This window comes from Curtobacterium sp. PhB128 (genome assembly GCF_004340725.1).
Classification (GTDB): Bacteria; Actinomycetota; Actinomycetes; order Actinomycetales; family Microbacteriaceae; genus Curtobacterium.
The window spans coordinates 1-114,446 of record NZ_SLUR01000005.1 but is presented as its reverse complement, the minus strand read 5'-3'; the positions used below and the strand labels follow the sequence as shown (position 1 = coordinate 114,446).

Sequence of the window (114,446 nt, the reverse complement as noted above, 5' to 3'; positions counted from 1 at the left end):
GATGATCACGAGCGCGACGAGCCACCCGGCGTCGCGGGACCGGTGCGGGCCGATCAGCCGCGAGCCGACGGTGCAGCACACGCGGACCAGGAGCGCGCAGGTGGCGATCGCGAGCAGGCCACCGATGACCGCGAGCACACCGGTGCCGGCGTCACGCGCCCAGGCGATCGACTGGGCGACGGCCACGACGACGACCCCGATCACCGGGACGCCGATCAGCCCGGCGACGACGAGGCCGATCGCGAGCCCGCGACGGCCGATGCCGAAGACCGCGAAGCGCCGCGGGTCGAGCTGGTCGCTCCGTCCGACGACGAGCGGGACGACGGTGAACGCGAACGCGATGAGCGTGCCGACCGGCACGGTGACCGCGCGGGCCGTGTCGGGGTCGGCGGACCGCAGCGCGACCGTCTGCGTCGCGACGAACACGGCGGCGAGGAGCCCGACGAGGCTGCCGAGCACGACGAGCACGGACCGGCGGGCGCTGCCGCGGACCTCGCCCGCGAGCAGGTCGGCCCTCAGCCGGAGAAGCTGTGCAACCATTCCATGCTCTCTGCCACGACGCGGCCGCCCGCGAGTTCGACGAACTTGTCCTCGAGGCTCTTGCGACCGCGCACCTGGGCCATGGTCCCCGAGGCGAGGACCTTGCCGCCGACGATGATGGCGACGGAGTCGCAGGTGCGCTGCACGAGCTCCATGGAGTGGCTGGAGAGCACGACGGTGCCACCACCGCGCGTGTAGCGGCGCAGGATGTCGGTGATGGTCGCGGCGCTCACGGGGTCGACGGACTCGAACGGTTCGTCGAGCACGAGGACCCGCGGCGAGTGGATGAGCGTGGCGGCCAGGGCGATCTTCTTCGCCATGCCCACCGAGTAGTCGGCGACCTGGCGACCGAGCGCCTCGCCGAGCCCGAACGCCTCGGCCAGGTCGGTGCTGCGCTCGCGGGCCGTGGCACCGTCGAGACCGCGCAGGGTGGCCGAGTAGTAGAGCAGCTGCGCACCGGTGAGGCGGTCGAACAGCCGCAGGCGGTCCGGCAGCACGCCGAGGCTGCGCTTGGCGGCCGTGGGGTCGGCCCAGACGTCGTGGTCCAGGACCGTCACGGACCCGGCGTCGGGACGCAGCAGACCGGTGATCATCGACAGGGTGGTCGTCTTGCCGGCGCCGTTCGGGCCGACCACGCCGAAGATCGAGCCCTGGCGGATCTCGAGGTCGACCTCGTCGACGGCGAGGGTCTGCCCGTACCGCTTGACGAGGCCGTCGGCGGCGAGCACGACGGGCTGCAGCTTCTGCGGGGCCTTGGGCGCGGTGGCCCGGGGAGCACGCTTCTTCGCGGCGGGGCTCGTCGCGGCGTCCGTCTCCGGTGCGTCGGTCTCCGGTGCGCCCTGCGCTGCGTGCGCGGTCGCGTCCGTCGCGGACGTCGCGTCGCTCGCCGTGGGGCCGGGAGGCACGGTGCCGGTCGTGCCGGCGGCCTTCGCCGGTCGCTTGGTGCGTTGCTTCGTGGTGCGCGCCTTGGCGGGTCGGGCACCGGTGGTCGTCGTCGGGGCCGCTGCCGCGGCACGGGCCGCGGGACCGGGCACTGCGTCCGACTGCGGCTCGGTGACCGGATCGGTGTCGGCGGCCGTGGTGTCGGCAGCCGTGGTGTCGTCGGTCATCTCGTCATCAACGGAGGCGTCGCGCGCATCCGGTTCCCCCATGTCGTCGTCGTCGGCGTCGTCCCCCGCCGCGGCGTCCACCCGGTCGGCGGCACGCTCGTCGGCGTCCTGCTCGTCGGTGTCACTCGCTTCGGTCATCCAGGCAGCGTCGGTCGTGGCGTACACGTCCTCGTTCTCTGCTCTGGCGGCCATCGCCCAACCGTACCAACGCTCTCCGGACAGCGGGGAACCGCCCGCTCCAGTGTCACGAAATGAGTACGAAGCGCGGCGGACCTACCCCTTGAGCGGGTGTTTCCGTATCATTCACTAGGGCACGAAGAAGTGTTCACCACTTGGAAACCTGCTCCGGCGGGCTCTCCGACACCGTGCAGCGGCCGCCCTCGTGGCCCGCGGCGTCCGGTTCTCGGCGAACTCGGACGTTCCGCGAGCAGACTCGACGAGGCCCGCCCGTGCCCCAGGGCGCGCGGGCGGACACCAGAAGGGACCAGCATGACCACGCAGATCGTGATCCTCGCAGCGGGGATGGGCAGCCGGCTCGGCCGCAGCCTGCCGAAGCCGCTCACGGAGCTCAGTGACGGCCGCACCATCATGCAGCAGCAGTTCGACAACATCCGCGCCGCGTTCGGTTCGAGCGCCCGCGTGACGATCGTCGTCGGCTACAAGTCGGAGCACATCGTCGAGGCCTTCCCCGACGCGTCCTTCGTCTACAACGAGTCCTACGACTCCACCAACACCTCGAAGAGCCTGCTGCGCGCCCTCAAGGCGACCGGCAAGAGCGGTGTCCTCTGGATGAACGGCGACGTGGTCTTCGACCCGATGGCGCTCGTCCGTGCGGCCGACATGATCGACGAGGACCACTCGTTCGTCAGCGTCAACACCGACAAGGTCTCCGACGAAGAGGTCAAGTACACCGTCGACGCCGAGGGCTTCATCCACAAGCTCTCCAAGCAGGTCGTCGGCGGGCTCGGCGAAGCCGTCGGCATCAACTACGTGTCGGCGAACGACAAGCAGGCCCTCATCCGCCAGCTCGGTCGCGTCGACGACCAGGAGTACTTCGAGGGCGGCATCGAGGCTGCCATCGCCGAGGACGGGCTACGCTGGTCCCCGATCGACATCTCCGACCTGTACGCGGTCGAGATCGACTTCGCCGAGGACCTCGAGCGCGCGAACAACCTGTTCGCCTGAACCTCCGTCAGGACCCCTTCGGCGGTTCCGCCCGAAGGGAAACCGTGACCACAGCGAGCGCGCCGACCGTGCCCGCGGCTGCCGCACCAGCGGCGACCCGGAGCGCCGGTCGGCGCTATCGTCATGCCCTCTGGCTGCTGACCGTCCGCGACCTCCGGGTCCGGTACTCGACGTCGGCGCTCGGGTACGTCTGGTCGATCCTCGACCCGCTCGTGATGTCGGCGATCTACTGGTTCGTCTTCACCCAGGTGTTCCACCGCGGTTCGGTCGGTGAAGACCCGTACATCGTCTTCCTGCTCTCCGCGCTGCTGCCGTGGATGTGGTTCACCGGGGGCGTCTCGGACTCCACGCGGGCGTTCATCAAGGAGTCGAAGCTCATCCGCTCGACGACGATCCCCCGCACCATCTGGGTCGCGCGGATCGACGCGTCGAAGGGCATCGAGTTCCTGCTGAGCCTGCCGGTGCTGGCGGCGTTCGCGATCGCGACGGGGGCGCACCTGCACTGGCAGGTCGTCTTCTTCCCGCTGGCGATCGTGCTGCAGTGCGCGCTGGTGTACGGCCTCGGCCTGATCGTCGCGCCGCTCGTCGTCTTCTTCCGCGACCTCGAGCGGGCGACCAAGCTCGTCCTGCGCTTCCTGTTCTACGCATCGCCGATCATCTACGGCACGCACGCGCTGCCCGACGCCCTGCGCCCCATCGCCGCGGTCAACCCGCTCACCGGCATCTTCGGGATGTACCGCGCCGCGTTCTTCCCGAGCCAGCTCGACTGGCTCGAGGTCGGGGCGTCGGTGGTCATCACGGGCATCGTCCTGGTCATCGGCTTCGCGGTGTTCCGACGCAGCGAGCACCGCGTGCTGAAGGAGCTGTGATGACCGCCACCGACCAGACCCGACGCACCGAGACCGTCGCGCCGGTGATCTCCGTGCGCGACGCCGGCATCTGCTTCAAGCGCAACCGACGGGCGAGCCGCAACTTCAAGGACCTCTTCGCCGGACGCGGCCGCCGCAAGCGTGCCGACGAGTTCTGGGCGCTCCGCAACGTGTCGTTCGACGTCCGTCCGGGCGAGGCGATCGGCGTCGTCGGTCGCAACGGTCAGGGCAAGTCCACGCTCCTGAAGCTCGTGGCGCAGGTGATGCTGCCGGACGAGGGTCGGATCGACGTCGGGGCCGGCGTCGCGCCGCTCATCGAGATCACCGGTGGGTTCGTCGGCGACCTGTCCGTCCGCGACAACGTCTACCTGACCGCCGGCCTGCACGGCATGTCGCGCGCCGAGATCCGTGCCGCCTTCGACGAGATCATCGACTTCGCCGAGATCGCGGACTTCGTCGACACCCCGTACAAGCACCTGTCGAGCGGCATGAAGGTGCGCATCGCGTTCGCGGTGATCTCGCGGCTCGACGAGCCCGTCATCCTGGTGGACGAGGTCCTCGCCGTCGGCGACAAGGCCTTCCGCGAGAAGTGCTACAAGCGGATCGAGGAGCTCCTGGCCGGCGGTCGGACGCTCTTCTTCGTGTCCCACAGCGACAAGGACCTGCGCCGCTTCTGCGACCGCGGTCTGTACCTCGACAAGGGCAGGCTGCAGCTCGACGGCACCATCGAGGAAGCGCTGGCGCAGTACTCCGCCGACTACGGCGTCTGACCGGTCGGGTACTCCCCCTCCACAACCAGGGCACCACCGTGCCCCCTCCACAGCGACGGGTTCCCGGGTGCTGCGCCGGGGCCCCACCGTCGGACCCTCCCCCTAGCGTTCCCCCCATGCACCACCCAGCACCCGCGTACGCCGTCCCGTTCACCATCGACCGCTCGCAGGCCCCGCGCCGGTACGACCTCGTCAACACCGGGGACGAACCGGTCGACGGCCTGACCCTCACCCACCTCGGCAACGGCTACAGCCCGCCGCTGGCGGTGCACCGGCTCGAACCCGGTCGACGTCTGTCCGTCGCCGTGTTCGGCGCGGATCCGCAGGACACCGGCGTCGTGATCGTCCGCTGGCGCCGTCCGGACCGCTCCGAGTACGTGTGGCGGATGTCACTGGTCGGTCAGGGGCTGCGCCCGTGACCGTGTCCGGACGGGGCTCAGCGTTCGCCGCGCTCGGCAGCGACGGTGCGCCAGCGCTCCAGCAGCCACTCGACGGCAGCGTGGAACCGGGCCGTCGCGGCACCGGGCGTGGTGTCGCCGAAGTAGCGCGCCACCCACTGCTGCAGCTTGGCGAGCTCGGCGGCGTCCCCCACGGCGGCGGCGATCCGCGCGAGCACCGACGGCGCGTCGGCCGCGGTCAGCCAGTTGGCGTCGCTCAGGTAGCCGCGTTCGTCCACATCGGCCTCCGGCGACTCCGGGCGGGTCACGATCAGGGGCTTCCCGACCGCCAGGCGGTCGTAGATCATCGCGCTGATGTCGGTGATCGCCACGTCGGCGTCGGCCAGCTGCCAGCCGAGCTCGCCGCCCTCGTCGTGGACGTGGTGCGCGGTGGGGTCGGCCGCGTTCGCCGCCGTGATCGCCGCGACGATCCGCTCGTGTGCCGTTCGGTACGCCGGGTCGAGCACGCCGCTCCGCGGGTGCGGTCGGTACACCAGGCGGTGCCGGGGCGACGCGAGCACCTGCTCGGCGATGGTGGTGCCGTGGGACGCGATCGATCCGTACGCCGCGGCTCCGCGGTCGCCCTCCCACGTCGGCGCGTACAGCACGACGGTCCGGTCGTCGGCGGGGTACGGTGCCGCGCCGGCGAAGTGGTCGGCCTGCGGGCGGCCGATCGCGATGGTCCTGGCGTCGAGGTCGTAGTCCCACAGCGCCTCCGCGAGCCGGCCACGCGCGGCGTCCCCGGCGATCAACGCGTAGTCGTACGCCTTGAACTGGTTCGTCGTCATGTACATCTTGTCGCTCTCGCCGTGGTTGACGAAGACGTGCCACATGCGCCCGTACCGCATCATCTGGAAGTTGCGGGCGTTCTGGTTGACGTACAGCACCACCTTCGGCGCCTGGGTCTCGACGAACTGCTCCAGGTCGACGACCTGACGGGCGTACACGGCGGGGACCGGCGACTCGTCGATGAGCGTGGTCATCGTGCCCGGACTGCGCGCGATGATCGCGACCGGGTGCGTCTTCGCCAGTTCGGCCAGCGGCGCGTACCACTGGCGCACCTGGTACATGTTCACGGGGCCGTCGGCGAAGTACACCGCGATCTCGATCGTGCCGGGCGCCGGCGCCGCGACCGACGGCAGGCGACGGGCGAGCTCCCGGCGGCTCCGGCGCGAGGCGAGCAGGCGCTGGGCCAGGCGCACGGCGGTCCGCACGTCACTGGTGATCGGCATGGACTGTCTCCCGTTCTGCGGTGGCGATGGGGTTCGGAGTGGTCAGACGACGGGCGGGCGCCCGGCGAGCGTCATCCGGGCGACGGTCAGCCAGCTCATCGGTCGGGTCGGCCCGCAGTCGGTGGTCCGTCCTTCGCGGATGCCGGCGAACCACGTCGTCAGGCGTCGCGGGTGTCGCCACCAGCGTGCGACCTGGATCGCGGCCCACGAGCCGACGTAGAGCGGCCGGAGCGGTGCCGGCAGGTTTCGTCGGGCCAGCCAGACGCGGTTGCGGGCGTTCAGACGGTAGTACTCCGTGTGCCGCGCCGGGTCGATGGCCGGGTGGTGGGCGACCAGGTCGCCGGCGTACCAAGCACGTCGACCGGCGTCCCACACGCGCCACGCGAGCTCGATGCCCTCGTGCGCGTAGAAGTACTCAGCGCCCCATCCCCCGACGACCCGGTACACGTCCATCGGCAGCACGACGGCGCCCTCCCACACCGAGAACACCGGCGACGAGTGGTCTGGCTCGCCCTTGCGGATGCGCGGGACCCAGCGCCGCGGGTTGGCGGCGCCGGTCGGGTCGACCACGCGGGGCTGGAGCAGTCCGAGCGAGGGGTCTCGTTCGAAGCGGCCGACGGCGTCCTGCAGGAACGTCACCGAGGGGATCGAGGCGTCGTCGTCCAGGAAGAACACGTAGTCCCCGTCGACGACCTCGGCACCGGCGTTGCGGCCGGCCGGGATCCCGAGGTTCTCCGGCAGCGCCAGCGTCCGCACCCCGTCCGGCAGGTCGGTCGGCTCCCAGCCGTTGCCGACGCAGACCACGTCGAGTTCGACGCCCTGCTGCGCGAGCACGCTGTCGAGCCCGCGGCGCAGGTCGTCGGGCCGCGTGCCCTGCGACAGGCTCACGACGGCGACGCGGGGTCGCTGCGGGCGCGCGACCGCGTGGCGGCGAACGGTGCTCGGGGTCACCGCGTCGTCGGACACCGCGTCGTCGGTCACCGCGTCGTCGGTCACCGCGTCGTGGGGCACCGCGTCGTCGGTCACGCCTTGACCCGCTTGGACGCGATGATCGCCAGGAAGTGTCCGACGGTCGCCAGCACGGCCAGCGGCAGCAGCGCCCCGACCAGGATCCGGCTGGCGAGCGTGTCGCCGATCGCCAGTCCGATGAGCGCGAACAGGAACGCGAGCATGCTCAGCTCGACCGAGTGGTACAGGCGGTGGAACGGCAGGAACCTGGCCAGGCGGCGGAGCGAGGCGAGCTTCCGGCCGGACGGCGCGGTCGAGGCGTCGCGTCGGTCGACGAGCTTGTCGAGCCCCGCGTTCGCCCGGGCGACGTGCACCATGTCGTTGAGGGCCTTGTTCAGCACGATGACCAGACCGAGTGCGCAGCCGATCGTGGTCCACATCCAGTCGGCGCCGTGGATCGGCCAGGTGGCGGCTCGGATGCCCAGCGCCACCGGGATCAGTCCCTCGGTCGTGTAGTGCCCGACCTTGTCCAGGAACACCCCGGCGGGCGAGCGGGTGCCACGCCACCGTGCGACCTCGCCGTCGCAGCAGTCCACGAGCATCTGCAGCTGTCCGAGCACCAGGGCGAGCGCTGCGCCCCAGATGCCGGGGATGAGCAGGGCCGCGGCGATGCTCCACCCGACCAGGATCATCAGGCCGGTCACCTGGTTGGCGCTGACGCGCGTCTTCAGCAGCACCCAGGTCAGGTACGGCGAGACGTCGCGCAGGTACAGCGACGCCGTCCAGTGCTCGGCGTTGGCGCGGGCGCGGACCTCGTCCGGCTGGGCGACGGCCCGCAGCTCGGCGATCGACGTCGGGCGTGCGGATCCGCGGCCGTGGGTGGCGGGGTCGGTCATGGGGTCACCGTCCGGTGTGGGTGGTCAGCTCGGAGGTGCGGGTGAGGAACCCGATGATGAAACCGAGCCCCCATCCCACGTGGATGCAGGGCAGCACCACGAGCAGCCAGAGGAAGGTCGCCACCCCGGACCGGCGCGCGACGGCGACCGACCCGAGAACGACGAAGAGCAGGTACACGGCGGGCACGGCGAACCCGAGGAGCGCCCAGGCGACCGGGCTGCCGAGGGCCGCGCCGACGACACCGACGACGCCGGCGAGGATCCCGACGGCCATGGCGGCGACCATCGCGGGCGGCACGAAGTACCGCAGGCCGTTGTTCGCGGGGAACCGACGGGCGAGCTCGCCCCGCCACAACCCGGTGGCGACGAACTGCCGCACCAGGCGCTTCAGGCTCGGTCGCGGGCGGTAGGTGACGACCAGCTCGGGTGTGAACCACACCGTGCCGCCGGTCTGACGCAGGCGTCGGTTGAGCTCCCAGTCCTGGCCGCGCTTGATGCCCTCGTCGAACAGGCCGACCTCGAACAGGCGGTCGCGACGGAAGACGCCGAGGTACGCGGTCTCGGCGGGGCCGGCGGTCCCACCGACGTGGTGCGGGGTGCCGCCGAGGCCGACGCGGCTGCCGTACGCCAACGCGACGGCCCGCTCGAACGGGCTGCGGCCCTCAGCGCGCATGATGCCGCCGACGTTGTCCGCCCCGGACTCGAGCAGGGTGCGGACGGCGATGCGCGTGTAGTCCGGTGGCAGCACGGAGTGCGCGTCGACGCGGACCACCACGGGGTGCACCGACGCCGTGATCGCGACGTTCAGGCCGGCCGGCGTGGACCCGACCGGGTTGTCGATCGCCCGGATGCGCGGGTCGGCCGCGCTCATCTCGGCCACGAGTTCGTTCGTGCCGTCGATCGAGGGGCCGAGCGCGAGGATGACCTCGAACACGCCGGTGTAGTCCTGGTCGAGCAGGCTGGCGACCGCAGCGCGGACCTCGGTGACCTCGTTGAGCACGGGCATCACGTACGAGACGCCCGGCAGGGGCTGTCCGTCTGTCTGCATGCGTACCTCGGGGTGCTGGCTGGGGGCACGGGACGCACCGGGGCGGTGCCGCCCCGCAGAGCGACCATGAGCCTATCAAGACCCGAACCCGGAACCTGCGGGGTGCCCGCGACGCGACCCGCAGACGGACGGGAGGCCCGGCGCACGTCGTGCACCGGGCCTCCCGTCCTGTCCGTGGTGGCGTCAGCCCTTGCTGTCGTACGTGCCCAGGGTCACGTCCGCCTCGCGGGACTGCCCGTTCCGGAGGTAGCTGATCGTCGTCGACGCACCGCCCGCGAAGTACCGGACCTGTGCCGTCAGGTCGGTGGCGTCCGAGACGGTCGCCGAACCGATCTTCGTGACGACGTCACCCTTCTGCAGACCGGCCTTCGCCGCCGCACCGCCGGACGAGACCGACTTGATGAGCGCACCCATCTGGGTCGCGCTCGCGTTCTCCGAGGCGTCGCCGACCGTGGCACCGAGCAGGCCGTGCGTGGCCGAGCCCTTGTCCTTGATCTCGTTCGCGACGCGCTTCACCAGGTTCGACGGGATCGAGAAGCCCACGCCGATGCTGCCGGCCGCCGAGTCCGACGACGACGAGCTGCCGGCCGAGGCGATGGCCACGTTGATGCCGATCAGCTTGCCCTTCGCGTCGAGCAGGGCGCCACCGGAGTTGCCCGGGTTGATCGACGCGTCGGTCTGGATGACGGGCAGCGAGACCGTGGTGTTCGCGGACGAGCTGCTGCCGTTGTCGCCGTTCCCCCAGAAGTCGAACGGGCCGCTGCCGCCGTTGCCGCCCTCGTTCGAGTCGCCGCCCTCGCTGGGGGCGCTCGACGTGACCTGGATGCTGCGGTTCAAGGTCGAGACGATGCCGTCCGTGACCGTGTTCGACAGGCCCAGGGGCGCACCGATCGCGACCGCGGTGTCACCGACGTTGAGCTTCGTGGAATCGGCGAACTCCATCGGCTTGAGGTCGGTCGCGTCGATCTTGATGACCGCGAGGTCGACCGTCGGGTCGGTGCCGATGAGCTTGCCCTCGTAGATCTTGCCGTTCGAGGTCGTCACGGTGATCGAACCGTTCGAGCTGTCGCCGTCGAGCGTCACCACGTGGGTGTTCGTGACGATGTAGCCGTCCTTGCTCATCACGACGCCCGAACCGGTGCCGGCCTCGTTGCTGGACGACACGTTGATCGTCACGACCGACGGCGTCGCCTGAGCAGCGACCGCGGTGACGACCGTCGCGGAGTCGTAGTCGTTGACGGTGAGGTTGCCGCCCTGCGACGAACCGGACGACGACGTGACGGTGCCGCCCTGCGACGACCCGGCGAGCCACCCGGCGCCACCGCCGACCAGACCCGCGACGACCAGTCCGGCGATGATCGGCAGGACGAGCTTGCTGCGCCCGGAGCGGGTGGTGGTCGTGGTGGCCGCTGCACCCGCGGTTCCGTCGGCGAAGTAGTGGCCGTTGCGCTGGTTGGCGCCGTCCACGTCGCCGAAGGCGCTCGTCGCGGACTGCGGTGCCTGCGCCGACGCCGACGCGTACTCCGACGAGGACGCGGGGGCAGCGGCGGAGGCTGGCTGGGCGTACTCGCCGTACCGCGGCTGGCCCGCGGTCGGCTGCTGGCCGTACTGCGGCTGCTGGGCCTGGCCGTACTGGCCCTGCTGGCCGTACTGCGACTGCTGACCGTACTGGGACTGCTGGTTCGGCTGGTTCTGTCCGTACTGGGACTGCTGGCTCTGGCCGTACTGGGACTGCTGGCCGTACGGGCTCTGCTGGGCCTGGCCGTACTGCGGCTGCCGGTTCTGGCCGTACTGGCTCTGCTGGGCCTGCCCGTACTGGCTCGTCTGGTCTGCGGCGGGCTGCTGGCCGTACTGGGACGCCTGCCCGTACGGCGACGTCTGCTGGCCGTACCCGGCTGGCTGCTGGCCGCCATCGCGCTGCTGGTCGCCCGAGAGCGTCGGGTACGGGGCCGTGTAGCGGTCCGTGGGGTGGTCGGTCGCCGACGGGATCACGTCGGTGTGGTCGGCGCTCGTGGCGTCGTCGGACGGAGCCGCGTGCTGCGCGGCGTCGTCGGACCGCTCGGCGTTCTCGGGCTGCTCGGCGTCGTTGAACTGCTCGGAGTCGTTCGGCATCGACGTGTTCCCCTTCGTGGCCGCTGCGGCGGCGTCCTCACTGGCGGCAGGCGATGCCGCATCGTCCGGACGGCGGTCGTCGCCCTGCCCGTTGGGCGTGGTGTCGGTCATGCTGGACGTGCTCCTTTCAAGCTCGTGCAGTCTGTCGCAACCACCTGAGCGGTGCTTCTGGCGACGCTGGAAGCATCCTCTGCCGATCTTATGCGTGGGCTGTGGGTCCGTCCCCGGATCGCCGTCGGACGGCCAGCTAGGTTGGGGTCCGTTCAGCGCGACACGTCGTCGCCGTCACCGGAGGGAACCACATGCGGCAGGCAGGACCCTGGTTGCGAGCAGCCGAGGGAGCGATGCTCCTGGGACCCGACGGCGTCCCCGCGCCCACCGTCTTCGCCGAGATGAGCGCCCTCGCCGCGAGCACCGGCGCGATCAACCTCGGGCAGGGCTTCCCCGACCAGGACGGCCCCGCCGAGGTGCTCGAAGCCGCGGTCCGCGCCATCCGGGACGGCGTCAACCAGTACCCGCCCGGACGCGGGACGGTCGACCTCCGCACCGCCGTGGCCGAACACCAGCAGCGGTGGTACGGCCTCGAGGTCGATCCTGACCGGCAGGTCCTGGTCACCGCCGGCGCCACCGAAGCCCTCGCCGCGACGCTCCTCGCCCTGGTCGAACCGGGCGACGAGGTCATCACGTTCGAACCGTTCTACGACGCCTACGGTGCGCTCGTCCGGCTCGCCGGCGGCACCCACGTCACCGTGCCCCTCACTGCTCCGGACTTCCTGCCGGACGAGGACACCCTGCGCGCGGCGTTCACCGACCGCACTCGCGTCGTGCTCGTCAACACGCCGCACAACCCGACCGGCCGGGTCCTGCCCGACGAGGTCCTGCGCACGATCGTGGAACTCGCGACACGGTACGACGCCCTCATCGTCACCGACGAGGTCTACGAGCACCTGACGTTCACCGTCCCGCACACGCCGATCGCGACACTGCCCGGAGCCGCCGAGCGGACGGTCTCGATCTCGAGCGCCGGCAAGACCTTCAGCACCACCGGCTGGAAGATCGGCTGGCTCACCGCTCCCCCGACGCTCGTCGACGCGATCACGACGGTGAAGCAGTACCTGACCTTCGTCAACGGCGCACCGTTCCAGCCGGCCGTCGCCGTCGGACTGCGGTTGCCCGACGCCGTCTTCGCCGGGATCGCCGCCGAACTCGCCACCAAGCACGAACTGCTCGCCTCGGGGCTCCGGTCAGCGGGCTTCGACGTCATGCGGCCGGACGGCGGGTACTTCGTGATCGCCGACACCGCGCCGCTCGGGTACGACGATGCGCGGGCCTTCTGCCTCGAACTGCCCGCCCTGGCCGGGGTTGTCGGCGTACCGGTGTCGGCCTTCGTCCGGCCGGAGCACGCCGCGGGCTACCGGTCCCTCGTGCGCTTCGCATTCTGCAAGCGGCGTTCCGTCCTCGAGGACGCCGCCAGCCGCCTGGCAAGCCTCCACGCGCCGTCCTGAGCCCGATCCCGCCACCGGCGCAGTCGCGACCACGGATCGGACGGGACCTGCCGGTCAGGGGCGAGCCGTGCCTCCAGGCCGGGCGCGCAGCGCGACGTCGTACCGGCGGAGTGCCAGCGACGGGTTGACCTGCCGGACCGCCTCGGTCACAGCGGTGTCGACGGTCGCGACGAGCGTGCCGGGCGCAGAGCCGGCCGCCGCCACGGCGACACCGGAGGGGTCGAGCACCACCGAGGCACCGATGCCGATCGGGGGCGTCTGGCCGACACCGACGACCCACACGGTGTTCTCGATCGCCCGCGCGGTGAGCAGGGTCCGCCAGTGGTGCTCCTTGCCGGGGCCGCGCACCCACTCGGCCGGCAGCACGACGACGTCGGCCGCACCGTGCTCGGGCGCTGCCAGCCGGCGGGTGACCTCGGGGAAGCGCAGGTCGTAACAGGTCTCGAGCCCGATCCGGAGGCCAGCGAACTCGAAGACCGGCAGCTGCTCCGGGTCGCCGGACTCGATGCGGTCGGACTCCCGCGACCCGAAGGCGTCGTAGAGGTGCACCTTCCGGTAGGTCGCCGCGAGCTCGCCGGTGGGGAGGACCGCCACCAGGGTGTTGCGGAAGCGCGTGGGTTCGTCCGCGGTCGCTGCGTCGGTCGTCGCGGCTTCCGTCGTCTCTGCGTCGGTCCTCTCGGCGTCGGTCGTCTCGGCGTCGGTCGTCTCGGCGATCCCGACGACGAGCGCGAGTCCGGTGTCGCGGGCGATGTCCTGCAGCCCTGACACGAAGGGGCCGTCGAGCGGCTGCGCTGCGGCGACGAACCGGTCGTCGATGTCGGCGGTGAAGTACGACGAGTACTCCGGCGTGACGAGCAGGGCCGCTCCCCGCGCCGCTGCGTCGGCTGCCGCGGTCCGGACGGTCTCGAGGTTGGCCACCGGGTCGTCCACGGGAGCGAACTGCGCGGCGGCGATCGTGAGGGTGCCCATCCGCCGAGCGTACCGGCGCACTGCGGAGCGTTCCGGCATGGAGGAGCCCGGGAACGAGGAAAGCCCCGGTCCTTTCGGACCGGGGCTTTCGTGTGACGCTTGGTTGCGGGGGCAGGATTTGAACCTACGACCTCTGGGTTATGAGCCCAGCGAGCTACCGAACTGCTCCACCCCGCGGCACATTGAATAGCCTACACACGGTCGTGGCGGGGCACAAATCGTGTGCCCCGCCACGGCGTGTCAGCTGCCGTCTTCGGCTGCGGTCGCGGCCTCGATCGCCTCTTGCAGGCGCTTGTCGGCCTCGGCTGCAGCGACCAGGTCGTTGTCGGCGTAGGCCTGCTGACGGTCCTGCAGGGCGTCGTTCGCGTCGGACAGCGCCTGCTGCAGTGCGTCGTTGTCCGTGGTGCCCGAACCGGTCGAGCCACCGGTCGACCCGGAGCCCGAGTCGGAACCGGAGTCGGACGAGCCCGACCCGGACGAACCGGAGTCGCTCCCCGAACCACTGGCATCGGAGTCTCCGGCAGCAGCACCCGAGTCACCGCCGAACAGCGAGTTCAGTGCCTCGTCGAGGGTGTCCTCGAACGCGATCTTGTCGCCGAACGCGACGAGCACCTTCTGCAGCAGCGGGTACGAACCGCTCGACGTCGACTGCACGTACACGGGCTGCACGTACAGGAAGCCGCCGCCGACCGGAAGGGTGAGCAGGTTGCCCTGCTTCACCGTCGAGTTGCCGCGCTTCAGGATGTTCAGCTCCTGCGACACCGTGGTGTCCGAGTTGAACAGGTTCTGCACCTGCGCCGGGCCCGGGATGTTGTCGGTTTTCGGCATCGTCAACAACGTGAGCTTGCCGTAGCCCGACGCCTTCTTGCCCTTGCCCGCACCTCCCGCGTCGGAGTCGGCGGCCAGGTAGCCGGTCAGCACGTTGCGGTTGTTCGCGCCGGCGGACTGCTGGGGGATGTAGGTCGTGTACAGGTTGTACGCGGTCTCCTGGCCCGGCACCTTCATCGTCAGGTAGTACGGATCCTGCAAGTTCGCCTTGCTCGCGGTCGTCGTCGTCTGCGCGCCCAGGGCGTTGGTGGTTGTCGACGTGTCGGCGGCGCTCGCATCCGTGTCGGTCGACCCCGTGGTGGTGGGCTCCTGTGGTGTGTTCCACGCGTCGTCACCCGAGTAGAACGAGTTCGCGTTCGTGACGTGGTAGGTGCCGAGGATCGACCGTTGCACCTTGAACAGGTCCGTCGGGTACCGGACGTGGTCCAGCAGCTCGGCGCTCATGCTCGACACCGACTTGACCGACGTCGGGAAGATCTTCTCCCACGTCTTCAGCACCGGGTCCTTGGTGTCCCACGCGTAGAGGGTCACCTTGCCCGTGTAGGCGTCGACCGTGGCCTTCACCGAGTTGCGGATGTAGTTGACCTGGTCGGTGCGGTACGCCGAGGACTCCGAACCGGCGATGCTGTCCGACAGGCTCTGGCTCTGCGAGTACGGGTAGGCGTCACTCGTCGTGTAGCCGTCGACGACCCACTGGATGCGGTGGTCGACGATCGCCGGGTAGGCGTCACTGTCGACCGTCAGGTACGGCGCGACCTTCTGGACACGCGTGATCGGGTCGCGGTCGTAGAGGATCTGCGAGTCCTTGTTGACCGCGTCCGACAGCAGGACCTGCTCCGACTGGAACTTCGCCGCGTAGACGAGTCGGTTGAAGAAGTTGCCCACACTCGGTCCGCCGTCGCCGGAGTACGTCGTGGTGGCGTTGCCGCCGTTGTCGTCGTCGGATCCGGACGGGTAGTCGAGCTCGACGTCCTTCGAACCCTTCGGCGCGCCGACGATCGAGTACGCCGGCGAGGTCTCGCCGAAGTACACGCGCTGCTGGAAGTCACCCAGCGCACCGTTCGAGGGGATGCCCGACTCGAGGAAGACCGGCTTGCCGTCGCTCGCGCGCTGGTTGCCGAAGGCCGCGGTCACGCCGTAGCCGTGGGTGTACACGAACGCCCGGTTGTACTGGGTGTTCGCGGCCGAGCTCAGGCCGTCGAGGTCGATGTCGCGCACCGCGATGACGGTGTCCTCGGTCTCGCCCTTGACGTCGTACCGGTCGACGTCGAGCTCGTCCGGGAACTGGTAGTACTGCCGGTACTGCTGCAGCTGGCTGAAGGTGTCAGAGACGATCTTCGGGTCGATGAGGCGGATGTTCGCCGTCGTCTGGGCGTCCTGCGCGAGGGCGCCGGAGCTGGCCTCGGTCGTGGCGTCGTAGTTCTGTTCCTTGACGTCGGACACACCGTAGGCGTCACGCGTGGCCTTGATGTTCCGCTCGATGTACGCGGACTCGTAGGTACGCTCCGAGGGCTTGACCTGCAGGCGCTGGACGATCCAGGGGTAGATGCCCCCGATGACGATCGCGGCGACGAGCAGCAGGCCGGTGCCGACGATCGAGATGCGCCAGCGGCCGATGACCGCGGTGACGATGAACAGGATCGCGACGATCGCCGCGATGCCCGCCATGATCTCGCGACCCGGGATGACCGCGTTGACCTCGGTGTACTGGGCACCGGTGATGAGCGAGTTCGACTTGGTGAGCGCCGCGTACTGGTCGAGCCACAGGCTCACGGCCTGCAGCGCGATGTAGAGCGCAGCGGTGACGGCGAGCTGGATGCGCGCTGCTCGGGAGATCCGGACTTCACGTCCCCCGAAGCGCAGCGCGCCGTACAGGTAGCAGGCGGCGAGGGCGGCGAGCCCCGCGATCAGCACCACGGCCGACGAGTACGCCACGATCGAGCGCCAGAACGGCAGCTCGAAGACGTAGAAGCCGATGTCCAGGCCGAACTGAGGGTCCGTCTTGCCGAACGGGGTCCGGTTGAAGTACTCGAGCACCATGCTCCAGCGCCCCGAGGTCGACAGCCCGGCGAAGATGCCGAGCACCACCGGGATGCCGATCATGACGGCGCGGCGCAGCGGTTCGATGACCTGCTGGTACCGGTCCAGCTGCGAGTTGAGCTTCGCGTAGACCGGGCGGTACCGGAAGGCCAGTCCGATGCTCAGGAAGACCGGGATCGCCATTCCCAGGAAGCCCGCGAGGAACATCAGGGTCCCTGCGATCCACCGCGTCGTGAGGACCTGCTGGAACCCGAGCTGCGCGAACCACGCGTAGTCGGTGTACAGGCTGGCGAAGATGAAGAAGCCGATCACCAGTGCGGCCAGCACGATGATCGTGACCACGATCGGGACCCGCGGCGAACGCCGCCCCGAGGTGGACGAGGTTGTCGTCACTTGATGTGCTCCAGACGTGTCGGACCGGCGGGCCCGGCTCGCGGCGGGCCGTCAGTTCACTGATCCTATTGGACCGGGCGGACTGTGAAACTGTGCGAGGACTCAGGAACCCGGTCAGGAACCGCAGCGGGCGAGCTTCGCGGTGCTCTTCCCGTCGGCGATGGTCTGCAGGTCGGTGACGGCCTGGTCGAGCGTCGACACCTTGTAGACGTCGAGCCCGTCCGGCACGTGCCCGACGACCTCGCCGCAGTTGTCGGCCGGGGCGAGGAACACCGTCGCCCCCGCTTCCCGCGCGCCGTAGAGCTTCTGCCGGATGCCGCCGATGGCTCCGACCTCGCCGTCGGCGGTGATCGTGCCCGTCCCCGCGACGTGCTTGCCGCCGTTGAGCTTGCCTGGTGTGATCTCGTCGATGATCCCGAGCGCGAACATCATGCCGGCCGAGGGTCCACCGACGTCCTGCAGCTTGATCGAGACGTCGAACGGGAAGTCGTACTTCTCCGTGACGCCGACGCCCAGGAGCGCGGTGCCCTGCTCGTCGCGCGGGGTCACCCGGACGTCCTTCGTCGCACCGTCGCGCTCGATGGTGACGGTGGCCGGGGTCGACGTGCCGTGCTTCGCGACGAGCTCGCGCAGCGAGGTGGCGTCGGCGTTCGTCGTGAGCGGGGTGCCGTCGAAGGCCGTGATGACGTCGCCCTTCTCGATCGGACCGTCGGCAGCCGAGCCCGGCTGCACGGTACCGACCTCGAGTTCGGTCGGCAGGTCGTTCCCCTGCTGGATTAGTGCTGCGGCCACCGCGGACTGCTGCGACGCCTGCATGTCGGCGGAGTCCTGCTGGTTCACCTGCTCGGTCGTCGTGCCGGTCGGGTAGATCGCCTCGACCGGGATCACGGCCTCGGACTTCGTGAAGATCGCCCGGACGACGCTGGTCCACGACGGACGGTTCGTCGCGTCGCCCTGGATGCCGACCGTCAGCATGTCGAGCGCACCGGCGGTGGGGTAGGTCTCGTGCCCGGAGACCTGGATCAGCTTGACGTCCTTCGCGTCCTTGCCCGTCCCCTGCTTCTGGGTCCCGATGGTGTTGTAGACCGGTCCGGGGACCTCGATCAGGTACGGGCTCGGCAGCACGCTCGCCAGGATCCCCAGCACGACGGCACCGATCACGAACGACCACCCGACGGTCCTGGCACGCGAACGACGACGGGGCGCGGGGGTGAAGAGGGTCACGCGGGGTCCTTCCAGGGGCGGTCGCCGGGCCTGACGGCGGGACTGTTCGCCCTCGGCGCAGCGGTTCGGGCGTTCCCACGGGGGCATCCCAGGTGCGGCCCCGTGAGCAGCGATTAGCGTAGTCGGCATGCCTGATGAACCACAGCCGGGGCCGGACGACGACTTCCAGGAGATGCTGCGCAAGCTGCTCTCGGGCGAGGGCCAGATCGACCCGTCGCAGCTCGCCGGTGCGGCCGGCCTGCCGAACGACCCGGCCTTCGTCGCGAACCTGATGAGCCAGCTGCAGCGTGCCGCGCAGTCCAGCGGCGACGGCATCGACTTCTCCGCGACCGCCGAGCGCGCCACCGCGATCGCCCGCGAGGGCGGCCACGCCGTCGACCCGGTGGCCTCGCAGGCGGCCGACCAGGCGTTCCAGGTCGCCGCCCTCTGGTTGGACGAGGTCACGACCGTGGCCGAGCTCACCGCCACCCCGAGCCTGTACACGCGGGAGCAGTGGGCGAAGGCGACGGTGCCGGTGTGGACACAGATCGCCGAGCCCGTCGCGTTCAGCATCGCCGATGCACTGACCGAGGCCATCGACCAGCGTGCTCCCGAAGAACTCAAGGCGATGCTCGGCGACGTCTCGAAGGCGATGCGCGGCGTCGGCGGTGCCCTCTTCGCCATCCAGCTCGGCCAGGTCGTCGGCCAGCTGTCGAAGGAGGTCGTGTCCGGCGGCGACGTCGGTGTCCCGCTGCTGGACGAGCAGGTCGCTGCACTCCTGCCGCAGAACGTGGCCGAGTTCGCCGAGGGACTCGACGTCTCCGAGGACGAGGTCCGCATCTACCTGGCGGTCCGCGAACTCGCCCACGCACGGCTCTTCCGCTCGGCGCGGTGGCTGCGACTGCACATCATCTCGTCGATCACGGACTACGCACGGGGCATCCACATCCCCTTCGACCGCGTCGAGGAGCTCGCCGCGGACATCGACCCGACCAACCAGGAGCAGCTGCGGGACGCGCTCGCCTCCGGTGCGCTCATCCCGCCGCGCACGCCCGAGCAGGACGCTGCGCTGGCACGACTCGAGACCATGCTCGCGCTCGTCGAGGGCTGGGTCGACACGGTGACCGCCGCCGCCACCGTCCGGCTGCCGAAGAGCGGTGCCATCGCCGAGATGGTCCGTCGTCGCCGTGCAGCCGGAGGACCCGCCGAGTCCGCGTTCGCGACGCTCGTCGGCCTCGAACTGCGACCCCGCCGTCTGCGCGAGGCCGCCGCGATGTGGCAGCGGGTGACGGACGAGCTCGGTGCCGAGCAGCGTGACGCACTCTGGTCGCACTTCGACCTGGTCCCCACGTCCGACGACGTCGACGCACCGGACGCCCTGGTCGCCCGTCTGCGGAACCCCGCGCAGACCGAGGAGGACGACGCGTTCGACAAGGCGCTCGAGGACCTGCTCAACGACGCCACCGGCGCCCGTCCGCACGAGGACGAGTCCGGCCGGATCGACGACGGCGCCCCGGGCACCGACGGAACGGGTACCGACGAGACAGGCACCGACGAGGACCGCCCCGGCGACCAGCCCCGCTGAGTCCGGCACCGTCGAGTTCTCCACAGATCCACCACCCGGCCCCACGCGTGCCCCCGACTCGGGCACCGTGGGGTCATGGGCATCCGCATCGATCCGACACTCGAGTTCGTCTGGCGCGACCCGACGACGGTGCAGCTCGGGGTCGATCCGCCTCGTGCCGTCGTCGACGTCCCGACCACGGGCGAGGAACGGTTCCTCAGTGCCCTGCGGCGTGAGACGGGGCGCGAAGCGCTGAGCGGCCTCGCCGTCACCTCGGGCTGCCCACCGGACGTCGCCGCGCGCGTGCTCGGTGCGGCGTCCCCCGCCGTGATCGACGTCCTGCCCGAACCGCTCGAACGGGTCGAGGTGCACGGCGCCGGCGGGTTGCCGGACACGATCGCGGCGCACCTGTCCGGCGAGGGCGTGACCGTCGCCCGGACCTCGTCCCCGCGGGGCGGCCCCGTCGACCTGCCGGAGCACGAACCCCGGCTCGCCGTGGTGGTCGCCGACCACGTCGTCGACCCCGCGCTCCGCGCCGCCTGGACCCGCAGGGGCGTGCCGCACCTGGCGGTGGTGGTGGGCGACGGCCGCATCCGCCTCGGGCCGTTCGTGGTCCCGGGGGCCGGCCCGTGCCTCCAGTGCGCGGAGTTCGCACGCGTGGACGACGACCCGGCGTGGCCCGCGATCGCGTCGCAGCTGTGGGGACGACCACCGGCGCCGCTGTCACCGTGGCGGTCCGCCGCGGTGGCCGCGGCCGCCACCCGGCTGCTCGTGCAGCGCCTGCCGCTCCGGTCGCAACGTGCCGACCCGGACCAGGTGGTGTTCGACCGCGACGACCTGGCCGTCAGCCGGTGGTCGGTGCCGCTCCATCCGCGGTGCGCGTGCCGAGCACTGCCAGGAACCGACTCGGAGCGCGGGCTCCCCCACGCGTGGAACCCTGTCTCGACCACGTGATCGTCACGGTCCGCCGGGCGCGGGTCAGGCCGACGTAGAACAGGCGACGTTCCTCGTCCACCTCGGTGTCGGTGGTGGCGTGCGAGATCGGCAAGAGGCCCTCGGCGGCACCGGCGATGACCACGTTCGGCCACTCGAGTCCCTTGGACGAGTGCAGGGTCGCCAGGGTCACGGCGTCGACCTCGGGCTCGTGGTGGGTCGCGGCACGGTCCACCAGGTCCTGGGTGAACTGCTGCATGGTCGTGCCGGCGGGGGCGTCCTCGGCCAGGCCCATGATCGCCTGCAGCGCTTCCCACTGCTCGCGGACGGCGCCGGTGCCCTCGGGGGCGGTCGACGTCCACCCGCTGACCTGCAGCACGAGGCGGACCCGGCGGGTCAGTTCGTCGTCGGTCTGCCGGATCGCCTCGCCGCGCATGTGGTGCACCGCGAGCTTGACCTCGGGCCGGTTGAAGAAGCGCGTGCCGCCCTGCACCCGGTAGGGGATGCCGTTGCGGCCGAGCGCGGACTCGAGGGCCGCGGACTGGGCGCCGACGCGGAACAGCACTGCGCAGTCGCCGTACGACGCTCCGCCGGCGACGAGTTCCGCGATCCGTCGGGCGATGGTCTGCGCCTCGTCGCCGTCGTGCACGCACGGCACCACGACGGGGTCGGGCCCGGGCTCGTCCGTCTGGGCGACCAGGTCGAGCGCGCCCGGTTGCCCGCGCATCAGGGCGTTGGCTGCGTGCACGACCTCGCGGGTGGAGCGGTAGTTCCGCTCGAGTCGCACGACCGAGCCGCGGGGGAACTCCGAGCCGAAGCCGAGCAGGTAGTCGCTCGACGCACCGGCGAACGAGTAGATCGTCTGGCTGGCGTCGCCGACGACGCACAGGTCGTCGCGGCCGCCGAGCCAGGCTCGCAGCAGATCGTGCTGCACGGGCGAGACGTCCTGGTACTCGTCGACGACGAAGAACCGGTACTGCTGCCGCACGTAGGACGCCACGCGCGGCTCCGACTCGACCATGCCGAGCGTGGCGAGCAGGACGTCCTCGAAGTCGAGCTGTCGGCGGTCGTCCTTCAGGCGCTCGTAGGCCTTCATCAGGTCGATCACCCGGCGCGGCGAGGTGTCGCGCGGCATCACCCGTTCGGCGGCGGCGGCCTCGTACTCCTCGAGCGAGAGCATCTGCACCTTGCGCCACTCGACCTCGGCGGCCAGGTCGCGCAGCACCGGGGTGTCGACCGACATCCCGACGGTGTCCGCGGCGTGCGCGATCATCCGGCCCTTGGACTCGACGATCTTCGGCGCGTGCCCGCCGACGGTGTCCGGCCAGAAGTAGCTGAGCTGCGCCATCGCCGCAGCGTGGAAGGTGCGCGCCTGCACCGTGCCGGCGCCGAGCGAGCGGAGTCGCGACCGCAGCTCCCCGGCGGCGCGGGTGGTGAACGTCAGCGCGAGGACGTGGTTCGGTGCGTAGGTGCCGGTCGCGACGCCGTAGGCGATGCGGTGGGTGATCGCACGGGTCTTGCCGGTGCCGGCGCCCGCCAGGACCGCGACGGGGCCGAGCAGGGTCCGGGCGACGGTGCGCTGCTCGGTGTCGAGAGCGGCGAGGAGTTCATCGGGCGACGGCGGACGGACCTCGGCCGAACCGGCCGAACCGCCTGCACCGCCCGGACCAGCGCCAGCCGGCACCGGCCCACCACCAGCACTGCTCACGGCAGGTCCAGCGGCCCGCCGTACCACTCCTCGATGATGGCGCGGGCGATCGAGGTCCGACCCGGCAGCAGCAGGGTGTCCCCCGCGCGCTCCCGGATGTCCTCGCGCGAGAACCAGCGCACGTCGAGGATCTCGACGCCGTCGGGCCGAGCGGTGGACGGGTCGCCGTCCACCGCGCGGGCACGGAAGCCGACCATCAGCGACGCGGGGAACGGCCACGGCTGCGAGCCGAGGTACTCGGGCTCCTCGACGTGCACGCCGGACTCCTCGAAGACCTCGCGGCGGACGGCGTCCTCGAGCGACTCCCCCGGTTCGACGAACCCGGCGAGCAGCGAGTAGCGGTCGGCGTCCCACGCGGCGTTCGAGCCGAGCAGGATGCGGTCGTCGGCGTCGACGACACCGACGATGATCGCGGCGTCGGTACGCGGGAAGTGCTCGTGTCCTTCAGGGTCGCGGCGCACCCACCCGCCGGTGACGACGTCGGTCGCGGACCCGGTGCGGGGCGAGAAGCCGTGGACGGCGTGCCAGTTCGCCATCGCCACGGCCTCGACCGCCAGGCCCTGGTCGCGCGGGGACAGCTCGGTGCCGAACATGCGCAGGCTCTCCCACGCGTCGTCGGACGGTTCGATGGCCGACGCGGTGGCGTCGTCGACGAGGGCCGCGACGAAGCGGGTGCCGGCGGGGGCGTCGGCAGCGTCGGACACGGCGCGGCCGAGGTACAGCGTCACGGTGCCGTCCGGCACGTCGGCCGCGGTCACGAACCGCAGGGTTCCGTCGGCGTTCCGGAGCATCTCCGAGCCGTGCACCGGCAGGTACCGGGTCGCGGAGTCCTCGCGCAGGACCCGGTCGAGGTCCGGCGTCGTGCGGAACTCGGCGTCGCGGTCGAGTTCGTTGCGGGACAGCGGGAGCCGGGAGGCGAACTCGACGGTCACGGCAGAGGGCTCCTCGGTTCGGGTGCAGGCGAGGCCTGCGGGCGGGGCGTGCGGCAAGGCGTACTGGGAAGGCTTCGGGAACAGCGTGGCGTGCACCGGTGCAGGCGTCACGCACCTACCCTGAGGGGCATGGCGGGATCCCAGTTCACTCTAGCCGCGTTGGCGACGACGGCCGTGCCCGGTCTCGTCGTCACGGGCACGCGCACGCTCGGCTCGGCCGCGGCCGGCGACTACGAGTCGGCTCTCCTCCGCGACGCCGACGGTGCCCTGACGGTCATCCGACGACCCCGGAACCAGCGGGCGGAAGCCCGGCAGTCGGCCGACCTCGTCGCGATCCGTGCGCTGAGCGCCGGGATCCGCACGCGCCTCCCGTTCGGTGTGGCCGAGTACCGCGGTCAGGCGCCGATCGGATCGACCCGCGCCATCGTCACCACCCGGCTGCCGGGCGCGCACCCGACGCTCGCGTCGTTCGCCGAGCGCCCCGAGCTCGCCACGAGCGTCGGCCGCGCCCTCGCCGCGATCCACCAGCTGCCGACGAGCTTCGTCTCGGACGCCGGCCTGCCGTCGCTCACCCCGTTCGAGGTGCTGCGCTCCGCCGTGTCCGTGATGGACCGCGCCGTCGCCACCAAGCTCGTGCCCGCCGCCCTGGTCGAACGGTGGGAGGGCGCCGCGCGCGACCAGCAGCTGTGGCAGTTCACCCCCACCGTCGTGCACGGATCGATCGGCACCGGCGTGCTGCTCGTCGACGGCGATGCCGTCAGCGGGATCCTCGACTGGGGCGAGCTCCGACTCGGCGACCCGGCGAAGGACCTCGCCTGGGTGCTCGCCGGCCGACGCGACGCCTTCGACACCGTCCTGAGCGCCTACGAGGCGAACGGCGGCGGACGCGACCGTCAGCTCGCACAGCGCGCCCGGGTGCACCACGAACTCGAGACGGCGCACTGGCTGCTGCACGGCGTCCAGGCGAAGAGCACCGAGGTCGTCGACGACGCGGTCGCGATGATGCACCGGCTGGTCGACGCGGTGCACGCGCCGAGCGCGGAGCCGCTGCAGTCGGTGTCCCCCGAGACGATGGAGATCGGCGAGGTCGAGCAGTTGCTGTCGTCGACCGAACGCCGACACGGCTGACCTCCGCTCCGACGTTCCGGCTTCTGCGCCGCGCTCACTTCTGCCGAGCGGTCACGCAACGTCGTCCGCCCCGCGTTCGAGCGACCGTCCACGACCAGTCGGCAGCCGCCGACGGGCTGTCGTGACCAGCGGTGGTCGCGCTGGGCGGTGGGCGCGACTGCCTGGAGGCCCGGTGCCGGTCCGCGAGACCGGCACCGGGCCTCCCGGGTGGCCGGCCGGGCGCGGCGCGCTCCCCGCCCGCGTCCGGCCCCGAGCGGTCACGGCTCCCCGCCCTCCGAGCACCGACCGGCCACGAGCCGTCGGCCGTCGAGCCGCGCACTGACGGCCTGTGACCGGTCGCCGTGCACGCCGAGGGGTGTCGCGACCCCTCGTCCGTCAGCCGATCGCGGCCGTCCAGGCGCGCTCGAGTCCAGCACGGTCCAGCAGCTCGGTCGGACGCACCTCGAGGTCGTCCGCGACGAAGTAGAACACGGCGTCGACCTGGTTGAGCGGTCGACCGGTGAACTCGGCGTAGGCCACCCGGTACAGGGCGAGCTGCAGCGTCCGTCGGGCCAGGTCGTCGGCACCGGACGGTGCCTTGCCCGTCTTCCAGTCGACGACCTCGGCACGCCCGTCGATCTCGTAGACGGCGTCGAGCTTGCAGACGACGCTGTGCCCGAGGAACGGGATGTGGATCTCCCGCTCGACCTCGACCGGCGTGCGGCCGGCCCACCGTGAGCGGGCGAAGGTGGCCTGGAAGTCGGCCAGTCGTCGGGCGTCGTCGTCCGTGACCACGGCGTCCGGCGAGGCGTCGACCAGGTCGTCGGCGTCGAGGTCGAGCTCGTCGCCCCACACGTCGAGGGTCTCGAGCGACCCGCCCGTCCGGGCACGCTGCTCCACCCACTGGTGGAAGAGCGTGCCGAGCCGGGTCGCTCGGTACGGACGCTCCGGCATCGGCCGCCGCAGGCGTTCGGCCACCTTGTCCGGCTCGGTCAGGTAGTCCTTGAAGCCGGAGGCCGGCACGCGGTGCGGGACCACGACCGCGTGCTTCGCGTTCCGGGTCGCGCGTCGTTCGGCGAGCAGCAGGTCGATGTCGGCCGCGTACCGGCCGGAGGCACCGGGGTTGGCGTTCCGGACCCGCTCGGCCGCCGCCAGCACCCGGGGCGCCCGCTGCCCGAACGGCACGTGCGGCCAGAGCTGCTGTGCGCCGTCCTCGCCGAGGGGGTTCTCGTCGTGCACGGTGGTCTCCGGGATCGCGGTGCCGTCGACGACCCCGGCCTCGACCAGGTCGTGCAGGTACCGGCTCGGCTCGGTGGGGCGCACGCCGCCGGCCCAGAACGAACCGGACACGAGCAGGTCGTGGCGGGCACGGGTCAGCGCGACGTACGTGAGTCGGCGTTCCTCGTCCTCGTTGCGGGCCTTCACCTGCTCCTTGAAGGCGTCGATCGCGGTCGTGACGTCCTTCTGGGTCTCCTGCCCGCGCCACGCCAGGCTCGGCAGCTCGGCGCCGTCCCCCCGGAACTCGTACGGCAACCGGCCGAAGCCGAGCCACCCGGACGAGCCCTCCTGCGGCCGGGCGGGCAGTCCGCCCTCGACCATGCGCGGCACCGCGACGGCGTCCCACTCGAGGCCCTTCGACCCGTGGATCGTCAGGATCTGGACCGTGCCGGCTTCGGGTTCCTCCGAGCGCGGGCCCATGTCGTCACGACGGGCGGCTGCGTCGATCCACCCCAGGAACGACCCGAGGTCGGCACGGTCGTCGGTGGACACGAACCCGGCGAGCTCGTCGATGAAGGCGTCGAGGTACGCCCCGCTGCCCTGCTCGTGCGCCGCGACCTCGATGTCGAGGCGCATCTCCTGCACCACGAGCGTCACGAAGTCGACCAGGTCGCTGCCGGCCCGCGACCGCAGCATCGCGAGCTGCGTGCCCAGCGCCCGCATCCGGCTGCGGCCGGCGGGCGTGATGCCCTCGAGCGCGCCGTGCTCGTCCGGTGCGGTCGCCACGAAGTCCAGGGCGTCGACGATCGAACCGTGCTCCCCCGCAGCCACCGAGGCGCGGAACGCCGCCGTCAGCTCGTCGTCGAGCCGCTGCTGCGTGTGGTCGCGCTGGAACAGCCACCGCGCGAGGTGGTGCAGGGCGACGACGTCCGCCGCGCCCACCCGCCACCGGGCACCCGCGAGCAACCGGATGAGGTCGTTGCCGGCAGCCGGGTCGTGCAGCACCCGCAGGCACGCGACCAGGTCCACGATCTCGGGGCGCTGGAGCAGACCGCCGGTGCCGAGCACGTGGAAGGGCACAGCACGCGCTCCGAGCGCCGCGGTGAACGACGCCAGGTCCTTGCGGGCACGGAGCAGCAGGGCCATCGACCCGGTCGGGTTCCGCTTCCGGTGGCCCTGGAACCAGGCGGCGACCTCGTCGGCCTCTTCCGGCAGGGTCTCCGGGAACACCGCCCGGACCGTCCCGGCGTCCGCACCGGGTCGCGGTGACAGGCGCTCGACGTCGACCTCGGATGCCTCGGACAGCGGCGCCACGATCGCGTTCGCCCCCGCGAGGACGTCGACCGGGTTCCGCCAGCTCGTCGACAGCGCGAACGTCACGGGCCGGACCGCATCCGGCTCGGTGCCGCCGAAGTCGTGCGGGAAGCGTGCGAGGTTCGCGGCGCTCGCACCGCGGAACCCGTAGATCGACTGGTGCGGGTCGCCCACGGCCATCACCGAGTGCCCGCGGAACAGCCGGGCGAGGAACCGGGTCTGCACCACCGAGGTGTCCTGGTACTCGTCGAGCAGCACGACGCCGAACCGCTGCCGCAGGTCCGTGACCACCCGCGGCGCGGACTCGGCCGCGGCGAGCGCCAGGGCGATCTGGTCGGAGAACTCGACGAAGCCGCGGTCGACCTTCTGCCGCCGGAACTCCGCGACCAGGTCGGCCAGGGGCTCCAGCGCACCGATCGCCGCGACGGCGTCGGTGATCGCCTTGTACGGCTTGCCACGGTTGCCGGGCAGTTCGAGCAGGTCGGAGAACTCGACGGCGAACCGGCGGAGGTCCTCGGGTTCGACGAGGTGCTCGGACGTGGCCCCGGCGAGCGCCACGACGGCCGCGGTGAGGGTGTCGACGTCGCGGTCGAGTCCGGCCAGTCGGTCGTCACGCGCGGCCACCACGACCCGGCGGGCCAGCTGCCAGGCGGACGGTTCGGTCAGGACCTGGGACTCGCCGTCGCGGCCGACGAGCAGGGCGTTCTCGCGGAAGACGGCGTTCGCGAACGCGTTGTAGGTCGACACGGTGGGCGCTTCGAAGGCGTCGCCCGGGGTGATCAGGCCGACGTCCTCGAGCGCACGGATGCGGTCGTTGATGCGCACCGAGAGCTCGCCGGCGGCCTTGCGGGTGAAGGTCAGGCCGAGGACCTCGTCGGGGCGGACCATGCCGTTCGCGAGCAGCCAGACCACCCGCGACGCCATCGTCTCGGTCTTGCCGCTGCCGGCTCCGGCGACGACCAGGGCGGGGGTGAGCGGGGACTCGATGACGGCGCGCTGCTGTGCGGTCGGGCGGGGGCGGCCGAGGGCGTCGGCGATGGCGTCGGCGCCGTGCCGGACCACAGGCGCAACGAGGACGTCCGTCGTGCCCGTCGAGCCCGTCGCGTCGGTCGTGTCGGTCGTGTCGGTCGTGTCGGTCACCAGGTCACCTCCGAGACCACGTGGATGCGGCACTCGACGCCGGTCCGGGCCTTCTCGCAGTGGTCGTCCACGTTCGCCAGGAAGGTCCGTCCGGCCATGCCGCGCGCGACCCCGTGCAGGCGCTCCCGGTAGGCGTCGCGCGCCTCGGCGTCGAACGCGTGCTGGGTGCGCTCCGAGTAGGCCTGCCCGCCGCGGGGGTTCTGCACGAACACGAGTCGGGCGTCCGTCATGGGCGAGCTGGCCGGAACGCCCTCGACCGCGCCGTCCTCGATCGCCAGCTGGTACGCGCCGAGCTGCGGGTGCTCCGGCATGTCGTTCTTCTCGCTCGGCATCGAGCGTCCGGTCTTGAGGTCCACGACGCTGACACGGCCCTCGGGGTCGACCTCGATGCGGTCGATGCTGCCGCGCATCCGGGCGGGGCCGGTGACCAGGGCGAACGAGGTCTCGGCGCCGAGCAACCGGCGGCCGGCGCCCGCGAAGGTCCGCAGGTAGTCGCTGAGCCCCTCGATCATGCGGCGGGTGCGCGCGCGTTCCCGATCGGCCACCCACGGCGACTCGAAGGTCAGTTCGTCCCACCGGGCCTCGACCCGCTCCCACAGCGACTCGACGTCGATCTCGGTCGCGTGCTCCATCGCCTCGTGCACGATCGTGCCGATCCCCATCGCCGGACTCGGCGCACCGCCGCCGAAGGTCTGCACGAACCAGTGCACCGGGCACTCCTCGAACGTGCCGATGCGCGACGGCGAGACGGACACCGTCGGGGCGACGGGTTCGCCGCCCTTGACCTCGGGCACCGGCTCGGCGTCGAGGTCGACCAGCGGCTCGTCGGTGGTGGGCTCGGCGAGGCCGTACCAGTCGTCCGGTGCGGCCCCGGGGACCTCGGCCTCGGCCAACCGGGCCAACGCCGAGGCGGCCTCGTGGTCGCCGGACAGGACGACCCGACGTCGCAGGGACCCGGCCAGTCCGCGCAGGGACAGCGGGTGCACGGTCGGCTGCCGGTCCGGCGGCACCGGCACCAGGCGGACGAACGCCGACGGGGACTCGTCGTCGTTGGCGACGGTGCCGATCACGACCTGCGTGGTCGCGCGGGAGACGGCGCGGGCGAACAAGCGGAGTTCGTCGGCGACCACCGCGGCGCGGTCGTCGATCGGCGAACGCTCGGCCCCCGACGCCGCACGGACCAGGCCGTCCGGGTCGAGCAGACTGCCGCGCACCCGGGTGTTCGGCCACACGCCGTCCTGCAGTCCGAGCACCACGACGACGTCGCACTCGAGTCCGATCGTCGCCGAGGGGGTGAGCACCCGGACCCGGCCGGCGGTGCGGTCGGGGCCGATGGAGTCCTCGGGCAGGTCGGCGCCGAGCAGGTCGTCGACGAACACCCGGGCCGGGGCGTCCGGGGTGCGCTCGACGAACCGCTTGGCGGCGGTGAACAGGCCGACGACGGCGTCGAGGTGCCGGTCCGCTTCGCCGGCTCCGACCCCGCCGGCTGCGGACTGGCCGCCCCACGACTTCGCGAGGCCGCTGCGCTCCCACAAGCCCCAGAGGATCTCCTCGATGCTCGATCCGGCCTCGGCGTCGGCGTGTGCCTGCACCAGACTGCGCGCGAGTCGGGTCGCCCGTCTGGCGAAGCCCGCGTCGACCGTGGCCAGACGCTCCGGGGCACCGAGCGCGTCGATCAGGAGTTCGTCGGCCGTGCGGGTGCCGTCGCCGGCGAGCTCTTCGCGCCGCAGGGCGAGCCGCAGCCGGCGCATCGCCAGGGTGTCGAGGCCGCCGAGCGGCCCGGTGGCGAACGCCGTGGCCAGGGCGGCGTCGAGGGGCAGGACCCCGAGGGCGACCGCCGCGGCGTCGAGCAGTGCCCGCGCCGCCGAGTCGTCACGGGGGCGGACGGGCGCGGCACCGGCGGTCGCGGGGACCTCGGCCACCGAGAGCGCACGCACGAGCTCGGGGATCGCGGCGCCGCTGCGGGTGACGACGGCCATCCGGTGCCACGGCACACCGTCGAGCAGGCGGTGCTCGCGGAGCCGTCGGGCGACGGCGACGAGCAGCGCCGACCGGCTCGCTGCCTCGAGGTGCACGACGGCGTCGGCTCGGGCGTCCTCGTCACTCGCCGTCGCCGCGCGCTGCCGGCCGGCCGCTGCCGTCCCGATGCGCCCCGTGATCCCGGAGACCAACGACCGGATCGGCGCGGGGTACCGGTGCACGGTGCCGAGGATGAGTTCGTCGACGCGGTCCACGCCGAGCCGCACGGCCAGGCGCCCGAGCACGTCCGGTTCGGCCCCGCGGAACGCCGAAGCGGCGATGTCCGGGTCGCCGAACGCGACGACCTGCACGCCGGACCGTGCGAGCGCACCGAGCAGTGCCACCTCGCCCTCGACGAGTTCCTGGGTGTCGTCGACCACGATGAGTCCGAGGGCGGCGATGCTCGCCGGGAGTTCCCCGCGCAGCACGGCCGCGGTGGCGAACGCGACGAGCTCACCGGAGTCGAGGCTGGTCGCGCGGAACGCGGTGACCGAGGCGCGGTACTCGTCGACGAAGTCACCGACGGCCCGCCACTCGGGTCGACCGCCCTCGTCGCCGAGCTCGCGCATGTCCTCGGGCTCGACGCCCGCCGCGACCGCACGCATCATGACGTCGCGCAGCGCGGTCCGGAACCCGGCGCGCTCGCGCACCACCGCGGTGATGGGTTCGGGCCAGTCCGGACCGGTGCCGTCGAGCTCGTGACCGGCGAGCAGGTCGGCGATGATGCGGTCCTGCTCGCCACCGGTCAGCAGCGTGGGCGCTTCCTGCGCCTGGACCGCGGCGGCGTGCGCGACGATCTGGAAGGCCAACGAGTTCACGGTCCGGGCGAGGGCTCCGGGCACCACGCGGTCGACGGCGGCGGCGAGGCGGTCACGCAGGGCGGTGGCAGCGGTCCGCGACGAGGTCAGCGCGAGCACGGTGGCGTGCCCGTCGGGGCTGATCGCGTCCGGTCGGCGCAACCGGTCGGCGACGAGCCGGGCGAGCGTGGTCGTCTTGCCCGTGCCGGGAGCGCCGATGACCGCCGCGTGCCGGCCGTCGGGCAGCGCGAGCACGGCGGTCTGGGACGGGTCGTCGGCCAGGGCGCGTGCGACGCCGACGTCTGCGGGGGCTGGCGTCAGCGTGGTCTGCGGCACGCTCGTACGGTACCCACGACCGCCGACACCACCCGGCCCGACGCGGGCGCGGCGCGCACCCTGGCCGCAGAGTGCGCCCGCGGCGAACGTCCGATGTCCTCCGGGACCGCTCGGATACGCTGTGCTCGTGGACATCAAGATCGGCATCATCAACAGCCCGCGCGAGATCGCGTTCGAGACCGCCCAGACCGCCGACGAGATCGAGAAGGCCGTGTCTGAGGCCCTCGCGTCGAAGGCGACGCACCTGTCGCTCCAGGACGAGAAGGGCCGTCGCTTCATCGTTCCGGTTGCCGCCCTGGCGTACGTCGAGGTCGGCGCGGAAGAGGCACGCCGCATCGGCTTCGTCGCCTGACGACGTGGAACTACTCTTCGCCGTCCTCGGCGGCCTGATCATCGGCGGGATCGCGCACGTGGTCCTGCCCTGGCGCGCCAGTCGTGGCGTCCTGATCGGGCCCGCCGTGGGCGGTATCGCCGCTGCCGTGCTGTGGGAGGCACTGACCTGGGCCGGATGGCGGTACGACGCCACCTGGATCTGGGTCGTGGCCCTGGTCGGTGCGGGCGTCGTCGCCCTCGTCGTCGAGTGGCTGCTCGGGACGCGCCGCGACAAGAGCGACGTCGAGTACTACGAACGACTCAAGGCCCGCGGGGCCTGAGCCGAGCACGGGACCGCCGCGCCTAGGCCGTCAGGCCGAGCGCGTCCATCCGACGGGTGTGCGCCGCGATCAGTTCGGTCCAGACCGGCTCGAGCCGTTCCTGGTCCTCGCGCGCGTGCGACGCCAGCGCCGACCGCGCCACGAGCAGGGTGTCGCCGACCAGACGCCGACCCCACATCGCCAGGCGCGAGCCGACCTCGGGGTCGTCCTCGATCCGGGCGGTCAGTTCCTCGACGACCGCGGGTTCCTCACGCGCGTCGAACACGGAGCGCAACCGCTGCCGCACGTCGTTCGGCAGCGACCGCAGCAGGTTGCCGAACAGGTCGTTCAGGATGCCGGCCGTGACGTAGCCGGTCAGCATCGACTCGTACCAGTCGGCGCCGCTCGTGCGCTCGAGGAACCGGTCGATCGCCTCGCGGTGCGGCGCCATCAGTTCCGCCGGGTCCGACCCGTTGCGTTCGATCTCGGCGACGATCGTGCGGTGCCGGTCGAGCGCCGTCGTCGCGAGCACACCCGTCACCAAGCGACCGGACAGCGTCGGCGCCGAGGCACCGGCACGACCCATCGTCTCGTAGACGGAGAGCTGCAGGTACGCGGCCTGGCCCAGGTAGACGTCGAGCTCGGGGGTGACGTCGTCGAGCGCCAGACGCTTGACCTGGCTTGCGTTGCGCGGGTTCCGCGACGCGAGCCACGCTGCTGCGAGCTGCGCCGCGCGCTTCCGGTTCCACCACGACACCACCCGGAGAGCATAGCGGGAACCGCCTCGCGCCCCGCTCCACCCGCCCATCGGTAGACTGGCCCGGACTTCCACCAGAACTAAGGTGATTCTTTGACTTTCGCAGACCTCTCCATCGAGCAGGACATCGTCGACGCGCTCGCGGGCAAGGGCATCCTCGAGCCCTTCCCGATCCAGCAGCAGACGATCCCGCTCGCCCTCACCGGCCAGGACATCATCGGCCAGGCCAAGACCGGTACCGGCAAGACCTTCGGGTTCGGCCTCCCCCTCATCCAGCGCCTCGGCGCCGACCCGGCGCCCGGCGTCAAGGCCCTCGTCGTCGTCCCGACCCGCGAACTCGCGGTCCAGGTGACCGAGGACCTCGAGGTCGCCACCTCGAACCGCCCGACCACCGTCGCGGCGATCTACGGCGGCAAGGCGTACGAGGGCCAGATCGAGCAGCTCAAGGCCGGCGCCCAGATCGTCGTCGGCACGCCCGGGCGCCTCATCGACCTGCAGCGCCAGCGACTCCTCGACCTGTCCCACGTGCAGGAAGTCGTCCTCGACGAGGCCGACCGCATGCTCGACCTGGGCTTCCTGTCGGACATCGAGCGCATCTTCCAGGCCATCCCCGAGGTGCGGCACACGATGCTGTTCTCGGCCACGATGCCCGCGCCGATCGTCGCCCTCGCCCGCCGGTTCATGAGCCGTCCGGTGCACATCCGGGCGACCGACCCGGACGAGGGCCTCATGCAGGCCAACATCAAGCACCTCATCTACCGCGCGCACTCCCTGGACAAGGACGAGGTCATCGCCCGCATCCTCCAGGCCGAGGGCCGCGGCAAGACCGTGATCTTCACCCGCACCAAGCGTGCGGCGGCGAAGCTCGTCGAGGAGCTCAAGGACCGCGGGTTCAACGCCGCAGCGGTGCACGGTGACCTCAACCAGGAGCAGCGCGAGCGCGCGATGGCCGCCTTCAAGGCCGGCAAGCGTGATGTGCTCATCGCCACCGACGTCGCCGCCCGCGGCATCGACGTGGACGACGTCACGCACGTCATCAACCACACGATCCCGGACGACCCGGACACCTACCTGCACCGCGCCGGTCGTACCGGCCGTGCCGGCAAGACCGGCATCGCGGTCACGTTCGTCGACTGGGACGACCTGCACAAGTGGACGCTGATCGACAAGGCCCTCGAGTTCGGCATCCCCGAGCCCGTCGAGACCTACTCGTCGTCGCCGCACCTGTTCGAGGAACTCGACATCCCGAAGGGCACCAAGGGCCGTCTGCCCGGTGCCTCGTCGCACGCCGCGTCGGCCGGTGCCCCCGCCGAGAAGCGCAGCAGCGACCGTCCGGCCTCCGGTCCGCGTGACGCGTCGCGTTCGCGGTCGCGCAGCCGCACCCGGTCAGGAGGCTCGGAGCAGCCCGCCTCGCAGGCTCCCGCCACCGAGTCCGCGGCTCCGACCTCCGCGCCCACCGACGACTCGTCGGCCACCGAGGGCGGGACCACCGACGGCGCCGCGAAGCGTCGCCGCCGTCGCCGCCGTCGCGGAGCCGGCACCGGCGATGCCTCGGCGACCGCCTCGGCACCGCAGGGTTCGTCGGACGGCGAGTAGCGCCTCCAGACCGAAGGGTCCGTCGCTGACGCGACGGGCCCTTCGTCGTCCTCACCTGCCGACTGCCCCCGCGAAAGCGACAGATTGCCGCGAACCGTCGGCCGGAATCTGTCGCTTTCGCGAAGGGGTCAGGCCGCGCCGAGCGAGAACTGTCGCTTCGGCGAGACAGCGCGACGGGTCAGGACTGCGTCAGGACAGGCGCGAACCGGGGCCGACCACGGGGGTGCTGCCGGTGGCCTCGGACAGGATGGCGTCGAACGCGACCCGCGCCGTCCGGTGCTCGCCGAGCCGGTTCGGCTTGCCCGTGCCGTGGTAGTCGCTCGAACCGGTGACGAACAGGCCGTAGCGCGACGCCCAGTCGAGCAGGGTGCGCTTGCCGTGCGCCAGGTTCTCGCGGTGGTCCACCTCGAGCCCGCCGAGCCCGGCGTCGACGAGGTCGCGGAGCATCGGCTCGTCGATGACGATCCCCCGCGACGAGGCTGCCGGGTGCGCGATGACCGGCACACCGCCCGCCTGTCGGATGAGTTCGACGCCGCGCAGGGGCGACGGCGCCTCGTGCGGTTCGTAGTAGCCGGACGCCGGGTGCAGGATGCCGCGGAACGCCGCGCTCCGGTCGGACTCCAGGCCCCGCGCGACGAGCGCGTCGGCGATGTGCGGGCGGCCGATGGTGGCCCCGGGGCTCGCCTGCGCCAGGACGTCGGCCCAGGTGATCGGGTGGTCCTCGCCGATGCGGTCGACCATGCGGTGCGCGCGCGAGAGGCGACCGGAGCGGATGCGGTCCGTCTCCTCGACCAGGCCCGGGTCCTGCGGATCGACCAGGTACCCGAGGACGTGCACGCTGCGGAAGCCGATGCGCGTGCTGAGTTCGAGACCCGGCAGGAGCGTCAGCGGCAGCTCGCGTGCGGACTCCGACGCGTCGGCCCAACCGGCGGTCGTGTCGTGGTCGGTCAGCGCGACGGCGTCCAGGCCGGCGGCCGCGGCCGCTCGGACGAGCTCCGCGGGTCGCTCGGTGCCGTCGGAGACACTCGAGTGCGCGTGCAGGTCGATGAACGGGTCGGGCACGTCGACAATGCTATCCACAGGTGAGGGGCCGCACAGGACGCCGGTGCAGCGCGGTGCGATGATGGGGGCATGGCCGACACGACTCCCCGCGCGACGAGCAACCGATCCACGACCCCCGGGTCCTCGACCTTCAAGGACTTCATCGGGTCGCAGTGGGCCGACCGCGAGCAGACGATCCCCGAGCCCCGCGAGCAGGCCGCCTTCGCTGCCGAGCGTCGGGCCCGCATCTCCGAGCTGCACCCGGGCCGCACGATCGTCGTCCCCGCCGGGCAGGCCAAAGTCCGCTCGAACGACTGCGACTACCCGTTCCGCCCGCACTCCACGTTCGCGCACCTGACCGGGTGGGGCACCGACACCGTCGTCGGTTCCGTCCTCGTGATGACGCCGAACGGCTCCGGGCACGACGCCACGCTCTACTTCCGCGCCACGGCCGGTCGTGAGTCGGAAGAGTTCTACGCGAACCCCGAGATCGGCGAGTTCTGGGTCGGCCCGCGTCCCTCGCTCGACGCCGTCGCCGCCGACCTCGGGCTGGCCACGGCCGACCTCGGCTCCTTCTCGGACGTCGCCGACGGACTCGACGCCTCGGCGCTGCTCGTGCGCGAGGCCGACGACGACCTGACCCGCACCCTCGACGCACGACTCGGCAGCGCCGTCGGCGGCGCGCCGGAGACCGACGACGCACCGGCGACCGACGACGTCCTCGCCCGCGACCTGTCCGAGCAGCGCCTGGTGAAGGACGCGTACGAGGTGGGCGAGCTCCGCAAGGCCGTCGACGCGACGAAGCACGGCTTCGACGACGTGATCGCCGACTTCGACGCCGTCCTGGCACACCAGCGGGGCGAGCGCATCGTCGAGGGCACCTTCAACCGCCGGGCTCGTGCAGACGGCAACACGGTCGGCTACGACACGATCGCCGCCTCGGGCCACCACGCCTGCATCCTGCACTGGACCCGGAACGACGGCGCCGTGCAGCCGGGTGACCTGATCCTCATCGACGCCGGGGTCGAGGTCGACTCGTTCTACACGGCCGACATCACCCGCACGCTGCCGGTCAGCGGCACGTTCTCCCCCGTGCAGCGCATGGTCTACGACGCCGTGCTCGAGGCAGCAGATGCCGCGTTCGCCATCGTCAAGCCGGGCATCACGTTCCGCCAGGTGCACGCCACCGCGATGGAGGTCATCGCCCGCAAGACCGCCGAGTGGGGCTTCCTGCCCGTCTCGGCGGAAGAGTCGCTCGAGCCGGACAACCAGTTCCACCGCCGCTACATGGTGCACGGCACGAGCCACCACCTCGGCCTCGACGTGCACGACTGCGCGAAGGCCCGTCGCGAGATGTACATCGACGGCGTCGTGCAGCCCGGCATGGTGTTCACGATCGAGCCCGGTCTGTACTTCCAGCAGGACGACCTGACCGTGCCCGAGGAGTTCCGCGGCATCGGCGTCCGGATCGAGGACGACATCCTGGTCACCGAGGACGGGGCCGAGAACCTGTCGATCGGCATCCCCCGGACCCCCTCGGAAGTGGAGGGGTGGATCGCCCGCTCCGGCCGCTAGCCTGAGCGGGTGACGACGCCCGACGCCTCCAACGACACCCGCACACCGCAGTTCTCGATCGAGGTCGAGCACTTCGACTCCCCCGACGCGCAGCGACTCCGAGCCGCGCAGCGCCTGGAGATCGACCGTGCCTACGGCGGCGACACCGAACCCGGCGAGAAGCCGACGGCAGACTCCATCGCGGTGTTCTTCCTGGCGCGCGACGAGGCCGGCACTCCGCTGGCGTGCGGCGGACTGCGGGTCGTCGACGACGGCATCACCGAGATCAAGCGCATGTACGTCCGGCCGGAGTCCCGCGGCTCGGGTGTTGCGGCCGCGCTGCTGCGTCGGCTCGAAGAGGCCGCGCTGGACCTCGGGTCACCGGCGCTCGTGCTCGAGACGGGGAACGAGCAGAAGCGCGCCGTCGGGTTCTACGAGCGCGAGGGCTTCACGCGCATCGCCAACTTCGGCCCCTACATCGGCGCCCCGCTGTCGATCTGCTACTCGAAGGTGCTGTAACCCGAGCACACCGGCCCCGAGCACGCAGGCGTCAGGGGCGCTCGTCGCCCTTCGGGGACGACGGGGTCGACGAAGACGACGGTGCCGGCGGCGTCGCACCGGGCACCCGCTCGCCGTACTGCGGCGGGTCCTGCGGACGACGCTCGGGGATCGCCGGCCCACCCGAGGTGGGTCGGTCGGCGGGGGCGGCAGCGGACGGGTCGGCGTTCTCGCCGTACCGGGGCCCGTCGTTCGTGCCGTACCGCGGCGCGCTCGACGCACCCGGCGCCGTGGGCGCATCCGTCTGCGCGCCGGGGGCCGACGTGCCGGGCTGCTGCGGGCCTCCTGGCTGCTGGTGGGGTGTGGCGTGTCCGCCGTACGGCGACTGCTGCTGCGGCGGGGCGGGACGCCACGGCTGCTGTCCCTGCACCGGTGCGCCGGGAGCGCCCTGCTGGGGCTGCTCGTTCCAGTGCGTGGACGGCGTCGCACCGTGCTCACCCAGGATCCGCTGCGCCTGACCGGTCAGCTGCGGGTTGACGACGATCTGGTAGTTCGTGGCGAGCACCTGGTGGACGCTCGTGAAGTCGCGCTGTCGCTTGGTGATCGCGAACGAGACGATGCCGTAGAGCATGCCGAACGCTGCACCGATGATCGCGGCGGCGAGGATCAGGCCACCGGAGCTCGGCGAGAACAGGGTGAGCACGATGCCGAAGAAGATGCCGAGCCAGAGACCGGACAGGGCTCCGGCGATCGCCGCACGGCCGTAGGTCATCTTGCCGGTGACGCGCTCGACGGTCTTCAGGTCGTTGCCCACGATCGAGAGCTGGTTGACCGGGAAGTCGGCGTCGGCGAGCTTCGCCACGACGCGCTGCGCATCGGGGTAGCTGTCGTACGTGCCGAGGACGTCGCCCTTGGGCAGCGTCGGGAAGGCCTGGGCGGTCCTGCCGGCGAAGGGACTCTGATTGCTCACACAGCCATCATTCACCGCGCACCTTGCAATCGCACGTGCACCGCCGGGGAAGCGCCAGCACGCAACCGACTACGCTGGGTCGGGTGAGCGCCACGAAGGTCTTCGTCGCCCGCCTCGCCGGGTGCTCCGTCTTCGACCCCGCGGGCGACCGCGTGGGCAAGGTCCGGGACGTCCTGGTGGTCTACCGCCGGGCCGATCCCCCGCACGTCGTGGGGTTGATCGTCGAGGTGCCGGGCAAGCGCCGCATCTTCGTCAGCGTCGGCCGCATCACCTCGATCGGTGCCGGCCAGGTCATCACCACCGGGCTCGTCAACATGCGCCGCTTCGAGCAGCGCGGCGGCGAGGTCCGGGTGATCGCCGAGATGCTCGGTCGCAAGGTGCTCATCAAGAACCAGCGCATCCGCGCCACCATCGAGGACGTCGCGATCGAGGACCGCGGGCAGGGCGACTGGGAGGTCGCGCAGCTCTTCCTCCGCAAGCCGAAGACCACCCCGTCGCCGTTCGGCAAGGGCCCGACGACGTTCGCGACGTGGAACGAGGTCACCGAGGACGAGCTCCCCGGCGAGGCCCAGTCCGCCGAGCACGTCATCGCGGCGTACTCCGACCTGGTGCCCGCCGACCTGGCGAGCACGCTGCTCGACCTGCCGGAGGAACGCCGGTTCGAGGTCGCCGAGGAGCTGCCCGACGACCGACTGGCCGACGTGCTCGAGGAGATGCCCGACCAGGAGCGCGTCGAGATCCTGTCGCGGCTCGAGGACTCCCGCGCGGCCGACGTCCTCGACCAGATGCAGCCCGACGACGCCGCCGACGTACTCGCGCAGTTCTCCGACGAACGGAGCGAAGCGCTCCTGCAGCTCATGGAGCCGGAGGAGGCGCAGGACGTCCGCATGCTGCTGGAGTACGAGCCGGACACCGCCGGTGGTCTGATGACCACCGAGCCCGTCATCGTCTCCGCCGACGCGACGGTCGCCGAGGGGCTCGCGCTCGTCCGCCGCCACGACCTCGCGCCGGTGCTCGGTGCCGCGGTGTGTGTCACGCTGCCGCCGTACGAGCCGCCGACCGGTCGGTTCCTCGGGCTGGTGCACTTCCAGCGCATGCTCCGCTACCCGCCGAACGAACGGCTCGGCACGCTCATCGACCAGCAGACCGAGCCGGTCCGGGTCGACGCGAGCGCCGCCGAGGTCACCCGCGTGATGGCGACCTACAACCTGCTGTCCGTCCCCGTGGTCGACGACGCCCACCGCCTCGTCGGGGTGGTGACGATCGACGATGTCCTCGACCACGTCCTGCCGGACGACTGGCGAAGTCAGGGCGAGGGGGAACCCTCACCGCTTCCACGCCAACGCCCGCGCAAGACACCCGTGACGACGGGAAGGAGGACCACCCGTGGCCCGAACGGATGAGAACCGTCGTGATCGCGAGCGCTCCGACGTCCGCCTCGACTCCCCCAAGGGCATGCGCACGCGCGTGCTCCCGACCCGCCGTCGTGGCGGACGCGGTGACACGTTCGGTCGCGCGACCGAGGGCATCGCACGGGGCATGGGCACGCCGTGGTTCCTCATCGGCCTCACCCTGTTCTGTGTGGTCTGGATGGGCTACAACACCCTCGCGCCGAAGCCGTGGCAGTTCGACTCCGCCGCGATCGGCTTCACCGCGCTGACCCTGGTGCTGTCGCTGCAGGCCTCGTACGCCGCCCCGCTCATCCTGCTCGCGCAGAACCGGCAGGACGACCGCGACCGCGTGCAGTTCGAACAGGACCGGCAGCGTGCGGAGCGCAACCTGGCGGACACCGAGTACCTGGCGCGCGAGGTCGTCGCGCTCCGGCTGGCGATGCGCGACATGGCGTCGAAGGACTTCATCCGTGCCGAGTTGCGGTCGCTGCTCGAGGAACTCGACCGGCGCGACGCCGACGACGCCGGCTACGCGAGCGAGCCCGGCAGCTCCACCCGTGGCTGACGCGGCTCCCGCCGACGAGCAGCTGGGCACGGCGGTCCTCGCCGCGCTCGGCCGCGTGATCGACCCCGAGATCCGTCGGCCCGTCACGGAACTCGACATGATCCGTGGTGTCGACGTGCAGCCGGGAGGCGCGGTGCGCGTCGACCTGCAGCTCACGATCGTGGGGTGCCCCGCCGCCGACACCATCGAGCGCGACGTGCGCGTCGCCGCCGGTTCCGTGGACGGGGTGTCGTCGGTCGACGTCGACGTGTCGGTGATGGCCCCCGCGACGCGTGCCGCGCTGACCGAACGCCTGCGGGCCGGCCGGCCGAACGGCATCCAGTTCACGGCGGACTCGCTCACCCGGGTGATCGCCGTCACGAGCGGCAAGGGTGGTGTCGGCAAGTCGACGGTCACCGCCAACCTCGCCGTCGCGCTCGCCCGCCGGGGCCTGCGGGTCGGGATCGTCGACGTCGACGTGCACGGCTTCAGCATCCCCGGGCTGATGGGCCTGACCGACGAGCACGGCGTCGCGCCGCGTCCGACCCGGGTGGACAGCATGATCCTGCCGCCCGTCGCCCACGACGTGAAGGTCGTGTCGATCGGGATGTTCGTCGACGACGCCTCCACCGCGGTGTCCTGGCGTGGCCCGATGCTGCACCGCACCGTGAACCAGTTCCTGACCGACGTGTTCTTCGGCGACCTGGACGTGCTCCTGCTCGACCTGCCGCCCGGTACCGGCGACGTCGCGATCTCGGTCGGCCAGCTCCTCCCGCACGCCGAGGTCCTCGTCGTCACCACGCCCCAGGCCGCCGCGGCCGACGTCGCCGAGCGCAGCGGGATCGTCGCACGCCAGACGGGCCAGCGGGTGATCGGGGTCATCGAGAACATGGCCGGGCTCGTGCAGCCCGACGGCTCGGTCCTGCACCTGTTCGGCGAGGGCGGTGGCGCCGAGACCGCCGCACGGCTGTCCCGCGGGCAGGACGCGCCCGTGCCGGTGCTCGGCAGCGTGCCGCTGTCCGTGCCGCTCCGTGAGGGCGGGGACACCGGCCTGCCGGTCGTGCTCGGCGCGCCGGAGGACCCCGCGGCAGTCGCCCTCGCCGCGATCGCCGACGGCATCACGACGATGGGGCGCGGACTGGCCGGACGGAAGCTGGGTCTGTCGCTGTCCTAGGCTCGTCAGCATGAGCATGGATCACGTCAGCGTCGACTGGGACCGCGCCCGCGACACGAACCGGGCGAACTGGGACGACCGGGTGCCGATCCACGAGGGCGCCTACGCCGTCGACGAGCTGTCCGACCCGGCGCACCGCTCCGACGTCGTGCGCGACGACCTGCCGGCCCTGACGCCGTGGCTGCCGAACGGCTCGCTCGCCGGCCTCGACGTCTGCCACCTGCAGTGCCACATCGGCACCGACACCGTGTCGCTCGCCCGCGAGGGAGCCCGGCTCACCGGCGTCGACTTCTCCCCCGCGGCGCTCGCCTCCGCCGCCGGCCTCGCGACGCGGCTCGGCATCGACGTCACCTGGGTGGAGACCGACGTGCTCGACGCCCGCGCTGCCGTCTCCGGCGACTTCGACGTCGTCTACACGAGCATCGGCACGATCTGCTGGCTCCCCGACCTCGACCGCTGGGCCGCACAGGTCGCCGGCTTGCTGCGCCCGGGCGGGGTGTTCTTCATCCGCGACGGCCACCCCGCGCTCTACGGCCTCGACGAGACCGCCGACGAGCTCGTCACCCGGTACCGGTACTTCCCGGACGGCACCGCGCAGCAGTGGGACGACGCCGGCACCTACGCCGGCGACGGCACCGTGGCGAACACCCGCACGTTCGAATGGCCGCACCCGCTGTCCGAGATCGTGAACGCGCTGCTCGGCGCCGGACTCCGACTCCGCCGCCTGGACGAGGGGCGCACCCTGCCCTGGCGCTTCAGTCCCCGCATGGAGGACACCGGTGACGGCTCGTGGGCGTGGCCCGACGCTGACCGCGACCGTGTTCCCCTGACGTACACGATCGTCGCCACCCGCGACTGACGACGGGCGCCTGCCATCCGCTCGGCGCGCGCCTGTACGTTCGTTCATGGACAGGTCGTTCCACCCCGGAGCATTATGCAAGGGCATTGCACAATGCCCTTGCGGAATGTGACCGCCTGGGCTCCACCCGCCGGACGACGACGTCCGGCCGAGGACAGGAGAACCGTGTGAACCAGAACACCCGAGTACGGGTCGGCCTCGTGGCCACCGTCGCCGCAGTGATCGCCGGCGGATCCCTCGCCGCAGCACCGGCCATCGCCGCGACACCGTCGTGCGCGACCGCGTGGACCGCCGGCACCGCGTACTCCGGCGGTGCCACCGTCAGCGAGAACGGATCGAACTACACCGCGAACTGGTGGACGCAGGGCGATGACCCCGCGACACACGCCGGGGCGACGGGCAGCGGCCAGCCGTGGACGTCGACCGGCGCCTGCTCCGGCACGGGCACGGGCGGCGGGACCACTCCTCCCGGTGGGGGGACGACCACCCCCGGCACGGGCGGGAGCGGCGGCACGGCCAGCGGACTGGTGTTCAGCCCGTACAAGGACATCACCGTGAACCTCGACTGGAACACGAACGTCATGAACACCGCGGTCACCGGGACGCGGATCCCGGTGGTCGGCTCGAGCAACAGCCTGGTGTCGACCCGGGAGCCCGGCCTCAAGGCGCTCACCCTCGCCTTCGCGACCGGCACGTGCGGCAGCGAGAACTGGGGTGGCGTCGCGGCGGATGCCTTCGCGAACGCCAACATCCCGAAGCTCGACGCCGCCGGGGTGGACTACATCGTCAGCACCGGTGGAGCCGCCGGTTCGTTCAAGTGCTCGGGCGCCGCACTGCAGTCGTTCATCGCCCGGTACGCGACCCCGCACATGATCGGCGTCGACTTCGACATCGAGAGCGGTCAGTCCGCCGCCGACGTGCAGAACCTCGTGGGCGCCGCAGCCCTCGCCCAGGCGAAGTACCCGGGCATGCGGTTCTCGTTCACGCTCGCGACCCTGGCCGCCAGCGACGGCTCGTACGGCGGGCTGAACAGCACCGGCGACGCCACCGTGAAGGCGATCAAGGCGTCGACCCTGACGAACTACACGATCAACCTCATGACGATGGACTTCGGCCGCGCGACCACCGCGAACTGCGTGCTCTCCGGCTCCACCTGCCAGATGGGCAAGTCCTCGATCCAGGCCGTCACGAACCTGCAGCACACGTACGGCATCGCGTCGTCGAAGATCGAGGTCACCCCGATGATCGGCGTCAACGACACCACCGACGAGGTCTTCACCCTCGCCGACGTCGACACCCTGTCCGCCTACGCGAAGGCCAACGGCCTCGCCGGGATCCACTACTGGTCGCTCGACCGGGACACGCCCTGCGCCTCGACGACGGCGTCGTCCACGTGCAGCTCCGTCCCGAGCGCACCGGCACTCGCCTGGACGGATCGCTTCCTCGCCGACCTGAAGTAGCCGACCTGAAGTAGTCGTCACCACACCGAACACGGGAGGCCCGGTGCCAGCTGGCACCGGGCCTCCCGTCCGTCAGGTGGTCACGTGACGGGCGTCAGGTCGCTTCCGCGTCGAAGGGCGGCGCTTCTCCCGCGGCCAGCGGCACGACGGGAGCCGTCGCGCGGACCTTGGAGGCGGTCACCTGCGCGGTCTGGACCGCGGCGGCGCTGCTGGCGCTGCCGGAGTCGAGGAGCGCATCGCGGATGATCCGGCGGGGGTCGTACTGTCGCGGGTCGAGCTTCTGCCACTCGATGTCGTCGAACTCCGGGCCCATCTCGTCGCGCATCCGCTCCTTCGCGGTGTCGGCGAACCGGCGGACAGCCTTCACGAACTCGGCCAACTTCTGGGCGTACATCGGCAGGCGCTGCGGCCCGAGCAGGAGCACGGCAATGATCCCGATGATCAGGATCTTGTCGAGCGGGATGTTCACGTGAGCGAGCCTAACCCGTACGGCTCCGATGCACCCCTAGAGTTGTCAACCGAACGGAGTGTGCGTGTCAGAGAAAGAGTCGAACTGGAAGTTCGCCGAGGACATCGTCTCGGAGTCCGAGGCGATCGCCCGCGCTCGTGAGCACTCCCTGGAGCTCGGTGTCGAGGCGATCTCGCCCGCGATCGGCGCGCAGATCGGCGTCATCGCCGCAGCCTCCCGAGCCACGAGCATCATCGAGATCGGGACGGGCCTGGGAGTCTCCGGGCTGTACCTGCTCGGCGGCGCGCCGGACGCGACCCTGACCACGATCGACGTCGAGGTCGACCACCAGCAGTTCGCCCGCGACGCCTACATCAGCGCCGGAACCGCCCCCGCCCGGATCCGGCTCATCCCGGGCCGCGCGAACCAGGTGCTCCCCCGGATGAACGAGGCGTCGTACGACGTCGTCCTGGTCGATGCCGACCCCGAGCACGTCATCGAGTACGTCGAGCACGGGCTGCGGCTCGCGCGCCTCGGCGGGACCGTCCTGGTGCCACACGCGCTGTGGCGCGGACGCGTCGCCGACCCGGTCAAGCGCGACCGGGCGACGACCGACTTCCGGCTGCTGCTCACCGAGGTGTCGACGTCGGGGGCGGTGCGCAGTGCGCTCTCGCCGGCCGGTGACGGGCTGCTGCAGTTGACGAAGGTCACCGCGTAGCAGCCGTCCCCACCGGTCACTCGAGGTGCCGCAGGTACCGCTCCGGTGACTCGAGGAACGACCGCTGGTTGCGCACCAGCTCGAGGTCCTCCCACTCGGTGCGCCGGAACCCCCACTCGCCGACCTCGTGGATCGTCGCGCCGGGGAACGCCGCCAGGACCGGTGAGTGCGTCGAGAGCACGACCTGCCCGACCCCGCTGTCGACGATCGACCGCAGCAGCGCGATGAGCGTCAGACACCCGGAGAAGGACAGCGCCGACTCCGGTTCGTCGAGGATCCAGAGCCCCGGCCACTGCGCGCGGTCGATGACGAAGTCGAGGAACGACTCACCGTGGCTGCGCTCGTGGAACACCGGCTCGGGGCGGGAGTGGTTGGGATTGTCCTCGAGGTAGGTGAAGAAGCCGTGCATGGTCTCGGCGCGCAGGAAGAACCCACCGCGGGGCGCACCGAAGTCACGGCGGAGGACGATGTGCTGCCACAGCGACGACTCGGACGGACGCGTCGAGTGGTTCGCCAGGGTGGAGCCGCCCTCGGGTGACATGCCGAACCGGAGCGCGATCGCCTCGATCAGGGTGGACTTGCCGACACCGTTGTCGCCGACGAACACCGTCACCGGGTCGAGGTCGAGTCCCTCGTCGAGCAGCTGCCGCACCGGGGGCAGCGTCGCCGGCCAGACGTCTCGCGGCATCGGGTCCGGGTCGCGGTACTCCTCGACGCGGCGGATCGGCATGTGGGTCCTCGGCACGAGGCCATCCTGCCGGACGCGACCGACAGCGCGACGGGCGCGCACGCCGACGGCGCGGCGCCCCGGACGCAGACGACGGGCCCGGCGCGTACACGCTCCGGACCCGTCGTTCTGGTGCTTTCGACTACTAGGCCGAGACGACCTCAGCGAGTGCGTCATGGAGTTCCTTGGCCTCGGCATCGTTGACCGAGACGACCAGGCGGCCTCCTCCTTCGAGCGGAACCCGCACGATGATGAGTCGACCCTCCTTAACAGCCTCCATCGGCCCGTCACCGGTCCTCGGCTTCATGGCTGCCATCAGATGTCCCCTTTCGTGCAGTACATGCCCGCTCATTATCTCGTATTGATGGGGCAACTGCGAAACCGCCCAGGTTGGGGGTGTCGGATCGGCGGTTCTTCGCGGGTTCCGTTCGTAACCTTGGCGGATGCCGAACATCCGCTCCATGCGCCGTCAGTCCCCCAACGGACGTCCCGAGCGGGCCGGGCGGACCGGACCGGCCGAGCGGACCGGTCCGGCCGGACGATCCGCGCGGTCCGACGACGCAGTGCCCGCCGGCCTGCGGATCGGCGCGGCGTTCACCTGGCGCATCCTCGTCGTGGGTGCCGGCCTCGCCGTCCTGGTGGCCCTGGTCGTGCTGCTGCAGGACATCGTGGTGCCGTTCCTCATCGCGCTGTTGGTCTGCGCGCTCCTCATGCCGATGTCGTCGTTCCTGCAGCGGCACCGGTGGCCGAAGTGGACGGCGGTGCTGTCGAGTCTCGTGGCGCTGGTGCTGGCGCTCGGCGGGCTGGCGCTGCTCGTCACCGAGCAGGTGCGGTCCGACCTGCCGTCGCTCGAACGCCGGCTCCACCACAGCGTGCAGTCCCTGCGGACCCTGCTCGACAGTGAGCCGTTCGGGATCACGGCGAAGGACGTCGACTCGTGGGTGTCGAACGGCTTCGACTACCTGCAGGCGCACGCCTCGACGATCCTGTCCGGGTTCCAGGCCGCCGGCACCGGCGCCGTGCACGTGCTCGAGGGGCTGTTCATCATCGTGTTCACGACGCTGTTCGTGCTCATCGACGGCCCGCGCATCTGGGGGTGGGTCGTCCGGCTCTTCCCGCGCCGGGCACGTGCTCGCATCGACGTCGCCGGGCACGCCGGCTGGAAGACCCTGACGAGCTTCATCCGCGTCCAGCTGGTCGTCGCCGTCACCGATGCCCTCGGCGTGACCATCGGCGCGCTCGCGCTGCAGATCCCGCTGGCGATCCCGATCGGCGTGATCGTGTTCTTCGGCGCGTTCGTCCCGGTCGTCGGGGCGATCGTCGCCGGTGCGGTCGCGGTGCTCATCGCCCTGGTCTTCAACGGCTGGGTGCCAGCGCTCGTGATGCTCGGCATCGTGGTCGTCGTGCAGCAGCTCGAGAGCCACGTCCTGCACCCGTTCCTGACCGGCACGGCCGTCAAGGTCCACCCGCTCGGGGTCGTCCTCGGGGTGACCGCGGGCACGACGATCGCGGGTGTCGTCGGCGCGTTCTTCGCGGTGCCGTTCATCGCCACCGTCAACGCGATGGTCGTGGCGGCGGCGAACTGGCGGCCGGGTGACCCGGAGCCTATGTCAGCGACGGTGCCGAAGCGCGAGCGGAGCGGCCCCGCCGCACGGCTCCTGGCCCGCGCCCAGGCCCGTGAGCGCCGTGCCGATCACGGCGGGGTCCAGTCGTAGCCGTCGATCCACCAGCAGTAGTACAGCCAGACCCACTGCAGCCCGACGAACGCCACCACGACGGCCACCCGGTAGACGCGGGACCGCGGCAGCGCCACGATGCCGAGCAGCGGCGCGATCGGCACCAGGATCCGCCAGGTGCTCGACTGCGGGAAGAACACGGCGAGCAGGTACACGACGTAGGCGATGCCCCAGAAGCGCAGCTCGATCCCGATCACCCGGGCTGCGGGCATGCAGACGAACGCCACGAATCCGACGACCACGACGGCCAGCAGGACCCCGCCGGCGGGCTGGTGGAACCACCACCCGAAGCCCTGGATCCACGGCGCGAACGGCACGAGCTCCTGCCACCCGACGTAGGACGACCGCCAGGCGAGCTCGGTGTCGGTGTACGCCTTGGGCACCCCGGTGACGGCCCAGGCGATCGCCGGCCACGCCAGGCCGACCAGTCCGGACACGACCGCGACCACGGCGGGCGGCGCGAGCCGGCGCAGGGTGAGCGGTTCCGACGACCGCACCCACGCGGGCCGGATCCCCCAGGCGCCGACGAACAGCACGACGAGCAGCGCGAACGCGAGCCCGGTCGGCCGGGTCAAGCCGAGCAGGAGCACGACGGGCAGCATCGTCCACCACCGCCGGTCGACCATGAGCAGCAGCGCGACGAGCAGCAGGAACAGCCCCATCGACTCGGCGTAGGCCACCTGGAACATCGCCGACACGGGCGCGACGCAGAACAGCACCGTGGCGAAGGTCGCCCGCGCCGGGTCGAGGAAGCGCCCCATCAGGCGACGGAACACGAGCGCAGCGCCGAGTCCGGCGAGCAGCGAGACCGCCACCGCGACGAACTCGAACGACGCTCCGGTGAGCAGCATCAGGCCGCGCACGAGGAACGGGTACGCGGGCATGAACGCCCACGCGTTCTCGGTCACGTGCCCTGCTGCGTCCACGGGCAGGGTCGACGGGTAGCCGCCGGTCGCGATGACGCGGTACCAGGCGCCGTCCCAGATGGACGCGAACGACAGGTACGCCGGGTGCTGGACGGTGAACGAGTTCGCCGCCTGCACGCTCGCGAAGGCCTGCATCATCAGTCCGGTGACGAACCGGGCGAGCACGTAGACGACCGTGATGCGGACCCACCACGGCACCACCCGGTAGCGGGCGCACCAACGGGTGCGTGCAGGGGTCGGCCGGGCGACCCCGGCCGTCGTCAGGCCGTCAGCCACCGACGGAGGCCGGCCTCGACCGCGGTGATCTGCGCGACCGGGACCTGCTCGTCGTCGTGGTGGGCGAAGACGGGTTCGCCGGGGCCGTAGTTGACCGCGGGCACCCCGAGCGCCGAGAAGCGGGCGACGTCGGTCCAGCCGTACTTCGGGCGGGGCTCCGGGCCACCGACCGCCGACACGAAGTCCTGCGCGAGCGGGGCGTCGAGGCCGGGGCGGGCACCGGCGGCGAGGTCGACGATGGTCACGTCGTAGCCGTCGAAGAGTTCGCGGATGTGCGCCACGGCCTCGTCAGCCGAACGCGACGGCGCGAAGCGGTAGTTCACGTGCACCATCGCCTCGTCCGGGATGATGTTGCCCGCGATGCCGCCGCTGATCCCGACGGCGTTGAGGCCCTCGCGGTACTCGAGCCCGTCGACCGTGACGGTCCGGGGCTCGTAGGCGGCCAGCGTGGCGAGGATCGGTGCCGTCTTGTGGATCGCGTTGTCGCCGATCCAGCTGCGGGCGCTGTGCGAGCGCTTGCCGAACGTCCGGATCTCGGCGCGGAGGTTGCCGTTGCAGCCACCCTCGATCTGCGCGCCGGACGGCTCCCCCAGGATGGCGAAGTCGGCGGCCAGCAGTTCCGAGCGGGTCCGGGCGAGACGACCGAGGCCGTTCAGCAGGTCGCTGACCTCTTCGTGGTCGTACCAGACCCACGTGACGTCGACCGGGGGCTCGACGAGGTCGTAGGCGAGCTTGAGCTGCACCGCGCAGCCGGCCTTCATGTCGACGGTGCCGCGACCCCAGAGGATCTCGGTGCCGTCCTCGGCGGTGCGGAACTCGGTCGGCAGGTTGTCGTTGAGCGGCACGGTGTCGATGTGCCCGGCGATCACGACGCGGCGGTCGCGGCCGAGGTTCGTGCGGGCGACGATCGCGTCGCCGTCCCGTATCACCTCGAGGTGCGGCAGCGGTGCGAGCACCGCCTCGATCGCGTCAGCGAGGGCCTGCTCGTTCCCCGACACCGATTCGATGTCGCAGATGGCGCGGGTGATGTCGATGGACGAGGCGGTGAGGTCGAGCTGCTCCGGCATGCGGTCACCTTATCTGCCGTCGCTCCCGTCGCGCTGGCCCACGGCACGGCGGCCGGGAGGCACGGTGCGGTTCCGCAGCGTCCGTCCGGTCGGTCCGGTGCTCCCGTCCAGTGCGTCGGTACCCTGGTGCGGTGACCGACACGACCGCTGCCACCGACCCGACCGCCACCGCCGACCGCCCGACGCACGCCTGGGGCCACGGCCTCGCGACGATCGCCGCCGACGGCACGACGCTCGACACCTGGTACCCGGAGACCCACCTCGGCCCGCTGCCCGCCGACGCGGTGTTCCCCGCCGAACTGCAGGCGCACGTCGGCGACGACCCCCGCCGCGAGGTCCGGATCGAGGCCGTCACCACCGAGGTCACCATCGACGCCGCCCCGACCAGCACCGAGGACGCGTACCTGCGCCTGCACCTACTGAGCCACCTGCACGTGCGTCCGAACACCATCAACCTCGACGGTGTCTTCGGGTACCTCCCGATCGTCGCGTGGACGAACGCGGGGCCGGTCCACCCGGAGTCCCTGACCCGCCTGCGCCCGTCGCTGCAGCGCGCGGGCATCGCCGTGCACGCCATCGACAAGTTCCCCCGTCTGGTCGACTACGTCGTGCCGGACCGCGTCCGCATCGGTGACGCCAACCGCGTCCGTCTCGGTGCACACCTGGCGCCGGGCACGACCGTCATGCACGAGGGCTTCGTGAACTTCAACGCCGGCACCCTCGGCGACACCATGATCGAGGGCCGTGTCTCGCAGGGCGTCGTCGTCGGCAACGGCACCGACATCGGCGGCGGGGCGTCCATCATGGGCACGCTCTCCGGCGGCGGCACGCACCGGGTCTCCCTGGGCGAGCGCGCGCTGCTCGGTGCGAACGCGGGTCTCGGCATCTCCCTCGGCGACGACTCCGTCATCGAGGCCGGCCTGTACGTCACGGCCGGCACGAAGGTCGTCCTGGTCGGCGCCGCACCGAACCCGGACGGCACGCCGAAGACCGTCAAGGCCGCTGAGCTGTCCGGCACCCCGAACGTCCTCTTCCGCCGCAACAGCCTGTCCGGCGCCGTCGAGGCGCTGCAGCGCAAGGGCGAGGGCATCCAGCTCAACACCGCGCTCCACGCGTAGGCCTGGCGCCGCGAAAGCGACAGAGTCCCGCGAACTGTTCGCGGGACTCTGTCGCTTTCGCGGGTGAGAACGCGCGTCAGCGCGCGGGGAGGTCCCGCTTCGGCGCACCCACGTAGAGCTGCTGCGGGCGACCGATCTTGTTGAGCGGGTCGTTGTTCAGCTCGCGCCACTGCGCGATCCAGCCGGGCAGGCGGCCGATCGCGAACAGCACCGTGAACATGCGCGGCGGGAAGCCCATCGCCTTGTAGATGATGCCGGTGTAGAAGTCGACGTTCGGGTACAGCTTGCGGTCGATGAAGTACTGGTCGCTCAGCGCGATCTGCTCGAGCTCCTTCGCGATGTCGAGCAGGTCGTCCTGCACGCCGAGGGACTCGAGGACCTCGTCCGCCGACTCCTTGACGAGCTTCGCGCGGGGGTCGTAGTTCTTGTAGACGCGGTGTCCGAAGCCCATGAGCTTCACGCCGCGCTCCTTGTTCTTCACCCGCTCGACGAAGCGCTGCACGGGCTCGCCGGAGTCCTTGATCTGCTGCAGCATCTCGAGCACGGCCTCGTTCGCGCCGCCGTGCAGTGGCCCGTACAGGGCGTTGATGCCGGCCGAGATCGAGGCGAACATGTTCGCCTTCGTCGAGCCGACCAGGCGGACCGTCGCGGTGGAGGCGTTCTGCTCGTGGTCCTCGTGCAGGATGAGGAGCCGGTCGAGGGCCTTCGACAGCACCGGGTTCGGCTGGTAGGTCTCGGCCATGGTGCCGAAGTTCAGGCGCAGGAAGTTGTCGACGAACGACAGCCCGTTGTCCGGGTACAGGAACGCCTGCCCGATGGACTTCTTGTGCGCGTAGGCGGCGATGACCGGCAGCTTGGCGAGCAGCCGCACGGTCTGCAGCTCGACCTTCTCCGGGTCGTCGACGTCCATGTCGTCCTCGTAGTACGTCGACAGGGCGCTGACGGCGCTGGACAGCACGGACATCGGGTGCGCGGAGTGCGGGAGCGCGTCGAACAGGCGCCGGAGGTCCTCGTGCAGCAGGGTGTGCCGACGGATCCGGGCGTCGAAGTCGGCGAGTTCGGACTCGTCGGGCAGCTCGCCGTAGATCAGGAGCCACGCGACCTCGAGGAAGGTGCAGTTCGACGCGACCTGGTCGATCGGGTACCCGCGGTACCGCAGGATGCCCTCGTCGCCGTCGATGTAGGTGATCGCGCTCTTGGTCGACCCGGTGTTCACGAACCCGTAGTCGAGCGTGTTCATCCCGGTCTGCTTCTTGAACGTCGAGATGTCCATCGTGGACGCGCCGTCGACGCTCGGCAGGATCGGGAACTCCGCGCTGCCGCCCGGGTACGTCAGCGTCGCGGTCTCGCCCGTCTGTTCGGCGGCGGGACTCACGGGCACGGGCGTCGTGGGCGGTGTGGCCGTCTTCTGAGCGTCGTTGGCAGTGTCAGTCACGTTGACAGCCTAATCGCGGCGTCTGTCGCTCGTGCACACATCGATGGTCACGACTTGGTGGGAACCCCCGGTTGCGCTCCGGGCGGAATGCACGATCCGCCCGGTCGCGGGGCCCGTCCCCGCGCTACGCGGTGCCGAGCCGACGGCTGCTGGCCAGCCGCTGGGCCGCCGCGGCGATGCGCTCGTCGGTCGCGGTGAGGGCCACCCGGACGTGCTCCCCGCCCGCCGTGCCGTAGAACGTGCCCGGTGCGACGAGGATCCCGCGGTCGGCCAACCACGACACCGTGTCGAGCGCCGGCTCACCGCGGGTCGCCCAGAGGTACAGGCCGGCCTCGCTGTGGTCGATGCGGAAGCCGGCGTCCTCGAGTGCCCGTCGGAGCATGTTCCGGCGCGCCCGGTAGCGGGCCTTCTGCTGCTGCACGTGGGTCTGGTCCGCGAGTGCGACGATCATCGCTTCCTGCACCGGCAGCGGCGGCATGAGCCCCGCGTGCTTCCGGACCGCGAGCACGTCGGCGAGGATCCGGGCGTCACCGGCGACGAACGCCGCGCGGTACCCGGCCAGGTTCGACTGCTTCGACAGCGAGTACACGCTGAGCACGCCGTCGACCGAGTCGCCGACGACGCGGGGGTCGAGGATCGTGGGGGTCGGGGTGGTCGCGTACTGCGGGTCCCAGCCGAGCTCGGCGTAGCACTCGTCGCCGACGATGACGGCACCGAGTTGGCGGGCCCGGTCGACCGCTGCGCGCAGGTCGTCGATGGAGAGCACGCGGCCGTCGGGGTTGCCGGGCGAGTTCAGCCACACCAGCTTCGTCGTCGCCGGCCACGCGGCCGGGTCGTCCGAGGCGAGGGCGTCCGCACCGACCAGGGCCGCACCGAGCTCGTAGGTGGGGTACGCAGCGGCGGGGAACACCACGGTGTCGCCGGCGCCGATGCCGAGCCAGAGCGCCAGGCCGGCGATGAACTCCTTCGACCCGATCGTCGGCAGCGTGTGCGCCTCGGTCAGCTGCACCCCGTGCCGGCGGCCGTACCAGTCGGCGATGGCCTGCCGCAGCGCCGGGGTGCCGGCGACCTGCGGGTAGGCGTGCGCGTCGGTGGCGTCGGCGAGAGCACGCCGGACGACCTCGGGGGTGGGGTCGACGGGCGAGCCGACGCTGAGGTCGACGATGCCGCCCTCGTACCCGGCCGCGCGCTGCTTGAACGGGACGAGCTGGTCCCAGGGGAAGTCGGGCAGGTCGAGCGCCACGTGCGTGTCCGGCTCAGCCGCGGGGCGGTTCGGCCATGACGACCGGGTGGTCCTTGTGGATCACACCGACCTTCGCGGCGCCACCGGGCGAGCCGACTTCCTGGAAGAACTCGACGTTGGCCTTGTAGTAGTCGGCCCACTCGTCGGGCAGGTCGTCCTCGTAGTAGATGGCCTCGACCGGGCACACCGGCTCGCACGCACCGCAGTCGACGCACTCGTCGGGGTGGATGTACAGCGAGCGGTCGCCCTCGTAGATGCAGTCGACGGGGCATTCGTCGATGCAGGCACGGTCCTTGACGTCGACACAGGGCTGGGCGATCACGTAGGTCACGGTTCGGGTGCTCCCTTCGACGAGCGGGTTCGAGTCTACTCGCGGCCCGGGGCCGTCCGGGACCGCAGCCCCGACAGGTCCGGCCACGCGAGCACCAGGGCGGCGATGACGGCGGGGGCGAACGTCCACACGTACCCGGCCGCGTTCGCCAGCACGAGCGGCGAGCCCTGGCCACCGACGGAGACGAGCACCTGGGTGGCGACGAGGATGCCGATGCCGATCGCGGCGACCATCGCCCGCGACCGGTACAGCAGCCGGATGCCCACGGTCAGCCCGATCACGAGCAGCGTGGTGATCACCATGCCGATCGGGAACGCGGCGGCGCCGACGGTCTGCTGGTGCGTCACGGTGCCCAGTCCGCCGGTGACGAGCCCGAGCACGAGCGCGACGGCGACCGCGGCGACCTTTCCCTGGCCGGACATCTCGGCGTAGGTCTGCGGTGCCGGGGGCTGCGGGTCGGCGTCGTGCCGGAAGGCCTCGACGGCGGGGGCGTGCTCGCGGACGCCGTGCGGCATCACCCACGACAGCGCGGTCGGGTCGGCGGGGTCGACCGGGTCGACGGTGACCTGCGAGCGGTACTGCTCGACGGCGGCACGCACCTTCGCCCGCACCGGCAGGACGTCGACGGTGACGTCGGCGTCCCCGGAGTCCGGGGCGACGATCATCGAGAACGCCACTTCCTCTGCCCGGGCCGCGTACCGAGCAGCGTGGTGCACACGCACGTGGTCGGGGTGGCCGTACCCGCCGTCGTCGGCGTAGCTCACGACCGCGTCGGCACCGGTGGAGCGGATCGCGGCACGGACGTCGTCGACGACCTCGCCCAGGTCGGCGGCGGTCAGCGAGTCGACGGGGGCGTCGTCGGCGGCGGTCGCCCGCCCGTCCGGCCCCCACTGCATGCCGGAGTCGACGTACCGGCGTTCCGGCAGGTCGGTGGGCCGGGCACCGCGCCCGCCGAGCCACAGGTGCGCCGGGCCGCCGAGGGCCGCGAGCGCCGCGTCGATCTCGGTCTCGCGGTGCGCGGCGACGCGTTGTGCGTCGCCGGCCAGGGGTGCGAGCCGCTCGGTGAGCATCTCGCCGCGCTCACCGCGGGTCGCCGTCAACACGGTGACTTCGGCGCCGAGCTCGAGCAGGGTCGCGATCGTCCCACCGGACGACAGGGTCTCGTCGTCGGGGTGGGCGTGCACGAACAGGACGCGCTCGGGGCGCGTGACGGAGGCCTTCGACATCGCCCCCAAGGGTACGGGACTAGCGGGCCGTGACGATGTAGGTCGCGGTGACGCCGTCGTCGCCGTCCGAGAACGTGAGCACGACGCGGTACCCGTCGCTGCGGAACATCCCGAACGCACTCGACGAGTCGGCGCGCTTCGCCGACTCGGTGTAACCGGCGTCGGCGAGCTGCTGCGCGGCGGAGGCGAAGTCGTCGACCGACCCAGCGCGCACCTGCACGACCCACCCGGAGCCGTTCGGTCCCGCTCCCCCGCCGAGCACCGTGCCGTCGACGAGCGGCACGTCGGACGACGGGAACCCGTCGGGCACCTTGCCGTCAGAGGTGACGTTCGCACCCTTGAGCGCCGTGTCGAGCGCCCCGTCGATGCCGCCCGCGACCGAGGACATGCCGTCCTGGATCGCCTTGCCGTCGATGCCCGCGACGCCGTCCGCGACCGTCGAGGCCACCGAGGACCCGAGGTCCGTCGCCTGCTTCACGGAGTCGGACGAGCAGCCGGTGAGTCCGGCCAGGGCGATGCCGGCGGCGACGGCGGCGATCAGCGGGGTACGGAGGGAACGCATGCGCCGACGGTAACGGGTGAGCCGGGAGGCACGGCGCGAGTTGGCTGTGAACGTCCTGTCCCCGGGACGGTCACCCGCGCGGCGGGGCCGCCCCGCGCCTCCCGTCCACCCGTCAGGCGACGTAGGCGCGCGTCGCGGCGACCAAGGCGTCGACGCCCACCGGGATCGCGGTCTCGGCCTGCGGCGCGTAGAACGGCGAGTGGTTGCTCGGGATGTCCTCGCCGCGGCGGAACAGCTCCGGGTCGGTGATGCCCGTGAACCAGTACACGAGCGGGACGCCCGCCGCCGTCGCGAGCTGCCCGACGTCCTCCGACGCCATCGCCAGCCCGATCTCGAGCTCGCGCGCACCCGGCACGGCGGCGCTGACGGCCGCGAGCACCCGGGCAGCGGACGCCGCGTCGTTCACGGTCACCTCGGCACCGGGCGACCGCACGATCGTCGGCTCCGGCAGCCCGCCGGCGTCGCTCTCGGCACGGACGATCCGCTCGATCGACGCGATGATGCGCGCACGGGTGTCCTCGTTGCGGGCCCGCGTCGAGATCTCGATGACGGCCTGGTCGGGGATGATGTTGGCGCGGGTGCCGGCGTGGAAGCTGCCGACGGTGACCACACCGGCGTCGCTCGGCGAGACCTCGCGCGAGACCACGGTCTGCAGCCGCACGACGGCGGACGCGGCGGTGACGACCGGGTCGAGGGACGCCTGCGGCGCGGACCCGTGCGCCCCGCGACCGTTGAAGGTCACGGTGAGCCGGTCGCTCGAGGCCATCACCGGGCCGGAGCCGATCGCGACGATGCCGACCGGGGCCGGAGCCGAGTGCTGGCCGAGCACCACGTCGGGCTTCGGGAACCGGTCGACCAGGCCGTCCTCGATCATGGCGCGGGCGCCGGAGATGACCTCCTCCGCCGGCTGGAAGACGCCGACGACCGTGCCGCTCCACTGGTCCCGGGTGGCGACGAGGCGCTCGAGCGTGCCGAGCAGCCAGGTGACGTGGATGTCGTGGCCGCACGCGTGCATCGTCGGGACGTCGTTGCCGTCCTCGTCGGTGCCGCGGTGCTGGCTGGCGTAGGACAGCCCCGTGCGTTCCTGGACCGGCAGGCCGTCCATGTCGGCGCGGAGCCACACGACCGGGCCCTCGCCGTTCGACAGGACGCCGACGACACCGGTGCCGCCGACGCCGGTGGTCACCTCGATGCCACCGAGTTCGGCGAGCCGGTCGGCCACGATGCCCGCAGTGCGGTGCTCCTGGAAACCGAGCTCGGGGTGGGCGTGCAGGTCCTGGTACAGCGAGAGGAGGTCGAGGGTCACGGCATCCACCGTAACCCCCGACCTCCTCAGGTCGTGCTCTTGCTGACGCGATGCGTCGCTTGGTGCTTACGCGTCCTGACGCTTCAGGCGGGCGTACGAGCGCTGGCGGGCCTGCGCGTCGAGCTCGACCTTGCGGATGCGGACGACGGCCGGGGTGACCTCGACGCACTCGTCCTCGCGCGCGAACTCCAGGCACTCCTCGAGGGAGAGCTGGCGCGACGGCGTCATCGACTCGAAGGAGTCGGCGTTCGCCGAACGCATGTTCGTGAGCTTCTTCTCCTTCGTGATGTTGACGTCCATGTCGTCGGCGCGCGAGTTCTCGCCGATGACCATGCCCTCGTAGACCTCTTCGGTGGGGTTGACGAAGAACGTCATCCGCTCCTGCAGGTTCGTGATGGCGAACGGCGTGACGACACCCGAGCGGTCGGAGACGATCGAGCCGTTGATGCGGGTCTGGATCGGGCCGGCCCACTCGTCGTAGCCGTGCGAGATCGCGTTGGCGATGCCGGTGCCGCGGGTCTCGGTCAGGAACGACGTGCGGAAGCCGATCAGGCCGCGCGACGGGACGATGAACTCCATGCGCACCCAGCCGGTGCCGTGGTTCGTCATGTTCTCCATGCGGCCCTTGCGAGCGGCCATGAGCTGCGTGATCGCGCCGAGGTACTCCTCCGGCGTGTCGATCGTCATGTGCTCGTACGGCTCCTGCAGCTTGCCGTTCTCGTCACGCTTCGTGACGACCTGCGGCTTGCCGACGGTGAGCTCGAAGCCCTCGCGACGCATCTGCTCGACCAGGATGGCGAGCGCGAGCTCACCACGGCCCTGGACCTCCCACGCATCGGGGCGACCGATGTCGAGGACCTTGAGCGAGACGTTGCCGATGAGCTCGCGGTCGAGGCGCTCCTTGACCATGCGGGCGGTCAGCTTGTGCCCCTTGACCTTGCCCACGAGCGGGCTGGTGTTCGTGCCGATCGTCATCGAGATCGCCGGGTCGTCGACCGTGATGGTCGGCAGCGGGCGGACGTCCTCGGGGTCGGTCAGCGTCTCACCGATGGTGATCGTGTCGAAGCCGGCGACGGCGACGATGTCACCGGGGCCCGCCGACTCGGCCGGGTAGCGCTCGAGGGCCTTGGTGATGAGGAGCTCGGTGATGCGGGCGTTCACGACGGTGCCGTCGTGCTTGACCCACGCGACCGTCTGGCCCTTCTTCATCGTGCCGTGGAAGATGCGCAGCAGCGCGAGACGACCGAGGAACGGCGACGCGTCGAGGTTGGTGACGTGGGCCTGCAGCGGGTGCTGGTCGTCGTACTTCGGCGCGGGGACGTGCTGCAGGATCGCTTCGAACAGCGGCTCGAGGTCGTCGTTGTCGGGCAGCGAGCCGTCGGCCGGCTTGTTGCGCGACGCGGCACCGGCACGGCCCGAGGCGTAGACCACGGGGACGTCGAGGATCGCGTCGAGGTCGAGGTCGTCGACCTCGTCCGACAGGTCGGACGCCAGGCCGAGGAGCAGGTCCTGCGACTCGGAGACGACCTCGTCGATGCGGGAGTCGGGGCGGTCCGTCTTGTTGACGAGCAAGATCACCGGGAGCTTGGCGGCGAGCGCCTTGCGGAGCACGAAGCGCGTCTGGGGCAGCGGGCCCTCGGACGCGTCGACGAGCAGGACGACACCGTCGACCATGGAGAGGCCTCGCTCGACCTCACCACCGAAGTCGGCGTGACCCGGGGTGTCGATCACGTTGATGGTGATGGGGCCGTCCGCGCCGAACTCGGTCGCGTGCTTGCCGTTGTAGAGCACCGACGTGTTCTTCGCGAGGATCGTGATGCCCTTCTCGCGCTCGAGGTCGTTCGAGTCCATCATGCGGTCTTCGCCCTCGAAGTGGGCGTCGAACGAGTTGGTCTGCGTGAGCATCGCGTCGACGAGGGTGGTCTTGCCGTGGTCGACGTGTGCCACGATGGCGACGTTGCGCAGGTCGGACCGGGTGGCGAGCGCCATACAGGACATCCTTCAATTTCTGGGAGAGTGTCGGGCCAGTGATTTGTCGGCACCGCACCCGCGGGCAGAACGCCCGACACGCCAGTCTACCGGTAGTTCGCAACCGTCAGGAGTACAGCAGATGAGCCGACGGCGAACGTGGGTCGAGATCACCATCGTGCTGCTGCTCTCACTGGGTGCCAGCGCGCTGTACTCGATCCTCCAGATCATCGACGACCTGTCGCAGACGACCCCGCTCGGCGAGCAGTCCACGGCACTCAACACCTCGTCGACGACGGTGCAGTACGTCGACCTGGCCCGGCAGCTGCTCGGCATCGCAGTGGACCTGGCACCGGTCGCGCTCGTCTGTTTCCTGCTGTGGAGCACGTCCCGCCCGCACCTGTCCCGGCTCGGCATCGACCGGTTCCGGGTGAAGCCCGACCTGGGCGGTCCGGCGCTCATCGCGCTGTGCATCGGGATCCCGGGGCTCGCCCTGTACTTCGCCGGGCGTGCGCTCGGCATCACGGTGGACGTGGACCCCGCTGCCCTGAACTCGTACTGGTGGACGGTGCCGGTCCTGCTGCTGTCCGCGATCCGCTCCGGCCTGCAGGAGGAGGTCATCGTGATCGGGTACCTCTACGCCCGGCTCGGCGACCTGGGCTGGGGGCGGTGGCAGGTGATCCTGTCGACGGCACTGCTGCGCGGGAGCTACCACCTGTACCAGGGCTTCGGCGCGTTCGTCGGCAACGCCGTGATGGGCATCGTGTTCGGCTGGATCTACACGAAGTGGGGCCGCCTGATGCCCCTGATCATCACGCACTGCCTGCTCGACGCCGCGGTGTTCGTCGGGTACCCCTGGGTCGCGAGCGCGTTCCCCCGGTTGTTCTCGTAGCGTGAGCACATGAGCATCCCCGAGGTCGGCGAGTCCGCGCCGACGTTCACCCTGCCGGGAATGATCGTCCGCGACGGGGTCCGCACCGACGACGAGTACAACCTGTCGTCGGAGATCGGCCGGACCGTGGTGCTCGCCTTCTACCCCGGCGACGCGACGGCCGTCTGCACCGCGCAGCTCTGCAGCTACCAGGCGGAGCTCGACGAGTTCGACGACCTGGGTGCCGTGGTGTGGGGCATCAGCCCGCAGGCCCTCGACTCGCACGAGACGTTCGCGCGCGGTTCCTCGCTGACGTTCCCCCTGCTGAGCGACACGGCCGGCTCGGTGATCCGCGACTACGGCGTGCGCGCGCCGGGGATCGGACTCCGTCGGTCGGTGTTCGTGATCGGTCCCGACGGGGTCGTGCGGTGGCGGCACGTCGGCCTGGTCGGTCTGCGGTTCCCGACGGCCGAGACCATCCGAGAACAGATCGAACTGCTCGTCTCGTGACCGGATCCTGCGACTGACGCCGTTCCCGGCGTGGGGAATCCCGGAATCCGTCACCATGGGGTATTGACACCCGAACTGGGGGCGACGACCATTGTCGGCACGAGAGGTCCACGCAGGATCTGCCTCCCCGGGGAATCGGGTCGTCCGGAGATACGCGCTGGTGTGTCACACCCGCTCCCCGGGCGTCTCCGGGGAGGCATCTCGTAACCTCGTCCGGTGCACACCACCATCGTCGCCCCGGGTCTTCGCCGTCTCGCCATCGTCCTCTGGGTCGTCGCGGTGGCGCTCGTCCCCCTGGCACTGCTCGGTGGCAGCAACCCGTGGCTCGTCCCGGTCCCGAGCATCTGCATCGCGTTCGTGGCGTGGGCCGCCCTCTGGCGTCCGCGCATCGAGCTGACGCCCGAGCACCTGCGGATCGTGGATGTCCGCCGCACCAGCACCTACACGTGGTCGCGCGTCACCGAGGTGCGCACCAAGTACGGCATCGAGGTCGTCACGGGCGAGGGCGTCCGCCGCGTCTGGATCGCGACGCGCCCGACCGCGCGGCTCACCGCCCAGGTCCAGGGCCGACCGGGAGGCCCGGATCACCTCGACGTCGACGCTGCGGCCGCGCAGATGCTGGCCCTCGTGCCCGCCACGGCTCCGCAGGACGGCCCGCCGCCCGCGACCGTGACGGCGGCGCCGATCACCCACCGGGTGCACGGGTGGACGGTCCTGGCGTTCGTCGTGCTCGGGATCGCGGCGTCGCTCGCGGCGGCCCGGCTGTAGCGTCCCGGCGTCCACTCCCCCGCCGACGCAGAACGACACCCCCGACGTCGTGCGACGTCGAGGGTGTCGTTGCGGGTCGTGCGACCGCGGGACTACTTGGTGTAGCCCACGTCCTGCCACTTGACCGAGTACTGCTGGAACTGCGCGGGGCCGTAGTTCACGAGGTCCTTGCGGACACCCCAGGCGTACGGCTCGGCGAACAGCGGGATGGTGCCGGCGACGGCGACGATCTTCTTGTCGATCGCCTGCGCGTCCTTGATGCGGGCGTCGGCGTCGAGCTCGGCGTTCGCCTTGTCCCATGCCGCGCCGAGCGAGTCGTCCGTCACGCCGGTGTAGTTCTGGCCGGCGTCGGCGGGGTAGTAGATCGACTTGAGCGACGAGATCGGGAACGGCGTGCCCTGCCACGCGAAGTACGTGGCGTCGAAGTCACGGCCGTCGGTGGTGATGTACTTCGTGAAGAAGTCGTCCGAGGGCACGGTGTCGATCGTGACCTTGAAGCCGGCGAGCTTCGTCTGCTGCTGCACGAGCTGCGCGACGTTCGCCGAGTTCGGGTTGTCCGACGGGATCACGAAGCGGACGTCGAGTTCCTTGCCGCCCTTGGTCGCGTAGCCGTCCGAACCGACCTTCCAGCCGGCGTCCTCGAGCTTCGACTTCGCCTTGTCGGTGCTGTAGCCGTAGACCGACGAGACGTCGTCCTGGTAGCCCTCCTGACCGGGCAGGTACGTCAGGTTGTTGAGCACGTCACCCGGGCTCTTCACCGGCGACAGGATCGCCTGGGCGAGGACCTTGCGGTTGATGGCCTGGGCGAACGCCTGGCGCACGTCCTGGTCCTTGAAGACGTCCGAGGTGCCGTTCAGCGTGATCTGCCGCTGCGTGGTGCCGAGCGAGCGCTCGATCTTCGAGTCGGAGCGGGAGTTCGCCGTCTTGAGGTTGTCGGCGCTGCCGTTCAGGTTGAACGCGTCGAGTTCCTTGTTGCCGTACGCCTGCGCGACACCGTCACGCGAGACCGTCTTGAAGACGATGGTGTCGAGCTTGCCCTCGTCGCCCCACCACTTCGGGTTCTTCTCGAACGTGAGGACGCCGCCGTTGGCGTCGAAGGACTTCACGATGTACGGGCCACCGGAGACGTAGGTCTTGCCGTCAGCGGCGTACGGACCCTTGGCCCAGGCGGTGTTGAAGTGCTCGGGGGTGTCGACGGCCCAGTACGGGTAGATGGAGCCCAGGACGCTCGCCCAGTCGGCGTTCGTCTTCGAGAACGTCATGATGACGTCGCGCTCGTCCGAGCCCTGCTTGACCGAGTCGACGTCCTCCCACACGTTGGTGGCGAGGGGCGCGAAGGCCTTGTTCGTGCCGTTCAGCGCCTTCCAGTTCGCGATGACGTCCTTCGCGCTGATCGGGGTGCCGTCAGACCACACGGCCTTCGGGTTGATCTTGATCTCGACGGTCTGGGGTGAGTCCTTGGTCAGCTCGACCGAGGTCGCGAAGTCCTTGTTCACCTCCCACTCGCCGTTCTCCTTGAACTGGATGAAGCCCGGCAGGTACGCACCGGAGATCGTCTGGTCGTCGACGGTTCCGGAGTCGAGGTTGTTGATCTGGAAGTTCGCCGGAGCGGTGTCGATCGGCAGGGTGATCGACCCGCCGTCCTTGACGTCCGCGCGGTCCGCGACGGTCCAGCCGGTCGACTTCAGCGACGACTCGGCGACCGCGGAGCTGCTGTTGCCCGCCTGTCCACCGCCGGAGCAGCCGGCCAGCACGACGGCCGCAGCCGCAGCGGTGGCCAGCACGGCGATGCCCTTGATCCTCTTTCGCATGGCGAGGATTCCCTTTCGTTGTGGTTCGCGCAGTTCGCGCTGGAACGCGACGACCCCCGCCGCCACGCCTGTTGGTTGAGAACCCTAGTCACATCCGAAGGCTCCACAAGGGTTGATGTGGGGAATCGAAACATGCTCGTAACGAATGTTGCATAGCGTCACAACGGAAGTCCCACCCCTCCGTCGCGAGCGGCTAACCTGTCGCCACCGACAACGCCGTCCGGACGGACGGCCGCACCCCACGAGGTCCCAGTACATGCTTGCCTTCATCGCAAAGCGGATCGTCAACTACATCGTCCTGACGATCGTCGCGACGACCCTCGGTTACATCCTCGCCAGCAGCACGCTCAACCCGGCAGCCCGGTTCCTGGGCCGCAACCCGGCCGTGCCGCAGGGCACGATCGACGCGTCCCTGCGGAAGCTCGGTGCCGATCCGGACACCCCGCTCATCGTCCGGACGTGGACCTGGTGGTCGAACCTCGTGACGCACGGTTCGCTCGGCATGAGCACGCGCGGCACCGAGGTCACGGCCGACATCGTCGCCCGCTCCGGTACGAGCCTGCGCTTGCTGGTCATCGGCACCCTGCTCGGCGCGATCCTCGGGGTGCTGCTCGGCGTGTGGAACGCCGTCCGCCAGTACCGCACGTCGGACCAGGTCTCGACGTACCTGTCGTTCGCGGTGCTCGCCACCCCGACCTTCGTCATCGCGGTCGTCCTGATGATCCTCGCGACGGCGATGAACCAGGGGCTCGGCACCCAGGTGATCCGGTTCACGGGTGAGTACACGCCGGGGGTGAACGGGTTCTTCCCGGTGCTCGGCGACCGATTGATCCACCTGTTGTTACCCACGATCTCGCTGACCGTCGGCGCCGTCGCCACGTACTCGCGGTACCAGCGCTCCGCGATGCTCGACGTCCTGTCGAACGACTTCATCCGCACCGCGCGGTCGAAGGGTCGGACGCGTGGATCGGCCATCATGCGCCACGGCGTCCGCGTCGCCCTCATCCCGATGTCGACGTTCTTCGCGTACTCGTTCGGGCTGATCCTGACCGGCGCGAGCATCACCGAGCTGGTCTTCAGCTGGCACGGCATGGGCGAGTACTTCGTCCAGGGCATCACCAACAACGACATCAACGCGGCCTCGGGCACGATCCTCTTCACGGCGATCCTCGTGCTCATCGCAGGAACCCTCGCGGACCTGCTCTACGCCGCGCTCGACCCGCGAGTGAGGGTGTGACCCGTGTCTGTTCTCGACCCCACGACCACGACCACTGCCGGTGACCCCGGTGACGGCAACGCCGGCACCCCGGCGCACGTCATCGAGGTCAAGGGCGGCCGCACGCCGCTCTGGCGCAAGGTGTTCGGCACCTGGCGTGCCCGCATCGGTGGCGGCGCCCTGCTGCTCATCCTGCTGTGGGCCTTCGTCGGCCCGCACCTGTACCACTGGAACGCCGTCGACTCCGACGGTCTGGCGTTCGGCATGCCGCCGAGCGCCGCCCACTGGTTCGGCACGAACGACATCGGCCAGGACATCTACGCGCAGACGCTCGTCGGCCTGCAGAAGTCGCTGCTCATCGGCCTCATCGCCGGTCCGGCCGCCACGCTGATCGCCGGCATCGTCGGTGCGATCGCCGGCTACTTCGGCGGCACCGTGGACCGCGTGCTCGTGTGGGTCATCGACCTGCTGCTCGTGATCCCGTCGTTCTACGCGCTCGTGCTCCTCAGCCCGGTGTTCAAGAACCTGACGTGGGTGGCGCTCATCGTCGGCCTCGCGGTGTTCAGCTGGATGGTGATGGCCCGCGTCATCCGCGGCCAGACGATGTCCCTGCGCGAACGCGACTACGTCAAGGCCGCCCGCTTCATGGGCGTCCCGGCGTTCACGATCATCCGACGGCACATCCTGCCGAACGTGGCGTCCCTGCTCATCATCGACGCGACGCTCGGCGTCGGGGCCGCGATCCTGGCGGAGAGCTCGCTGAGCTTCTTCGGTTTCGGCATCCAGATCCCCGACGTCTCGCTCGGCACCCTGCTCGCCGCCGGCAGCCAGTCCGCCGTCACCCGCCCGTGGCTGTTCGTCCTGCCCGCCGCGACCCTCGTCGCGACCGTGCTCTCGACCAGCCTGCTCGGCGACGCCCTGCGCGACGCCATCGACCCCACCTCCGGAGCCAACCGTGACTGAGCCGCTGCTGACCGTGTCCGACCTGTCGGTCACGTTCAACCCGAAGACCAAGCCCGTCTACGCCGTCCGCGGGGTCGACTACACGGTGGCCCCCGGCGAGTTCCTCGGGATCGTCGGCGAGTCCGGCTCCGGCAAGTCGGTGTCCTCGATGGCCGTGATGGGTCTGCTCCCGTCGTCGGCCCACGTCGAGGGCAGCATCCGCTTCGACGGCCAGGAGCTCTTGGGCAAGAACGACCGCGAGATGTCCCGCCTGCGCGGCGGCGACATCGCGATGGTGTTCCAGGACCCGCTGTCCGCTCTGACGCCCGTGTACACGATCGGCCAGCAGATCATCGAGGGGCTGCGACTGCACGACCGCTCCCTCACCCAGCACGCCGCCCGCACCCGCGCCGAGGAACTCCTGCGCGTCGTCGGCATCCCGAACCCCGCTCGGCGGCTCGACGCGTTCCCGCACGAGTTCTCCGGCGGCATGCGGCAGCGCGCGATGATCGCCATCGCCATCGCGAACGACCCGAAGCTGATCATCGCCGACGAGCCGACCACCGCGCTCGACGTCACGATCCAGGCGCAGATCCTCGACGTGCTGCAGACGGCGAAGGACATGACCGGCGCGGCCGTGGTCCTCATCACGCACGACCTCGGTGTCGTGGCCGGCAACGCGGACCGCGTCGCCGTGATGTACGCGGGCCGCATCGTCGAGACGGCTCCGGTCGAGCCGCTCTTCCGCGAGCCCGTCATGCCGTACACGATCGGGCTCCTCCGCTCGATGCCGAACATGACCGCGGCCCGCACCGAACGACTCGTCCCGCTCGAGGGCCGCCCGCCCCTGCTCACGCAGAAGCCGACCGGCTGCCCGTTCGCCGACCGCTGCCCGGCGGTCATCGACGCCTGCCGCGACGGCGAGCCCGCGCTGGTCGAGCCGACCGTCCCGCAGAGCGGCGACAACCCGGTCCTGACCGGGACCGTCCCGACGATCGGCAACGGCACGCTGCTCGACGACCACACCGCCGCGTGCATCCGTCGCGACGAGATCGCGGCGGGCACCCTCGAGCGGTCGGAGATCTTCCCCCGCCCCGAGGACATCCCCGAGGCGGCGGTCGACCACGGCGACGACGTCGTGCTCGAGCTCACCGACGTCGTCAAGACGTTCCCGCTCACCAAGGGCGCGCTCTTCCGGCGGCAGATCGGCGAGGTGCACGCGGTCGACGGCATCTCCCTGACGCTGAAGCGCGGGCAGGTGCTCGGGTTGGTCGGTGAGTCCGGCTGCGGCAAGACCACCACGATCATGGAGATCCTCGAGCTCGCCGGCGCGCAGCAGGGCACCATCCGGGTGAACGGCGTCGACACCGCGTCGCTGTCGAAGAAGGACCGCCTGGCGATCCGCCGCGACATCCAGGTCGTGTTCCAGGACCCGATGGCGTCGATCGACCCCCGGCTCGACATCGGTTCGGTGATCGGTGAACCGCTGACGGTGCACGGGGTCGCGAAGGACGAGATCCGCCGCCGGGTCCGCGAGGTCCTCGAGCTCGTCGGGCTCGAGCCGAGCTACATCGACCGGTACCCGCACGAGTTCTCCGGTGGCCAGCGGCAGCGCATCGGCATCGCCCGGGCGCTCATCGTCGAACCGAAGATCCTCGTGCTCGACGAGCCCGTCTCGGCGCTCGACGTCTCGGTGCAGGCCGGCGTGATCAACCTGCTCGAGGACCTGAAGCACCGCCTCGGCCTGTCGTACCTGTTCGTCGCGCACGACCTGTCCGTCGTCCGGCACATCGCCGACGACGTCGCGGTCATGTACCTCGGCCGGATCGTCGAGTACGGCGACGGCGACAAGGTGTTCTCCGACCCGCAGCACCCGTACACGCGGGCCCTGCTGTCGGCCGTGCCGGTGCCGGACCCGTCCGCCGAGGCCGCCCGTGGTCGGATCCTGCTCGACGGGGACCTGCCCTCCCCCACCGAGCGCATCGACGGCTGCCGGTTCCGCACCCGCTGCCCGCTCTACCAGCTCCTCGACGAGGGTCGGCAGGAACAGTGCCGCACCGTCGACCCGCGCCTGCAGGACGTGCACGGCCGCGGCGTCGCGTGCATCCAGACCGACCAGGAGCACCTGCTCACCGAGCGGGTCGGCGCGGTCGTCTGACGACGCTGGTCACGTTCACCGCTCCACATGGTGAGCAGGAATGGTCGGGTCCCGTTGGCGGACCCGACCATTTCTGCTCACCAAGCGCGGCAGTGGACGTGAGCCGCAGACGGACGGGAGGCCCGGCACACGTCGTGCGCCGGGCCTCCCGTCCGTCTCGTGGTCGCGATCGCGAGCCGCGTCAGACTCCCAGCGACAGGCTCAGCAGCGAGACGGCGAGGAGCGCCAGCGCGACCGCGCCGACGATGACGGCGGGGCGGTCCCAGCCGCGCACGGCGTCGCCGTCACCGGCGACGGCGCGCTGCTCAGCCCAGCGGTCGAGCAGCACGGTCATCTCGTCCGGCTGGCGCAGCACGGCACGCTCGCCGCGCCGGGCCGGCTTCGGCCGGGGCAGCGACGGGCCGCCCCAGCACTGCACGCGTCGGCCGGCGACCGTCTCGATGACGATCTGCCAGCGGAGCTTGACGTCGGCGACCGCGTGCCACGGCACCACGGTGCGGCGGAGCGGGTTGACGACGGTGACGGCCGTGTCGTCGATGCGGATGCACGGGCGGTAGGTGAGCACCCACAGGACCCAGACGAGCACGGCGATCGGTCCGACGGCGTCGAGCACCACGATCCAGCTGCCGCGCACGGCCGCGTCGACCAGCAGGAAGAGGCCCAGGACGGCGACGAGGCCGGCCGCCACGGCGCCTCCGCGACCAGCGCGGAGGACGACGGGACGTCCGGCCTCGTTCGTGTCCAGCAGGATCAGCGTCCGAACTCGAACCCGGCGCCGGGGATGGCGGCCAGGAGGTCCTTCGTGTACTGCTCCTTCGGGGCGGCGAAGACCTCGTCGGTCGTCGCCTTCTCGACGATCTTGCCCTGGCGCATGACGCACACGTTGTCCGCGACCAGGCGGACGACCGCCAGGTCGTGCGTGATGAAGAGGTAGGTCAGGCCGAGTTCGGTCTGCAGCTCCGTCAGCAGGTCGAGGATCTGCCCCTGCACGAGCACGTCGAGCGCGGAGACGGCCTCGTCGAGGACGATGACCTCCGGCTTGAGTGCGAGCGCGCGGGCGACGGCGATGCGCTGCCGCTGCCCGCCCGAGAGCTCGTTCGGGTAGCGGTTGACCATCGACTTCGGCAGCGCGACCTGGTCGAGCAGCTCGAGCACGCGGGCCCGGCGCGATGCCTTGTCGCCCACCTTGTGCGTGGCGAGCGGCTCGGCGATCGTGTTCCCGACGTTGTACATCGGGTCCAGCGAGCCGTACGGGTCCTGGAACACCGGCTGCACGCGGCGGCGGAAGTCGAAGAGGTCCTTGCCCTTCAGCGCGCCGATGTCGATGCCGTCGAACTGCACGGTGCCGCTCGAGATGCTCTCGAGCTGCAGCACCAGCTTGGCGACGGTCGACTTGCCCGAACCGGACTCGCCGACGAGCGCCGTGGTGGTGCCCTTCGGGATCGCGAACGACACGTCGTCGACGGCCTTGAGCTCGCGGGTGGCGAGGCTCTTGCCGCGCAGCTTGTAGATCTTCTCGAGGTTCTTCACCACGATGAGGTCCTCGGCGGGACGGTGCTCGCGCTCCTGCGCCCGGGCGATGAGCTCGGCGTCGTCGTTGCCGGCGTCGGCGATCTCGATGCGCTCGTGCTGCACCTTCGACTGGATGCGGCGGCTCGCGAGCGAGGGCGCCGCGGCGACCAGGCGCTGCGTGTACGGGTGCTGCGGGTTGGCCAGGATCTCCTTCGAGGGACCGGCCTCGACGACCTGGCCCTTGTACATCACGACGAGCTTCTCGGCGCGCTCGGCGGCGAGGCCGAGGTCGTGCGTGATGAACAGCACCGAGGTGCCGAAGTCGCGGGTCAGGCTCTCGAGGTGGTCGAGGATGACGCGCTGGACCGTGACGTCGAGCGCGCTCGTCGGCTCGTCGGCGATGAGCAGCTGCGGGCGGCTCGACAGACCGATGCCGATGAGCACGCGCTGTCGCATACCGCCGGAGAACTCGTGCGGGTACTGCTTGAGGCGGGTCGAGGCGTCGCCGAGGCCCGCTTCCTTCAGGACCTCGATCGCACGGTCGCGGACGGCCTTCTTGCCGGTGGCCATGCCGTTCGCACGGATCGCCTCCTCGACCTGGAAACCGATCGACCACAGCGGGTTGAGGTTCGACATCGGGTCCTGCGGGACGTAGCCGATCTCCTTCCCGCGGATCTCGGACATCTCCTTGTCGCTCAGCCCGACGAGCTCGCGCCCGTTGAACTTGATCGACCCGCCGGTGACCTGGCCGGTGCCGGGCAGCAGCTTGATGATCGCCTGGGCGCTCGTCGACTTGCCGGAACCGGACTCGCCGACGATGGCCAGGCGCTCGCCCTGCTCGAGGGTGAGGTCGACACTGCGCACGGCCTGCACGAGACCGGACTGCGTCTTGAAGCCGACCTGCAGGTCGCGGATCTCGAGCAGCGGGGCGCCGTCGGCGTTGGTGCGTCGGCCGGTGGGGTTGGTCAGCGTCTCGCTCATCGGCGGGCCCTCGCCTTCGGGTCGAGCGCGTCGCGCACCACGTCACCGAGGAGCAGGAACGCGAGCACGGTGATGGACAGCGCGGCCGACGGCCAGAAGATCGTCGAGGGGTTGGTGCGGATCGACGTCTGCGCCGTGCCGATGTCGAGACCCCAGCTGAGGGCCGACGGCGGCAGTCCGATGCCGAGGAACGACAGGGTCGCCTCGGCCACGATGAAGGAGCCGAGCGAGACGGTCGCGACCACGATGACCGGAGCCAGCGAGTTCGGGATGACGTGGCGCAGCAGCGTCTTGAACCGGCTGACGCCGAGGGCCGCCGACGCCATGACGTAGTCGGCCTGCTTGGCGCTCAGGACAGCACCACGCATGATGCGGGCGATCTGCGGCCACGCGAACGCGGCGAGCACGAGCGCGACGGTGATCGCGTTCCGCGCGGGGATGACGGACATGATCACGATCGCACCGAGGACGGTGGGGATCGAGAAGAAGATGTCGCCGATGCGGGACACGATCGTGTCGAGCCAGCCGCCGTAGAAACCGGCCAGCGCGCCGATCACGATGCCGACCAGCGACACCAGGACCGTCGCGACGATGCCGACGATGAGCGAGTTCTGGGCGCCCCAGATCACGCGGGCGTAGACGTCGGAGCCCTGGCGCGTGAAGCCCAGGATGTGCCCGGCCTCGGGTCCGCCGTCACTGTTGTCGAGGTTCGACGCCCGCGGGTCGACGTGGGCGAAGAGCCCGGGGAAGACCGCGACGACGATGATCAGCAGGATCAGGATCGAGGAGATCCAGAACGTCGGACGGGTCCGCATGGACTCCCAGGCGTCGGTCCACAGGGAACGGGTCTTCTCGTCCTCGTTGACCTGGTCGATCGCCTGCAGGGGCGTTTCCTCCAGCGGGGCGACGAAGTGCGTCGCCGAACGGGGTGCGGCGTTACTTGGCATAGCGGATCCTCGGGTCCAGGACGGCGTAGAGCAGGTCCACCAGGAGGTTGGCGAGCATGAAGATGATGACCATCACGGCGACGAAGGAGACCACCGTCGGGCCCTCGCCGAGCTTGACGGCGCGGAACACCGTGCCGCCGACACCGTTGATGTTGAAGATGCCCTCGGTGACGATCGCGCCGACCATCAGGTTGCCGATGTCGACACCCAGGTAGGTCACCACGGGGATGAGCGAGTTCCGGAAGATGTGCACGCCGACCACACGACGACGGGGCAGGCCCTTCGCGGTCGCGGTGCGCACGAAGTCCGCCGTGGTGTTCTCGGCGACGCTGGCGCGGGTGAGGCGCACGATGTAGGCGAACGACACCGTCGCGAGCACGATGGCGGGCAGGACGAGCTCGGACCAGGGGGCCTCTCCGGACACCGTGACCCGGAACAACCCGAGCTTGATGCCGAACACGTACTGCAGCAGGAACCCGACGACGAAGGTCGGCACCGAGATGAGCAGGAGCGACACGACCAGGGCGGTGGCGTCGAACAGCTTGCCCTTGCGCAGACCCGCGATGACACCGACGACGATGCCGGCGACGGCCTCGAACACGAGCGCGAGGATCGCCAGGCGAGCGGTGATCGGGAACGCCGAGGCGAGCTGCTGGCTGACCGGCAGACCGGAGTAGGTCACGCCGAGGTCGCCGCGGAACACGCCGCCGATCCAGAGCAGGTACTGGACGATGAACGGCTTGTCCAGGTTGTACTGCTGGCGCAGGGTCTCGATGACCTGCGGCGACGGCTGGCGGTCGCCGAACAGTGCTGCGATCGGGTCGCCGGGCAGCGAGAACACCATGAAGTAGATGAGGAACGTGGCCCCGAAGAACACGGGGATGAGTTGCAGGAGGCGCTTGCCGAGGTACCAGAGCATCAGATCCCTGCCCGGTCCGGAGCGATGTCGATCAGGTTCATTGTGGTGAGGGGTGGACGTTCCGAGGGTCGGCACGGATGTCCGGTTCGGGCGGCGGCGCCCGATGTGGTGGGGGAAGGTGTTGCCGCCGAGGTACGGGGGTTCGGGGACCTGTGCGGTCCCCGAACCCCCGTCCGGTGGTCGCGAGGCAGGATACCTGCCCACGCGGTGCTCTCGAGGAGAGCGGTGTTACTTCGTGACCTCGATGTCGTAGTACAGCGGCACCGAGTTCCAACCGAACTTCACGTTGGACACGTTGTCGGCGTTCCAGACACCGGTGACGTTCGAGTACCAGAGCGGGATCTCCGGGAGGTCCTTGAACAGGAGCTCCTGGGCCTGGTCGAAGGACTTGTTGCCCTCTTCGACCGTGGCGGCCGAACGGCCCTCGGCGAGCAGGTCGTTGTACTCCTTGGAGTCGTACCGCGAGTAGTTGTTCGACGAGCCCTCACCCATGGTCGGGCCGAGGAAGTTGTACAGCGACGGGTAGTCGGCCTGCCAACCGGTGCGGCTGCCGCCCGTGAGCTTGTCGTTCGTCTGGAGGTCAAGGGCCTCCTGGAACGTCGGGATCGCGTTGCCCTCGGCCTTGATGCCGAGCGTGTTCGAGATCGAGTTCGTGACCGCGGTCACCCACGCCTCGTGCCCACCGTCGGCGTTGTACGTGATGGTGAGGGTGTCGTCGTACTTCGAGATCTTGTCGGCCTCGGCCCACAGCTTCTTGGCCTCGGACTCGTTGTAGTCCAGGACGTCGGAGCCGTCGAGGTCGTCGTTCCAGCCCGCGATGACCGGCGACGTGAAGTCCTTCGCCGGGGTGCGCGTGCCGTCGAAGATCTTGTCGGTGATCTGCTTGCGGTTGATGGCCATCGAGACGGCCTCACGACGCAGCGTGCCTTCCTCGCCCTTCCAGTGGTCGAGGTAGTACGGCAGGTAGATCGCCTGGAAGATGGCGGCCGGCTGGTTGACGTTCGAGTCCGGGAAGTCCGACTTGTACGTCGCGAAGGCTGCATCCGGCACGGCGTCGAGGACGTCGAGGTTGCCGCCCTGCGCGTCGGAGTACGCGGTGTCCTGCGAGGCGTAGAACGTGATCGTCAGACCACCGTTCTTCGGCTTGCGCTTGCCCTCGTAGTCCTTGTTGGTGACGAGCTTGATGGACTGGTTGTGCGTCCAGGCCTTCTTGCCGTCGAGCTTGTACGGACCGTTGCCGATCGGGCTCTCACCGAACGCCTTGGTGTCGTCGTAGAACGAGGACGGCAGCGGCACGAACGCCGAGTAGCCGAGCGACAGCGGGAAGTCCGACTGGGCCGACTTCAGCGTGACGGTGAACTCGTCGTCATCGACGACCTTGAGGCCCGTGAGCTCCGAGTCCTTGTCGGCGTTGTAGCCCTCGATGTTCTCGAAGAAGTAGCTGGCGCCCTGGGCGTTCGACTTCTGCGCGGCCCAGTTCCAGGCCTTGGTGAAGGACTCCGCGGTGACCTTCTCGCCGTTCGTGAACGTGTAGTTCGTGTTCAGCTTGATGTCGAAGGTCTTCGAGTCATCGGTGTCGATGCTCTTCGCGACCTCGTTGACGGACTTGCCGTCGGCGTCGTAGGACACGAGGCCCTCGAAGAGCGAGTCGATGATCTTGCCGCCACCGGTCTCGGTGGTGTTCGACGGGATCAGCGGGTTCTGCGGCTCGCTGCCGTTGGTCGTGACGATGCCGGAGGCGTTGGACGAGCCCGAGCCACCCCCACTGTTGCTGTTGCTGGAGCAGGCGGTCAGGGCGAGTGCTGTGGCCCCGAGCACGGCGAGGGCTGTGAGCCCGGCGCGCTTCTTGATCAAGGTTCCTCCTGGTGCATGGGACGCGCAAGGGCACAGCGGTGTCACCCGGGCGCGTTTGACATCTGCACTGTAGGCAAGGTGGACAGCAGCCTCCAAACCCTGGAGCGAACGGTTACAAGCCGGTAACCAACTTGCACGATCCTTGCGAGAAGATGCAAGATTCGCGCGCTTGCTGAACGCCCTCGCGCTTTTGTTGCATCTGCATGAAATTCGTTGCACTGCGACACAGTTCTGTGCAAGGAAGACCTGTTCCGAGTCCCCCTCAGGACCCGGGCATCCGCGTCGCACCAGCCGTACCGTGAACACGTGCTCGCGAACGACATCCCTCATCTCCACGTCCCCTCCTCCCCCACCGTCAGCGGTGATCCCGGGGACGGCGGAGCGGCCTTCGTCGCGGTCTCCCGTCCGGACCTCGATCAGGACGCGTACCGCAGCACCATCGAACGCATGAGCGCCGAGGGCGTGGTCCGCTGGACGTCCGGCGACCGCGACTCCTCGCCGGCCTTGTCCCCCGACGGTCGCTCGCTCGCCTTCCTCCGGTCCGTCCAGGACGACCACGGCGTCGCCCACCCACAGCTCGCCGTCGCACCGGTGCACGGCGGCGAGGCCCGCGTCCTCACCGCGCTCCCCCTCGGTGCCGGCGACCCCGTCTGGTCGCCCGACTCGACACGTGTCGCGGTGACCGCACGGTTCCCCGAACCCGGGCGCTACGGCTCCGCAGTCCCCGGCGGCGACCGTCGCCCGGCAGCGGCCGCCGAGGCGCCGCGGCTCGTGTCGCGGCTCGACTTCCACGTCGACGGCACGGGGTACCTGCTCGACAAGCCGCAGCAGATCGTGGTCGTCGACGTCACCGACCCGGCAGCGGCACCGGCGGACTCCCCGCTCACGAGCGCGCCCTGCTCGGTGTCCGCACCGGCCTGGTACCCGGACGGCGGCGCGCTCCTCGTCGTCGCCCCGCGAGACCTCGGTGCGCGTGAGACCCACGACGACGACCTGTACCGCGTCGACGCGTCCGACGGCACGATGGCGCTGGCGATCCGGACCGAGGGTTCCGTCAGCTCGATCGCGATCGCCCCGGACCGTACCGTCCACTACGTCGGGGCGTCGCACCGCGACGGGCGACTGGTCGGCGAACCCGAAGGGCTGTGGGTCGCGGCCCACGACTCCGAACCGGTCCGACTGACCGCCCGCGAGACGGTCGACGTCACCGGGACGCCGGTGTTCCACCGCGACGACGTCCTCGTGCAGGTGCTCGACCGCGGCACCGTCACCGTCCGTCGTGTCCCCGCCGGCACGACGGCTCCGCTCCGGCTCGACGAGCTCGGGGTCGTCCTCGGCGGCCGTCTGGTCGTCTCGGGCTTCGACGTCGACGGGGACGTCCTGGTCGCCACGGCTGCCACGACGGACTCGCCCGGCGAGGTGCACGTGGTCGACCTGACCGCGCCCGACGATGCGGTCCCCACGGTCCTCACCGACTACGCGGCCCCGCTCCGGTCCGAGGCATCGGCCCCCGGTGTCCGCCGCATCGAGGAGCTCACCGGCACCGCTGCCGACGGCACCCCGGTGCACGGCTGGGTCGTCCTGCCCGAGGGCGAGGGGCCGCACCCCGTCCTCCGGGTGGTGCACGGCGGACCGTTCGGCCAGGACACCTGGGCGTTCTTCGACGAGGCGCAGGTCTACGCCAGCGCCGGGTACGCCGTCGTCATCGGCAACCCGCGAGGTTCCGGTGGCTACGGACTCGACCACGGCCGCGCGGTCATCGGGGCGATGGGCACCGTCGACGTCGACGACGTGCTCGCCCTGCTCGACGCAGCGCTCGAGCGCCCCGACCTCGACGCGGCACGCGTCGGCATCATGGGCGGCTCGTACGGCGGGTTCATGACGAGCTGGGTCGCCGCCCACCACGGCGAGCGGTTCATCGCCGCGTGGAGCGAGCGCGCCGTGAACGCGTGGGACTCGTTCGCGGGCAGCTCCGACATCGGTTGGTACTTCGCCGACGCGTACGTCGGTGCCGACCCGGAAGAGCAGCGTCGCCGGAGCCCGCTGACGTACGCCGCGCAGGTCACCATCCCGTTCATGGTCGCGCACTCGGAAGCGGACTGGCGCTGCCCGATCGAGCAGGGGCAGCGCCAGTTCGTGGCCCTCCGGCGCGGAGGGGTCGACGCATCGTTCCTCGTGTTCCCGGGCGAGGGCCACGAGCTCTCCCGCTCCGGCACGCCGTGGCACCGCGTGCAGCGGTTCGAGCACGTCCTCGCCTGGTGGGCGGAGCACCTGCCCGTCACGCCGGTGGACGCGGGTCGCTAGGCGAACGCCTCCACCGGCGGGCACGCGCACACCAGGTTGCGGTCGCCGTACGCCTGGTCGATCCGGCGCACCGGCGGCCAGTACTTGCGGCCGCTGATGCCCGGCAGCGGGTAGACAGCCTGCTCGCGGGTGTAGGCGTGCTCCCACTCCCCCGAGATCACCGAGGACGCCGTGTGCGGGGCGTGCACGAGCGGGTTGTCGTCCGCCGGCCACTCCCCGCGCTCCACGGCCGAGGCCTCGGCACGGATGGCGAGCATCGCGTCGACGAACCGGTCGAGCTCGGCCAGGTCCTCGCTCTCGGTCGGCTCCACCATCAGGGTGCCGGCGACCGGGAACGACATGGTCGGGGCGTGGAAGCCGTAGTCGACCAGGCGTTTGGCGACGTCGTCGACGGTGATGCCGGTGGTGTCGCGCAACGGTCGCAGGTCGAGGATGCACTCGTGCGCGACGAGGCCGTCCTCGCCCGTGTAGAGCACTGGGAACGCGTCGCGCAGTCGGGCCGCGATGTAGTTCGCCCCGAGCACGGCTGCCTCGGTCGCACGGGTGAGGCCCTCGAGCCCCATCATCCGGACGTAGGTCCACGTGATGGGCAGGATGCTCGGGCTGCCGTACGGGGCCGCGCTGACCGGGCCGCCGGCGTGCGCCAGGCGGTCCTCGGCCTCGGCCTCGGTCGAACCGGGCCGTCGGTCGGCCTGCTGGGCGAACGGGTGCCCCGGCAGGTACGGCGCCAGGTGCGCCTTCGCCGCGACCGGACCGACACCGGGTCCGCCACCGCCGTGCGGGATGCAGAAGGTCTTGTGCAGGTTGAGGTGCGAGACGTCGCCGCCGAAGTCGCCGAAGCGGGCGTGGCCGAGCAGCGCGTTGAGGTTCGCGCCGTCGACGTAGACCTGGCCGCCGGCGTCGTGCACGGCGTCGCAGATCTCGCGGATGTCGTGCTCGTACACGCCGTGGGTGGACGGGTACGTGATCATCAGCGCCGCGAGGGTGTCGGCGTGCTGTTCCGTCTTCGCGCGGAGGTCGGCGAGGTCGACGTTGCCGTTCTCGTCGCAGGCGACCACGACGACCTTCATGCCGGCGAGCACCGCGGACGCGGCGTTCGTCCCGTGCGCGCTCGACGGGATGAGGCAGACGGTGCGCTCGGTGTCGCCGTTCGCCAGGTGGTACCCGCGGATCGCGAGGAGTCCGGCGAGCTCGCCCTGGCTGCCGGCGTTCGGCTGCAGGGACACGGTGTCGTACCCGGTGACCTCGGCCAGCCAGGACTCCAGGTCACCGATCATGTCGAGGTAGCCCTCGACGTCGCCGCGCGGCGCGAACGGGTGGATGTTCGCGAACTCCGGCCACGTCACCGCGGCCATCTCGGTCGCCGCGTTGAGCTTCATCGTGCAGCTGCCGAGCGGGATCATGCCCCGGTCGAGCGCGTAGTCCTTGTCCGCCAGGTGCTTCAGGTACCGCATCATGCGGGTCTCGCTGCGGTGGGCGCTGAAGACGGGGTGCGTCAGGTAGTCGCTCTCGCGCAGCAGACCGGCCGGGAGGCCCGTGGCCGCGTCACGCACGGCGGCCTCGGTCGCGGGGACGGTCACGTCCACGGCCCCGAACACGCCCGCCAGGCGCGTGACGTCGTCGGGCGTGGTCGTCTCGTCGACGGAGAGCTGGAACACGTCCTCGTCCACCTGGTGCAGCAGGAAGTCGGCGTCCTGCGCTGCGCTGATGATCGCCCCGGCGCGACCGGTGGCCCGCAGGGTGAGCGTGTCGAAGAACGCGTCGTGCACGACCTCGAGCCCGGCGTCACGGGCGACCGCGGCGAGCGCCGACGTCGTCCGGGCGACCCGGTCCGCGATGAAGCGCAGCCCCTCGGGCCCGTGGTAGACGGCGTACATCGAGGCCATCACGGCGAGCAGGACCTGCGCGGTGCAGATGTTGCTCGTCGCCTTCTCGCGGCGGATGTGCTGCTCGCGGGTCTGCAGGCTGAGGCGGTAGGCCATCGCACCGTCGGCGTCGAAGGACACCCCGACCAGGCGACCGGGCAGCTGGCGTTCGAGGCCGGCCCGGACGGCGAGGTACCCGGCGTGCGGGCCACCGAAGCCGAGCGGGACGCCGAAGCGCTGGCTCGTGCCCACGGCGACGTCGGCACCCAGGTCACCGGGGCTGGCGAGCAGGGTCATGGCGAGCAGGTCGGCCGCGACGACGGCGATGCCGCCGCCGGCGTGGACGCGCTCGATGATCGGCGACGGGTCGACGATCCGGCCGGAGGCACCGGGGTACTGCACGATCACGCCGAAGGCCCCGTCGAGCTGGGCGTCGGTCGGCCCGACGACGGGGTCGAACGCACGCAGCGTGATGCCGACGGCGTCGGCGCGGTGGTCGAGCAGCGCGCGGGTCTGCGGCAGCAGGTCGTCGTCGACCAGGAACGCGTCGCCCTTCACCTTGGACGCGCGGCGGGCGAGGAGCATGCCCTCGACCACGGCGGTGCCCTCGTCGAGCATCGAGGCACCGGCGGTGGCCATGCCCGTCAGGTCGGAGACCATCGTCTGGAAGTTGATGAGCGCTTCGAGCCGGCCCTGCGAGATCTCCGGCTGGTACGGCGTGTAGGCCGTGTACCAGCTCGGGTTCTCGAGCACGTTCCGCTGGATCACGGCGGGGGTGTGGGTGCCGTGGTAGCCGAGGCCGATCATGGCGCGGCGGACGGTGTTGCGTCCGGCCTTGGCGCGGAGTTCGGCGAGCGCCTCGGTCTCGCCGATGGCGGCGGGGATCACCGAGCCGGTGACGGGTGCCGCGTGGATCGACTCCGGGATCGCGGCGCGGACCAGCGCGTCGAGCGACGGCCGACCGACGGTGTCGAGCATCGTCTGCTGGTCGGCCGGGGTGGTGCCGATGTGGCGGTCGGCGAACGAGGTCTGCAGGTTCTGGAACCCCTGCTGGTCGTCGGGGCCGGTCATGCGATGGACGCCCGGTACGCGTCGTGGTCCATCAGGTCCTCGGGGAACGAGGTGCCGTCGACCTTGATCTTCACGAGCCAGCCGGTGCCGAACGGGTCCTGGTTGACCGTGTCGGGGGCGTCGACCACGGCGTCGTTGACCGCGACGACCTCGCCCTCGATCGGCGCGAAGAGCTCGCCGACGCTCTTGGTGGACTCGATCTCGCCGATCTGCTCGCCCGCGGTAGTGGCGGTGCCGACGGCGGGGAGCTCGACGTAGACGACGTCACCGAGCTGCTCGGCGGCGTGGTCGGTGATGCCGACGGTGACGGTGTCGCCCTCGACGAGGAGCCACTCGTGGTCGGCGGTGTACTGGAGTGCGGTCTGGTCGCTCACGGGATCAGCCTTTCTGAGGACGGCGGTAGAAGGGGAACGCGGTGACGGTGCTGGGGATGGCCGTTCCGCGGACGTCGATGTGCAGGACTTGTCCCTCGGTGGCGAGCGCCGGGTCCACGAAGGCCATCGCGACCGGGTGGCCGAGCGTCGGCGAGAGGGCACCCGAGGTGACGGTGCCGACGACCGTGCCGTCGTGCACCACGTCGTAGCCGGCACGCGGGGCGCGGCGGCCCTCGGTGACGAGCCCGACGAGCACGCGGGCGTCGTCCGACGGCGCGACACCGGCAGCGCCGACGAAGTCACCGCTCTTGGCGACCACGCGGCCGAGGCCTGCCTGGGCGGGGCGCACGTCGGTGCCGAGCTCGTGCCCGTACAGGGGCATGCCGGCCTCGAGCCGCAGGGTGTCGCGCGCCGCGAGCCCGGCGGGGACGACACCGCGGTCGGCGCCGGCCTCGAGCAGCGCGTCCCAGATCGCCGGGGCGACCTCCGGTGCGCTGTACAGCTCGAAGCCGTCCTCGCCGGTGTACCCGGTGCGGGCGACGAGCACCTCGGAGCCGTCGAACACGGCGTGCAGGGCGCGGTAGTACCCGAGGTCGTCGAGGGGGCTCTCCGGCTGCAGGCGGTCGGCGACGACGAGGGCGTCGAGCGTGCCGGCGGCCGCGGGGCCCTGGATCGCGACGAGTGCGGTGCTGTCCGAGTCGTCCGACACCGCGACGTCGAACCCGTCGGTGCGCGCGGACAGTGCGGCGACGGCGACCTCGCGGTTCGAGGCGTTCGCGACGACGAGGAACACGTCGTCGTCGGTGCGGTACACGACGAGGTCGTCGAGGATCCCGCCGTCCTCAGCGAGCAGCAGGGAGTACTTCGCGCGGCCGAGCGGCATCGCGCCGAAGGAGCCGGCGAGCGCGTGGTCGAGGAACGCGACGGCGTCCGGACCGGTGACGCCGATCTCGGCCATGTGCGACAGGTCGAAGACCCCGGCCGACTGGCGCACGGCGTGGTGCTCGGCGAGGTCGGACGAGTACCGCACGGGCATGCGGTACCCGGCGAAGTCGGTGAAGGTCGCACCGGCGGCTTCGTGCGCGGGTTCGAGCGGGGACGAACGCAGTGGCGTCGGACTCATGGCGGAGTTCTCCTGGCATCAGCAGGGCCCGGCGACGATCGCCGGGTGGAACTCCCCCTCTGTCATGGGCCTGAGAGTTTCACCGCGGCCCGTGAGGTCCGGCGGCTTTCACCGTGGGCGAGACGACTGAGCGTCTGCTTTTCAGAGTGGCCTGTCCGCTGCGGTGTGGGACCTGAGAGATTGACGGGGGGATTGCTCCTTCGGTGCCGTGCGTGCACCCGAGGGCACGTGCACGGCGTCTCCCGCGACGGATGAGCGGCCGGTGTGTTCAGTTGTCCGCGCCGAGCATACCGAGACCGCGTTACGAACGTGTGTCGCGTGCCGGCCTTCGACATCTCGTAGAATGCGGGGATGGCCGGACAGCGATCACGCCCCAGGGGGCAGCTCGAGCAAGCGGTGCTCGACGCGCTCCGCTCCGTGACCGACGGCCTCACCGCACGACAGGTGCTCGATGCCTTCCCGGAGCCCCGGCCGGCGCTGACCACCGTGCTCACCGTCCTCGACCGGCTCGGCCGCAAGGGCCAGGTGGAGCGGCAGGAGCACGACGACGCCCCGCTGAGCTTCCGTGCCGTGCACAGCCGCGACGAACAGACCGCATCCCTCATGTCGAGTGCGCTCGCCGCCTCGGCCGACCGTGAAGCAGCGTTGCTACAGTTCACCGGCTCGCTCGCCTCCGACGACCTCGAGGCCCTTCGCCGCGCCCTCGACGCCCGCGCACGTTCCTGACCGGGGTCGCTCCGTGGTCGTCGCCGGCATCGCGCTCATCGTCCTCGCCCTGCTGGTGGTCGTGTTCGCCCCGAGGGTGCTGACCCGCTCCGCCTGGACCATCGACCGCCCGCGCACCGCCCTGGTGTGCTGGTCGCTCGCGGTGCTGCTCGGCGTCGTCGGGTTCGTCGCCGGCATCGCCCTCGTCGTGCTCGCCGACCGGCCGCTCACCGAGCTCCTCGGCGGTGACGGCTCCCCCACGCACGGCTTCAACGTCGGCGTCGCACTGCTCGCGGTCATCGCGTTCGTCGTCGCCGTTCGCGTCCGCCCCGGGCCCGAGCACGAGGCCGTCCGTCAGGCCATGCGCTCCGGCGTCGCGCCGCACCGCGAGATCGACGGCACCCCGGTGGCCGTCGTCGACGCGGACCACGCCCTGGCCTGCGCCGTGCCCGGGCGGAGCGGCGGTGTGCTGGTCAGCACCGGCTTGGCAGACCGGTTGCGGACAGACGAACTGGAGGCCGTGGTCGCCCACGAGCGCGCCCACCTGACCCAGCACCACGCGGCTGCGGTCGCGGTCGCCGAATCGATCGAGCGTGCGGTGCCGTGGGTGCCCGGTGCGCGCGCCATGGCGCGCTCGACGCGCGTCCTCGTGGAGTTCGCCGCCGACGACGCCGCGGCCCGACGTGTCGGACGCGACGCCCTGCGCCGGGCCGTCCTGGTGGCGGACGAGAGCAGCGCGCTCGGGGCGATCCGGGCCTCCCGTCTGTCCTGACGGGGCGATACGAGACCGCACCGTCGCCCGAACGTCTGTCCTGAGCGAGCACGTGTCGGAGGCGAGGCATATGGTGATCGGACCGTGAAGCCACTGACCGAAGCCGACATCCGATCCTCGTTCGTCAACGCCACCCCCGACGAGCTCGAGCAGCTGCCGATCCCCGGCCTGCACGAGATGCTCTGGGACGAGCGCGAGTTCCTGGGCTGGCGCGACCCGCAGGCCGCCCGCCGCGGGTACATCGTGTCCTGGATCGACGACCGCCCCGTGGGCATCATCGTCCGGTCCGCAGGCGGGTCCCTGCGCGCCGGCATCGCCGCGATGTGCTCGTTCTGCCACTCCCCGCAGCCAGCGACGCAGGTGCGGCTGTTCTCAGCACCCCGTGCGGGCGAGGCCGGGCGCAACGGCAACACGATCGGCACCTACATCTGCGAGGACCTCGGGTGCTCGATGCTCATCCGCACCGCTCCCCCGCACCTCAACCCGCCGGCGACGATCGCGATGCGCGGTGCCTCGCTGCTGCAGCGCGTGCAGAACTTCACCGCGGACATCATGAAGTCGGCGTGAGCCGCTTCGGCACCGCCCGCTGGGCCGTGGTCGAGGAACTCGGCGACGGCCGTTGGCGCCTCACCCTGCGCGACGAGGCCGACGACGAACTCGGTGCGTTCGGCCTCGGGGTCGAGGGGCCGTGGGACCCGGACGTCGAACCCCACGTCGGGTTCGTGCTCGTGCAGCTCGGGCTGACCCTGCGCGGTGCACGGCCGTGGCACGTCGACGAGCTCGGCGACCACCGGGCGCCCGTGCTCGCGCTCGGCTGAGCGAAGCGCTTCCAGCCGGGCGTCGCTCAGTCGGCGTCGCTCAGTCGGCTTCGACGAAGTTCCGCAGGATCTCGCGGTCGTCGCCGGCGCGCATCGCCCACGACAGCTCGCTGCGGTGATCGCTGTCGGTCAGCGGCAGCAGCACGACGGTGTCCGGTGCGGCGAGCGCGGCACTCTCCGGAGCGACAGTCACGCCGAGTCCCGCCCCCACCAGGTGCAGGACTGTGGCCCAGGTCGTGGCCTCCTGCACGACCACGGGCCGTCGGCCACCGGCGGTGACCGGGGCGAGGTTCCGCTCGGTCGCGAGCGAACCGGCCACGGCGGGGAAGAACACGAACGGCTCGTCCACGAGCTCGGTGCCGCGGATCGCCGCACGGCCCGCGAGCCGGTGTCCGCGTGGGACCGCCGCGACGAACGCCTCGGTCCGGAACGGCAGCAGCCGCACAGCGGGGTCCGGGTCCGGGTCGCGCACGACGGCCAGGTCGAGCTCGCCCCGCACGATCCGGGCGAGGAGCGTCGACGAGTAACCTTCGGTCAGGTCCACACGGACCAGCGGGTACCGCGCACGGAACGCCTGCACGCGCTCGATCGGCCCGAGGGGCAGCGCGGAGACGACGAACCCGACGTCGAGCCGGCCGGCCTCGCCCCGCCCGACCCGGACCGTCTCGTCGAGATCGCGGCGCACCTGCCCGAGCAACGACCGCGCACGTCCCCGCAGCACCTGGCCGGCGGCGGTGAGGGCGACGCTGCGGCTCGTCCGGACGAACAGGTCGACGCCGAGTTCGCGTTCGGTGCGGCGGATCTGCTGGGACAGCGCGGGCTGCGCGATGCGGAGGCGCTCGGCAGCGCGCCCGAAGTGCAGTTCGTCGGCCACCGCCAGGAACGCACGGAGCTGGCGGAGGTCGACGTCCGGATCCCGATCCATGCACGCAGCCTATCGATCGAAGCGAACGAGTATTGGACGTGACCTCATCCGGGTCGGAGGATGGACACATGCCCGAAGCGACCTCCACCGTCACCATCGCCGACCTCGCCACCCCCGCTGACGCCGAGGCGTTCCGTGTCCTCAACGAGGCCTGGATCACGCAGTTCTTCGCGCTCGAGGACGAGGACCGCAAGTTCCTCGGCGACCCCGTCGGTCACGTCGTCGAGCCCGGCGGCGCCGTCTTCGTCGCGCGACTCGACGACCAGGTGATCGGGTGCATCGGCATCGTGCCGACGACCCCTGGGGTGTTCGAGCTCGTGAAGATGGCCGTCGCGCCCGGTCATCAGGGGCACGGCACCGGTCGGAAGCTCATCGCCGCTGCACTCGACCGCGCCCGGGAGCTCGGCGCGCAGCGGATCGACCTCGAGAGCAACGCACAGCTGGCCAGCGCCGTGCACCTGTACGAGGCGTTCGGCTTCCGGCACCTGCGCGAGGACGAACTCGTCCCGAGCCCCTACGTCCGCGCCGACGTGCACATGACGCTCGAACTTCGCTGACGACAGCGCCGTTTCGGTACGCTCGCGGCATGGCGACGTACGAAGTGCAGGCGGTCCGTGAGCGCGGCGCGTGGCAGGTGTTCATCGACGGGTTCATGGTCACCGAGGTCGACCGCTGGCCGGCCGTCGGCTTCGTCGCCCGCGAGATCCTGGCGATGGACCGCACCGACGACCTGCAGATCCGTGTCGTCGGGCGCAACCAGTACATCGACTGACCCGGTCAGCGAGCGGCGGCGACCAACTGCTGTGCTCGCTGGTGCGACACGTGGAGCAGCGGTCCGATCTCACGCACCGTGAGCCCGGACTCGTGCAGCACCAGCGCCGCGGCGGCCGTCTCCTTCGCCGCTTCGATGCGCGCTCGCTCGGATTCCTCGCGGAGCGCCACCGCGCGGTCCAGGTGCGCCTGTGCCGCTTCGGGCATCGACACCTCGACGACGAGCTCGAAGGACTCCGGATCGCGGTCGTCGTTCATCAACGAGAGCCAGTCACGGGCCATGAGCTCGATCTCACGCTCGCGCTTCGCCTGGGTCCGGATGACCCCGTCGATCCAGATCACCCAGTACTTCTTGCCGCGCTCAGCTCGCACCGTGTGTCGGCTCATCGTCGCCCATCTCCTTCTCGGTCGCAGTCACGGAGGATGCCGCGCGCCGTCATCTCCTCCACCTCTCGGTGCCTCGGGACGACGATCGTGTTCCGACCGAAGCGGAACAGGTCGTGACTCCCGCCGTGACGGTGGAACACGAACGCGACATCGTTCTCGTCAGCCTTCCGAGCGAGCCGGCGAAGCAACTCCGTGCGCTTCACCGTAGTTCGCCAACCAGGACTAGGCAAGTCTGCCTATCGCGGCTGGACAAGGACGGCTCGTATGTCTGCATCCACCGACCGTGGCGGCCCGCGGAGTGCGATCCGGGAGCGCCGTGGTGATCTGTGGACAGGCTGCAGCCGGGGCATGCTGTGGAGGAACAGCGGTTGGCACTCGCACCGGCGAGACGCCACCATGGACGGCATGCGCACCACGTTCGACGACCTGATCGCGATCGGCGAAGCCGCCGACGTCACCGGCTGGGACTTCTCGTGGCTCGACGGCCGTGCCACCGAGGAACGCCCGCCGTGGGGCTACGCGAAGATGCTCGGCGAGCGACTCGGTCGCCTCGCCGGGGTCTCCGGCACCGCGAGCCTCGACGTGCAGACCGGCGGTGGCGAGGTCCTCGCCGAGGCGCCGGCGTTCCCGGCCACCGCGGTGGCGACGGAGTCCTGGGCACCGAACATCGCCACCGCCACACGACTCCTGCACCCACGCGGCGTGGTCGTCGTCGCCGATCCGGACGAGCCGCCGCTGCCTTTCGCCGACGGCGCCTTCGACCTCGTGACGAGCCGGCACCCCGCTGCGATCCACTGGGACGAGATCGCCCGGGTCCTTGCTCCCGGCGGCACGTACTTCGCCCAGCACGTCGGCCCGGCGAGCGTCTTCGAGCTGATCGAGTTCTTCCTCGGCCCGAAGCCCGTCGAGCGGCGCGGACGGCACCACGACGACGAGGCCGACGCAGCACGCGCCGCCGGACTCGAGGTCGTCGAGCTGCGGACGGCGCGGACCCGGATCGAGATCCACGACGTCGCCGCGGTCGTCTACCTGCTCCGGAAGGTGATCTGGTGGGTGCCGGACTTCACCGTCGAGCGGTACCGCGACCGCCTGCTGGACCTGCACGAGCTGATCCAGCGAGACGGACCGTTCGTGGCGCACTCGACGCGCCACCTCATCGAAGCGCGCCGACCCGCCTGAGCCGACCCGGGCCTCCTGGCCGCTGCGTCCCGCTCGAGTGAGCAGAAGACGTCGAGTGCGCGCTGCCGACCCGACGTCTTGTGCTCACTCGATGCTGCACAGGCGGCAAACCACGCCGTTCCACCGCTCACGCGACGTGCCAGACCAGCCCCTCCTGCGCACTTGACGGGTACGCCGAGGCGATCCGGAACACGGCCTCGCGCAGCGTCTCCGGTGAGCACGCCAGGTTGAGGCGGACGAACCCGCGCCCCTCGCTCCCGAACCCGAGCCCCGAGTTCAGCGCGACGTAGGCGTTCTCACGCAGCGGCACGGCCGGGTCGTCGCCGAGCCCGATCCCGCGGAAGTCGAGCCATGCCAGGTACCCGGCTCGGGGCCGCGTGTAGACGACACCGGGCAGGTGCTCGGCGAGGAGCTTCGCGAGCAGCCGGTCGTTGGCCACGATCCGGGACACCACGTCGTCGAGCCAGGTGGTCCCGACGGTGAACGCGGCGAGGTTCGCGTGCAGCCCGAGGATGCTCGTGCGGCAGGCGACCTCCTCCCACAGGGTGTCGAGGAGTGCGGCGGTCCGGTCGTCACCGGCGACGATGATCGAGCACTTCACGCCCGCGAGGTTCCAGCCCTTGCTCGCCGAGGTCACGCAGACGCTGCGGGCTCCGACGGGCTCGGCGACGGCTGCGAACGGGGTGAACTGCACGCCGGGGTGGGTCAGGGGTGCGTGGATCTCGTCGCTGATGACGAGGACGTCGTACTTCGCCGCGAGTTCGGCGATCGCGAGCAGGTCGGCGCGGTCGTGCACGAGGCCGACGGGGTTGTGCGGGTTGCAGAGCAGGAAGACGCCGACCCCGCTGGCGAACGCCCGCTCGAGTCCCTCGAGGTCGAGTCGGTACTGGCCCCACTGCTCGAGCAGCGGGACCTCTTCCACCTGACATCGGGCCTCGTCGACGAGCTCGAAGAACGGCGGGTACACCGGCGGCGTGATCGCGACGCGACCGCCGTCGGGCAGCGCGAGCCGCAGCGACTCGACGATGCCGACGCTGACGTCGGTGGCCAGGTGGATGCGGGACGGGTCGATCTCCCAGCCCCAGCGGTCGAGCGCGAACTGCGCGAACGCGGGCGCGAGTGGCCCGGGCCCGTCGAGGTAGCCGAGGTCGGACTGCGACACGCGCTCGATCAGGGCCTGGCGGATCTCCGGCGCGACGTCGTGGTCCATCTCGGCGACGAAAAGCGGCAGCACGTCGGGCGCGTACCGCGTCCACTTGATGCTCGTACGGACCCCGCGGAGCGTGCCGACCGGGTCCTGCTCGTCGCTCGCCATGCGTCCCAGCATGCACCGACCGGGAGGCCCGGCGCGAGCCCGCCTGTCATCCAGCGTCGTCTTCCGCGCACTCTGGGACGCGGGGCGTCGCCCCGCCTACTGTCGGTCCCATGAGCACGAGCACCGCCGACAAGGCCACCACCCTCAAGCAGCTGCACGAAGCCCCGGAGATCCTCCGCGTCGTGAACGTGTGGGACGCGATCACCGCGAAGGTCGTCAGCGACCTGCCCGGCACGAAGGCGATCGCCACCGCCGGGCACTCGATCGCCGCGTCGTACGGGTACGAGGACGGCGGGATGCCCCTCGACCTCGCGCTGTCGGGCGCCGCGATCGTGGCCGCCGCGACCGACCTGCCGGTCACCGCGGACCTCGACGACGGCTACGAGGACCCGGCCGAGACCATCCGCCGCGCGATCGGCTCCGGCATCGTCGGCGCCAACGTCGAGGACCGCCTGCGCCCCTTCGACGAGGCCGTCGCCCGGGTCGCCGCGATCACGGCCGCTGCCCAGGCCGAGGGCGTCGACTTCCAGTTGAACGCCCGCACGGATGCGATCGCCCGCGGCGGCGACCGTCCGATCGACGAGAGCATCGCGGACGCCATCGCACGTGGCAAGGCGTTCCTCGACAACGGCGCCGCGCTCGTCTTCGTGCCCGGCGCGATCCAGCGCGACGTCGTGGAGCAGCTCGTCGCGGGCCTCGGCCGCGGCAAGCTGTCGGTCATCGGCCTGCCGGGAGCCCTGCCCGCCGCCGAGTACGAGGCGCTCGGCGTGGCCCGCATCTCCTACGGTCCGCTCACCCAGCGCGTCGCGCTGCGCGCGCTCCGCGACCTGGCGACCGACCTGTACGCCGACGGCGTCGTGCCGGAGGACACCCCGACCCTGAACTGACGGAGCGGACGGACGGGAGGCCCGGTGTCAGCTGGCACCGGGCCTCCCGTCTGCATGTGGTCGCGATCGCGACCCGCTCAGCTCAGCCGAGCGCCGGGTACAGCGCGGGCGTGGTGCGCGCCTTCGTCTCCTGCTCGAAGGCGTAGCCGAGGCCGATCAGCGTGCTCTCGTCGAACGAGCGGCCGAGGAACTCGAGGTTCACGCCGGCGCCGGTGATCGTGCCGTCGGCCGCGGTCGCCTGCCCCATCGGGACGGTGATCGCCGGCATGCCGGTGTTCGGGCTCAGACGCATGTTCGTCGACTGCGTGCCGTAGGGCGTGCCCGACGGGTAGATGAGCGAGTCGAGGTCCTGGTCGTCGAGCATCTGGGTGACGAGCTGCTTGCCGGTGGCGAGCTGCGTCGTGTGCGACCCCGTCGGCCCGGCCCACGCCTGGTACTGCGCGTCGGTGATCAGGTCGCGGGACTCGTAGGTCGACTTGCGGCTCGGCACGTACTCGCCCGAGGCCAGGATGCCCTGCAGCGACCGGGCGGTCACGTCGGGGTCGAGGTGCTTCGCGACGTACTCGTCCAAGTCGTGCTTGAACTCGTTCGTGCTGCCGCTGCCCTCGGACAGGACCCGGTTGAACGCGGTCGTCGCGGTGATCGGGACGACGGTCGCGCCAGCGGCCTCGAGCTTCGCGACGGACGCGTCGAACAGTCGCTTGGCCGTGGCGTTCGTGCCGACCATGCTCGTGACGTAGCCGATGCGGGCGCCGTCGAGCGAGTCCGCGTCGAGCGAGGACGTGTACGAGGTCGGCACCTTGCCGGACTGCGCGCTCGTGACGGGGTCGGCCGCGTCCACGCCGGTGACGGCGTCGAGCGCGACGGCCGCGTCGGTCACCGAGCGGGCGATGGGCCCGCCGGTGTCCTGCGACAGTGCGAGCGGGATGATGCCGTCGCGGCTGGCCAGGCCGACCGTCGGGCGGATGCCGACGAGCTGGTTGTACGTCGACGGGATGCGGATCGAGCCCCCAGTGTCGGTGCCGAACCCGATGCCGGCGAGGTTCGCGGCGATCGCCGCACCGGTCCCACCGCTGGAGCCACCGGCGGTCTGCGCCGTGTTGTACGGGCTGGCGACCAGCAGGGACGAACCGGCGGGCTGGTTCGACGAGAACTCCGACACGAAGCCGTAGGCGAACTCGTCGAGGCTGGCCTTGGCGAGGATCACCGCACCGGCCCCTCGCAGTCCGGCGACCATGGTGGCGTCGGTGTCGGTCTGGTTGTCGTCCCAGCAGCCGCAGCCGCCCGTGGTCGGCATGTCCTTGGTGTCGTAGTTGTCCTTCACCGCGATCGGCACGCCCAGCAGCATGCTCGTCATGCCGTGCTCGGCACGCTCGGTGTCCGCCGTCTTCGCCGCGGCGAGGGCCTCGGCGTTCGTCGTGACGATCGAGTTGAGCGCGCGGCCGGTCGACGCGGAGTCGACCTTGGTGCGGTCGTACGCGGCGATGCGGTCGAGGTAGTCCTGGGTGATGGCGACCGAGGTGGTGACCCCGGCGTTCATCGCAGCCTGCATGTCGATGGTGGACGCCTCGACGAGCGTGAACGGGCCGTCGTCGTAGATCATCCGCTGGGACAGCGCCGCGATGTCCGCGACGGTGATCGTGCCGTCGGCGTCGGTGTCCGCGGCGCTGACCGTCGCCCAGTCACCGCTGGCACTCGTGGCCCCGAGGTGCTCGGTGAGCACCGCGAGGTCGGCCTTCGTGACCTGGTCGTCGCCGGTCAGGTCGAGGTCCGTGTAGTACGGCGCGAGCATCGCGGCGGGGCTGGCGTCCACAGCTGCCGGTGCTGCTGCGGCGGTCATCGCGGGGGTCGCGGCGAGGACGGTGCCGACGAGGGCGATGAGCGAGGCGCCGGCGACGGCCGTGCGCTTCCGGCTGGTGGCGGTCATTCGGCTGCTCCGGTGCGCTCGCGGCGGGCGCGGCGCGCACGCAGGGTGATCAGGATCCCGCCAGCGGCGAGGAGGGCCAGCGACGCGGCGATCCACGGGGCGACGTCGGCGCCGGTCCAGGCGAGTTCGCCGCCGGTCGGACGGTCACCACCGCCTGCGGCCACGGCGGTGGCGCCGCTGGTCGGGTCGGACGGGTCGGTCGGGTCGGTCGGGCCGACGGTGGTCGTCGGGTCGGGGTCGCCCGCACCGGCACCCGGGTCGGCCGTGGCGGTGGCGCCCGGGGTGGGCGTGGCCGTCGGGGTGGGCGTCGGGGTGGCCGTCGCCGCTGCAGCGATCGAGATCGAGGTGCTCGCCGGGTCGGTGAGCGTCGTCGAGGTGCCGTCGGAGCCGACGAGCGTGATGCTCGTGACCGCCAGGTCGACGCTGCCCGGTGCGGTCGGCGTCAGGCCGATCGAGGCAGCGAGGTCGCCGTCGAGCGCCGGGGACGTCCCGAGCCGGGTGTGCACGATCGTCAGGGCGTCGCCGTCCTGCTCGACGCTGTCGAAGCCGCCGTCGGGACCGGTGACGCTGTCCTCCACGTACGACACGGAGTCCGCGTCGGCGTCGAGGGTGATCTCGTAGGCGTAGACGTCGGTCGTCGCCGGGATCGTCAGGTCGACGTCGAAGGCGGTGCCGACGGTCGCGGTGGCGGGGGCGTCGATGGTCGCGGTCGTCGCGGTCGGTGCTGCCTGGGCCGGCGAGGCGGTCAGGGCGGCGAGGCCGATCGCCCCGGCGGCGACGAGTGTCGAGGACACGATCGTCGCGCGGGGGCGCAGCCGGAGGCGGTGCTGCATGGGTGCAGGTCCTTCGGGAGGAGGTCGGGTGCTGAGCGGGTACTCAGTGATCCGAAAGCTAACGGTGCGCTGTTTCCGGCTCGGGCCCGGCACGTTTCCGCGCCGTTACGGCTCCGTCGCACCGCTACTGTCGTGCCATGTCGCTCGACGTCGAAGCTCTGCTCACCCCGCCCTCCCCCGTCGCCGCACGGGCGTTGGACGTCGTCCGCACCTGGTCCTCCCCCGCCCTGGTGAACCACTGCCTGCGCTCGTGGGCGTGGGCGGTCCTGCTCGCCCCGACCGTCGACCTCGAGCCCGACCCCGAGCTGCTGTTCGTCGCGACGATGCTGCACGACCTCGGCGTCACACCGTCGTTCGATGCCCACGACGTGCCGTTCGAAGACGCTGGTGGTGCCGTGGGCTCCGTCTTCGCCCTCGGCGCCGGGTGGGACGCAGCGCGCGCTCGACGCGTCGGCGAGGTCATCGAGCGGCACATGTGGACCTCCGTCGACCCCGCGGTCGACGTGGAGGGGCACCTGCTCGAGGTCGCCACCTCGCTCGACGTCTCCGGTGCCGGGTTCTCCAGGTGGTCCACCGACGACCTGCACGCCGTCGCCACCGCACTGCCCCGCCTCGGGTTCTCCGGCTCGTTCGACGAGCTCATCCACGCGCAGGCTTCGCGCAAGCCGTCCTCGGCCGCTGCTCGGCTCGACGGCTCCGGCAACGTGACTGCGGGTGGCTCGCGATGGGACGCGTTCCTTGCCTCCTGAGTGCATCTACCGGTCCGCTGGACTTCTCGGCATCGGCCCCGTATAGTGTTTCTTTGGTGCACTGCAGCGAACCCATCTGACTCGCGCACACCAACGTCTCGACACCGACTCACCCGAGTCGCATTCCAAGCGAGACCCCCGCTTGATCCGAACGGATCAGCAGCACGTTGAAACTCGACGTGCGCGCCCCGCACTCGATGCGTCGCGCCGGACTGAGACGTCCGCCGACACCGAGTCGCCCTGGCGCCGAATGACCAGGAAGTACAGCACCATGACCAGCAACGAACGAATCACCGTGTTGGGGACCGCTCTCGCGGCCCCGACGATCACCCCCGACCGCATCGCCGAGTTCCCCGTGCGTGACGACCGCTCGCAGCGCGAGTACCTCGTCCGCATCGCGGCCGACGACCTGCAGACCTTCGTCACCCGCGGCACCCGTCTGGACGCCGTCGGCGAGGCCGGCTGGACCGTCCCGGGCCGCTCCTGGGCCGGCGAGGCCAGCCGAACCCTGCTGCAGGCACAGTCCGTGCACGCAGGGGACATGGCCCTCGCGGCCTAGGCTCCACCAGGACGAACGCGAAGCGCCGCCGGGCTCCCCGGCGGCGCTTCGTCGTGCGTGGGCTGCTCAGCCGCGGACAATGCCGCTGTGCCGTCCTTGCCCGGCGCATGCGGACTCGCTGCGGCCCGCTTCTCGTTGAGCAGCAAACGCATCGCCCGCGCCCGGGAGCTGTCCCCCGTGAACCCGACGTACAGGCCGTGCATCACCGCAGTAGTCACCAGAGTCACCGTCATGGTGACCAGGGTCGACCAGCGTTGGCCGCCGCGCCGAACATTTCGCACGCACGGAAGCCTCAAACGTCAGTACTCGCCCTTCACGACGAAGAACGAGCCGCGGATCGTGCCGGCGAGCTTCGACTTCTGCCGCGCGAACTTGAACTTGTCAGCGAGTTCCTCGGGCACGTCCATGCCGTCGGAGAGCTTGAAGCCGACCGCACGCTTGCCGCCTGGTTCGAGCGTGTAGAGCACGTTGATCGCCAGGCCGGACTCGTAGAACACGTACGTCCAGCGCACGCCGTCGACGAGCGCTTCCGTGGCTTCGAGCGGTGGTGACGCGATGACCAGCCCGCGTTCCTCTTCGAGGACCCGCCGCACGTAGGCGACGAGGTCCGGCACGTCAGCTGCGGCGTGCGTGGTGAACACGTGGTCGTACTTGTTCGCGAAGTACCGCGCCTCGTTGGCCCGGAGCCCGGCGAGTGCGTCGGCGACCGGCGAGGACTCGAGACCCACCGTGGACACGTTCACGAAGTCGACGACGTACGACATGGGGGCCTCCTCGGGCGCTCGGACGTGCCGAATCTAGTCCACCGCACACCTTCCCGAGCGAGCGCGACACATCTATAGTCGAGAGCTATAGATGGAGGTGCCCATGCGAGTCGAACGTGCAGCAGAACTCATCCGCGCTGCCCGCGAGGACCTGGGCCTCTCACAGACCAGCCTCGCCGCCGCCGCCGGGATGCAGCAGCCGACCATCTCCGCGTACGAGAGCGGACGCAAGCAGCCGCGGCTCGAGTCGCTCCAGCGGATCCTCACTGCCGCGCACACGCGCCCGAGCATCCCTCTTGCCGTCTACGCCGACGCGATCCTCGACGAGGCGAAGCGGTTCCACCTCGAGAACGTTCGCGTCTTCGGTTCCACGCTCCGCGGGCAGGACACCGAGCACAGCGACATCGACCTGCTCGTACACCTGACCCCAGCCGCATCACTGTTCGACCTCGGCGGCTTCGCCCACGAGGTCGAGACCATCACGGGCTTCGACGTCGACGTCCTCACCGACGACCTCGAGGACGACGAGCACTTCGCGCACGTGCTCGACGAAGCAGTGCCGCTGTGACCCCATCGCCCCGGTTCACCCCACGGCAACGCGTTGATCGCGATTCAGCCGACTCAGCAGACCGCTGGCCGTCGCTGCAGGCGAGCTTCCTCGACTTGCTCGCCGAATGTTCGCAGATCGTCGAACACGGCCGCGTCGAGTTCGACGCAACTCGGAGCCTGACGTATCGAGCGGCTGAGGCCGTCATCATCCACTTCGACGACCTGCTTGGACGTCTTCCCGCCGACAGGGAAGCCCGACTTCCGTCCGACCTGTCGCTCGCCGCTGTCAGGAAGACGCGAAACATCCTCTCGCACGACTACCGGCAGGCGCGGAAGGAGATCATCTGGGAGGCGATCGAGCACCGCGTCCCAGCGGTCATCATCGCACTAGTCGACTGAGCCGAGCTCATTGCTCCGGGCGTGGATCGACTCAGTTGATCCGCTCGAACACCATGGTGGCCTGCAGTCGGTCTCCGCCACCGAACCCCGTACTGCCCGACGAAGCCGTCGTGATCGTGTGCAGCCGGTAGCCGAGCGCCGCCTGTGCGTTGATCGCCTTCTCCAGCTCGGTGAGGTTGCCGGATCCCGTCCCGAAGAACTTCTCCCGCAGGACCACCTGCAGGACGACGTAGCTCATGCCGTTCTGCGCCGGCCGAGGCTGTCCGCCTGCCGCGGCCTCCGCTTGGATACGGTCGATCACTCCGCCGATACCAGGCGCGCCCGGTGCCTTCGGCTGCACCTGCTCCGTCCACGCCGAGCCGTCCCACCACCGCATCGCGCCGGAACCGTCGTCGTACCAACCTGCCTGTGGGTTCGTCATGCGCTCATCCTGGCGCACCCACGGCGAGGTCAGTTGTTGAAGCGGAACTCCACCACGTCGCCGTCCTGCATGACGTAGTCCTTGCCCTCGATCCGGGCCTTGCCGGCAGCGCGGGCCTCGGCGATGGAGCCGGTCTCGACCAGGTCACCGAACGAGATGACCTCGGCCTTGATGAAGCCCTTCTCGAAGTCGGTGTGGATGACGCCGGCAGCCTGGGGTGCCTTCCACCCCTTGCCGATCGTCCACGCTCGGGCTTCCTTCGGACCGGCCGTCAGGTAGGTCTGCAGCCCGAGTGTGTCGAAGCCGATCCGTGCAAGCTGGTCGAGTCCGGATTCGGTCTGGCCGGTCGACTCGAGCAGTTCGGCAGCGTCGGCCGGGTCGAGGTCGATGAGCTCTGACTCGACCTGGGCGTCGAGGAACACGGCCTGGGCCGGGGCGACGAGCGCGGCCAGCTCGGCCTTGCGGGCGTCGTCGGTGAGGATCGCCTCGTCGACGTTGAACACGAAGATGAAGGGCTTGGCCGACAGCAGTCCGAGCTCGGCGATCGGTGCGAGGTCGATCTTGGTGGCCGAAAGCAGGGTGCCCTGCTCGAGCGCGGCACGGGCCTCGCGAGCGGTCTCGAGCACGATCGGCTCGGCCTGCTTCAGCTTCACGGTCTTCTCGTACCGCGGGAGCGCCTTGTCGATCGTCTCCATGTCGGCGAGGATCAGCTCGGTGTTGATGACCTCGAGGTCGTCCTTCGGGGACACCTTGTTTGCCACGTGCACGACGTCGTCGTCGGTGAAGCCGCGGACGACCTGCGCGATGGCGTCGGCCTCGCGGATGTTGGCGAGGAACTTGTTGCCGAGCCCTTCACCCTCGCTCGCACCCTTGACGATGCCGGCGATGTCGACGAACGACACCGGCGCGGGCACGGTCTTCTCCGAGTGGAAGAGCTCGGCGAGCTGGTCGAGCCGCGAGTCGGGCAGGTTCACCACCCCGACGTTCGGCTCGATCGTCGCGAACGGGTAGTTCGCGGCGAGGACCTGGTTCTTGGTCAGGGCGTTGAACAGGGTCGACTTGCCGACGTTCGGGAGACCGACGATTCCGATGGTGAGAGCCACGGAAGAAGAGCCTACCGGCGGCGGCCCGCCGGAGCCGACCCGGGCCTCCAGTCCGTCCGTCAGAACCAGCGCGAGCCGGTCGTGGCAGCGTGGTCCCCGTCGTCCGGACCGGGCGACGGAACAGGAGGACGTCGATGTGGTTCGAACGCGACGAGCGCGGTGTGCACTCGGTGGGCATGGGAGCGCCGGGGCTGCGCCAGCGCTTCGCTCCGGAGACCCTCGCCGCCCTCGAGCAGGCCTCCCGCGCTGAGCTCGAGCAGCTGCACGACGCGATGGCCGAGCTCGAGGCGGACGTCCTGGTCGTCTACGACCCCGAGGACGACACGATCGACTACGCCGAGGAGGACCGCTTCCGCGGGATCCCCCTCCCCCGGGACTCCGGCTTCCCGGTCATCACCGGCGACCTGACCGCCGGACTCACCGAACACGTCGAGAGCCTGCCGCTGCGCTGGCGTCTGGACGGCGTCGCGGTGGCGTTCGAGATGGTGGGCACGCTGCTCGCGCCGTACTGGAAGCGCGAACGTGCGCGTCGGACGGCGACCTGGCGCGCGACGGCGCGACGTTGGCGCAGCGGTTCCCGGTCGGCACGCCGCCGCTGAGCGTCCGGCCGCAACGCCGAGGCGGCTTCCGGCGATGTCGGCGCCCCGTGCGACGATCGGAACCGTGCCGTTGAACTTCACCGCGATCGACTTCGAGACCGCGAACAGCTCGCCCGCCAGTGCGTGCTCCGTCGGACTGGTCAAGGTCCGCGCGGGCCGGGTCGTCGACCGGGCGTCGTGGTTCATCCGCCCACCGTTCGGACACGACGCGTTCCTCGAGTGGAACACCCGGATCCACGGGATCGTCGCCGAGGACGTCGTGCGCGCGAAGACGTGGGAGCAGCAGTACCCCGACCTCGTGGCTTTCGCCGAGGGTGACGTCCTGGTCGCGCACAACGCTCGGTTCGACATGGGCGTCATCGCCGGTGGGTGCTCGGCAACCGGCATCGACCTCGCCGAGCACCACTCGATGTGCTCGCTCGCGGTGGCCCGTAAGACCTACACGCTCGACTCCTACCGACTGCCGGTCGCCGCGATGGCCGCCGGGTTCGAGGGGTTCCAGCACCACGATGCCGCCGCCGATGCCGAGGCGTGCGCCGCGATCGTCATCCACGCCGCCGGCCACCACGGCACCGACACGGTCGAGGCCCTGGGTGCAGCGACCCGCGTGACGATCGCCCCGGTCCGGGCCCGAGCCGAGAAGCCCAAGGCCTCGACGCCGCAGCCACGGCTGTCGAACCGCCCGATGGTCTTCGCCGACTGAGCCGGCCGAGCCGACCGAGCCGACCGAGCCGGCCGAGCCGAAGGTCCCTGTCGCGGCCTCGACAGCAGCACTACGCTCAGCGCATGGCTGCGCCCACCACGATCGAACGCGAGACCGTCATCACGGCTCGCGCCGCGGACATCACCCCGTACCTGGCAGACCTGCACCGTTGGGTCGAGTGGTCGCCGTGGGAGGGGCAGGATCCCGCGCTGCAGCGGACGTACGCCGGCGAACCGGGGACGGTCGGCTCGACGTACGTCTGGAAGGGCAACCGCAAGGCCGGCGCCGGGTCCATGGCGATCACACGGGTCGATGCCACCGAGGTGGACGTCGCCCTGCAGTTCACCGCACCGTTCAAGTCGTCGAGCGCAGTCGCATTCCGGTTGCACGAAGCGACCGACGGCACGCGGGTCGTCTGGTCGATGACGAGCCCGCAGAACGTGATGTCGCGCGTGATGGGGGTGTTCGTCAACATGGACAAGTTCCTCGGCGGCGACTTCGAGAAGGGCCTCGCCAAGCTGAAGGCTGCGGTCGAGCGCTGACGGGAGTGGCACACCGGGGAGCAGGGCACCCGGTGGTATTGTCACGACAATCCCTCGGCATCGATGCCGAACCCGCAATTCCCCGAAGGACCGCGATGACCAACGAAGGCCAGCTGCCGTCCGACCTGTTCATGGACCTGGACCGGTCGGGTCCCATGCCCCTCTACTTCCAGGTGGCCTCGCGCATCGAGGAGTCGATCCGCTCCGGTGTGATGCCTCCCGGCGCCCGTCTCGAGAACGAGATCGCGCTCGGCGAACGCCTCGGGCTGTCCCGCCCGACGATCCGCCGGGCGATCCAGGACCTCGTCGACAAGGGTCTGCTCGTCCGCCGCCGCGGCATCGGCACACAGGTCGTGCACGGCCCGGTGACCCGCAAGGTCGAGCTCACGAGCCTGTACGACGACCTGGCCCAGGGGTCACAGGCACCGGCGACGAAACTCCTCGAGCGCAACGACGTCCCTGCCTCGGACGAGGTCGCCGCAGCCCTCAGCATCGAGCCCGGCACGATCGTCGCGCACATCCGCCGCGTGCGGTTCGCCGAGGACGTCCCGATGGCGATCCTCGAGAACTACCTTCCGCCGGAGTTCCTCGAGATCACCGACCAGGACCTGCAGGACCACGGGCTCTACCAGCTGCTCCGCGGTCGCGGTGTGACGATGCGGGTGGCCAAGCAGCGGATCGGTGCCCGCGCGGTCACCGACGAAGAGGCCGGTCTGCTCGAGATCGAGGACGGCGACCCCGTGCTCACCATGAGCCGCACCGCGTACGACGCCTCGGGGCGCGCGGTCGAGTACGGCGTGCACTGCTACCGCCCCGACCGCTACTCGTTCGAGGTCACCCTCGTCGACAAGTAGGCAGTTCGCGCTGACCGCGTGACGTCCAGGTTCCACGAACTGCCGCACGCGTGACGCCGAGGTTCCACGGATGGCCGCTGGACGCCTCGAGATGCCGAGATTTCGGAACCTCGGGACCGGCAGACGGAGCGAGCGGGCGCAGGACCGGCAGACAGACGGACCCCGCTCAGGCGAGCGCGGGCACGCCGAGCTCGCCGGTCACGTACTGGGCACGGCCGAAGCCGAACGACCAGTCCTGCGGGCCGTTCTCGACGTAGCCGATGAAGACGTCCTCGGACGCCACACCGATCGCCGCCAGGGCGTCGTGGATGGCCGCGTACAGCGTCGTCTTCGCCTCGTCGGTGCGCCCGCGCTGCGTGAAGACCTGGATCACGACGACGCCCTCGGTCCGCTCGAACCCCAGGCCGGCGTCCTCGGCGATGATCTGCTGCGCCGGGTGCTCGGTGATCACCTGGAACCGGTCGCGCACGGGGATCGTGTACACGTCGACGATGGCCTGGTGGATCGCGTCGGCGATGGCGCGCACCGCCTGCGGCGTGCGGCCGGTGGCGAGGTCGATACGGACGAGCGGCATGGTGCCTCCTGCAGTTCGGGACTTTGTCCTGACAAACTAACATGGATTGACAGTCAAGAACAGAGAGACGGGAGGCGCGGTGCCAGCTGGGCACCGCGCCTCCCGTCCGTCGTCCGCGACCGTCTAGAGCACGGGGGTCGCCGCTGCGTAGGTGAGCGGTCCGTCGACGCGCGCGACGTCGTGCCACGCACCGTCGGCGAGGGACGCCTCCGCCGCCTCGACGATGGACGCAGCAGCCAGCCCGTCGGCGACCGACGGGGCGAGCTGCTCCCCGCGGCGGACACTCGCGATGAACTGAGCGGCCTCGATCGTCTTCAGGTCGTCGTACCCCATGGCCGTGCCGGCGCCGGGCTGGAAGCGCTCGAACTCGCCGTCACCCGCGGCGACGTAGTGCGTGGCGTAGCCGTCCACCTCTTGCCCGTCGAGGTACACCTCGAGCTCGTTGAGACGCTGGAAGTCCCACCGCACCGACCCCCTGGTGCCGTAGATCTCGAGCGTGTACTCGGCGTGCGGCCCCCGCATGACGCGGCTCGAGTCCATGGTGCCGACGGCGCCGTCCTCGAAGCGGAAGAGCAGGGCTGCGTAGTCCTCGTTCTCGACGCGGCCGAGGTCGCCGGTGGCGGCGGCGCTCCGGTCGACGATGCCCGCGGCCGGCTTCGGGCGCTCCTGGATGAAGGTCTCGGCGAGCGCGCTCACACTGGCGATCCGACCGACGACGTACTGCGCCAGGTCGAGGCCGTGCGACAGCAGGTCACCGAGCACACCCGAACCGGCACGCTCACGCTCGAAGCGCCAGGTCAGCGGCGCCGCGGGGTCGGACGAGTAGTCGGCGAGCAGCGACCCGCGCACGTTCGTGATCCGACCGAGGCGGCCGCTGCGGACGAGTTCGCGGGCCCGCTCGATCGCTGGGGCGTGCCGGTAGTTGAACCCGACGCTCGTGATGACGCCCGCGCGCTGGACGGCCTCGTGGATCTGCCGGGAGTCGCTGGCGTAGCGGCCCATCGGCTTCTCGATCCAGAACGGCTTGCCGGCCTCGGCAGCGGCGACCGCCATCTCGCGGTGCAGGAAGTTCGGCGAGCAGATCGACACGACGTCGACGGCTGGGTCCGCGAGGACCTCGTGGTAGTCGGCGACCGCCCGCTCGTAGCCCAGGCGGGTGACGGCCTGGTCACGTGCGGCCTCGATCGGGTCCGCGGCGACGACGAGCCGGGGCTGCACGCCGAGCTCCGGGAAGTGGTCCGGCAGGGCGCGGTAGGCGCGGGAGTGCAGCCGCCCCATCCAGCCGACTGAGATGAGGCCGACACCGATGCTGTCCATGGGAACTCCTTCGTTCGTGGGCGCCGATTGGAGCGCGCCAACCATCGTACGGGATCGCTCGTGGATTGTCAGTACAAAGACCGTGAGCAGAAGACGTCGGGTCACCTGGGGCGACCCGACGTCTTCTGCTCACGAAGTGGCTCGGCTCAGTTCGGCGGGAAGATGATGTCCCGCACCAGGGCGTCGAGCTGCGCGTCGGCGTCGAGGAACTGGCGCAGCGTCGTCACCGTGGCACCGAACCGGTCGAACTCGTCGATCGTCATGCCGTCGACGTCGTACCCGCGCGCGAACTCGGGCGTCGCCGCGCGCAGGGCCGCGATGACGTCGGCCGGTACCTCGTCGTGGATGGCGTCCGGACGGAACGGGAACGCGTTCGCGTTGATGTCCTTCGTCCACTGGAACGGCGGCGAGACGACGAGGTCCCCGCCCTGGAACTCCGACCACTGCAAGGCGTTCCGGAAGGCGGCGACGAGCACGCGCGACCGGAAGCCACGCTCCTGGAACACCCGGTAGGCGTTCTTCACCGCGGCGACGCCGGCCCACTCGAGGATGCCGGGGTCGACCATGACGTGGTCCCGCTTGACGACGGTCTTCAGCCAGTCGTCGAACCGGCCGGCCATCAGCGTGACGACGTGGCCGAACTCCTGGTCGGGCAGCCCGTCGGCGGCACGACGGTCGAGCGCACGCTCGATGGCCTCACCGACGGCGACGACCTGCGGCACCGTGAACGACACCGTCGCGTTGATCGAGACCCCGCGGTAGGCGGCCTCCTCGATCGCGGCGATGCCGACCTTGGTGGCGGGGATCTTCACGATGATGTTCGGGGCGAGCTGCGAGAACCGCACGGCCTGCTCGACCAGGGCGTCGGCGTCGCGGTGGAACCGCGGGTCGGTCTGCATCGACAGGCGACCGTTGCGGCCGCCGGACGCCTCGAACGCGGGCAGCAGCTGCTCGGCCGCCGCGATGGAGAGCTCCTCGACGGCCTTCCAACCGATCCAGGACTCCCCCGCGGTCGGGTGCTCCGCGGCGATCTCGCGGATGCGCGGCACCCAGGTCTCCGGGTCCTGCTTGATGCAGGTGTACGCGATCACCGGGTTGCAGGTCGCCCCGACGGCGCCGTACTCGTGGATCGCGGTGGACAGTTCGCGCGGGTCGGCGGAGTCGTTCCACAGGGCGGTCACGGTCTGCGACGCGGCCTGCAGCGTGACGGGTCGGACGTCGGCGTCGGTGGTCGCCGGTGACGAGAGGGTGTCGGTCATCGTGTGAGTCCCTTCTTGATCGTGTCGAGCTGGAAGCGCGAGACCTCGTCGGCGTTCTCGTCCTCGGCGAAGACGCTCGACACCGCGACGGTGTCCTCGCGCGCCGTGAAGCCGACCCGGTCGAGGGCGGCCCAGAAGGCGTCGAAGTCGACGTCCGCCTGGCCGACCGGCAGGTGCTGGTGCACGCGGACCGGGTTGCCGGGCGGGTTGGTGATGTAGCGCAGGCCGTGCGACCGGTGGTGGTCGTAGGCGTCGGCGACGTGCACGAGCTGCAGCGAGTCGCCCGCGGCGTCGATGATCTCGTCCATGTTGCCGCCGTAGTGGAACGTGTGGCAGGCGACGTAGACGAAGCCGATGCTCTTCGAGTTCAGCCCGCGGATCACCCGGAGTGCCTCGAGCCCGTCCTCGACGAAGTCGTCGGGGTGCGGGTCGATGAGGACCCGGATGCCGGAGTCCTCGATGATCGGCAGGAGCTCCTCCATCGCCCAGTGGAACTGGTCCTCGGACTCCTCAGCGCGTTCGGGTCGGCCGGAGAACTCCGTGTTGATCGTGTCCACGCCCAGGCGCTTCGTGATCTCGATGACCCGCTTCCACTTCTTGACGGCGGCCTCGCGGGCCTCCTTGTCCGGGCCGGCCCAGCGCAGGACGGGCAGGACCGACGCGACCTGGACCCCGGCCGTCGTGCACGCCGCGGCGAACGCGTCGACGAGGTCGTCGTCGGCCGTGGGGTGCCGGTAGAACGGGATGAAGTCCTCGTGCGGGGTGAGCTGCAGGTACTCGTAGCCGAGGTCGGCCACCTTCTGCGGGAACTCCAGCAGCGACAGGTCGTGGTGGTACGGCGTGGGGTCGAGTGCGATCTTCGGCATCGATCAGGCCGTCTCGTAGAACGCGGGCTTCGCGGTGGCGTACGTGATCGGCTCGTGCGCACCGGACTGCTGCGCACGCACGGCGACCTCGGCGACGACCGACGCCGTGTAGCCGTCCCAGGCGCTCGGACCGTCGATGCCACCGGTGCGCGCGGCGTCGACCCAACGCTGCACCTCTTCGTCGTAGGCAGCACCGAAGCGCTCGACGAACGACGGGGTGACGCCCTGGCCGGAGACGCCCTGCGACACGAGGTTGAGCGAGGTCTCGCGACCGATGTACGCGACACCGGACTCGAACACCGCGTCGGTCGTGACCTGGTAGCCGAACTGGGCGTTCACGTTGATCTCGACGATCGCCATGGTGCCGGACTCGGTGGTGAACAGCACGAACTGCGGCTCGGGCAGGTCGGCCGGGGCGAGCGAGTTCTTCCGGGGCTTCTTGACCTCGACGCTCGTGATCGCCTCGCCCGTGATGAACGGGATGATGTCGATCTCGTGGATCACCGAGTCGTGGATGAGCATCGACTCGCTGAAGTTCGGCGGCGTGGTCGGGTTGCGGTGCGCGTGGTGCAGCGCGAGCAGGGCGCCGTTGGCCCCGGACTCGCGCAGCGCGCGCAGCTCCTGGTAGCCCTTGTCGAAGCGGCGCATGAAGCCGACCTGGATCTTCGGACGGTCGGACGTCGCCTGCTCGAGCTCGACGATCCGCAACGAGTCCTCGGCCGAGGTCGTGAGTGGCTTCTCGCACAGGACGGCGAGACCGCGCTCGATCGCCGGCACCAGGACCGGCTCGTGCAGGAAGCCGGGCGTCGCGACGATGACGGCGTCGATCGGGGTGGCGTCGAGCGCCTCCTCGAACGATGCCGCGGTGATCGCTCCGGGCGCCTTCGCCGCGGCGGCGGTCGCACGGCCGGAGTCGGGGTCGACGATGGCGACGACGTCGGCGCCGGCGATGGTCGAGGTGATGCGACGGATGTGGTCGCTGCCCATGGCGCCCGCGCCGACGACGGCGACGCGGAGGTTGTCAGTGGTGCTCATGGCGGTGCTCCTGGGGTAGATGACGCTGCGTGGACGGCTGCCGGGGCCGGTCAGGACACGCGGGCGGCGGACGTGGAACCGAAGATGTGCTGGAAGGTGCGCTCGGCGATCGGGCCGGGGGCATCGACCGAGCAGCCGTACATGTCCTGCTCGACGATGCCGAAGACGTCCGGGTTGATCTTCGCGACGGCCTCGATGATCGGGGCGAGCTCCGGGGTGCCGTGCGGCGGCTCGGTCATGATCCCCTGCGACACGGCGGTGGCGAACGGGACGTCGTTCTTCAGCACGTCGAAGAGCAGGTCGGTGTCCACCTGCTTGAGGTGCAGGTACCCGATGCGCTCCGGGTGCGCGGCGATGAGCTTGAGGTTGTCGCCGCCGTAGTACGCGAAGTGGCCGGTGTCGAGGCAGAGGTTCGTGTACGCCGGATCAGTCTCCGACAGGAACCGCACGGTCTCCTTGTAGGTGCCGACGTGGCTGTCCGCGTGGGTGTGGAACTGCTGGTGGACGCCGTACTCCTCGAGCAGCGCCTTGCCGAGCTGGTCGTGCCCCTTGCCGAGGCGGTCCCACTGCTCGTCGGTCAGGGTGCGCGACTCGAGGACCTCCTCCGTGGCGTCCGAGCGCCACAGGTCCGGGATCGTCACGAGGTGCTGGGCGCCGAGCTTCGCTGCCAGACCCGCGACCGCCACGGCCTGGTCCCAGGCACGCTGGAACTGGTCCTCGCCCTTGTGGAACCCGGTGAACACCGTTCCGGCGGACAGCTTCAGCCCGCGCGACTCGAGCTCGTCCGACAGCTGCGACGGGTCGGTCGGCAGGTAGCCGTACGGTCCGAGCTCGATCCACTCGTACCCGGCTGCGGCCGCTTCGTCGAGGAAGCGCTTCCACGGCACCTGGTTCGGGTCGTCGGGGAACCAGACGCCCCACGAGTCGGGGGCGGTGCCGATCCGGATGGCGTCGGTGGCGGTGGCGGTGTCGGTCATGACGTCGTCGTCTGCTTTCTGGGTGTGGTGCGTGTGGTGGACGGTGGTGCTTAGCCGAGCAGCGGGCGCTGTGCGGCGACCTGCTGCTCGTACTCGGCGCGGGCGGTCTGCGTGCTCGACAGCGTCGAGGTCTGTGCCACCGGCACGTCCCACCAGCCGTCGCCCTCGGGGCCGTAGACCAGCGGGTCCGAGTTGATGTGCACGAGGGTGGTGTGGTCGTTCGCCTTCGCCTGGCGCACCGCGGCCTTGAGGTCCTCGATGCTGTCCGGGCCGGGCTGGACCTCGATCACGTCGACGCCGTACGACCGCGCGTTCGCCGCGAGGTCGACCGGCAGCGGGTCGCCGTTGTCGAACGACTGCGTCTCGTCCAGGTAGCGGTACTTCGTGCCGTAGCGCTCGGACCCGACGGTCTCGGACAGGTGCCCGATCGACGCGTACCCGTGGTTCTGGATGAGCACGACGATGATCTTGATGCCCTCGGCCACGGCGGTGACGAGCTCGGTGTGCAGCATGAGGTAGCTGCCGTCGCCGACCATGACGATCGCGTCGCGGTCCGGGGCTCCACGACGGACGCCGATGCCGCCGGCGATCTCGTAGCCCATGCACGAGAACGCGTACTCGACGTGGTAGCCGAGGGCGTCCTGCACGCGCCAGAGCTTGTGCAGGTCGCCGGGCAGCGAGCCGGCCGCCTGGATGACGACGTCGCGCGGGTCGGACACCGACTGCACGGCGCCGATGATCTCCGGCTGACCGGGCAGGTCGGCGCCGGACGGCGCGAACGCGCCGTCGACGGCTGCGTCCCACGCCGCCTTCAGCGACGCGATCTCCGCAGCGTAGGCGGCGTCGACGACGAACGCGGGCTCTGCGGGTGACGACCCGGACGACGCGAGCGCCGCGGTCAACGCGACCAGGGCCTCCCGGGCATCCGCGATCAGCGGCAGCTGCGAACCGTGCTTGTAGGCGTCGAACGCGGCCACGTTGACGTTCACGAACGTGACGTCCGGGTTCTGGAACGCGGTCCGCGACGCGGTCGTGAAGTCGCTGTAGCGCGTGCCGATCCCGATCACGACGTCCGCCTGCGCGGCGACCGCGTTCGCGGCGGCCGTGCCGGTCGCGCCGATGCCACCGAGGTACTGCGGGTGGTCCCAGACGAGCGAGCCGCCGCCGGCCTGCGAGGTGCCGACCGGGATGCCGGTGGCCTCGACGAAGGCCGCGAGCTCGCGCTCCGCGCCGGAGTACAGCACGCCGCCGCCCGCGACGATCACCGGACGCTGCGCGCCCCGGATCGCGGCAACGGCACGCGCCAGCGGCCCGTGCTCGGGCAGCGGACGACGGATGTGCCACTCGCGCGGCTGCAGGAACGCGACGGGGACGTCGAACTCCTCGGCCTGCACGTCCTCGGGCAGGGCGATGGTCACGGCACCGGTCTCGGCCGGGTCGGTGAGCACGCGCATCGCGGCGAGGGCGATCGAGAACAGCTGCTCGGGGCGCTCGACGCGGTCGAAGTAGCGCGACAGCGGACGGAACGCGTCCGTCACCTGGATCGAGGTGTCGTGCGGCAGCTCGATCTGCTGGAGCACCGGGTCGGTGGTCCGCGTCGCGAACGTGTCCGACGGCAGCAGCAGTGCGGGCAGCCGGTTCGTCGTCGCGAGCGCGGCAGCGGTGAGCATGTTCGCGGCGCCCGGGCCGACCGACGCCGTCGCGGCGAAGGTCGCACGGCGGCGGTGCATGCGGGCGAAGCCGACGGCCTCGTGCACCATCGCCTGCTCGTTGCGGGCCTGGTGGTACGGCAGCAGGCCGGGCTGTTCGACGTGGAGCTGCTTGATGGCCTGTCCGACGCCGGCGACGTTGCCGTGCCCGAAGATGCCGAAGATCCCCGGGATGGTGCGTTCGCGGACGTCGCCGTCGACGGTCCACTGGTTGGCCAGGAACTCGACGAGTGCCTGGCCGACGGTCATCCGGCGCGTGTTGGTGGTCACGCGTGCTTCCTTTCGTAGGGCAGGCGCGGGTCGAGCTGCTCGCTCGCCCAGGCCTGGCGGACCCAGCCGTGCGCCGGGTCGTCGGTGATGTTCCAGACGCGCTCCGGGTCGGGCCCGGCCATCACGTTGAGGTAGTACATGTCGTAGCCGGGGGCGGCGACGGCGGGACCGTGCCAGCCGTGGGGCACCAGCGCGACGTCGCCGGTGCGAACCTGACGGAACTCGTCGATCGGACGGTCGTCCGAGGCGTACGTCCGGTGCAGCGCGAAGGGGTCGGCGGTGGCCGGAGCCGAGACACCCTGGGCCACCGCGGACTCGTAGTAGTAGATCTCCTCGAGGTTCGACTCCTCGCCCGGCACGTTCGTGTCGTGCTTGTGCGGCGGGTACGACGACCAGTTGCCGGCCGGCGTGATCACCTCGCACACGATGAACTTGTCCGCGTCGAGGGCCGCCGGGGTGCCGAAGTTGTGCACCTGCCGGCTGGACTGCCCGGCACCGCGGAGCTCCACCGGCACGTCCTGCCGGGCCACGTACGTGGTCGGCTTGACGGTGTCGGTGGGCGCCTCGGCGACCGCGAACCGGCCGGCGCCGGTGATCGTCGCCGCGGTGCCCGATCCGAGGTACAGGACGTCGGTCGGGCCCTCGAAGACGTTCGCGCGCCCCTGCAGGGCCTGGTCGCCGTCCCCGGCGGCGCCCACGTGGGTCACGTGGAACGACCCGGCGAGCGGCACGACGATGCGCTCCACGGCGTCGGCCGGGAGGCGCAACTCGCGCGTGCCGGTCGGGTCACCGTCCGTCAGGGTGCCGGTCCGGAGCCCGGTGTGCGCCCATCCTGCGATGCGGCCGTCGACGACGTCGGTCCAGCCGGCCTCCGGCCGGCTCCCCTTCGGGATGAACCACTGGTCGTGCTCGTGCTGTTCGTTCGCCATGCTGCGGCTCAGTTGTTCGACGGGAAGCCGAGGTTGATGCCGCCGTGCGACGGGTCGAGCCAGCGGCTCGTGATCGCCTTCTGGCGGGTGAAGAAGCTCACGCCGTCGGCGCCGTACGCCTTGTGGTCACCGAACAGCGAGTTCTTCCAGCCGCCGAACGAGAAGTACGCGACCGGAACGGGAATCGGGACGTTGATGCCGATCATGCCGACCTGCACGTCGCGCTGGAAGCGACGGGCAGCGCCGCCGTCGTTGGTGAAGATGGCGGTCCCGTTGCCGTACGCACCCGAGTTGATGAGCTCGAGGCCCTCTTCGTACGTGGCGACGCGGACGACGCTCAGCACCGGGCCGAAGATCTCCTCGGCGTAGACGCGGCTCGTGGTGGGGACCTGGTCGATCAGCGTCGGGCCCAGCCAGAAGCCGTTCTCGTCGCCGTCGGGTCGGACGGTGCGGCCGTCCACCACAACCACCGCACCGTCCTGCTCTGCGACCTCGATGTACGAGGCGACCTTGTCACGGTGCTGCTTCGTGACGAGCGGGCCCATGTCGCATCCGCGACGACCGTCGCCGATGCGCAGGGTGGCCGCGCGGTCCTTGATCTTCTGGATGAGCTCGTCGGCCACCGGCTCGACGGCGACGACGACCGAGATCGCCATGCAGCGCTCACCGGCGGAGCCGAAGCCCGCGTTGATGGCGTTGTCCGCGACCAGGTCGAGGTCGGCGTCCGGCAGCACCAGCATGTGGTTCTTCGCGCCGCCCAGGGCCTGCACGCGCTTGCCGTGCTTCGTGCCGGTCTCGTAGACGTACTGCGCGATCGGCGTGGAACCGACGAACGAGATCGACTCGACGTCGGGGCTCGTGAGCAGGCCGTCGACGCTCAGCTTGTCGCCGTTGAGGACGTTGAAGACACCGTCGGGGAGACCGGCCTCGGAGAACTTCTCGGCGAGCCAGATGGCGGCGCTCGGGTCCTTCTCGGACGGCTTCAGCACGACGGTGTTGCCCGCGGCGATCGCGATCGGCAGGAACCACAGCGGCACCATCGCCGGGAAGTTGAAGGGGCTGATGATGCCCACGACGCCGAGCGGCTGCCGGATCGAGTACACGTCGATGCCGGTCGAGACCTGGTCGGAGAACTCGCCCTTGAGCAGGCTCGGGATGTTCGTCGCGAGCTCCACGACCTCCTGCCCACGGGCGATCTCACCCAGGGCGTCGTCGATGACCTTGCCGTGCTCGCTCGTGATGATCTCGGCGAGCTCGCCCTTGTCGCGGTTCAGGATCTCGCGGAACGAGAACAGGATCTGCTGGCGCTTGGTGAGCGACAGGTTGCTCCATGCCGGGAACGCCGCCTTGGCGCTCGCGATGGCGGCCTGGATCTCGTCCTCGTTCGCCAGGGCGACCTGCTTCGTCGCGACGCCCAGGGCCGGGTCGTACACGGGGGCGCTGTTGCCCGACGCGGACTCGACGTGCTTGCCGCCGATCCAGTGGCCGACGGTGGTGGTGGCGGTCTCCGTGGTGGTCATGCGTTGCTTCCTTCGAGTGTGGTGGCTTGTTCGTGCGTGGTGCCGGCGTTCGCGGTGCCGGCGCTCCCGGTGTGGACGAGGCCGGCGGCCACGTCGACCGCGGTGGCGACGTCGCCGTCCGGCGGGTAGAGCAGGGTGCGGCCGACGACCAGGCCGCGCACGCCGGGCAGGGCCAGGGCATCAGCCCACTTGGCGTACGTCTCGAGCGGCTTGCTCGACGGGTCGCCACCGAGCAGGAGCGTCGGCAGCGTCGTCGCCGCCATCACCCGCTCCATGTCGTCGACGACCGGGATCTTCAGCCAGCTGTAGGCGCTGGACTCCCCCAGGCCCGCGGCGATCGCCATCGAGGTGATGACGGCGTCGGCGGTCAGGTCGTTCACGACCCGGCCGTCCTGCCACGCGGACATGAACGGCTCGAGCATGATCGGCAGCTGGAGTGCGGCGGCCTCGCTGACGGCGCGGGCCGTGGCCTCGAGCGTCGGGGCCGTGCCCGCGTCCTCGAGGGCGATGCGCACGAGGAGCTTGGCGAAGTCGAGTCCGGAGTCCTTGATGGCCTGCGCCGAGTACGCGGTGTAGCGGTCGTCCATCTCGAACGTCGCGCCGCGCAGCCCGCCGCGGTTCATCGACCCGACGACGACCTTGCCGTCGAGGGCGCCGAGCAGTGCCAGGTCCTCGAGGATGTCGGGCGTCCCGAGCACCCCGTCGACGCCGGGGCGACCGAGCGCCGTGACGAGCCGCTCGAGCAGGTCGTAGCGGTCGGCCATGGCGGACTCGTCGTTCCGGACCGCCAGGGCGCCGCGTGCCGGGTGGTCGGCGGCGACGATGAAGAGCTTGCCGTCGTCGGCGAGCAGGGAGCGCTTGTGCCGAGCGTCGAGCACGGACCGCACCAGTTCGGGCTGTCCGGCGCGGATGTCGCGGAGGCGCTGGAAGTCAGCGGGGCTGATCTCAGGCATGGGTCTTCTCCTCGGTGTTGGTCGCACCCGTGCTCGTGTGGTTCGTGCCGTCGGCGGGGTTGCTGGCGATGAACGACTCGATCTCGTCGCTCGTGGGCATCGCCGTCGAGCACTCGAACCGGGTCGCGACGATGGCGCCGGCGGCGTTGCAGAAGGCGAGGATCCGCTCGAGACCCCAGCCCTGCAGCAGGCCGTGGGTCAGCGCGCCGCCGAAGCCGTCGCCCGAGCCGAGCCCGTTGACGACGTCGATGTGGTGCGGGCGGAACTCGACGAACTCGTCGCGGGTCTTCGCCAGCACGCCCTTGGGGCCCTGCTTGACGATGGCGATCTCGACGCCGCGCTCGAGCAGGGCGTCGGCAGCACGGACCGGGTCGGTCTCACCGACGGCGACCTCGCACTCCTCGCGGTTGCCGACGGCGACCGTGGCGTGTTCGAGGGCGACGGCGACCTCGCGCGTCGCGGCCTCGGGGCTCGACCAGAACATCGAGCGGTAGTCCAGGTCCAAGACGGTGTGGTTCTTCGTGCTGTTCTGCGCGGCTGTGCGCGCTTCGTACGCGACGTGGTGTGCCTGCCGACTCGGCTCCTCGCTCAGGCCGGTCACCGTGGTCCAGAAGATCTTCGCCCGCTCGATCTCGTGCAGCGGCAGCGACTTCGCCGTGATCATCAGGTCCGGCGCCTTCGGGGCACGGTAGAAGTACAGCGGGAAGTCGTCCGGCGGGAAGATCTCGCAGAACGCGACGGGGGTGTTCAGCCCCTCGACCGTCTCGACGAAGGCGTTCGCGACGCCGAACTCCGGCAGGGTGCGGGCGATGTACCGGCCGAAGGGGTCGTTGCCGGTGCGGGTGATGACCGCGGCGTCGGCACCGTGGCGCGCTGCGGCGATGGCGACGTTGGTCGCGCTGCCGCCGACGGACTTCGAGAACGTCGTGACGTCTTCGAGTGGGCCGGTCTGCTGCGGGTAGATGTCGACGCTGACGCGTCCCATCGTGATCACGTCGTAGGCGTGGGGAGCGGGGTTCGTCATGCGACGTGGTGGACCTTCCGTGCGGCTTCATCGGCGGACGTTCACGACTGTACACCGTGTTTGCCCTAATGTCATGACATGGTTTTCGGGGCTGGTCCCGCCGGGCGCGTGGCCGCGTCGGTGTGCCGGGAGGCCCGGCGTCGGTGTGCCGGGAGGCCCGGTGTCGGTGGGTCCTGCCAAGGTCACGACATGCAGATCCTCGCCCTGGTCATCGGTCTCGTGATCGGCATCGCCGTCGGTGCGGTCGTCGCCTGGTCGCTCGCGCGGTCGCGCGCCGGCGTCGACGCCGCCGCGTCGCGCGCGAGCGCCGAGGCGCTCCGCACACGGCTCGACGAGGTCCGGCGCGACGCCGAGGAACGCCTCGACGCGCAGGACGCCCAGTACCGCCGACAGGTCGACTCCCTCGAACGGCGCTCGGCCGAGCTCGAGCACCTCGTGCAGCGCATGCACGGCGCGGACTCGGCCCGGAACCAGAACGAGTCGAAGGTGCTGTCCGCCCTCAGCCCCGTCGCGCAGACCCTCGACGTCATGCGCACGAAGATCGCCGAGCTCGAGCAGTCCCGCAGCGAGCAGTACGGCGCCCTGTCCGCCCAGCTCCGCTCGGCCGCCGAGTCCGAGGAACGCCTGCGCGCCACGGCCGACACCCTGGCCAGCGCCCTGTCGTCGAACAGCACCCGCGGCGTGTGGGGCGAGACGCAGCTGCGCAACGTGGTCGAGGCCGCCGGGTTGCTCGAACGGGTCGACTTCGACGTGCAGTCCTCGGTCACCACCTCGGTCGGCACCGCCCGGCCCGACATGGTCGTGCACCTGCCCGGCGGCAAGACCATCGCCGTCGACGCCAAGGTGCCGTTCAGCGCCTACCTGCAGGCCGCCGAGATCCCGGCGACCGCCACCGGTGCCGAGGGGGCTCGGCGCGACGCGCTCATCGGGCAGCACGTCAAGGCGCTCCGCGCGCACGTCGACGCCCTTGCCGCGCGCGAGTACTGGACCGGGTACGACGCCTCCCCCGAGCTCACCGTCGCCTTCATCCCGTCCGAGTCACTCATCTCGAGCGCCCTCGCCGCCGACCCCGGGCTGCTCGACCACGCCTTCCGCAAGCGCATCGCGCTCGCCTCGCCCGTGACCCTGTGGTCCGTGCTGAAGACCGTGGCGTTCTCGTGGCAGCAGGACGTCGTCTCGCAAGAGGCGCACGAGCTCTTCCGGGTCTCGCGCGAACTCTACGGCCGACTGTCCACGATGGCGGGGCACGTCGACAAGCTCGGGCGTTCCATTCGGGGCTCCGTCGTCGACTACAACCGGTTCGTGGGGTCGCTCGAGCGGCAGGTGCTGCCGAGTGCACGGCGGTTGTCGCTGCTCGACGAGTCGAAGGTGATCGCGGACCCGGCGTCGATCGAGGACGAGCCGCGGTTGCTCACGGCGCCGGAGCTGGTGGGGGCGGTCGACGAGGACTGACCGTCCGCTCGCGGCGTCGATCCGCGCCGGTCACCTCCGTTCGTGCAGCGATCCGGAGCCGTCGCAGCGACGTCTCAATGCCTTCCGATCATTGATTGCGTCTTCCCCGCTCCTCCTTCGCCGCTCGGTCGAGCACTTTGATCAACGGCTTCGGTGCCAGGAACGCTCGCGCCAGCCCCTGAGCGGTGAAGCCGTCTGCACCGACCAGCCGAGCTTTCGCTCCGGCGCTCAGCATGCCCTTCGCGCCCGCCACCGCGTCCTCCACCGCGAGCGGATGTGGATTCGATCGATTCGGTCGTACGGGGAGAGAACGTCGGACGAGCAGCCGGAGCGGAGTCTCTCCAGCTACCGCAGAGTTGAGCGCGCCCGGATCGGCTCGAATTGCCGATTGCATGTCGATGAGCGACCCACGCGACGCGGCCTCGAACACGACTGATGCGTCCGATTCATCGCTCTTGAGCATCCGATCCTGCTGCAGCACGATGATGAGTCCGGCGGGTGCGTCCGCGAGGATCCGAGCGTAGCTCAGCGGGGTCGCGCCCAGGTCGTTGACTGAGTAGGGATCCGCTCCGGCATCGAGCAAGAGATTCACCGGATCGAGTCCGCCGCCGCCCGAGTTCGCCACTGCGAGCTGCAGCGGCGTCGTCCCCCAACGGTCCGGCGCATCCACCTTCACCCCGAGGTCCAGGAGCGCCCGTATCGCATGCACCGCGCCGTGCTGAGCGGCGAAGTGGAGGGGCGTGAGGGCGTCGGTATGAGCGCGGGAGGCTGAGGACCCTTCGAAGCCTTCCGCAGCGATCCTCGCGATCGCCTGCGAATCGTCCGCAATGATCGCATCCCAGAAAGCAGAACTGTCCGTCGCGGTGCTCATAAGATGATGCTGTTCAGCCCTTCCACGTCCTCGCCGGGTCCCGAATCGGCCAACACCACGAGTGAGCATCTCGATCGCATCGACCTCTCATCTCTCCGAGAGGTACCGCGCGGGAACGAACAATGCCAGGGTCACTCGGTCGTGGCCTTCCGAGAACTCGACGCCTTCCCGGTGCGCGCGATCCGCATCGACCCGCAGCAGGACGGGAGCGGGAGACTTGCGTCGACCCGCTTGCATCGCCAGCTCTCGATCAGTCGTCAGATGCGCGTACTGGCGCCCCATGGGCAAGAGACCATCGCGCAGGATCGACTCAGCCGCCGCGGGAGAAGTCGCGTGCCAGAGCACCGGTCGCGGCACTATCGCTGGCTTCACGATGCGCTCGTCGGTCGAGTGGCCGTACTGTGCGCGGATCCGGTCACCCTCCACCGCGAAGCGCTGCTTGTCAGACTCGGCGACGATGCGGCGCAAGTCCTCCACCGTTGCGTCCACGCCCGACCGCGCCAAGGCCCCGGCGAGATCTGCGAGCGGGACGCTCCCGTCGGCGCCGAGCTCCAGCCCGTACGAACCCGGTTCGTGCCGCAACGCATGCGACATCGCCTTGCTGATCGACGTGTCCTTTCGGGGCATGCCTCAGTCCTCTTCCTGCTCCGCGAGCCACACTGCTCGGTGCTCCTCCATTTCCTCCCACCAGACGTCGAACGACGTCCACTGACCCCGGTACTCCGTCCCGGGCGAAGCGAACGTGTGGATGATCAGGACAGGAGGGTTGCCCGAACGGTCGCCACCGTCGAAACAGAACACGTCGTCCGTGTCCTGGTGCTTCGCGAAGGGCACGAGGGAACGGGTCGGATACTGCTCCCCAACGATGTCAGCCCAGTTCTCTGTCTGGCTCTCGTACTCAGACGTCCACATGAAGGGATCGATGTCGGGAAGCGGGTCTTGTGCAAGGGCACGTTGGAAGCGCTCGGGGTACTGGAATCCCTCGGGCGCGATCAAGCGCGCCTCGACTTGCCGTTCCTCGACGGTTGTTAGTCGACGTTCCCTCACTGTGGTGCTCCGGTGAGCTTCGGGAGGTCGTGAGACCCAGCTGGATTCGCTTTCGACCAATTCGTGCCTTGCGACTTCATCCGAACCTCAGCGGCCTCGCCCCACGTTCTGGGCTCGGCGTGGCCACGCTTCGTGAAGCGTTCAACCTCTCTTGCGGTCAACGGTTCGTGGTGTTCGTGTGCGCGCGCCTGCACTAGCGTTTCGGTCTCCCGCGCGGCTCTGATCCGAGTGTTGTCCATGCTGGTGCTCACGCCGTCCGGCATCTCCACCACGTCGACCGGGTCTCCGCGCCAACCGCCGTCGCGCATGCTGTTTGTGATGTCGTCGTAGGTGTACGGCTCACCGGTGGTGCGGTCGATCTTGTTGAAGGAGACAGACTTCTGCGAGAACCGAACAGCACCAGGTTCGAACGGCCGAACGAGTCGCTGCAATGGCGTGAACAGCTTTCCCAGCTTGGACGTCGCACTGAAGGCATTGACCTGCTTCGCGATCACATCACGTCCACGTGCGAATCGACTACCGACGTGCAACAGCGAGGTCGCCCGTCCACCCTTACTCGCCATCCGCATCGCCCGAGCCGTCACCCCTAGGCCACCTGCCAGTGGGACGCAGTCGACGAGGGCCCACGCGAGGTCCCACCCGTCGGCGGTGCCCTTGCTCATCTTGTACAACGTGTCCGCCAGCACCACGAGCGCGATCGCCGCGATGATCAACGTCCACGGCCCAGGGATGATCATCGCGATGATGCCGCCCACGGCGACGACGACCTTCGCGATGGAGACGATGGTCTCCCACGCCTCGGACCCGAAGATCTTGTCCCACGTGGACTGCTTCCCCAGCCCCGCATCGGCCGCTTCACCGATCTTCGTCGCGGTCCGCTGCTCCGCGTCCTGCCAGTCACCCTTCGCATCCGCCACGAGCCGCTTCGCTGCGTCGATCCG

Annotated in this window: 105 protein-coding genes, 1 tRNA gene, 1 pseudogene and 1 riboswitch (1 of these 108 running past the window's edge); of the genes and pseudogenes, 45 read left to right on the top strand and 62 right to left on the bottom strand. The window is 70.6% G+C overall.

Annotated features, from left to right (window positions below):
* Positions 1-540, bottom strand: the 5' portion of a protein-coding gene (locus EDF23_RS10375) for an ABC transporter permease (protein ID WP_131921603.1). Its footprint begins 1,032 nt before the window's first position; the window shows 540 of its 1,572 coding nt (coding positions 1-540); the start codon lies at positions 538-540; its stop codon lies beyond the left edge, outside the window.
* Positions 516-1,841 (bottom strand): ABC transporter ATP-binding protein, encoded by a 1,326-nt coding sequence (locus EDF23_RS10370; RefSeq protein ID WP_347812708.1) that lies wholly within the window; start codon positions 1,839-1,841, stop codon positions 516-518. The genes EDF23_RS10375 and EDF23_RS10370 overlap by 25 nt, the downstream gene beginning before the upstream one ends.
* A 297-nt stretch (positions 1,842-2,138) precedes the next feature.
* Here EDF23_RS10370 and EDF23_RS10365 point away from each other — a divergent pair, with 297 nt between their 5' ends.
* The 4 genes from EDF23_RS10365 (at position 2,139) to EDF23_RS10350 (ending at position 4,892) form a co-directional block, all read left to right on the top strand.
* Positions 2,139-2,834, top strand: coding sequence for a phosphocholine cytidylyltransferase family protein (locus tag EDF23_RS10365; RefSeq protein WP_111085011.1), 696 nt, complete (start codon positions 2,139-2,141; stop codon positions 2,832-2,834).
* 68 nt (positions 2,835-2,902) lie between these two features.
* Entirely contained in the window at positions 2,903-3,703 is an 801-nt protein-coding gene (locus tag EDF23_RS10360; protein ID WP_123939022.1) for an ABC transporter permease, read from the top strand.
* Complete coding sequence (locus EDF23_RS10355) at positions 3,703-4,473, top strand: ABC transporter ATP-binding protein (RefSeq protein ID WP_111085010.1); 771 nt, start codon at positions 3,703-3,705, stop codon at positions 4,471-4,473. Before EDF23_RS10360 ends, EDF23_RS10355 begins: the two co-directional genes overlap by 1 nt.
* Before the next feature lie 116 nt (positions 4,474-4,589).
* Positions 4,590-4,892 carry a hypothetical protein gene (locus EDF23_RS10350; RefSeq protein WP_131921602.1) on the top strand — a complete coding sequence of 101 codons (303 nt, stop codon included), beginning with the start codon at positions 4,590-4,592 and terminating at the stop codon, positions 4,890-4,892.
* Between the two features lie 17 nt (positions 4,893-4,909).
* On the opposite strand, the gene EDF23_RS10345 is transcribed toward EDF23_RS10350, so the two are convergent.
* From EDF23_RS10345 to EDF23_RS10325, 5 genes are all read right to left on the bottom strand, one after another.
* The gene (locus tag EDF23_RS10345) at positions 4,910-6,142 is read right to left on the bottom strand and encodes a CDP-glycerol glycerophosphotransferase family protein (protein ID WP_131921601.1); all 1,233 of its coding nucleotides are present in this window, start codon (positions 6,140-6,142) and stop codon (positions 4,910-4,912) included.
* A 42-nt stretch (positions 6,143-6,184) separates the two neighbouring features.
* Positions 6,185-7,093, bottom strand: a complete 909-nt coding sequence (locus EDF23_RS10340) for a glycosyltransferase (protein WP_131921696.1) — start codon at positions 7,091-7,093, stop codon at positions 6,185-6,187.
* A gap of 71 nt (positions 7,094-7,164) precedes the next feature.
* Positions 7,165-7,986 carry a CDP-alcohol phosphatidyltransferase family protein gene (locus EDF23_RS10335; protein WP_123294078.1) on the bottom strand — a complete coding sequence of 274 codons (822 nt, stop codon included), beginning with the start codon at positions 7,984-7,986 and terminating at the stop codon, positions 7,165-7,167.
* 4 nt (positions 7,987-7,990) lie between these two features.
* Complete coding sequence (locus EDF23_RS10330; RefSeq protein WP_123294079.1) at positions 7,991-9,034, bottom strand: glycosyltransferase family 2 protein; 1,044 nt, start codon at positions 9,032-9,034, stop codon at positions 7,991-7,993.
* Positions 9,035-9,217: 183 nt separating this feature from the next.
* On the bottom strand, positions 9,218-11,257 hold the full coding sequence (locus EDF23_RS10325) for a trypsin-like peptidase domain-containing protein (protein WP_243648884.1): 2,040 nt from the start codon (positions 11,255-11,257) through the stop codon (positions 9,218-9,220).
* A 191-nt stretch (positions 11,258-11,448) separates the two neighbouring features.
* Here EDF23_RS10325 and EDF23_RS10320 point away from each other — a divergent pair, with 191 nt between their 5' ends.
* Positions 11,449-12,651 (top strand): aminotransferase class I/II-fold pyridoxal phosphate-dependent enzyme, encoded by a 1,203-nt coding sequence (locus EDF23_RS10320; RefSeq protein ID WP_131921600.1) that lies wholly within the window; start codon positions 11,449-11,451, stop codon positions 12,649-12,651.
* Positions 12,652-12,705: 54 nt separating this feature from the next.
* Here the strand turns inward: EDF23_RS10320 and EDF23_RS10315 are convergent, their stop codons facing one another.
* The 4 genes from EDF23_RS10315 to EDF23_RS10300 form a co-directional block, all read right to left on the bottom strand.
* A complete protein-coding gene (locus EDF23_RS10315) occupies positions 12,706-13,620 on the bottom strand; it encodes a carbon-nitrogen hydrolase family protein (protein ID WP_131921599.1) in 915 nt (304 codons plus the stop codon).
* A gap of 100 nt (positions 13,621-13,720) precedes the next feature.
* A tRNA-Met gene (locus tag EDF23_RS10310) sits at positions 13,721-13,797 on the bottom strand.
* Positions 13,798-13,860: 63 nt separating this feature from the next.
* The gene (locus EDF23_RS10305) at positions 13,861-16,830 is read right to left on the bottom strand and encodes a UPF0182 family protein (RefSeq protein ID WP_173169512.1); all 2,970 of its coding nucleotides are present in this window, start codon (positions 16,828-16,830) and stop codon (positions 13,861-13,863) included.
* A gap of 165 nt (positions 16,831-16,995) precedes the next feature.
* Positions 16,996-18,105 carry a S16 family serine protease gene (locus tag EDF23_RS10300; protein ID WP_243648883.1) on the bottom strand — a complete coding sequence of 370 codons (1,110 nt, stop codon included), beginning with the start codon at positions 18,103-18,105 and terminating at the stop codon, positions 16,996-16,998.
* A gap of 127 nt (positions 18,106-18,232) precedes the next feature.
* Here EDF23_RS10300 and EDF23_RS10295 point away from each other — a divergent pair, with 127 nt between their 5' ends.
* Positions 18,233-19,669, top strand: a complete 1,437-nt coding sequence (locus tag EDF23_RS10295; protein ID WP_131921597.1) for a zinc-dependent metalloprotease — start codon at positions 18,233-18,235, stop codon at positions 19,667-19,669.
* A gap of 75 nt (positions 19,670-19,744) precedes the next feature.
* Positions 19,745-20,602, top strand: coding sequence for a hypothetical protein (locus EDF23_RS10290; protein WP_131921596.1), 858 nt, complete (start codon positions 19,745-19,747; stop codon positions 20,600-20,602).
* On the opposite strand, the gene EDF23_RS10285 is transcribed toward EDF23_RS10290, so the two are convergent.
* Together EDF23_RS10285 and nudC are read right to left on the bottom strand one after the other, a co-directional pair.
* Entirely contained in the window at positions 20,493-22,289 is a 1,797-nt protein-coding gene (locus tag EDF23_RS10285) for an ATP-dependent helicase (RefSeq protein WP_243648882.1), read from the bottom strand. The genes EDF23_RS10290 and EDF23_RS10285 overlap by 110 nt on opposite strands.
* Positions 22,286-23,221: an NAD(+) diphosphatase gene (nudC, locus tag EDF23_RS10280; protein ID WP_111085001.1), complete on the bottom strand. Its 936-nt coding sequence runs from the start codon at positions 23,219-23,221 to the stop codon at positions 22,286-22,288. The genes EDF23_RS10285 and nudC overlap by 4 nt, the downstream gene beginning before the upstream one ends.
* 129 nt (positions 23,222-23,350) lie before the next feature.
* Here nudC and EDF23_RS10275 point away from each other — a divergent pair, with 129 nt between their 5' ends.
* Positions 23,351-24,349, top strand: coding sequence for a phosphotransferase (locus EDF23_RS10275; protein WP_123294087.1), 999 nt, complete (start codon positions 23,351-23,353; stop codon positions 24,347-24,349).
* Between the two features lie 375 nt (positions 24,350-24,724).
* Here EDF23_RS10275 and EDF23_RS10270 read toward each other — a convergent pair whose 3' ends face one another.
* Positions 24,725-28,000 carry an ATP-dependent DNA helicase gene (locus EDF23_RS10270; protein ID WP_243648881.1) on the bottom strand — a complete coding sequence of 1,092 codons (3,276 nt, stop codon included), beginning with the start codon at positions 27,998-28,000 and terminating at the stop codon, positions 24,725-24,727.
* Complete coding sequence (locus tag EDF23_RS10265; protein WP_165901094.1) at positions 27,997-31,152, bottom strand: UrvD/REP family ATP-dependent DNA helicase; 3,156 nt, start codon at positions 31,150-31,152, stop codon at positions 27,997-27,999. Before EDF23_RS10265 ends, EDF23_RS10270 begins: the two co-directional genes overlap by 4 nt.
* Before the next feature lie 127 nt (positions 31,153-31,279).
* On the opposite strand from EDF23_RS10265, the gene EDF23_RS10260 reads away from it, so the two are divergent.
* Together EDF23_RS10260 and EDF23_RS10255 are read left to right on the top strand one after the other, a co-directional pair.
* On the top strand, positions 31,280-31,504 hold the full coding sequence (locus tag EDF23_RS10260) for a DUF3107 domain-containing protein (protein WP_111084998.1): 225 nt from the start codon (positions 31,280-31,282) through the stop codon (positions 31,502-31,504).
* Between the two features lie 4 nt (positions 31,505-31,508).
* Positions 31,509-31,805, top strand: a complete 297-nt coding sequence (locus tag EDF23_RS10255; RefSeq protein ID WP_123294090.1) for a hypothetical protein — start codon at positions 31,509-31,511, stop codon at positions 31,803-31,805.
* 22 nt (positions 31,806-31,827) lie between these two features.
* On the opposite strand, the gene EDF23_RS10250 is transcribed toward EDF23_RS10255, so the two are convergent.
* Positions 31,828-32,544, bottom strand: coding sequence for a ferritin-like fold-containing protein (locus EDF23_RS10250; protein WP_235035842.1), 717 nt, complete (start codon positions 32,542-32,544; stop codon positions 31,828-31,830).
* A gap of 90 nt (positions 32,545-32,634) precedes the next feature.
* Between EDF23_RS10250 and EDF23_RS10245 the strand changes: the two genes are divergently transcribed.
* Positions 32,635-34,137: a DEAD/DEAH box helicase gene (locus EDF23_RS10245; RefSeq protein ID WP_131878363.1), complete on the top strand. Its 1,503-nt coding sequence runs from the start codon at positions 32,635-32,637 to the stop codon at positions 34,135-34,137.
* 189 nt (positions 34,138-34,326) lie between these two features.
* On the opposite strand, the gene EDF23_RS10240 is transcribed toward EDF23_RS10245, so the two are convergent.
* Positions 34,327-35,199 (bottom strand): PHP domain-containing protein, encoded by an 873-nt coding sequence (locus EDF23_RS10240; protein ID WP_131921594.1) that lies wholly within the window; start codon positions 35,197-35,199, stop codon positions 34,327-34,329.
* A 69-nt stretch (positions 35,200-35,268) separates the two neighbouring features.
* Between EDF23_RS10240 and EDF23_RS10235 the strand changes: the two genes are divergently transcribed.
* Entirely contained in the window at positions 35,269-36,753 is a 1,485-nt protein-coding gene (locus EDF23_RS10235; protein ID WP_131878359.1) for an aminopeptidase P family protein, read from the top strand.
* 9 nt (positions 36,754-36,762) lie between these two features.
* Entirely contained in the window at positions 36,763-37,251 is a 489-nt protein-coding gene (locus tag EDF23_RS10230; protein WP_131921593.1) for a GNAT family N-acetyltransferase, read from the top strand.
* A 31-nt stretch (positions 37,252-37,282) separates the two neighbouring features.
* Here EDF23_RS10230 and EDF23_RS10225 read toward each other — a convergent pair whose 3' ends face one another.
* Positions 37,283-38,200, bottom strand: a complete 918-nt coding sequence (locus EDF23_RS10225; RefSeq protein WP_131921592.1) for a general stress protein — start codon at positions 38,198-38,200, stop codon at positions 37,283-37,285.
* An 83-nt stretch (positions 38,201-38,283) separates the two neighbouring features.
* On the opposite strand from EDF23_RS10225, the gene EDF23_RS10220 reads away from it, so the two are divergent.
* The 5 genes from EDF23_RS10220 to EDF23_RS10200 all read left to right on the top strand — a co-directional run bounded on the left by EDF23_RS10220 (position 38,284) and on the right by EDF23_RS10200 (position 43,628).
* The gene (locus tag EDF23_RS10220) at positions 38,284-39,603 is read left to right on the top strand and encodes a CBS domain-containing protein (RefSeq protein WP_111084991.1); all 1,320 of its coding nucleotides are present in this window, start codon (positions 38,284-38,286) and stop codon (positions 39,601-39,603) included.
* A gap of 52 nt (positions 39,604-39,655) precedes the next feature.
* Positions 39,656-40,156: a DUF1003 domain-containing protein gene (locus EDF23_RS10215; RefSeq protein WP_123294206.1), complete on the top strand. Its 501-nt coding sequence runs from the start codon at positions 39,656-39,658 to the stop codon at positions 40,154-40,156.
* Positions 40,149-41,309, top strand: coding sequence for an Mrp/NBP35 family ATP-binding protein (locus EDF23_RS10210; RefSeq protein ID WP_123294097.1), 1,161 nt, complete (start codon positions 40,149-40,151; stop codon positions 41,307-41,309). The genes EDF23_RS10215 and EDF23_RS10210 overlap by 8 nt, the downstream gene beginning before the upstream one ends.
* A gap of 10 nt (positions 41,310-41,319) precedes the next feature.
* Positions 41,320-42,168 carry a methyltransferase gene (locus EDF23_RS10205; protein ID WP_131921591.1) on the top strand — a complete coding sequence of 283 codons (849 nt, stop codon included), beginning with the start codon at positions 41,320-41,322 and terminating at the stop codon, positions 42,166-42,168.
* Between the two features lie 167 nt (positions 42,169-42,335).
* Positions 42,336-43,628 carry a carbohydrate-binding protein gene (locus EDF23_RS10200; RefSeq protein WP_165901093.1) on the top strand — a complete coding sequence of 431 codons (1,293 nt, stop codon included), beginning with the start codon at positions 42,336-42,338 and terminating at the stop codon, positions 43,626-43,628.
* 94 nt (positions 43,629-43,722) lie between these two features.
* On the opposite strand, the gene EDF23_RS10195 is transcribed toward EDF23_RS10200, so the two are convergent.
* A complete protein-coding gene (locus tag EDF23_RS10195) occupies positions 43,723-44,097 on the bottom strand; it encodes a twin-arginine translocase TatA/TatE family subunit (protein ID WP_111084987.1) in 375 nt (124 codons plus the stop codon).
* Positions 44,098-44,161: 64 nt separating this feature from the next.
* Here EDF23_RS10195 and EDF23_RS10190 point away from each other — a divergent pair, with 64 nt between their 5' ends.
* Positions 44,162-44,794 (top strand): class I SAM-dependent methyltransferase, encoded by a 633-nt coding sequence (locus EDF23_RS10190; protein WP_123294100.1) that lies wholly within the window; start codon positions 44,162-44,164, stop codon positions 44,792-44,794.
* A 16-nt stretch (positions 44,795-44,810) separates the two neighbouring features.
* Here EDF23_RS10190 and EDF23_RS10185 read toward each other — a convergent pair whose 3' ends face one another.
* The gene (locus EDF23_RS10185; protein ID WP_131921589.1) at positions 44,811-45,539 is read right to left on the bottom strand and encodes an AAA family ATPase; all 729 of its coding nucleotides are present in this window, start codon (positions 45,537-45,539) and stop codon (positions 44,811-44,813) included.
* Positions 45,540-45,666: 127 nt separating this feature from the next.
* Positions 45,667-45,837, bottom strand: a complete 171-nt coding sequence (locus EDF23_RS10180) for a DUF3117 domain-containing protein (RefSeq protein WP_017887054.1) — start codon at positions 45,835-45,837, stop codon at positions 45,667-45,669.
* Between the two features lie 127 nt (positions 45,838-45,964).
* On the opposite strand from EDF23_RS10180, the gene EDF23_RS10175 reads away from it, so the two are divergent.
* Positions 45,965-47,236, top strand: coding sequence for an AI-2E family transporter (locus EDF23_RS10175; RefSeq protein WP_243648880.1), 1,272 nt, complete (start codon positions 45,965-45,967; stop codon positions 47,234-47,236).
* On the opposite strand, the gene EDF23_RS10170 is transcribed toward EDF23_RS10175, so the two are convergent.
* Positions 47,215-48,459: a hypothetical protein gene (locus tag EDF23_RS10170; protein ID WP_131921588.1), complete on the bottom strand. Its 1,245-nt coding sequence runs from the start codon at positions 48,457-48,459 to the stop codon at positions 47,215-47,217. The two genes, EDF23_RS10175 and EDF23_RS10170, sit on opposite strands and share 22 nt — an antisense overlap.
* Complete coding sequence (gene dapE, locus EDF23_RS10165; protein WP_131921587.1) at positions 48,444-49,526, bottom strand: succinyl-diaminopimelate desuccinylase; 1,083 nt, start codon at positions 49,524-49,526, stop codon at positions 48,444-48,446. Before dapE ends, EDF23_RS10170 begins: the two co-directional genes overlap by 16 nt.
* Positions 49,527-49,657: 131 nt before the next feature.
* Here dapE and dapD point away from each other — a divergent pair, with 131 nt between their 5' ends.
* The gene (gene dapD, locus EDF23_RS10160; protein ID WP_131921586.1) at positions 49,658-50,644 is read left to right on the top strand and encodes a 2,3,4,5-tetrahydropyridine-2,6-dicarboxylate N-succinyltransferase; all 987 of its coding nucleotides are present in this window, start codon (positions 49,658-49,660) and stop codon (positions 50,642-50,644) included.
* Between the two features lie 76 nt (positions 50,645-50,720).
* On the opposite strand, the gene EDF23_RS10155 is transcribed toward dapD, so the two are convergent.
* From EDF23_RS10155 to typA, 7 genes are all read right to left on the bottom strand, one after another.
* Complete coding sequence (locus EDF23_RS10155; protein ID WP_123340789.1) at positions 50,721-52,019, bottom strand: citrate synthase; 1,299 nt, start codon at positions 52,017-52,019, stop codon at positions 50,721-50,723.
* A gap of 184 nt (positions 52,020-52,203) precedes the next feature.
* A complete protein-coding gene (gene dapC, locus EDF23_RS10150; protein WP_123938957.1) occupies positions 52,204-53,322 on the bottom strand; it encodes a succinyldiaminopimelate transaminase in 1,119 nt (372 codons plus the stop codon).
* 13 nt (positions 53,323-53,335) lie between these two features.
* Complete coding sequence (gene fdxA / locus EDF23_RS10145) at positions 53,336-53,653, bottom strand: ferredoxin (protein WP_069711637.1); 318 nt, start codon at positions 53,651-53,653, stop codon at positions 53,336-53,338.
* A 35-nt stretch (positions 53,654-53,688) separates the two neighbouring features.
* Entirely contained in the window at positions 53,689-54,879 is a 1,191-nt protein-coding gene (locus EDF23_RS10140) for a PIG-L family deacetylase (protein ID WP_131921585.1), read from the bottom strand.
* Positions 54,880-54,898: 19 nt separating this feature from the next.
* Positions 54,899-55,441 (bottom strand): hypothetical protein, encoded by a 543-nt coding sequence (locus tag EDF23_RS10135; RefSeq protein WP_123673112.1) that lies wholly within the window; start codon positions 55,439-55,441, stop codon positions 54,899-54,901.
* A 112-nt stretch (positions 55,442-55,553) separates the two neighbouring features.
* Positions 55,554-56,747, bottom strand: a complete 1,194-nt coding sequence (locus tag EDF23_RS10130) for an amidohydrolase (RefSeq protein ID WP_165901092.1) — start codon at positions 56,745-56,747, stop codon at positions 55,554-55,556.
* A 66-nt stretch (positions 56,748-56,813) separates the two neighbouring features.
* Complete coding sequence (typA, locus tag EDF23_RS10125) at positions 56,814-58,736, bottom strand: translational GTPase TypA (RefSeq protein WP_111084979.1); 1,923 nt, start codon at positions 58,734-58,736, stop codon at positions 56,814-56,816.
* 121 nt (positions 58,737-58,857) lie between these two features.
* Between typA and EDF23_RS10120 the strand changes: the two genes are divergently transcribed.
* The 3 genes from EDF23_RS10120 (at position 58,858) to EDF23_RS10110 (ending at position 60,864) form a co-directional block, all read left to right on the top strand.
* Positions 58,858-59,607 carry a CPBP family intramembrane glutamic endopeptidase gene (locus tag EDF23_RS10120; RefSeq protein WP_131921583.1) on the top strand — a complete coding sequence of 250 codons (750 nt, stop codon included), beginning with the start codon at positions 58,858-58,860 and terminating at the stop codon, positions 59,605-59,607.
* Between the two features lie 9 nt (positions 59,608-59,616).
* Positions 59,617-60,096 carry a peroxiredoxin gene (locus EDF23_RS10115; protein ID WP_131921582.1) on the top strand — a complete coding sequence of 160 codons (480 nt, stop codon included), beginning with the start codon at positions 59,617-59,619 and terminating at the stop codon, positions 60,094-60,096.
* Positions 60,097-60,312: 216 nt separating this feature from the next.
* On the top strand, positions 60,313-60,864 hold the full coding sequence (locus EDF23_RS10110) for a PH domain-containing protein (protein ID WP_131921581.1): 552 nt from the start codon (positions 60,313-60,315) through the stop codon (positions 60,862-60,864).
* Between the two features lie 92 nt (positions 60,865-60,956).
* Here the strand turns inward: EDF23_RS10110 and EDF23_RS10105 are convergent, their stop codons facing one another.
* Positions 60,957-62,675, bottom strand: a complete 1,719-nt coding sequence (locus EDF23_RS10105; RefSeq protein ID WP_123938964.1) for an ABC transporter family substrate-binding protein — start codon at positions 62,673-62,675, stop codon at positions 60,957-60,959.
* Between the two features lie 256 nt (positions 62,676-62,931).
* Here EDF23_RS10105 and EDF23_RS10100 point away from each other — a divergent pair, with 256 nt between their 5' ends.
* Genes EDF23_RS10100 through EDF23_RS10090 form a run of 3 tightly spaced genes read left to right on the top strand, consistent with a single transcriptional unit; the run spans position 62,932 to position 66,991 of the window.
* A complete protein-coding gene (locus EDF23_RS10100; protein WP_123938965.1) occupies positions 62,932-63,912 on the top strand; it encodes an ABC transporter permease in 981 nt (326 codons plus the stop codon).
* Positions 63,913-63,915: 3 nt separating this feature from the next.
* On the top strand, positions 63,916-64,854 hold the full coding sequence (locus EDF23_RS10095) for an ABC transporter permease (RefSeq protein ID WP_123340697.1): 939 nt from the start codon (positions 63,916-63,918) through the stop codon (positions 64,852-64,854).
* Entirely contained in the window at positions 64,847-66,991 is a 2,145-nt protein-coding gene (locus EDF23_RS10090) for a dipeptide ABC transporter ATP-binding protein (protein WP_123294114.1), read from the top strand. The genes EDF23_RS10095 and EDF23_RS10090 overlap by 8 nt, the downstream gene beginning before the upstream one ends.
* Positions 66,992-67,172: 181 nt before the next feature.
* On the opposite strand, the gene EDF23_RS10085 is transcribed toward EDF23_RS10090, so the two are convergent.
* From EDF23_RS10085 to EDF23_RS10065, 5 genes are all read right to left on the bottom strand, one after another.
* Entirely contained in the window at positions 67,173-67,679 is a 507-nt protein-coding gene (locus EDF23_RS10085; RefSeq protein ID WP_131921580.1) for a PH domain-containing protein, read from the bottom strand.
* Between the two features lie 62 nt (positions 67,680-67,741).
* Positions 67,742-69,484 (bottom strand): ABC transporter ATP-binding protein, encoded by a 1,743-nt coding sequence (locus EDF23_RS10080; protein WP_131878322.1) that lies wholly within the window; start codon positions 69,482-69,484, stop codon positions 67,742-67,744.
* Complete coding sequence (locus EDF23_RS10075) at positions 69,481-70,431, bottom strand: ABC transporter permease (protein WP_123938969.1); 951 nt, start codon at positions 70,429-70,431, stop codon at positions 69,481-69,483. Before EDF23_RS10075 ends, EDF23_RS10080 begins: the two co-directional genes overlap by 4 nt.
* Positions 70,421-71,350, bottom strand: a complete 930-nt coding sequence (locus EDF23_RS10070) for an ABC transporter permease (protein WP_123938970.1) — start codon at positions 71,348-71,350, stop codon at positions 70,421-70,423. Before EDF23_RS10070 ends, EDF23_RS10075 begins: the two co-directional genes overlap by 11 nt.
* A 228-nt stretch (positions 71,351-71,578) precedes the next feature.
* On the bottom strand, positions 71,579-73,204 hold the full coding sequence (locus tag EDF23_RS10065) for an ABC transporter substrate-binding protein (RefSeq protein WP_123938971.1): 1,626 nt from the start codon (positions 73,202-73,204) through the stop codon (positions 71,579-71,581).
* Between the two features lie 306 nt (positions 73,205-73,510).
* Here EDF23_RS10065 and EDF23_RS10060 point away from each other — a divergent pair, with 306 nt between their 5' ends.
* The gene (locus tag EDF23_RS10060; RefSeq protein WP_131921579.1) at positions 73,511-75,508 is read left to right on the top strand and encodes a S9 family peptidase; all 1,998 of its coding nucleotides are present in this window, start codon (positions 73,511-73,513) and stop codon (positions 75,506-75,508) included.
* Here the strand turns inward: EDF23_RS10060 and gcvP are convergent.
* Genes gcvP through gcvT form a run of 3 tightly spaced genes read right to left on the bottom strand, consistent with a single transcriptional unit; the run spans position 75,505 to position 79,941 of the window.
* Positions 75,505-78,444 (bottom strand): aminomethyl-transferring glycine dehydrogenase, encoded by a 2,940-nt coding sequence (gene gcvP, locus EDF23_RS10055; RefSeq protein WP_131921578.1) that lies wholly within the window; start codon positions 78,442-78,444, stop codon positions 75,505-75,507. The genes EDF23_RS10060 and gcvP overlap by 4 nt on opposite strands.
* Positions 78,441-78,818, bottom strand: coding sequence for a glycine cleavage system protein GcvH (gene gcvH, locus EDF23_RS10050; RefSeq protein ID WP_123294121.1), 378 nt, complete (start codon positions 78,816-78,818; stop codon positions 78,441-78,443). Before gcvH ends, gcvP begins: the two co-directional genes overlap by 4 nt.
* A gap of 4 nt (positions 78,819-78,822) precedes the next feature.
* A complete protein-coding gene (gene gcvT, locus EDF23_RS10045) occupies positions 78,823-79,941 on the bottom strand; it encodes a glycine cleavage system aminomethyltransferase GcvT (RefSeq protein ID WP_131921577.1) in 1,119 nt (372 codons plus the stop codon).
* Between the two features lie 151 nt (positions 79,942-80,092).
* A riboswitch (glycine riboswitch) is annotated at positions 80,093-80,196 on the bottom strand.
* 96 nt (positions 80,197-80,292) lie between these two features.
* Between gcvT and EDF23_RS10040 the strand changes: the two genes are divergently transcribed.
* The 4 genes from EDF23_RS10040 (at position 80,293) to EDF23_RS10025 (ending at position 82,236) form a co-directional block, all read left to right on the top strand.
* A complete protein-coding gene (locus tag EDF23_RS10040; protein ID WP_111084962.1) occupies positions 80,293-80,667 on the top strand; it encodes a BlaI/MecI/CopY family transcriptional regulator in 375 nt (124 codons plus the stop codon).
* Positions 80,668-80,680: 13 nt separating this feature from the next.
* Complete coding sequence (locus tag EDF23_RS10035; protein ID WP_111084961.1) at positions 80,681-81,418, top strand: M48 family metalloprotease; 738 nt, start codon at positions 80,681-80,683, stop codon at positions 81,416-81,418.
* Between the two features lie 84 nt (positions 81,419-81,502).
* Positions 81,503-81,985 (top strand): FBP domain-containing protein, encoded by a 483-nt coding sequence (locus tag EDF23_RS10030; RefSeq protein ID WP_123673093.1) that lies wholly within the window; start codon positions 81,503-81,505, stop codon positions 81,983-81,985.
* A complete protein-coding gene (locus EDF23_RS10025; protein WP_111084959.1) occupies positions 81,982-82,236 on the top strand; it encodes a hypothetical protein in 255 nt (84 codons plus the stop codon). The genes EDF23_RS10030 and EDF23_RS10025 overlap by 4 nt, the downstream gene beginning before the upstream one ends.
* Before the next feature lie 40 nt (positions 82,237-82,276).
* Here the strand turns inward: EDF23_RS10025 and EDF23_RS10020 are convergent, their stop codons facing one another.
* Positions 82,277-83,161: a LysR substrate-binding domain-containing protein gene (locus EDF23_RS10020; RefSeq protein WP_131921576.1), complete on the bottom strand. Its 885-nt coding sequence runs from the start codon at positions 83,159-83,161 to the stop codon at positions 82,277-82,279.
* 68 nt (positions 83,162-83,229) lie between these two features.
* Between EDF23_RS10020 and EDF23_RS10015 the strand changes: the two genes are divergently transcribed.
* Together EDF23_RS10015 and EDF23_RS10010 are read left to right on the top strand one after the other, a co-directional pair.
* On the top strand, positions 83,230-83,718 hold the full coding sequence (locus EDF23_RS10015; RefSeq protein ID WP_131921575.1) for a GNAT family N-acetyltransferase: 489 nt from the start codon (positions 83,230-83,232) through the stop codon (positions 83,716-83,718).
* Positions 83,719-83,747: 29 nt separating this feature from the next.
* Positions 83,748-83,933, top strand: a complete 186-nt coding sequence (locus EDF23_RS10010) for a hypothetical protein (RefSeq protein ID WP_123313312.1) — start codon at positions 83,748-83,750, stop codon at positions 83,931-83,933.
* 5 nt (positions 83,934-83,938) lie between these two features.
* Here EDF23_RS10010 and EDF23_RS10005 read toward each other — a convergent pair whose 3' ends face one another.
* Positions 83,939-84,319: a hypothetical protein gene (locus tag EDF23_RS10005; RefSeq protein WP_123294128.1), complete on the bottom strand. Its 381-nt coding sequence runs from the start codon at positions 84,317-84,319 to the stop codon at positions 83,939-83,941.
* 405 nt (positions 84,320-84,724) lie between these two features.
* On the opposite strand from EDF23_RS10005, the gene EDF23_RS09995 reads away from it, so the two are divergent.
* Positions 84,725-85,498, top strand: a complete 774-nt coding sequence (locus EDF23_RS09995; protein ID WP_131845320.1) for a class I SAM-dependent methyltransferase — start codon at positions 84,725-84,727, stop codon at positions 85,496-85,498.
* Positions 85,499-85,625: 127 nt separating this feature from the next.
* Here EDF23_RS09995 and EDF23_RS09990 read toward each other — a convergent pair whose 3' ends face one another.
* On the bottom strand, positions 85,626-86,813 hold the full coding sequence (locus EDF23_RS09990; RefSeq protein WP_243648879.1) for an aminotransferase class I/II-fold pyridoxal phosphate-dependent enzyme: 1,188 nt from the start codon (positions 86,811-86,813) through the stop codon (positions 85,626-85,628).
* Positions 86,814-86,923: 110 nt separating this feature from the next.
* Here EDF23_RS09990 and EDF23_RS09985 point away from each other — a divergent pair, with 110 nt between their 5' ends.
* Positions 86,924-87,700 carry an isocitrate lyase/phosphoenolpyruvate mutase family protein gene (locus EDF23_RS09985; RefSeq protein ID WP_123294130.1) on the top strand — a complete coding sequence of 259 codons (777 nt, stop codon included), beginning with the start codon at positions 86,924-86,926 and terminating at the stop codon, positions 87,698-87,700.
* An 82-nt stretch (positions 87,701-87,782) separates the two neighbouring features.
* Here the strand turns inward: EDF23_RS09985 and EDF23_RS09980 are convergent, their stop codons facing one another.
* The gene (locus tag EDF23_RS09980) at positions 87,783-89,627 is read right to left on the bottom strand and encodes an amidase family protein (RefSeq protein WP_131921574.1); all 1,845 of its coding nucleotides are present in this window, start codon (positions 89,625-89,627) and stop codon (positions 87,783-87,785) included.
* Positions 89,624-90,460 (bottom strand): hypothetical protein, encoded by an 837-nt coding sequence (locus tag EDF23_RS09975; protein ID WP_131921573.1) that lies wholly within the window; start codon positions 90,458-90,460, stop codon positions 89,624-89,626. Before EDF23_RS09975 ends, EDF23_RS09980 begins: the two co-directional genes overlap by 4 nt.
* A 137-nt stretch (positions 90,461-90,597) precedes the next feature.
* Between EDF23_RS09975 and EDF23_RS09970 the strand changes: the two genes are divergently transcribed.
* Positions 90,598-91,209 carry an HD domain-containing protein gene (locus tag EDF23_RS09970; protein WP_123938983.1) on the top strand — a complete coding sequence of 204 codons (612 nt, stop codon included), beginning with the start codon at positions 90,598-90,600 and terminating at the stop codon, positions 91,207-91,209.
* Between the two features lie 271 nt (positions 91,210-91,480).
* Positions 91,481-91,768, top strand: a complete 288-nt coding sequence (locus EDF23_RS09965; RefSeq protein WP_123938984.1) for a hypothetical protein — start codon at positions 91,481-91,483, stop codon at positions 91,766-91,768.
* A 299-nt stretch (positions 91,769-92,067) separates the two neighbouring features.
* Here the strand turns inward: EDF23_RS09965 and EDF23_RS09960 are convergent, their stop codons facing one another.
* On the bottom strand, positions 92,068-92,532 hold the full coding sequence (locus tag EDF23_RS09960) for a phage tail protein (protein ID WP_123294134.1): 465 nt from the start codon (positions 92,530-92,532) through the stop codon (positions 92,068-92,070).
* A 103-nt stretch (positions 92,533-92,635) separates the two neighbouring features.
* Here EDF23_RS09960 and EDF23_RS09955 point away from each other — a divergent pair, with 103 nt between their 5' ends.
* The gene (locus tag EDF23_RS09955) at positions 92,636-93,100 is read left to right on the top strand and encodes an XRE family transcriptional regulator (protein WP_123938985.1); all 465 of its coding nucleotides are present in this window, start codon (positions 92,636-92,638) and stop codon (positions 93,098-93,100) included.
* Entirely contained in the window at positions 93,097-93,480 is a 384-nt protein-coding gene (locus EDF23_RS09950; RefSeq protein ID WP_123938986.1) for a HepT-like ribonuclease domain-containing protein, read from the top strand. The genes EDF23_RS09955 and EDF23_RS09950 overlap by 4 nt, the downstream gene beginning before the upstream one ends.
* 31 nt (positions 93,481-93,511) lie before the next feature.
* Here the strand turns inward: EDF23_RS09950 and EDF23_RS09945 are convergent, their stop codons facing one another.
* Positions 93,512-93,901 (bottom strand): DUF2510 domain-containing protein, encoded by a 390-nt coding sequence (locus tag EDF23_RS09945; protein WP_123938987.1) that lies wholly within the window; start codon positions 93,899-93,901, stop codon positions 93,512-93,514.
* 29 nt (positions 93,902-93,930) lie between these two features.
* A complete protein-coding gene (gene ychF / locus EDF23_RS09940) occupies positions 93,931-95,004 on the bottom strand; it encodes a redox-regulated ATPase YchF (protein ID WP_131845308.1) in 1,074 nt (357 codons plus the stop codon).
* Between the two features lie 134 nt (positions 95,005-95,138).
* On the opposite strand from ychF, the gene EDF23_RS09935 reads away from it, so the two are divergent.
* The 4 genes from EDF23_RS09935 to EDF23_RS09920 all read left to right on the top strand — a co-directional run bounded on the left by EDF23_RS09935 (position 95,139) and on the right by EDF23_RS09920 (position 97,702).
* Positions 95,139-95,603 (top strand): hypothetical protein, encoded by a 465-nt coding sequence (locus tag EDF23_RS09935; RefSeq protein ID WP_131921572.1) that lies wholly within the window; start codon positions 95,139-95,141, stop codon positions 95,601-95,603.
* Positions 95,604-95,667: 64 nt separating this feature from the next.
* Positions 95,668-96,306, top strand: coding sequence for an exonuclease domain-containing protein (locus EDF23_RS09930; RefSeq protein ID WP_123294211.1), 639 nt, complete (start codon positions 95,668-95,670; stop codon positions 96,304-96,306).
* An 83-nt stretch (positions 96,307-96,389) separates the two neighbouring features.
* Positions 96,390-96,848 carry an SRPBCC family protein gene (locus EDF23_RS09925; RefSeq protein WP_131921571.1) on the top strand — a complete coding sequence of 153 codons (459 nt, stop codon included), beginning with the start codon at positions 96,390-96,392 and terminating at the stop codon, positions 96,846-96,848.
* Between the two features lie 95 nt (positions 96,849-96,943).
* Entirely contained in the window at positions 96,944-97,702 is a 759-nt protein-coding gene (locus EDF23_RS09920; RefSeq protein WP_123294141.1) for a GntR family transcriptional regulator, read from the top strand.
* 166 nt (positions 97,703-97,868) lie between these two features.
* Here EDF23_RS09920 and EDF23_RS09915 read toward each other — a convergent pair whose 3' ends face one another.
* From EDF23_RS09915 to iolC, 11 genes are all read right to left on the bottom strand, one after another.
* The gene (locus EDF23_RS09915) at positions 97,869-98,276 is read right to left on the bottom strand and encodes a tautomerase family protein (protein WP_131921570.1); all 408 of its coding nucleotides are present in this window, start codon (positions 98,274-98,276) and stop codon (positions 97,869-97,871) included.
* Positions 98,277-98,399: 123 nt separating this feature from the next.
* A complete protein-coding gene (locus tag EDF23_RS09910) occupies positions 98,400-99,593 on the bottom strand; it encodes a Gfo/Idh/MocA family oxidoreductase (RefSeq protein ID WP_131921569.1) in 1,194 nt (397 codons plus the stop codon).
* A 146-nt stretch (positions 99,594-99,739) separates the two neighbouring features.
* Entirely contained in the window at positions 99,740-100,852 is a 1,113-nt protein-coding gene (locus EDF23_RS09905) for a transaldolase family protein (RefSeq protein WP_123340670.1), read from the bottom strand.
* Entirely contained in the window at positions 100,849-101,718 is an 870-nt protein-coding gene (locus EDF23_RS09900; protein ID WP_123294145.1) for a sugar phosphate isomerase/epimerase family protein, read from the bottom strand. Before EDF23_RS09900 ends, EDF23_RS09905 begins: the two co-directional genes overlap by 4 nt.
* A gap of 3 nt (positions 101,719-101,721) precedes the next feature.
* Positions 101,722-102,753, bottom strand: a complete 1,032-nt coding sequence (locus EDF23_RS09895; protein ID WP_131878262.1) for a Gfo/Idh/MocA family oxidoreductase — start codon at positions 102,751-102,753, stop codon at positions 101,722-101,724.
* A gap of 50 nt (positions 102,754-102,803) precedes the next feature.
* A complete protein-coding gene (locus EDF23_RS09890; protein WP_131878260.1) occupies positions 102,804-103,730 on the bottom strand; it encodes a sugar phosphate isomerase/epimerase in 927 nt (308 codons plus the stop codon).
* A 50-nt stretch (positions 103,731-103,780) separates the two neighbouring features.
* Entirely contained in the window at positions 103,781-105,688 is a 1,908-nt protein-coding gene (gene iolD, locus EDF23_RS09885; protein ID WP_207895482.1) for a 3D-(3,5/4)-trihydroxycyclohexane-1,2-dione acylhydrolase (decyclizing), read from the bottom strand.
* 17 nt (positions 105,689-105,705) lie between these two features.
* Positions 105,706-106,638: a 5-deoxy-glucuronate isomerase gene (iolB, locus tag EDF23_RS09880; RefSeq protein ID WP_131921567.1), complete on the bottom strand. Its 933-nt coding sequence runs from the start codon at positions 106,636-106,638 to the stop codon at positions 105,706-105,708.
* A gap of 8 nt (positions 106,639-106,646) precedes the next feature.
* Positions 106,647-108,158 (bottom strand): CoA-acylating methylmalonate-semialdehyde dehydrogenase, encoded by a 1,512-nt coding sequence (locus tag EDF23_RS09875; RefSeq protein ID WP_207895474.1) that lies wholly within the window; start codon positions 108,156-108,158, stop codon positions 106,647-106,649.
* Positions 108,155-109,111, bottom strand: a complete 957-nt coding sequence (locus tag EDF23_RS09870; RefSeq protein ID WP_200849152.1) for a deoxyribose-phosphate aldolase — start codon at positions 109,109-109,111, stop codon at positions 108,155-108,157. The genes EDF23_RS09875 and EDF23_RS09870 overlap by 4 nt, the downstream gene beginning before the upstream one ends.
* Entirely contained in the window at positions 109,104-110,135 is a 1,032-nt protein-coding gene (iolC, locus tag EDF23_RS09865; protein WP_123294149.1) for a 5-dehydro-2-deoxygluconokinase, read from the bottom strand. Before iolC ends, EDF23_RS09870 begins: the two co-directional genes overlap by 8 nt.
* Before the next feature lie 189 nt (positions 110,136-110,324).
* On the opposite strand from iolC, the gene rmuC reads away from it, so the two are divergent.
* Positions 110,325-111,587 carry a DNA recombination protein RmuC gene (gene rmuC / locus EDF23_RS09860; RefSeq protein ID WP_131921566.1) on the top strand — a complete coding sequence of 421 codons (1,263 nt, stop codon included), beginning with the start codon at positions 110,325-110,327 and terminating at the stop codon, positions 111,585-111,587.
* Between the two features lie 88 nt (positions 111,588-111,675).
* Here the strand turns inward: rmuC and EDF23_RS09855 are convergent, their stop codons facing one another.
* The 4 genes and pseudogenes from EDF23_RS09855 to EDF23_RS19220 all read right to left on the bottom strand — a co-directional run.
* Entirely contained in the window at positions 111,676-112,458 is a 783-nt protein-coding gene (locus EDF23_RS09855; protein ID WP_165901091.1) for an ankyrin repeat domain-containing protein, read from the bottom strand.
* A gap of 87 nt (positions 112,459-112,545) precedes the next feature.
* Positions 112,546-113,085, bottom strand: a complete 540-nt coding sequence (locus EDF23_RS09850; protein ID WP_131921565.1) for an RNA 2'-phosphotransferase — start codon at positions 113,083-113,085, stop codon at positions 112,546-112,548.
* Between the two features lie 3 nt (positions 113,086-113,088).
* Positions 113,089-113,454 carry an SMI1/KNR4 family protein gene (locus EDF23_RS09845; RefSeq protein WP_131878246.1) on the bottom strand — a complete coding sequence of 122 codons (366 nt, stop codon included), beginning with the start codon at positions 113,452-113,454 and terminating at the stop codon, positions 113,089-113,091.
* A 47-nt stretch (positions 113,455-113,501) separates the two neighbouring features.
* Positions 113,502-114,446: pseudogene (locus EDF23_RS19220) on the bottom strand (hypothetical protein); the annotation flags it as partial.

What these genes read in the sequence shown, in the direction of transcription:
- EDF23_RS10370 (WP_347812708.1), bottom strand. Translation starts at nt 1,841, where the DNA reads ATGGCCGCCAGAGCAGAGAACGAGGACGTGTACGCCACGACCGACGCT.
- EDF23_RS10365 (WP_111085011.1), top strand. Translation starts at nt 2,139, where the DNA reads ATGACCACGCAGATCGTGATCCTCGCAGCGGGGATGGGCAGCCGGCTC.
- EDF23_RS10355 (WP_111085010.1), top strand. Translation starts at nt 3,703, where the DNA reads ATGACCGCCACCGACCAGACCCGACGCACCGAGACCGTCGCGCCGGTG.
- EDF23_RS10350 (WP_131921602.1), top strand. Translation starts at nt 4,590, where the DNA reads ATGCACCACCCAGCACCCGCGTACGCCGTCCCGTTCACCATCGACCGC.
- EDF23_RS10345 (WP_131921601.1), bottom strand. Translation starts at nt 6,142, where the DNA reads ATGCCGATCACCAGTGACGTGCGGACCGCCGTGCGCCTGGCCCAGCGC.
- EDF23_RS10335 (WP_123294078.1), bottom strand. Translation starts at nt 7,986, where the DNA reads ATGACCGACCCCGCCACCCACGGCCGCGGATCCGCACGCCCGACGTCG.
- EDF23_RS10330 (WP_123294079.1), bottom strand. Translation starts at nt 9,034, where the DNA reads ATGCAGACAGACGGACAGCCCCTGCCGGGCGTCTCGTACGTGATGCCC.
- EDF23_RS10325 (WP_243648884.1), bottom strand. Translation starts at nt 11,257, where the DNA reads ATGACCGACACCACGCCCAACGGGCAGGGCGACGACCGCCGTCCGGAC.
- EDF23_RS10320 (WP_131921600.1), top strand. Translation starts at nt 11,449, where the DNA reads ATGCGGCAGGCAGGACCCTGGTTGCGAGCAGCCGAGGGAGCGATGCTC.
- EDF23_RS10315 (WP_131921599.1), bottom strand. Translation starts at nt 13,620, where the DNA reads ATGGGCACCCTCACGATCGCCGCCGCGCAGTTCGCTCCCGTGGACGAC.
- EDF23_RS10295 (WP_131921597.1), top strand. Translation starts at nt 18,233, where the DNA reads ATGCCTGATGAACCACAGCCGGGGCCGGACGACGACTTCCAGGAGATG.
- EDF23_RS10290 (WP_131921596.1), top strand. Translation starts at nt 19,745, where the DNA reads ATGGGCATCCGCATCGATCCGACACTCGAGTTCGTCTGGCGCGACCCG.
- EDF23_RS10275 (WP_123294087.1), top strand. Translation starts at nt 23,351, where the DNA reads ATGGCGGGATCCCAGTTCACTCTAGCCGCGTTGGCGACGACGGCCGTG.
- EDF23_RS10235 (WP_131878359.1), top strand. Translation starts at nt 35,269, where the DNA reads ATGGCCGACACGACTCCCCGCGCGACGAGCAACCGATCCACGACCCCC.
- EDF23_RS10215 (WP_123294206.1), top strand. Translation starts at nt 39,656, where the DNA reads ATGCGCACGCGCGTGCTCCCGACCCGCCGTCGTGGCGGACGCGGTGAC.
- EDF23_RS10205 (WP_131921591.1), top strand. Translation starts at nt 41,320, where the DNA reads ATGAGCATGGATCACGTCAGCGTCGACTGGGACCGCGCCCGCGACACG.
- EDF23_RS10180 (WP_017887054.1), bottom strand. Translation starts at nt 45,837, where the DNA reads ATGGCAGCCATGAAGCCGAGGACCGGTGACGGGCCGATGGAGGCTGTT.
- EDF23_RS10175 (WP_243648880.1), top strand. Translation starts at nt 45,965, where the DNA reads ATGCCGAACATCCGCTCCATGCGCCGTCAGTCCCCCAACGGACGTCCC.
- dapE (WP_131921587.1), bottom strand. Translation starts at nt 49,526, where the DNA reads ATGCCGGAGCAGCTCGACCTCACCGCCTCGTCCATCGACATCACCCGC.
- EDF23_RS10140 (WP_131921585.1), bottom strand. Translation starts at nt 54,879, where the DNA reads ATGTCGAAGGCCTCCGTCACGCGCCCCGAGCGCGTCCTGTTCGTGCAC.
- EDF23_RS10135 (WP_123673112.1), bottom strand. Translation starts at nt 55,441, where the DNA reads ATGCGTTCCCTCCGTACCCCGCTGATCGCCGCCGTCGCCGCCGGCATC.
- typA (WP_111084979.1), bottom strand. Translation starts at nt 58,736, where the DNA reads ATGGCGCTCGCCACCCGGTCCGACCTGCGCAACGTCGCCATCGTGGCA.
- EDF23_RS10120 (WP_131921583.1), top strand. Translation starts at nt 58,858, where the DNA reads ATGAGCCGACGGCGAACGTGGGTCGAGATCACCATCGTGCTGCTGCTC.
- EDF23_RS10115 (WP_131921582.1), top strand. Translation starts at nt 59,617, where the DNA reads ATGAGCATCCCCGAGGTCGGCGAGTCCGCGCCGACGTTCACCCTGCCG.
- EDF23_RS10105 (WP_123938964.1), bottom strand. Translation starts at nt 62,675, where the DNA reads ATGCGAAAGAGGATCAAGGGCATCGCCGTGCTGGCCACCGCTGCGGCT.
- EDF23_RS10100 (WP_123938965.1), top strand. Translation starts at nt 62,932, where the DNA reads ATGCTTGCCTTCATCGCAAAGCGGATCGTCAACTACATCGTCCTGACG.
- EDF23_RS10080 (WP_131878322.1), bottom strand. Translation starts at nt 69,484, where the DNA reads ATGAGCGAGACGCTGACCAACCCCACCGGCCGACGCACCAACGCCGAC.
- EDF23_RS10075 (WP_123938969.1), bottom strand. Translation starts at nt 70,431, where the DNA reads ATGCCAAGTAACGCCGCACCCCGTTCGGCGACGCACTTCGTCGCCCCG.
- EDF23_RS10070 (WP_123938970.1), bottom strand. Translation starts at nt 71,350, where the DNA reads ATGCTCTGGTACCTCGGCAAGCGCCTCCTGCAACTCATCCCCGTGTTC.
- gcvP (WP_131921578.1), bottom strand. Translation starts at nt 78,444, where the DNA reads ATGACCGGCCCCGACGACCAGCAGGGGTTCCAGAACCTGCAGACCTCG.
- gcvT (WP_131921577.1), bottom strand. Translation starts at nt 79,941, where the DNA reads ATGAGTCCGACGCCACTGCGTTCGTCCCCGCTCGAACCCGCGCACGAA.
- EDF23_RS10040 (WP_111084962.1), top strand. Translation starts at nt 80,293, where the DNA reads ATGGCCGGACAGCGATCACGCCCCAGGGGGCAGCTCGAGCAAGCGGTG.
- EDF23_RS10020 (WP_131921576.1), bottom strand. Translation starts at nt 83,161, where the DNA reads ATGGATCGGGATCCGGACGTCGACCTCCGCCAGCTCCGTGCGTTCCTG.
- EDF23_RS10015 (WP_131921575.1), top strand. Translation starts at nt 83,230, where the DNA reads ATGCCCGAAGCGACCTCCACCGTCACCATCGCCGACCTCGCCACCCCC.
- EDF23_RS10010 (WP_123313312.1), top strand. Translation starts at nt 83,748, where the DNA reads ATGGCGACGTACGAAGTGCAGGCGGTCCGTGAGCGCGGCGCGTGGCAG.
- EDF23_RS10005 (WP_123294128.1), bottom strand. Translation starts at nt 84,319, where the DNA reads ATGAGCCGACACACGGTGCGAGCTGAGCGCGGCAAGAAGTACTGGGTG.
- EDF23_RS09995 (WP_131845320.1), top strand. Translation starts at nt 84,725, where the DNA reads ATGCGCACCACGTTCGACGACCTGATCGCGATCGGCGAAGCCGCCGAC.
- EDF23_RS09990 (WP_243648879.1), bottom strand. Translation starts at nt 86,813, where the DNA reads ATGGCGAGCGACGAGCAGGACCCGGTCGGCACGCTCCGCGGGGTCCGT.
- EDF23_RS09985 (WP_123294130.1), top strand. Translation starts at nt 86,924, where the DNA reads ATGAGCACGAGCACCGCCGACAAGGCCACCACCCTCAAGCAGCTGCAC.
- EDF23_RS09980 (WP_131921574.1), bottom strand. Translation starts at nt 89,627, where the DNA reads ATGACCGCCACCAGCCGGAAGCGCACGGCCGTCGCCGGCGCCTCGCTC.
- EDF23_RS09975 (WP_131921573.1), bottom strand. Translation starts at nt 90,460, where the DNA reads ATGCAGCACCGCCTCCGGCTGCGCCCCCGCGCGACGATCGTGTCCTCG.
- EDF23_RS09970 (WP_123938983.1), top strand. Translation starts at nt 90,598, where the DNA reads ATGTCGCTCGACGTCGAAGCTCTGCTCACCCCGCCCTCCCCCGTCGCC.
- EDF23_RS09965 (WP_123938984.1), top strand. Translation starts at nt 91,481, where the DNA reads ATGACCAGCAACGAACGAATCACCGTGTTGGGGACCGCTCTCGCGGCC.
- EDF23_RS09960 (WP_123294134.1), bottom strand. Translation starts at nt 92,532, where the DNA reads ATGTCGTACGTCGTCGACTTCGTGAACGTGTCCACGGTGGGTCTCGAG.
- EDF23_RS09955 (WP_123938985.1), top strand. Translation starts at nt 92,636, where the DNA reads ATGCGAGTCGAACGTGCAGCAGAACTCATCCGCGCTGCCCGCGAGGAC.
- EDF23_RS09945 (WP_123938987.1), bottom strand. Translation starts at nt 93,901, where the DNA reads ATGACGAACCCACAGGCAGGTTGGTACGACGACGGTTCCGGCGCGATG.
- EDF23_RS09935 (WP_131921572.1), top strand. Translation starts at nt 95,139, where the DNA reads ATGTGGTTCGAACGCGACGAGCGCGGTGTGCACTCGGTGGGCATGGGA.
- EDF23_RS09925 (WP_131921571.1), top strand. Translation starts at nt 96,390, where the DNA reads ATGGCTGCGCCCACCACGATCGAACGCGAGACCGTCATCACGGCTCGC.
- EDF23_RS09920 (WP_123294141.1), top strand. Translation starts at nt 96,944, where the DNA reads ATGACCAACGAAGGCCAGCTGCCGTCCGACCTGTTCATGGACCTGGAC.
- EDF23_RS09915 (WP_131921570.1), bottom strand. Translation starts at nt 98,276, where the DNA reads ATGCCGCTCGTCCGTATCGACCTCGCCACCGGCCGCACGCCGCAGGCG.
- EDF23_RS09910 (WP_131921569.1), bottom strand. Translation starts at nt 99,593, where the DNA reads ATGGACAGCATCGGTGTCGGCCTCATCTCAGTCGGCTGGATGGGGCGG.
- EDF23_RS09905 (WP_123340670.1), bottom strand. Translation starts at nt 100,852, where the DNA reads ATGACCGACACCCTCTCGTCACCGGCGACCACCGACGCCGACGTCCGA.
- EDF23_RS09900 (WP_123294145.1), bottom strand. Translation starts at nt 101,718, where the DNA reads ATGCCGAAGATCGCACTCGACCCCACGCCGTACCACCACGACCTGTCG.
- EDF23_RS09895 (WP_131878262.1), bottom strand. Translation starts at nt 102,753, where the DNA reads ATGAGCACCACTGACAACCTCCGCGTCGCCGTCGTCGGCGCGGGCGCC.
- EDF23_RS09890 (WP_131878260.1), bottom strand. Translation starts at nt 103,730, where the DNA reads ATGACCGACACCGCCACCGCCACCGACGCCATCCGGATCGGCACCGCC.
- iolD (WP_207895482.1), bottom strand. Translation starts at nt 105,688, where the DNA reads ATGACCGTCGGCCAGGCACTCGTCGAGTTCCTGGCCAACCAGTGGACC.
- iolB (WP_131921567.1), bottom strand. Translation starts at nt 106,638, where the DNA reads ATGGCGAACGAACAGCACGAGCACGACCAGTGGTTCATCCCGAAGGGG.
- EDF23_RS09875 (WP_207895474.1), bottom strand. Translation starts at nt 108,158, where the DNA reads ATGACCACCACGGAGACCGCCACCACCACCGTCGGCCACTGGATCGGC.
- EDF23_RS09870 (WP_200849152.1), bottom strand. Translation starts at nt 109,111, where the DNA reads ATGCCTGAGATCAGCCCCGCTGACTTCCAGCGCCTCCGCGACATCCGC.
- iolC (WP_123294149.1), bottom strand. Translation starts at nt 110,135, where the DNA reads ATGACGAACCCCGCTCCCCACGCCTACGACGTGATCACGATGGGACGC.
- rmuC (WP_131921566.1), top strand. Translation starts at nt 110,325, where the DNA reads ATGCAGATCCTCGCCCTGGTCATCGGTCTCGTGATCGGCATCGCCGTC.
- EDF23_RS09855 (WP_165901091.1), bottom strand. Translation starts at nt 112,458, where the DNA reads ATGAGCACCGCGACGGACAGTTCTGCTTTCTGGGATGCGATCATTGCG.
- EDF23_RS09850 (WP_131921565.1), bottom strand. Translation starts at nt 113,085, where the DNA reads ATGCCCCGAAAGGACACGTCGATCAGCAAGGCGATGTCGCATGCGTTG.